The sequence below is a fragment of the Geomonas silvestris genome, assembly GCF_014193515.1.
Lineage (GTDB): Bacteria > Desulfobacterota > Desulfuromonadia > Geobacterales > Geobacteraceae > Geomonas > Geomonas silvestris.
Map to the genome: position 1 here is coordinate 229,976 of NZ_BLXX01000005.1, position 114,480 is coordinate 344,455.

Sequence of the window (114,480 nt, forward strand, 5' to 3'; positions counted from 1 at the left end):
GCGGCGCTTCTATGCAGGAAGGGTTGGTCACGGGAGGTTCCTAAAACAGGTTCTACGTTCCATGCCCTAGGTTGAAAACCAAGTCCCGAGTCGCAAGGACGCGGTGCAACCTTTCGGAGAAGCGTTGCACCGCGCCGTTCAACGCAGAACCTGGAACGTAGAACATGGAACTGATTGTAAGGGTCGAAGCGAGAAAACCTAACAGCATACCCGGGGGAAGTCAACGATTAAATCCCCCGCTAAAGTGCTAGTCCAGCTTCATTACGCGGACCGCCGAGCCCCCCTTGCTGAAGACCCCTTCCTTCTGGACAACTTCGAGCAGTACCAGCTCGTGCGTGGCCGGTTTGAAGACGAAATCCGCGAGGTAGTTCTGGCTCTGTTTGGTCCTCCAGCGCTCCTCGAGGGAAGAGCCGGTCCAGTTGAAACCGAAGACCGAGTACTTGGAATAGGAGCGGCTGTTGCCGATCACGAAGAACCCGGCATTCTGCGGCACGATCACATCGCCTTCCTTGGTGGTGTAGACGCGTTGGTCCAGGAAGCGCCAGCGCATCTTTTCGAAGGTCCTTTTGATGCTGACATCGTCCTCGCGCTGGAAGTAGGTCTCCGAACCGCCGAAGCGCTCGCTGCTCCTCCAGAGTTCCTCGCCGGCATCGGAGTAGATGATCAGGTAACCGTCCGGGCTGGTGACGACCGGGTAGCTCTTGCCATCCGGGCCGGGCACGCTGTTGTAGTTGTAGATGTTGGCCCAGCGCGGGAGCTTGATCGCTTTCACCTTCTCGATCTTGCCGTCATGCTCGGCAATTTCGTAAAGGTCGCCGTAGAAATCGTCAGTCAGGCTCATCTCCTGGGCGTACATCTTCAGCGGACCGCCGTCCAAGGCAATGGCGCGGAACATGTACGGGAGCTTTTCGGCTACAAGCTTCAGCTTGCCGTCCTGGTAGCTGAAGATCTGGGAAGAGGGGGCCTCACCGTCGATGATGGTGACGAAAACGCGGGGTTTGCCAGCCTGGTCCGGGCCGAGGGTGTCGATGGCGATCACCTTGCCGCGCTTGGTCAGTTGAACCTCCGCGAGAAGCTTCAGGGTCTTTTCCTGGCGGTACAGGCGCAGGGCGTGGGCCTCGGCCACGAAGTACTCGCGCCCCTGGGGGCCTTCAGAGGCGATGGCAATCCCCTCCTGGGCGTTGGGAAGGCGCTGGCTCACCCAAAGGGTGCTGCCGATGATGCCGGGCTCGCCCTGTTGCTGCTGGGCGCCAGCACCCAATGGTGCCTGGACCACCGGGGCCGGAGCCTGTACGGCTGCAGGGGCCTTTGCCGCCTGGAAGTTCTGCGCGATACCGGTTTTCAGTTTGCCGGCGATGCGGCTCAACGCGGGAATCAGTTCGTCCTGGCTCTCGCCCTGCTCGAAAACGGTGGTGAGGGTGCGCTCGCCCTGCTTGGCGACCACGTCGAGGCTGAACACCTTGCCGAGCTGGGTGTAGTTGCCCTGAACCACCACCTCGGCTTCCTGGGTGCTGGCCACCGGAAGGACAGACTCCGAGGCGATGCGCGAGGCAAGCAGGGTCTGCAGGGTTTTCTTCAGGGATCCGTTGTCAGTGGGGGTAACCGCAAACTCGGCGACGTAGGCCTTGATAGGTGCAGCGGAGGCCAGTGAGGGAATCAAAGAGACGCAAACAAGGAGGAAGACGGCAGCCAAAGATCGTTTCATTGTTGCTCCGCTTACAGTGAGATTTTCGAACGGCCGATTATCGCAGAGCAACCTGGTTAAGTCAAAAGTTTTCGTCGTTTTTTGAAGCTGTAACTGTAGCTTACATTGTCATACGAGTTATTCTGAGGGCTAGATACTGAGGGGTGCCGGTCTAGGAAGACGTTCTTGGAATATCGGTTCTGGATGGAGGCTCGGATCTGCAACACAAAGGGCGAACCCTGTGCGGCAGTTCGCCCTTTGCTGTCGGTTCTCGGGAGTAAATTTCACTTGCCGGGGCGCTCCAAGGTCTTGAGCAACTCCTGGGTCTCGGTCAGTTTTACCTGCAGTTTTCTCAGCTCCTCCGGTGAGTAGGCCCGGGTTCCTTTCCTGATCTCCTTGTCGAGCCGGTGCATCCTGCGGTAGATGTCGTCGACCTGGTCGGTGCAGTTGCGCGAGGCCAGCATGCACTCGTCTTTTTGGCTCTGCTGCTGGGCGTAGGCGGCGCTGCCGGCGAGCAGAAAAGCGGCGGTGCTGAGGGTCATGGCGAGTCTGGTCATTGCGGTGGCTCCTTTGTCCGGTGGGAATCCTGCCTAGTTACCGCCCCCAAGTTCCATGTCCTTCAGAAAATCCTGGGTTTCCTGAAGTTTGTCTCTCAGCTTCTGGAGTTCGGCAGGGGTGTACGCCTTGGTTCCCTTCTTGATTTCCTTGTCCAGCTTGTGCATCCGCTTGTAGATGTCGTCGACCTGTGCAGTGCAGTTTTTCGAGGCAAGCAGGCATTCGTCTTTCTGGGCTTTGGTCATCTCGGCAAAGGCCGGGACGCTGGACAGCATGAAAACTGCTGCAGTTGCTGCGAGTAGCATACGTTTCATTGTTCTCTCCTTTACGGCAGAAATGTTAATAAGGTTATATTAAATCAGCCTTTTGTTTTCTGTCAATAGGATGAGGAACAGAGGCAGAGTGACGTGTAATGTCAGGCGGTGCCAGGATTTTGAGAGCAACGAGCGCGGAGGGGGAAGTTAGAGGCGTAACTGTGACTGGCGGTAATCCGTTTGTGGCTGCACAGTGTGAGGATGTTGGCAAACGGGGGGATTGGTGAGCGAACCTGCTGGGGAGAGGCATGTTGGAACATGAAAAAAGGCGAACCGCAGAGGGTTCGCCTTTTTTTTGATGCGTCCGGCAACTTCCGCCCGAAGGGAGGCCCTTCGGGCGGGGTGCGGAATTAAAATGCGTAGCTCAGTACTGCGCGAGCGGTGTACGGGTCCTTCATGCCGGTTCCGTTGTAGTAGTTGCCCAGAACAACGTAGGCACCCTGCACGCTGGCGGTCAGGTTGTCGTAGAGTTTGTAGCCGGTCTCTACGTTAAGCTCGGCGCCCATCAGGTTGCTGCGGCCCTTAACCGGCTTGACTGCGCCGTTGGCGTTGCTGGTAATCTGGTCGTTGAGGGAAAGAGTCCTGTTCTCGGCAGCCCAGAGTACACCAGCGTTGACGCTGGCGTAGGCTTTCGGGGTGATGTTGGCGTCATAGCCCGCGCTCAGCAGGATCATACCCTGGTTGTTGTTGTTGGTGGTGGATGCCAGCTGACGATCGGTGGTGGTACCCTGAGCCGCTGCGTTCCTGTTCAACAGCATCATGCCGGAGTCATTGTAGGTGTTCAGCGAACCGGTACCGGCGGAAGCGATGGTGTTCACACCGTTGGTGGTCATCTGCAGGCTCTGCCATGCTTTGTTCTTGTTGGCGTCGCGGCCGTCGTCGCCGGAGGTGTACAGACCGGCAACCTTGGCGGTGCCCGGGCCCACTTTCACGCGAGCGGTGACGTTGGCGGCGATAGCGGACAGGTCGATGGCCTGGCCGGTAGCGTTGAGGGAGCCACTAGCTACGGAGGTTACGCCCGAACGGTTGGAGATGACGCCGAGCTGGCCGGCGATGAAGCCGCTCACGTTGACAGCGCCGAAGGTAGCGTCAGCGTTCACACCCAGGGTGTGGTCCAGCATGGTGGCGAAGTTGTCGCGGTAGTCGAACATGCCGTAGTAGTTGGCGCCCACAGCGATGTCCTTGGTTACGTTGTACTTACCTTCCAAGATAACGAGGTCGAGATTGTTGACGCCCATCTTGATGCCGCCGGTAGCGCCAGCATCGCCTTCGTAGCCACGGAAGTAGCCCAGGTTAACTTTAGCATTGGAGCCGAGTTTGGTGGAGGTGTAGATACCCGCTGCGTCAACATCGAACAGAACACCTTTGAGGGAGTCCTTGATTGCCTGGGTGCCGACTTTCACGTTGGTCGGAACGCCCGGGATGTTGAAATCGAGGTGTACCCACTTGGTCTCGAGGTTCACTGCATCGGTATCAAGCGCACCACCGGAGTTCCTGAAGGCGGTAGTGTTGAGGCTGGTGGCAGTTGCCGAAGAAAGGGTGCCCTGGGACTTGTCGCCGAACACGGAGTCGATCTCGAAGGCAACGACCAGCTTCAGGTCGTCGTTTGCTTTGGCGTTGTAGAACAGGCGGGCGCGCTGCTCGAAGTAGTTCATAGCCGAGGTGGTGGTGCCGGATTTGAACACGTTGCCGGAGCTTGCGTTGTCGATGTTCGACACAAAGTACTTCATCTTGTACATGCCGTGGAATTCGTTTTCCAGCGCCATTGCCGGTACTGCGGTTCCTGCGATTGCACCGATTGCGGTCAGCGCGAGCAGAGTCTTCTTGAAGCTCATGGTTTACCTCCTGGGTTGATGGTCAGCTACGATTTAATTGCAATAGCCCGTTTTTGATTTTCCATACACGGACTGTATGGACAGCGTCGGCTGCTTGGAAAAAGGCCCTCGCTCCCTCTATTTCGCAGTTAGGGAGAACACGAGAGCCTAAAGTTTGTTAGCGGTTATTCATCAACGTTCGGCAACCTCGCGGGCAACAAGGGAGCTGCACACGTCAAAGAATGTAAATGGAATTTCAAACCAATGTTATAGAATTGGCGCCAATATATAAACTTTCGGACAAAAGTCAACAAAAAAATCAAGCTACACCTACTTGTAACATCCTTCGGCGTGTTTCATCCGCAGATTTCGGTGAGCACTCCGCCGCTGCTTTTGGGATGTATGAAGGCTATTTTTGCACCGTGAGCGCCTTCGCGCGGAACCTCGTCGATCATCCGGGTGCCGCCTGCCTTGAGCTGGGCAATCGCCTGGGCGACATCGGGAACGCTGTAGGCTACGTGGTGCACGCCGGGCCCGTTTTTCTCGAGGAACTTGGCGACCGGGCTGTCGGGAGAGGTAGGTTCGAGAAGCTCGATCTTCGATTCTCCGATAACCAGGAACGCCACGTTCACTTTCTGGCTGGGAACTTCTTCGGTTCCCTTGAGAACCATGCCCAGAGAATCCCGGTAAAAGGGAACAGCCTCTTCGATGGAGTTAACAGCTATGCCAATGTGATTTATCTTGGTGAGCATGTTGAAGTCCTTTTTGACTCATAGGCTTTCCCCAGCAAGAGGATAAAGCAAAACCAGTTAAATGCAAGTCTTAATGCGACTTTTTTCTGATCCAAGGGTTTCTTGCAGGATTCAGTCACCCGTCTGAGCCTCGTTAATGGGTGTCTAAGGCATTAGAAAATAAAAGAAATAAAAAAAGAGCTGCTCCGTGCGAGTGCAACGACTAAGTCACTGCAGTAGATGGGAAAAATCACCCTACTGACATGAACTTCATCATTGCAGTGTCACGAGCAGCTCTTTGTTGGGTGTCTGCTACAGTACTACAGTCTCGCGGTGTACTCCGAACACTTCACGCATTACGTTGGCGATCTCGCCAAGCGTCGCGTAGCTCTTTACGGCATCGAGAATGTACGGCATCAGGTTCTCAGAGCCGCGTGCGGCCACCTCCAATGCCTTGAGCGTCGCGGCGACTTTCTGCGCGTCCCGGCCCGCCTTCATCTTGGCGAGCGCCCCCTTCTGGTTCAGCTCGACCTCTTCCTTCACCTTCAAGAGCCCCTCGGGCGCCTTCTCCGCGATGGTGAACTTGTTGACCCCGACGATGATGGTCTCGTTCTTCTCGATGGAGCGCTGGTAGGCGTAGGCAGAGTCCTGGATCTCCTTTTGCTGGAAACCACGGGAAATCGCCTCGACGGCACCCCCCAGGGAGTCGATCTTGTTGATGTAGGCCATGGCCTGTTCCTCGATCTTGTCGGTGAGCGACTCGACCAGGAAGGAACCGGCCAGGGGGTCGATGGAGTCGGCGACGCCCGATTCGTAGGCGATCACCTGCTGGGTTCTCAGCGCGATGCGCACCGAGTCCTCGGTGGGAAGCGCGAGCGCCTCGTCGCGCGAGTTGGTGTGCAGCGACTGGGTGCCGCCCAAGACCGCGGCCAGCGCCTGCAGGGTGACGCGCATGATGTTGTTGTCGGGCTGCTGCGCGGTGAGGGTGCACCCGGCGGTCTGGGTGTGGAAGCGCAGCATCTGGGAGCGCGGGTCCTTCGCCTTGAAACGGTCGCGCATGATCTTGCCCCACATGCGGCGGGCGGCGCGGAACTTGGCCACCTCCTCAAGGAGGTCGTTATGGGCGTTGAAGAAGAAGGCCAGGCGCGGCGCAAACTCGTCGACGTCGAGCCCCGCCTTGATGGCAGCTTCCACATAGGCGATCCCGTCGGCCAAGGTGAAGGCGACTTCCTGCACCGCCGAGGAGCCGGCCTCGCGGATGTGGTAGCCCGAGATGGAGATGGTATTCCACTTGGGGACGTTGTCCTTGCAGTAGGCGAAGATGTCGGTGATGATGCGCATCGACTCCTTGGGGGGGTAGATGTAGGTGCCGCGCGCCATGTACTCCTTCAGGATGTCGTTTTGGATGGTCCCCGAGATCTGGTCTGGCGTCACCCCCTGCTTCTCGGCAACCGCGATGTACATGGCCAAAAGGATCGAGGCGGTGGAGTTGATGGTCATCGAGGTGGAGACCTTGTCCAGCGGGATCCCGTCGAAAAGGACTTCCATGTCCGCCAGGGAGTCGATGGCGACCCCCACCTTGCCGACTTCGCCGCGGCTCATGGAGGCGTCGGAGTCGTACCCCATCTGGGTCGGGAGGTCGAACGCGATGGAAAGACCGGTCTGGCCGGCGGACAAGAGGTATTTGTAGCGCTCGTTGGACTCCTTTGCGTTACCAAAACCGGCGTACTGGCGCATGGTCCAGAAACGGCCGCGGTACATGGTCGGCTGCACCCCGCGGGTGAACGGGAACTGGCCGGGGAAGCCGAGCTTCTCGCCGTACCCGGGATACTCGAAGGAGGGGTTGTAGCAGCGCTCCAGCTCGATGTCCGAGCTGTTTCGGAACGAGTGTTTGCGCTCCGGCGCCTTGGCGATGCTCTTCTCGACGGCTTTTTGCCATGCCTGCTGCTGTTCGGATGTGCTCATCGTGTTCTCCTGGCCTTTGAAGTGGCGCTCCTGCGCTGACAGATGAAGGTGGCAACGTGCAGATCGAGGGGAACGCTCCGCTACCGGATTATTTTTTTCTTATCCTTGGCCCCTCGAGGGAATAAAATAACGGGTTTATCTGTTTTATTTTTAAAATGTCGATCTAAAATGCAGAATACAATGATTCCGGATGGTTGTAAAGTTGCCTTGGGCGACTTGGAGCGCGCCACGTTTTATTTTTGAAAAACCGCTGAAATGCTGATCTGGTCGATAAAACAGAAAATGCCTGTAACGTGCTGTTTTGCCAATGTTTAAGCGAAATTTTTGCTTGATTATTGTCGAGGCGATCTGTATTTTTTAAAACAAAAAAAGCGAACTGCAAGCCTCATGAGGCTCAACAAGGAGAAAGCCATGCAATGCCCCGTCTGCAAGAACCACGATAACGAAAGTACCGATCTGCGCTTCAACGGCTTCAGCGAGGGCCTGGTGGAGTGCCGTGTCTGCGGTACCACCTGGTCTGTGCACCACGGCATGATGGCCATCGTGAAAGATCCCAACGCAGATTCTTTCCTCGAGGCGCTCTCCGAGTCCGTCGAGGGTGACAACTTCTGCTTCGCCGCCGCCTAACCATTTAGCCGGCGCCGCACCCCGAAAGGGGGATTCCAGCTAACGACGAGGGCTCCAGATGTAGATCTGGAGCCCATTTTGCGTTCGGAGTCCTGAATCTCCCCCTCCCTCGCGTTCGGAGGAAGGGGGCCTTTGTCTCCCGTTAGACGGCTGCTGCGCCCAACGACTCGGCCGCGGGTTTCGCCTTCTTCGCGGCCGGGGGCGCTGCGGCTACCGGTTCGTAGAGTACCGCCTGCAGGTACTTCGAGGTGACGGTGCGCTTCTCTTTCTCGAGGGCCGCGGTATCCACCTCGACGAACACCTCGTCCGGGGTGACCTTGAAGAGCGGCTGTCCCTTGGATACGATGGTCCCGTCGCCGGAGGTCATGATGATCTTGTCGATGGTCCCCGAGAAGGGGGCGTAGACCTTGTTGAACATCTTCATTACCTCGATGATGTAGAGCGGCTGCCCTTTCTCGAAGTGCATCCCCTCGGTGACGAACGGGGGCATCCCCGGGGCCTCCTGGCCGTAGTACATGCCGCCGCACACCGCGACGATCTCGTCGGCCTTGGTGGCCGGCGGCGGGACCAGCACCTTCTTCATGCGGGCCTGCAGGTCGGCATCGGTCAAGTACTCGGGGATGGTGATCTCCAGATCCTCTTCAACCTTGAGGTCCCAGAACTTGGTGTGGAACCCGACCTGGAACAGGATGCCCAAGAGCTCGAGGCCGGCCTCGTAGCCGAAGTGTGCGGACCGGATCTGCTGCCACATCGCGGCGTCGAAGCCACCCTGCGGCTCCTCGTTGGCCAGGATCCCGGTCAGGGTGTGGTACTCGTCGCGCGCCAGCCCGAAGTGCTCGCGGATGGTCCTGGAGAAGCGCAGCGCCTGCTGCAGGAGTTCGTTGTCGTGGTTCCAGATCATCTCGGCCGCCGGCTTGTGCGGGCGGAAGTTCATGTGCAGGTAGTCGTAAGTCTCCGCCAGAACGCCCACCGGGTTCCTGAGCCAGACTACCTTGCCGTTCTCCTCCAAGCGGAAGTTCTTGATGTTCATGGACAGCCAGCCGGAGAGGAGGTGCGGGTCGTTCAAGAGCCGCTCGATGGGGCGGGTGATCAGGGTCCCCTTGCGGTCCAAAAGGGTCGACATGTTCTTCACTTCCTTCGCCGCCACCTCGGGCTGGTCGGCATAGGCGTCGCCGATCAGCTTGGTGTAGTGCTTCTTCATCTGCAGGAAGGCGTAGACCGGGTCGATCTTGTTGGCGGTATCTTTCAGGAGCCCGACCAGGGTGAGGTAGGGGACCACGAAACGGGTGGTCGGTTTCGCCATCACGTTGCGGCCCAGGAACCAGTTCACCAGGCCGTAGTGGAACTCGAGGTTGGTGGCCAGGTCGGTACCGCGGATAACCGCGGACTGGATCACGTCGCTCATCCGCTCGTAGCTGTCGCGGCGGTCCTCGCCCTTGGTGAGCAGGAGCGCGATGTTGGAGTCGTAGGCGCCGGCCACCCGGTACTTGACGAAGAGGCCGGTGTCAGGGTTCACCATGGAGATCCCCTGGTCGTCGCGGATCTCGCCGTCGATCGGCTTGGACCAGTAGCGGATCATGCCGCCGGCGTGGGGGGAGAGGGAGGCGTCGGTGGCGTTCAGACGGGCCTCGACGGAGGCGTTGAAGCGCACGATGCGCTCCGGGCGCGGCAGGCGCTCCTTGTGGCGCGCCAAAAGTGCCATGGCCTCGACCAGGCTCTCCACCACGAAGAAGTCGTTGGCATCGTCCGGGTTCACGAACTTGAGCACGTAGCAGAGCTCGGTGACCCGGTGCTCCACCTGGATCCTGGTGTTCACCTCCATGAAGTAGTGGCGGTCGCGGTCCACGATGCACTCGAAGGTGGAGGCGGAGTCGAGGCCGACGGCCTTGCCGAAACGCTCGCTCTCCTCTTCCATCCTCTTGAGGACCTTGAGGTCGCTCTCCAGAGCTTTCACCTCGGCGTCCTTGCCGGCGGCGCGGGCGCGCTCGATCTCGGTCATGAGCCCTTCCTGGGTGACCGAAACCTCGAGGAGTTTCTGCTCGTGCATCTGCAGCGAGCAGTCGCGGCCGCCCAGGGCGATGCACCACTGGCCGTTACCCAGAAGCTGGATCTCGTTGTGGCGGGTCTGCTCGATGTTCAACTCGACGAGGACGTTTTTGTTGTCGCCGATGCCGTTGGCCTTCACCTCGTTCAGGATCTCGCGCACCAGGCCCGGGGCCTCGGAGGCCTCCTTCTTGATGAGCGCCTCGTCGGCGTTCTTGGCGTGCAAAAGCCCAGCCCCCAGGAGGCGCTGCCCCTTGCCGCCACCGCCGCCGATCGCTTTGAGGCGCACGCGGGAGTTCGGGTACTTCTTGAACATCGCCTCGCACTCGGCCTGCACCTGCGCGCAGAGCTCCTCGATGGAGAAGAGGTCGACGCCGCGCTCGTAGGAGGCGTAGAGGATGTGGTCGGCGAGTTCCTCGAGCGAGAGCTTCGTGTCGCCGAGCACCGCCGGGTCGCACTTGAGGCCGTCCGAGGTGGCGAGCGCCAGGAGCTTTTCGCGGGTCGGGTGCTTCTTCACCAGGGTGCGGGCGGTGACGTTGTCGATACCCGGGGTGACCGAGACGTTCACGGAGAGCGCGGTGCGCTTCGCCTCGTCCTTCTTGCCGGCGCCGGACTGGGTGGCCGAGCAGGGGCCGATGAACTTGAGCCCGGCCTTCTCGATGGCAGCGACGAACTCGTCGTCCTCAGCCATGAAGCCGTAGCCGGCGAAGATGGAGTCGTAGCCGTTATCTATCGCGATGGAGATGATCTGGTGGATACGCTCGACGCGCTCCTCTTTCGATGCTCCGGTGTAGTCGGGTACCCGGTGTACGCGGCGGGAGTCGGTGAGGGTCCTAAGCTCCGGCGCGAGCGCGTTCGGGTAGACGATGGAGTCCTTCTCGGACAAGAGGATGCCGAAGTGGGTGATTCCCATCTCCGCGTAGACGTCCATCGCCTCCTTGCGGATCGGTCCGCGGCAGACGATGAGCGGTTTGAGGTCCTCGCAGGAGAACGAGGCGACCCATTTCGAGGTCGAGGTGCCCAGCCGGCGGTCCCGGTGGATCAGGGGATTCTTGGTGTAGCTGCCTAAGGTGTGTGCCATTGGTCTCTATCTCCGAAATTGAAATCAATAAGGTTTAGGTTGAGGAAAGGCCTCGTGGAGAGGGCGCTTTCCGGCAGGTGAGATAAAACTCGACCTGCCTCTGCCTTCTTAATGGAACTCGCGCTGTACGCCGCCCATGGGGCCCGGCTTGTAGTGGCGCAGGAAGAAGTTCAGGTTCTCGCCCAGTACCTTCCTGAGATCGGTCGGCATGACCAGCGAGGAGATGGAGCCAAGGCTTAGGGCCTCTTTCGGGTTCATCAGCTCTCTTTCGTAACGGGTGTTGAGGAGCGCCTCCTCGGCGCGCAGCCACTCGGCGGCTTCCTTCTCGGCGTCGAGCTTGGCGGCCTCCGGCTTAACCCCCGCGTCGATGCGCTCCTGGGTGCCGCGCTTGACGCGCTCCATGACGGCGCTGCGCACCTTCCTCAGCTCGTCCTTGTAGACGAACTCCTTCCCGGCCGGGCCCATGACGGCGAGGCGGGTGGTGGGGAGCGCCAGTACCAGGTCGGCACCGGTCGGGTAGTTGTTGTAGGAGGCGTAGGCGCCGCCGTAGGCGTTCCTGAGGATCAAGAGGATGCGCGGGGTGCGGATGTCGACGATGGAGTCGAGCATGGCGCGGCCGGCGTGCACGATGCCGCGCGCTTCCTGCTCGCGGCCCGGCAGGAAGCCGGTGGTGTCCTCCATGAAGATGATGGGGATGTTGTAGATGTTGCAGAAGCGGTTGAAGCGGGCGATCTTGAAGGCAGCGTCGCAGTCGATCTGGCCGGAGTCGACGGCCGAGTTGTTGGCCACGAAGCCGACCACGTTGCCGTCCAGGCGGCCGAAGGCGGTGATGACGTTGCGGGCGCGGTCGCGCTGCATCTCGAAGTAATCGCCGTGGTCGCAGATCTGCTGGATGATGATGGAGACGTCGAACGGGGTGTTGAAACCGGTCGGCGAGTTGAAGGCCTTCTTAAGGAGCGTGTTGATCTCCCAGGTCTTGCGGTCCAGGGGGTCTGTGGTCTCCTGGTAGCGCGGCATCACGGAGTTGTTGTCCGGGATGTAGTTCAAAAGCTGCACCGCCATCCGGAGCGCACCCACCTCGTCCTCGCAGGTGAGGTCCGCGACGCCGGACATGCCGTGCACCTGCGGGCCGCCCAGCTCTTCCGGGGTGACGTCCTCGCCGAGCACGCTCTTAACGACGCCCGGGCCGGTCAGGCCGAAGAAGGTGTCCTTCGGCTGGATCACGAAGCTCCCCTGGCGCGGGAGATAGGAGCCGCCCCCGGCGTTGAAGCCGAACATGCACATGATGGAGGGGACCACGCCGGAGATCTTCCTGAGCGCGGTGAAGGCCTCGGCGTAGCCGTCCAGGCCGCCCACGCCGGCCGGCACGAAGGCGCCTGCCGAGTCGTTCATGCCGATGACCGGGATGCCGTTCTCGCCGGCCATCTGGAACAGGCGGGCCAGCTTGTTGCCGTTGGTGGCGTCCATGGAGCCGGCGCGCACCGTGAAGTCGTGGCCGTAGAGGGCCACGTCGCGGCCGTGGATGTTGAGGATGCCGGTAACCAGCGACGCGCCGTCCAGGTTCTTGCCCCAGTTCTGGTACAGGATGTTGGGATCCTCTTCCGTCAGGACGCGGATCCTCTCCCAGACCGTCATGCGCTTTTTGAAATGCTGTTTTTCGATCTGGTCGATGGAGACCGACTTGATGGGGCGCTGGATCAGGTCGTAACCCGCCTTCATCGCCTCCTCGTAGCCGCCCGTGGCGCGCGCGATCTCGCCCGGGATGTTGAATTCGACCTTTTCGGCCTGGTCAAAGGGGTTCTGCAGCGAGGGCTTGATCATCGTATTAGACATTTCGGCCATCCTTCCGGTAGTTGGGATTTTTCTGCACAGACTGCTGAGCGAAACACGTCATTACCTTCCTCCCCTAAAAAGTCATACTGACAAAGTTTCAGTAGTTTATCTCTCAGATTTACCGCTGTGAGAGTGTACTTTTTCTGTACACTGTATCCCACGGAAGTATGCTGCCGTTTACGTGCGTGTCAAGTGACTGGAATGAGAAAGTTTTACTGTTAGAGAGGTCCTTGTGACTTCGGATGTCCCTACCAAAGTCTTTCTCTGGCAAACCTGCTGCCGTGTCTCGAGTTTGCGTCAGTTTGAAATGGGTTGTGCCGCTGGTGGAGAGAACGTGCTGTTGCAGAGCCGGAAGTGATGCCTCAAATCCTCGGTCGTAGGTGACGTCGTTTTTGTCAGTGAGATTTGAAGCGGGCTCTCCGCCTGTCGATGCTGACGATTCCGTGCGGGTGATACTGTAAACGAACTAGCGTTCTATAGACGGATGCCGGTACACTTCATAAGGTTTTGCTGTAAAAATGTCAATAAGAAAAAGAGTGTTTACGGCATCTTGATTGGAAAAACAGGAACTTATCGAGGAGGGGAAAATGAGGGGAAAAGGGCGCTGGCAGGGAGACCCTGCCAGCGGGTTCGTCAGGGTTTGATCTGGCCAGCCAGAAGTTCGACGGTATGTACTACCCTCGTTTTATCTCCGGCCTGTTTTAAGCCGTCCGAAAGCTGCATGATGCACCCCGGGCAGCCGGTGACCACGGCGTCGGCACCGGTGGCCTGGATGGCGGCGGTTTTGCCCGCGTTGATCTTAAGCGAGCTGTCGTAATGGTAGACGTTGAAGGTGCCGCCCAGGCCGCAGCAGCGGTCCGCGCCCTCCATTTCGACCAGGTTGAGCCCGGGAGTCCCCTTCAAAAGGGCGCGCGGCTCCTTGGTGATGCCGGCGGTGCGCAGGTGGCAGGGGTCGTGGTAGGTGATGTTCAGCTCGGCGTTGCCGCCGGTCTCCTCGGGGTTGAGCCCGAGTTTCTTAAGGAGCACCGAGGCGTCCACCGTCTTGTCCGCCAGGGCCTTGAGGCGCTCTTTCAATTCCGGGTTGCGCTTGCCGATCACCAGCGGGTAGAGCTTGTGCAGCGCCCCGCCGCAGGTGGCGCAGGCAGTCATCACGTAGTCTGCCTGGTGTGCCTCCAGCGCCGCCAGGTTTTGTTCGGCCAACTCGCGTACCGTGTCGAGGTCGCCGCCGGACATGCCGGGGAGGCCGCAGCACTGCTGGTTCTTCGGGATGATGATGGTGCAGCCCAGGTGCTTGAAGAGCTTGAGCGTCGCCTCGCCGATCCCCGTGTAGACGAAGTTCGTCATGCAGCCGACGAAGAAGACGATGCGCGGTTTCCCCGGCTCGCCCTGGATCACCTCGGGGTGGCTCGCGATGAAACTCTTCTTGGCGATCTGCGGTATGTGGCGGCTGTTTCCCAGAAACGGCACCGGGAAACGCAGTCTCAGCCCCGAGGTCGCCGGCACTTTACGGAAGAACACCGGCCCCAGGATCGAGGCGGCGAAGGCGCCCAGGTTCATGAGCTTGCGGGTCTTGATCACCTGGCCCACGGCCTTATGGAAGGTGGTGAGGCCGCGCCGTTTGGCGAGCGCCTCGCGGGCGGCGATGACGATCTCGTCGGTGGGGACCTGGTTCGGGCACTTCTCCACGCAGCTGCCGCACAAAAGGCACTTGGACATGGCCACGTAGGTGCCGTCGTCCAGGGCGATGTCCCCCTTCATGATGTGCTGGGCCAGCGCCACCTTGCCGCGTGCCACCGCCGGTTCGCGCTGGAAGGCGGTGAAGGCCGGGCAGTTGGCGCGGCAGGCGCCGCACTTGACGCACTTTTTAAGTTCGTTCTCGACCCGCTCGAGCGGGTCCACGGTCTTCTTGGTCATGAATAGTCTCGTTCGTTTTAAGACGTTGAGCGCTGAGCAGGCGAGCCGGAGAAAAAGGGTGACCCGTCGGTATTTCTCAACGTGCAGGAATTAAGTAAAGGGTTACATCCTTCTACGGCGTTCCGTAGAGACCTCACGTTCCCGCCTTCAAAAAGGTTTGTCCGGGAATTCCGGGAAGCATGGAAACTGTTGTTGGCGACCACCGCCGGCAGCCCGGCGTCCCCCCCTTTGCGAAGGGGGGACAGGGGGATTTGATTTTGTCTCGAGCGTCTGCCTACCCGCCAGCTGCCAAAACAGTCAAAAGCAAATCCCCCTAAGTCCCCCTTCGCAAAGGGGGACTTGAGAAACCATCTACTCCACCGGCAGCATCTTCCCGGGGTTCAGCACGTTGTTCGGATCGAGCGCCCGCTTGATGGCGCGCATGGCGCCGATCTGGTCGGCGGTCAACTCCATCGGGATGAAGGGCTGCTTGGCAAGCCCCACCCCGTGCTCGCCGGACATGGTCCCGCCCAGGTCCAATGCGGCTTGGAACACTTCCTTGATCGCCTCGTGCGCCTTCTCGATCTGCCCCGGCACCGACTTGTCGATCATGATGTTCACGTGGATGTTGCCGTCGCCGGCGTGGCCGAAGTTGACGATGGGGATCTCGTGACGCTGCTGGATCTGCTCGATGCGTCGGATCACGTCGGGCACCCGGCTTCTCGGTACCACGATGTCCTCGTTGAACTTGTCGGGGTTCACGTCCCGCAAGGACGGCGAGACCAGGCGGCGCACCCGCCAAAGCTCCTCGCTCTCTGCCGCGTCCTTGGCCACCCGGAACTGCACGAGCCCCAGCGGCTTGATGAGCGCGTGGATCTGCTCGGCCTGCTTTTCGATCAGGTCGCGGTCGCCGTCAACTTCGATGAGCAGCACCGCGCGCCCCTCGGCCGGAAGCCCCAGGTTGAAGCGGCGCTCGACGCAGGTAAGCGTCGCGTGGTCCATGAACTCCAGCGTGGTCGGGATGATCTTCCCCTTGATGATGGTGGAGACCGCACGCGCCGCGCCGTCGATGGAGTCGAAGACGGTCAGCATGGTCTTCTTGGAGTCGGGGTAGGGGAGCAGCTTGAAGATGATCTTGGTGATCACCCCCAGGGTCCCTTCCGAGCCGCAGATCAGCTTGGTGAGGTCGTAACCGACCACGCCCTTCACGGTCTCGCCGCCGGTGCGGATCACCTCGCCGGTGGGGAGCACCACCTCGAGCCCCATCACGAAGTCCTTGGTGACGCCGTACTTGACGGCGCGCGGGCCGCCGGCGCACTCGGCGACGTTGCCGCCCAGGGTGGAGAACTTAAGGGATGCCGGGTCGGGCGGGTAGAAAAGCCCCAGCTTTTCCACTTCCATCTGGAACGCCTCGGTGACGACGCCCGGTTCCACTTCGGCGACCAGGTTGTCGGTGTCGATCCTCAGGATCCGGTTCATCCGGGTGGTGACCAGGACGATGCCTCCCCCCTTGGGGAGTGCACCGCCGGTGAAGCCGCTGCCGGCACCGCGCGGGAAGACCGGGAACTTCTCCCGGTTGGCAAGCGCGAGGATCTGGGATACCTCGGCGCTGTTGGCCGGGTGCACCACGGCGTCGGGCAGAAACTCCATCTGCGTGGCGTCGTAGCCGTAACAGATCATGTCCTGGACCTCGGTGGCGATGTTTTCCTTGCCGACGATCTCGGCCAGTTTGTCGAGTACGCGTGCTTCGAGCATCTAGTGTCCTCTCATGGATAAAATCAACACGGTCGGCTGGCCGGCGGTCGTCGGCGGGCTCATGGGAGTGGCGCCTCGTTTCACCGCTTGAAACGGTTGTTAAATGGCGGTCAGCACAACAGATATTCGGATACTTTGCACTCTTGAAATAAAAAAGGCAAGGGTTCATTAGGCCCCTGCCGGTCGGTGTTGCTGTGCAGTATGTTCCCTCCCCCCTGGCGGGGGAGGGTTGGGGTGAGGGGGAGGCAGCCCGTGGCGTTGTCGTCGGAACTATCAGGTGCAACCGGCTGCTTTGCTCCGTGGCAAGTTCCCCCACCCCCCGGCCCCCTTCCCGCAAGGGGCGGGGGAGAGTTTCTCTAGCTCATGACCGGCAGCACCACACCACCTTCGGGGATCAGATAGGCCGTGTAGTCTTCCGGCAGCATGCCTACCGCCATCGCGAGCGCCTCTTGGGGCGTCGGCGCCGGAATCATCCCCATGGTGCGCACCTCCTCGTCGGGGAGCTGGGAAACCAGGATGACCCGGAAACGCTCGGCCTTCTCCTTCAAGGACCAGGCGGTCTGCCCGTTGATCTCGTAGTGTTTTCTGAGCGCCGACTCGAGCTCTGCGCAGCTTGCATAGCGGAACCAGTCGAAGAAGGTGGCGTTGCCGTAGCCGTCGCGGCACTCGGCCAGAAGCACCATGACCCCCCCCGGCTTCAGGGCCCGGCTGGCGTACTCCATCGACTTGTGGGACTGGATCAGGTTGATGTCCTTGGGGTAGCCGCCGCAGGAGACCACGACCAGGTCGGCGCGCTCGGCGATGGGGTAGCTGAAGGAGCGGGCGTAGAACCGGCACCCTTCCAGGTGCGCCTCGCGCCAGTCACCGGCAAAGGTGGCGAGGATCTTCTTGTCCGGGCCGAGCACCGTATTCAGGATGAACTCGGGTGGCCGCATTCCGCAGGCCTCCAGCATCGCTTCGTGCACCGGGTTCCCCTCCAGGTTGCCGGCTACCGCCTTCGGGTCACGGCCGCTCCCCTCCTCCGGGTTCAACAGGGCGAAGTGGCTCGCCATGCAACTCTTGCGGCTGGAGACGCCGGGGAGGACGCTCTTGCGGCCGCCACCGAAACCGGCGAAGTAGTGAAAGGTGACCGCACCGGTCAGGATGAGCCGGTCCGCCTCGGCCACCGTGCGGTTGATCTCTACCGGGATGCCGCGGCTGGTCTCGCCCAGGTAGACCAGGCTTCCCGGGGCGTCGCACTCGTGGTCGCTCACCTTGATCCGCCCGTAGATTTCACCCACGATCTTGCGGTGTTCAGCCTCGGTCTGTTTGCGGTGGATCCCCAGGGCGATAACGATCTCGATATCGTGCTCCCGCACCCCTGACTCCATTAGGCGTTTAACCATGATGGGGAGGTAGACCTCGCTGCCGGTGGGGCGGGTGATGTCCGAGGTGACGATCACCACCTTCTCGCCAGGGCGGAAGCGTGCCAGTTGCTCCGCGCAGCCTTCTAGCGCCTGCAGTACGAGCTCCTCCGGCGTCCCGGCCGCAGCTGCGACAGGAGGACGGACCACCGCACGCAGGTGCTGATCCGGTATCGCCTCGGGGTAGCTTATGTCACCACACTTAAGATCGGCCATGCGCCCAATACTACAGGTGATTTGACCCGCGCGCAAGGCGGGGCGGTGAACGGTGCACACGGCGAGGCTTTCGCAACTTTTTTCGCTGCAAAAATAGCTAAGGTAACCACGCCGGTCGCCAGTTGACGGCGCCATGAGCCTTTTTAAGCCCCACGTAAGCTAAAATTCCCGTTCCTAAACTACAATTTCCCAAAGTTAAGCCGAGAACTGCCAATAGTTATGCGGAGCATGCCTCGCGATAAGCTAAAATTCCGCATTTTAGCTTACACAGGCGTCGTTAAGCAAAATGCCCGGCGATTTAACTAAATCACGCGCGTTTTAAACTAATTGCCCTCTTGTTTAGCTAAAATTTTGCTCTCATTTGAAACGGTGCCGCTGTGGCGTGGGAAATCGCCAGGTCACATTTCAAAAAACAAGGCTGCCAGAGTAAGAAAATGGCCTGACAAACATAAAGAGAGGCCCGGTTTAAAAAAAAGGAGGGGCGCGCTGCCTCGTGGTCAGGCTCTCAAGTCTTTTTTTGCCGAGCGAACGAAGGTGATTCGCTTTTTTAAGTTAAACAGCCGTCACTTTGCTTAATGCTGCCCCTCTATTAGAAAAAACGGTCCTATCTTAGAAAAGAAAATGCTCTACATTAGAGATGAGGGCACGGTACTGAGCCGTCGGACCGGGAGCATCTGTCGGGGATCGGCGCGGCGCGGGTGGAAAGTTCCGGGCATTTCGGTTAGTTGGCAGCAGTTGCCCCACCACGGGTGAACTCGGACAAAACCGGACGATGTTGCTGAAGGAGCTGATCCTGGTTAGGCCGAATCCCCGCAGGCGATGACCGAGGTGTTTTTTGCAGCGAAAGATCGACCCGCAACGGGGAAAAAGGTTGACAAAATGAGAGCTTTCCGATAACAATCACCCGTTTTTGAGACCTCTAGAATAAGTAAGGCCTTCGCAAGAGGCATATTAAATAGGAGGATTTGTTAATGGAACAGTACGCAGTAATCTTCGCCCTGGTCTGCGCCGCGGCAGCTGTGGCCTACGGTCTGATCTCGGCCCAGTGGATCCTGGGACTCCCCCAGGGCAACGACCGGATGCGCCAGATCGCGGCAGCGATTCAGGAAGGCGCCGGCGCCTACATGAAGCGCCAGTACACCATCATCGCCGTTGTTGGCGTGGTGATGTTCATCGCTCTCTTTGCGACGCTCGGCTGGAAGACTGCGGTCGGCTTTGCCGTCGGCGCGGTCTTCTCCGGTCTCACCGGCTTCATCGGCATGTTCGTGTCGGTACGCGCCAACGTAAGGACCACAGAGGCCGCCAAGGGCGGCATCCACAAGGCTCTCAACGTTGCCTTCAAGGGCGGCGCCATCACCGGCATGCTGGTCGTCGGCCTGGGCCTTCTGGGGGTGGCTGGGTACTACATGATTCTCCAGCAGCTCATGCCGGGCGCTGCCACCAAGGACGTAGTCGGCCAGCTGGTCGGTCTGGGCTTCGGCGGTTCGCTGATCTCCATCTTCGCCCGTCTGGGCGGCGGTATCTTCACCAAGGGTGCCGACGTCGGCGCCGACCTGGTGGGTAAGGTCGAGGCCGGTATTCCGGAAGACGACCCGCGTAACCCGGCCGTTATCGCGGACAACGTGGGCGACAACGTGGGCGACTGCGCGGGTATGGCCGCCGACCTCTTCGAAACCTACGCCGTGACCCTGATCGCAGCCATGCTCCTGGGCGCTATCACCTTCACCAACTCGGCAGCCGTCAGCTACCCGCTGATCCTGGGCGGTATCTCCATCATCGCCTCCATCATCGGCACCTTCTTCGTGAAGTTGGGCGGCTCCGGCAAGATCATGGGCGCACTCTACAAAGGGCTCATCGCTTCCGGCGTCATCGCCTGCATCGCCTTCTACTTCGTGACGGTCCAGATGTTCCCGCAGGGGCTCAGCGCCGGCGCGACCACCATCTCGGCCAACAACATCTTCATCTCCGCCATCGTCGGCCTCGTGGTCACCGGTGCCATCTTCTGGATCACCGAGTACTACACCTCGACCGAGTACGGCCCGGTGAAGCACATCGCAGAAGCCTCCAAGACCGGCCACGCCACCAACATCATCGCGGGCCTTGGCATCTCCATGAAGTCCACCGCACTGCCGGTCATCGTGATCGCAGCCGGCATCGTGGTCGCCTCGACCTGCGCCGGCGTGTACGGCATCGCCATCGCCGCCGTTTCCATGCTGTCTCTGACCGGTATCGTCGTTGCCATGGACGCCTACGGTCCGATCACCGACAACGCCGGCGGCATCGCCGAGATGGCCGAACTGGACGACTCGGTTCGCGCCGTCACCGACCCGCTCGACGCGGTCGGCAACACCACCAAGGCCGTCACCAAAGGCTACGCCATCGGCTCCGCAGGTCTCGCGGCCATCATCCTGTTCACCTCCTACGTGCAGGAGCTGACCATCGCCGACAAGACCTTCTCGCTCTCCGATCCGTACATCATCGTCGGTCTGTTCCTGGGCGGCATGCTCCCCTACTACTTCGCCGCAATGTGCATGGAAGCCGTGGGTAAAGCAGGCGGCGCGGTCGTCGACGAAGTCCGTCGCCAGTTCCGCACCATCAAGGGGATCATGGAAGGTACCGGCAAGCCGGACTACGCGGCCTGCGTCGACATCGTGACCAAGACCGCTCTCAAAGAGATGGTCATCCCCGGCCTCATCCCCATCCTGGCCCCGATCGTCGTCGGCTTCACCCTGGGTCCCAAGGCCCTGGGCGGCGTGATCGTCGGCTCCATCGTGACCGGCATCTTCGTGGCAATCTCCATGACCACCGGTGGTGGCGCCTGGGACAACGCCAAGAAGTACATCGAGGATGGCTTCCACGGCGGCAAAGGTAGCGAGGCTCACAAGGCAGCCGTTACCGGCGACACCGTAGGCGACCCGTACAAAGACACCGCCGGCCCGGCGGTCAACCCGATGATCAAGATCATCAACATCGTGTCCCTGCTCATCGTTCCGCTTCTGAACAAGATGTAAGAGCTGCACGACGTTACGGCATCAAAAAATGGCGTCCCGGTTTTCCGGGGCGCCATTTTTGTTTCTTCGCGAATTACGGGTGGGCGTGGTTAGATCCGCGCTACATATGGCTTTTCTTTTCCCTCCGAATCTGGTCCTTCCCCCCTTTCCTAAACTGACGTGAGAAACCGCGATTGCTCCCGTGCAGACGACGTTCTTGGTAAACACCCCCACCTGTGTCCGCTCTGCCTTTTTGGCATCTTGGACGGCCCTCTTAAAAGCATTACATGTAAATTGGATAACAATAATTAAACAATAAGCGTAAACAGCATGTCTTTTATTAATGTTCGTACCATTAATTTTCCTTGAAACGTAAGATTGCAAGTGGTATACACATGCCCCAAATACCTATAACGTAGGATTGGAGCTGTCAGCGCCTCCCCTCTTTCCCTCCAGATTCATGGCTCCTGCGGTTTTCCGATGTCGTATGACAGGGACAGGATTATCGTCTAATTCGGTAAAAATCAATTAAAGCACATTGTTAATGTTCCTGTGTTGTATCTGCGCCGTATAAATGTCTGGTGGATCTTTGATGAATGCCTGGAGGGGGAAATGAAAAAGAGAAGAGATGTCTGGTGCTTGCGAGTGCCGCTTATGGTCATGCTGCTGGGGTTGCTGTTCGTTAGTGCCCCTGCCTTCGCCATGACTGTCAGCGGGAAGGTTGCCAACAATTCCGGCGACACGGGACGTGTCTATGTCGGGCTGAAGCAGACCTGGGGAGGAAATTTCGTCTACTCGGTCAGTCTGCCCAATCCCGGCACAACAGCCACCTCATTTGTCATAAAGGGGGTGGAAAACGGCAGCTACAACCTCTTCGCCTTTGTGGACCGGACCAACACCGGCGTCATGCATGCCAACGACCCGGTAGTGCAAAGACCGGTTACCGTTTCAAACGCGAACTACAGTACCGGCAACCTCACGATCTCCGCCAAAAGCCTCGTGCTTCCCCCGGCAGCCCTGGACAGTCCGGGAATTCTGCCGGCAAGCGGCTCTGCCGGTGTGGTCATCGATAATGTGACAGACGCAAACGGGGCCGTGATCGCCGACTCCTACAACGTCAGCTGCAATGGTGGAACCATCGTCAGAAACAACGTGCCGACGGTGAGCTTGACCGGTGACTCGGCGGTACTCGTCATAACGGGGCTAAGCAACGGGTCCACCTTCAGTTGTAATGCCACCCCGGTCATCAGGGGATCTGCCCGTTCGACTTACACGTCCGCCGACGGCAGCGGCACCATTGGCGACACCTGCAACACGTTCGGCACCTGCAGCTCCGGTGTTACCGTCTCCGGGAAGGTGAACTTCACCGGTTTCTCCTCTCTCAGCGGCAAAACCCTGCTGGTGGCGTTGACCACCTGGAACGGGATGCCGTATGTAACCACCATAAGCAACCCTTCCGCCCAGCAGGCGTGGTCCATACCCGGGGTGCAGGCCAGCGCTTCGGCCTACCGGACCAGTCTGTACCTGATAGACAATGCAACGGGTGTCTGGCAGGGACAGATCAACGAGCGGACCGAACAGGCGCGGTTGACGGTCGAAGGCGGTGACAATGTCATCGCCCCCACTCAGAACTTCCCCTTGCGCAACACTGCCATGTCGGTAAGCGTCGTTTCGCAGTACGGCCCCTACAACACCGACCCCGTCTTCTCCCTCATGTTCGACACCTTCTGGAACCAGAAGCGACCGGTCAACATAACCTTGAGCAACGTGACAGGCACGGCACTTCCGGCGGAAGGGGTTTCCTGCGCAGGTATGGACGGCCTGAGGGTTTTTACCGGGAGCAACCGACCGACCTCGGACGACAGCTATCAGGCGAGCCTGGAGTACAGCGATGGCAGCTCGGAGATTCAGCCCCTGAAGGTGATTAAGGGGGGGAGCCAGGAAACGCTGACCCAAAGCTTCCCCGTGGGGAACGTGAGGATGCCTGACCTGTCCAACCCGGTTTACGCCTGGCATTACGGGATCCCTACCGGAATGATCCCTTTTACCTCCTCCGTCTATTCCGGCAATCAGTTCCTCGAGAACCTGACTTCTGCCAGCAACTGGCTGACCCTCCCCGGTTCATCGCTTAACTTGAACTCGCAAACCTGGCTCACGACCGAGTTGCAGGATGTGATGGGTGACGCGATCGAGTTCTCCGGGGACTTCACCCCTGTCGGCTCGGGACCGGTCATCTCGAACTTCACGCCTACCTCGGGCCCTGGCGGCGCCACGGTCACCATCAACGGGAGCGGCTTCACTTCTGCCACGCGGGTAACCTTCAACGGGATTGCCGACAAGAGCTTCAGCGTGGTAAGCGGCAACCAGATCATCGCCCATGTCCCGGGAGGTGCTTCCCGCGGGCCGATCACGGTTACCGACAACAACCAGGTCACCGGCGCCTCCAGCGCTCCCTTCGAGAAGACCGTTACCGTGGCCGGCACCTTGACCAATATTTCCAATGCCGGGGTGAACGGCGTAACGGTACGGGCAATCGGCGGGGGAGTCCCCATTACCGCGACCTCGGCGACCAGCGGCGGGGTCGCCGGCAACTACAGCTTCAACGTGCCGGCCGGCGTGCCGCTGCAGTACAAGATGCACGACACAAGCGGTACCTACCTGGACTCCTACAGCAAGCTGATCACGGCAACCAACAACTATGACGGCAGCTACGCCATGATCAGGACCAGTGACCTGACGGGGTGGGCGGCTGTCGATGCTTCCTTCACCGCAGTGGCCAACGGCAGCGCCGGCCTGATCCGCGGGCGGGTGGCCACCCCTGCAGATGTGAATCTAAGCGGTGCCACCGTCCAGGTGATGAGTAAGAACCACCCCGGCGGCAGCCCCAGCTACAAGGTCATCTACGGCAACGGCAGTAACGCTCCCGACACCACCAAGACCGCAACCTCCTCGGACGGACGTTTCTTCGTGACGGGGATCGAGCAGGGCGACATCGTCTATGCCCAGGTCACCCTGGCCGGATACGCCTTCCAGGATACCTTCTACCAGGTGTACAACGGCAGCGTCAGCGGCGGAAAGGTCAACGGCGACCTGATGCCCAACCAACTTACATTGACCCCGAACGGCGGGCAGGTGGCGCTGCAGCAGACCGTGACGGTATCCTGGGATCCCGCCCTTACCGGCACGCTTTTCTACACCACCGACGGAAGCAACCCGAGGTCCAACGGCACCGGCATCCCGGTGGCCAATGCCACCTCCGCCTCGTTTACCCTCACCGCCGAGGGGAGCCAGATGGTGCGCTGCATCCTGAAGAACAACGCCGGGGTGTTCGGTGACGAGGTGCAGACCAGCTTCTACGTCATGCAGGACACGATCCCGCCGCAGGTGATCATCATGCCGCCGGGAACCGCCTTTGGCTCGGGCTACGGCTACAGCAACACCCTGCCGATTCCCGTCACCTTCATATCGGATGAACCGGCGACCATCTGGTTCACCACCGACGGTTCGGATCCCTTCACCTCTGCTTCCCGCCTCTCCGTGGTGGTGCCGACGGTGGGGGGCAGCGTCAGTGTTCCCCCGGTTGCCGACGGTACCACCGTGAAGTTCTATGGCATCGACCTGGCTAACAACCAGTCGCAGGAACGCATCGTAACGATGATCTTCGACAACACGGCTCCGGTCATCGGCACGGTCTCCCCCAACAGCTTCTCCGGCACGAATGCCTTCAACGCGACCAACGCCTCGTTCTTCATCACAGCCACCGACAACTCCAGTCCCAACGTGCTGCTCTGGTACCTGGTGACCGACACTACCGCGCCCCCCGCCGTTAACGCGACGGGGTGGAGCACCAGCCCGATCGTGACCGTGACGGTACCTGGCGAAGGTTCCTACAACAGGTACGCCTGGGTTAAGGATGAGGCGGGGAACCTCTCGCAGTACCGGCTCCTCAGCTTCACCGTGGACATGACCCCGCCGGCGCGACCGATAATCACCCCCTTTGCCAACAACCGCAGCAACTCCCAGCAGCTCTACCTAGCGGGAACCGCCGAGGCCAATGCCACCGTCACCGTGTACGACGGGGGGACCGCTCTTCCCGCGGTCGCCGCCAACGGCCAAGGTGCCTGGGGCATGAACTGGTTCTTCGGCGAAGGGACCACCCATACCCTTACGGCAACAGCCACCGACGTCGCCGGCAACACCGGACTCGCCTCGCAGCCGGTCACCGTGACGGTGGACAGCCTACCCCCGACGACCAGCGCCTCTTCGAACCCGCCGCTTCCCGGCACCGGCTTCTACACCCCGGGAACTGCAGTAACCGTCACCCTTACCGCGAGCGAAACGGCCACCGTGTACTACACCACCAACGGGGTCGATCCGAACCCGGCCGCCTGCACCGGGGCCTGCAAGTCGGGAGCCTCGCCCCTGCAGATCCCGATCACCAACTCCACCACCTTCAAGTTCCTGAGCGTGGATACCGCGGGGAACGTGGAGAGCTCCGTCAATACCGTCAGCTACAGTTACGGTCAGCCGACGATCACCACGGTGCAGCAGGCTAACGCACCGGTAACCTACACCCCGGGGAACTCGACCCTCACCCTGACCGCGATCGTGACCTCCGCCTCCGCCCCGACCGGCACCGTCACCTTCCTGGTGGACGGGATTGCCGTCGGGAGCCCGGTGGCCCTCGATGGGAGCGGCATTGCGACCCAGAACTACACCGGGGTCGTTGCTGCCGGCACGCACATTATAGTCGCCAATTTCTCCGGGAACGCACAGTTCTCGGCGAGCCTCGCTACGACGAGCTTCAACGTCGCCAAGGCAACGGCGACCCTCAGCGCAGGCTCGATCTCACGTACCTACACGGGTGCGCTGCAGAGCGTCCCCTACACCACCACTCCGCCGGGACTCGCCGCCAGCTTCTCCTTCAGCCAGGGCGGGATTGCCGCGCTTCCGCTCAACGCGGGGAGCTACGATTTCAGCGGCTCGATCGAGGACCCGAACTACCAGGGGAGCGCCACCGGCACTTTGGTCATCCAGAAAGCGTCGCTTAGTATCACTGCGGGGAGCACGGTCGTCGCCAACAGGGCTTACAACGGCACTACCGCGGCAACCATCACGAGCCCCGGTACCCTGAGCGGGATACTCGCCCAGGACAACGTGACCCTCACGGGCGGGATTGCTGCATTCGGCGATGCCACCGTCGGCAACGCGAAGGTAGTCAGCGTGACCGGGCTTACCTTAAGCGGCACCGGTGCCGGGAATTACACCCTGAGCGGCAGCACGGCAACCGCCACTGCCAACATCACCCAGGCACTCCTGACCGTAACTGCGGACCCCGCCAGCATGGTCTACGGATCGGTCGATCCGCTCTTCACCTACCGGGTAACCGGTACCCTGTACGGCAGCGACGCCCTGACCGGCGCCCTCGGCCGTAGCGCGGGGCTAAGTGTCGCGGGAAGCCCGTATGCCATCAACCAGGGCACCCTGAGCGCGGGTGCCAACTACAGCATCAACTTCGTCCCGGCGAGCCTCACGGTGACGGCGAAGCCGCTCACCATCAACGGCATCACCGCGAACAGCAAGGTGTACGACGGCACCCGGAGCGCGACGCTCAACACCGGTGCGGTCAGCCTGACCGGCGTGGTTGCTAGCGATGCGGTTTCCCTCTCCGGTACCGCGACGGGAACCTTCGACACCAAGAATGCCGGCACCGGCAAGACGGTCAGCTTCAGCGGCCTGAGCCTCACCGGCGCCGCCGCCGGCAACTACAGCATCACCACCACGGCGAGTACGACCGCCAACATCACCCCGGCGCAGCTTAGCGTCAACGCCGGAACGACTGTCGTTGGGAACAAAGGCTACGACGGCACGACCGCCGCCACCATCACCTCCGCCGGAACCCTGAGCGGAATCCTGAGCCCCGACGTGGTTACCCTGGGGGGCGGCAGCGCCAACTTCGCCGATCCCAACGCGGGCAACGGTAAGACCGTCAACATCGTCGGACTCACCCTGGGCGGGACCGACGCCGGCAACTACGCCCTGGCAAGCGCCACGGCAACTACCACGGCGAACATCGCCAAGGCCCCGCTTACGGTCACTGCGGATCCGGCCAGCAAGGTCTACGGGGCTGCCGATCCTGTCCTTGGCTACCGGAGCACCGGCACCCTGTACGGCAGCGATGCGCTGACCGGGGCACTGGGGCGCGCCGGCGGCGAGAGCGTGGCGGGAAGCCCGTACGCCATTAACCTCGGGACCCTGAGCGCGGGTGCCAACTACAGCATCAACTTCGTCCCGGCGAACCTCGCGGTGACCGCGAAGCAGCTCGTCATCAACGGCATAACCGCGAACAACAAGGTGTACGACGGCACCCGGAGCGCCACGCTCAATAACGGTGCGGTCAGCCTGACCGGCGTGGTAGGCAGCGATGCGGTTTCCCTCTCCGGTACCGCGACGGGAACCTTCGACACCAAGAACGTCGGCACCGGCAAGACGGTCAGCTTCAGCGGCCTGAGCCTCACCGGCGCCGCAGCCGGCAACTACAGCATCGGCACCACGGCAAACACTACCGCCAGCATCACCCCGGCGCAGCTTAGCGTCAACGCCGGAACGACTGTCGTTGGGAACAAGGGCTACGACGGTACGACAGCCGCCATAATCACCAGCGCCGGGACGCTGAGCGGAATCCTGAGCCCCGACGTGGTAACCCTGGGAGGCGGCAGCGCCAACTTCGCCGATCCCAACGCGGGCAACGGCAAGACCGTCAACATCGTCGGGCTCACCCTGGGCGGGACCGACGCCGGCAACTACGCCCTGACAAACGCCACGGCAACTGCCACGGCGAACATCACCAAGGCCCCGCTTACGGTCACTGCGGATCCGGCCAGCAAGGTCTACGGGGCTGCCGATCCTGTCCTTGGCTACCGGAGCACCGGCACCCTGTACGGCAGCGATGCGCTTACCGGGACGCTGGGGCGCACCGGCGGCGAGGGCGTGGCGGGGAGCCCGTACGCCATTAACCTCGGGACCCTGAGCGCGGGTGCCAACTACAGCATCAGCTTCGTCCCGGCGAACTTCGCGGTGACCGCGAAGCCGCTCGTCATCAACGGCATAACCGCGAACAACAAGGTCTACGACGGCACCCGGAGCGCCACGCTCAATAACGGTGCGGTCAGCCTGAGCGGCGTGGTGGGTGGCGATGCGGTCTCCCTCTCCGGTACCGCGACGGGTAGCTTCGACACCAAGAACGCCGGCACCGGCAAGACGGTCAGCTTCAGCGGCCTGAGCCTCACCGGCGCCGCAGCCGGCAACTACAGCATCGGCACCACGGCGAGCACCACTGCCGACATCACACCGGCGCCGCTTACCGTCAACCCCGGGACCAGCGTTGTCGCCAACAAGGTCTATGACGGCAGCACCGCGACGACCATTACCAGCGCCGGGACCCTGAGCGGGGTCATCGCCCCTGACCTGGTTACCGTAGGGGGGGGCAGCGCCAACTTCGCCGATCCCAACGCGGGCAACGGAAAGACCGTCACCATTGCCGGTCTCACCCTGGGCGGGGCGGACGCTGCCAACTACACCCTCGCCGGCGGCGCCACCGCTACCGCAAATATCGCCAAGGCGGGACAAACCATCAGCTTCTCCACGGCGCTCGTGGACAAGGTGGTTGGGGACCCGCAGTTCGACTTTACGGCAACTGCCAATTCCGGCTTGCCGGTAACCATCAGCGTGACCGGACCGGCGACCTATTTGGCACCGACACTGGCGCTCCAGACCCCTGCGCTGGTTCCGACCAGTGCGGCTGACTATACGGTCACCGTGACGGCAACCCAGCCAGGAGACGCCAACCACAACCCAGCCACCCTGAGCGGCACGTTCAAGGTGCTGCAGCTTGGGGATATCACCCATGACGGTTCGGTTACCATTGCCGACGCCATGGAGTACCTGAAGGTGGCCTTGCATCTGGATTCGCCTCCGGGTTTCACCCGCAACATCATCCTTGACGGAAGCAACCGATCGGTAATAGATGTACGCGACGTGCTCCTTGTGCTGCAAAAGGTTGTTGCCCAACCCATCTAAAGAACGATTTTTGAAGAGGGACTCTCTATGAAACATGCATTGAAGGTAGTTGGCGCCATCGTGGTCTTTGGGGCACTTGCCCTTTTCTATGGGTGCGGCGGCGGTGGCGGAGGGGCTGCGGTGCAGCCTCCCAAGGCCGTGGCGGTAAAGTTCCGTATCTACTCGTCCAGTAATCAGACTCCCACACCCCTGCAGGGGGTCCAGTTCACGGTGGCGCTGCCGCCGGGGGTAACCGTTGCCACCGATCCGGGTAACCCGAAACTGACCGCTGCAGGTGCGCTGAAACTCTCCGGCGTCTTTACCGGTGCCTTCAGCAACGTCACCAGCAGCATCTTTCCGCGACCGCTTTTCGGGAGCTACTCAGCGTCCAAACCGGCAGGATCCGGACCGAACTACGTGCGCGTCGTGTTTGCCGCCAATCCCGGTCACACCTTCGGTGCCGGGGAAATTCTCACCATCAACTGCAGCGCAGCGCCTGGCGTCACTGCCGCCATCGGCGACTTTGGCTACAGCGAGCTGTTGCTGGTAGACAGCGCCTTCCACGACATAACCAGCGAGTACAAGTTCAAGGCATTGTAATCGCCGGCAGTAGAAAACGAGCTGAATAAAAAAGGCGGGAGCGAGATTGGTCGCTGCCGCCTTTTTATTGCGAACCATGGCATCCCCGGGATTTCCAGAAGAAGCGCTCAAGGGTTCAAGCTCTCCTCTCAATTTCCGGATGAAACGCTTTTCCCGGAAGACCGTCGCCTCCTGCAGGAGACTGACGCAGGTGCCCTTTTGATGGCAGGGCGTTTCTTCGACAACACTCACAGGGAGATCCCTGTAAGTGTTCCTTGCAGAGCCCTGACTGTCTGAAAGATGGAGATTTACTTTCTGGAGTTCGTTGTGCTGTAATGGGTCGTACGACAGGTAGGAATCAGCTGCCTGAAAGGAGGTGCAGAGATGAAACACGCCAGTACTCCAAGCAAGTTGTGCGCGGTAAAAAACGACAGAGTCGCTGCCCAGATGTCTTCCAACCCCATTGCCTGCTGCACCAAGTGCGGTGCCACAGCTCACGATCCTGCCAGCCTGTGCAGCCCGGTCCCGATCAACGAGTCGCCTTGACCGGCAGTTGCCAACTGGCTCGCCATAGCAGTGAAAAAGGCCACCGGAGTAAGATCCGGTGGCCTTTTCTGTTGAAGCTGTCATAGGATTGCTGCGGCTCTTTGTGCTAAGGTCAGATCCCTTCTCCCTCCTGCTGTTCCTGCTCCTGTCCGGTGCGCGCCGCCTCGAGTTCGGCGTAACGCGCTGCTCCCAGCCGCGCTTGCAGGGCGTGCCGGTAGAGGCGGTCGTACTTCTTGGCAGCCTCGTCCCAGGTGAAGCGCTCAGCCATGCCGTTTTGGCGCAGGATTTCGATCATCTCCTTGTCGTGGTACCAGGTGTGCACGGCCCAGCCGACGGTGTCGAAGAGCGCGCCGGCGGAGAGCGTCCAGAACTTGAACCCGGTGCCGGTGCGGTTGCCGGAGTCGAGGTTGTGCACCGAGTCGTCCAAACCGCCGGTCGCGCGCACGATGGGAATCGTCCCGTAACGCAGGCTGAACATCTGGTTCAGTCCGCACGGCTCGAAGGCCGAGGGCATCAGGAAGAAGTCGCACCCTGCCTCGATCTGGTGCGCGAGCTTGTTGTCGTAGCCGATCCGGCAGGCGAAGCGGTCCGGGTGGCTCCCGGCCATGCCGCCGAAGTAGAAGTGCGCCCAGGGCTCGCCGGCACCCAGCAGCACGAACTGCACGTCCATGGCGAGCAGCCGCGGCAGCGCCTCGGCGAGGACGTCGATCCCCTTTTGCTTCACCAGGCGCGAGACCAGGCCGATGAGCGGCACGTCTGCGCGTTCGGGAAGCCCCATGGCGCGCTGCAGTTCCTGCTTGCAGACGGCCTTGCCGGAGAGGTCGCGCGCCGAGTAGGTGGCTGGAATGAGCGGATCGGTCTCCGGGTTCCACTCCTCGTAATCAACGCCGTTCAGGATGCCGCAGAGCTCGCCCGAGCGCTCGCGCACCACCCCTTCGAGCCCCCAGCCGTATTCCGGCGTCTGCATCTCGCGGGCGTACCCTTCGCTTACCGTGTTGATGACGGTTGAGTGGTAGATCCCCCCCTTGAGGAGGTTCACCTGGTTGTCCATCTCGAGCCCCAGGTGGGTGAAATGCTGCCAGCCGATCCCCAGGACGTCCATCGCCCCTTCGTAGAAGCTCCCCTGGTGCTGCATGTTGTGGATGGTGAGGACCGAGGCGGCTTCCTTTAGATAGTGGTCGCTCCGGTACAGGGTGTTCATGAAGACGGGGACAGCGGCGGTATGCCAGTCGTGGGCATGGACGATGTCCGGGGCGAAGTCGATCATCCTGCAGAGTTCCAGGCTGGCGCGGGAGAGGAAGATGAAGCGGTTGTCGTTGTCGATGTACCCCTTGTTGTCGACCTCGTACAGGGAGTCGCGCCCGTAGAACCGCTCGTGCTCCAGGAAGTAGATGGGGACCTCGCTTCCCGGGAGCCGTCCCTCGTACACGCCGCAGTACATCTCGCCGATGATCCCCATCGGCACCACGAGCGTGCCGGGCAAAAGGCGCAGCCGGTACCTGTCGCGGTCGACCTTGTAGTAGCGGGGCATCACCACCCGCACGTCGTGACCCTGGGTCTTGAGGAACTTGGGGAGGATGCCCACCACGTCGGCGAGTCCACCTTCCTTGGCGAAGGGAACCGCTTCCGAGGCGGTGATGAGAAGGTTGAGGCGCATGAGACTTACTCTCCTGTGCGGCAGGTGGTTTCCGGCGGCGCTATATACATACCACGCGGCGCTGGCGGGGGCAATCTTTAGGTATTTGGAAAATAAAATTATAAAAAAATAATAAAACTGTTGCGCCGGGCTTCCGCGTGGCGTACTCTCTGCCGGTCCCCGACACGGGGATCAAGGAGGACCAGCTATGAGCGGATCACCTATTCGGGAGCTCTCGTTTCCCGTCAGCATACTCCAGCAACCGGGCCACCCGGGCCACCACCGGCGGATGGCTGTAGTAAAACGCGGCGTAGACGGGATGCGGATGCAGGTTGGAGAGGTTTTCTCGGGAGAGTTTCACCAGCGCGCTGGCCAGGGCTCGAGGTGTGCCGCACACTTCGGCTGCGAAACGGTCGGCTTCCCACTCGTGCCGACGTGACAGCCACGAGGAAAAAGGGGTGAGCGGGAAGAGGGCAAGCGAACCCAAAAAGCTGACCAGGACCAACTGGGCCGCTAAGGAGGCCTGCTCGAGCCCGAAGAGCCCCGGGACGAAGCCGCTTTCCAGCAGGCGGTAGACCAGGTAGCTTACCAGGAGCGCGGTCAGTTCGGTGAGCACCAGGCGCTTGCGGATGTGCCCGAGTTTCCAGTGCCCGGCTTCGTGGGCCAGGATCGCCAAAAGCTCCTGGCGCTCCATCTGGGAGATCAGGGTGTCGAAGAGCACGATCCGCTTGACCCGCCCGATCCCGGTGAAGTAGGCGTTGGAGTGCAGGCTGCGCCGCGAGGCATCCATCTTTTGCACCCCTTTTACCTTGAGCCCCGCCTTGGCGAGCATCTGCTGGATCTCCCCCTCAAGCTCCGGATCCCCCAACGGCTCGAACTTGGAGAAGAGCGGTTCGATGAGGACCGGCGAGAGGTACATCATGGTGATGGAGAAGAGCGCGAAGAAGGCCCAGACCCAGAGCCACCAAAGGTGCGGGGAGTGACGCACCAACAAAAGCGCGGCGCTCGCCATAAGCGCCAGCAGCACCGAGGAGATGAGCGTCGACTTCAGGAAGTCGCTCACCCACAGGCCGGCGCTGGTGGTGTTGAACCCGTAGCGCTTCTCGACCCGGAAGGTCGAATAGAGGTTGAAGGGGATCTCCAGAAGCGACTCGGCCCAGGTGAGCAGGAGCAGAAAGAGGATCCCCTGCAGCACGAAGGAGCCGGTGAGCGTGCCGATCCAGGCGTCGTAGCGGGGCAAAAGCGGGGTGAAGAGGAAGGCCAGTAAAAGGACCCCGTCGTACACCGATTCCCACAGGGCGACGCGGCTCGCCTCGAAGGTGTACCGGGATGACTTGGCGAGGGCCTCGGCGTCCACCGTGCCGGCGAAGGGCGTGGGGACGGTGGCCCCGTAACGCTTGAGGTGGCTGAGGTTCAGGTAACGCAAAAGGCATCCCGCGGCGAAGCGGGCGAGGTACAGGGCGATCAGGGCGGTTTTCATGCGTCTCCTCAAGGGGCGGAAGTGCGTGCCGTTAGGGGGCGGCAGAGGGCGCCGGCCGACGGGCAACCCTGCAACGGTAACATCTTTGCCGGCGGAGCACAAATTTGTTGCAGAGAGAGGAACGGGCAAAAGAAAAGGCCCCTCGCTTGGCGGGGGGCCTTTTCGGTGCCGGTTTATGGCCGACTACTTCTTGATCTTAATGGACCCGTTCTCGAGGATCACCTTGTACTTGTAGCCGCTGCCGAAGTCCTTCTCCGCCGCGACCTTGCCGGAAACCGTCACCACGGTGCCGTCCGCGGGGACCGCGTCGGTGGTGGTCACCACCAGGTCATTGCTCTTGTCCTTGGCGCTGCCGGTTCCGTCTTGCAGGTGGATCCAGTTCTTGTTCATGATGCCGCTGGCGCTCTTCACTACCTGGCCCCGCACGGTGACCTGCTTGCCGTTTAAGGCGGATCTCTTGGCAAAGAGTTCGGCGACGCTGTAGGCGTTGGCGCCGGTTGCTTTCTCGACCTTGATCTTCCCCTTGGCCTTCGCGGCGGCACCGGCACTCCCGGGGGATTTCTGGTTGCCGATCTTTGCCGAGGTGACCTTGGGATCGCCGCAGAAGAGAATCGTGTCGAAGGTGCGCTTCAGACTTTTGCTCTCGAATTTCTGCATCTCGACACAGCTATCGAAATCGAGGTGGTCGCCGACCTGGGTTTCCCGGGTGTTGTAGGCGACCCAGGTCTCCTTGGAGTCCTTGACGATCTTCGCATAGGTGTAGCCGCCGGCGTTCATGGTTTCGGCAACTTTCCCGGAGACACCCTGGTTGGGATTGGCGGCACCCTTGTTGGCCTCGAGCCCACCCATCATCTTGGAGTGCTTCGAGCTCTTCATGGCGTCACTTACCGCGTCGCTGGAAGCGGCGGGCTTTTCCGGTTCTTTCGGGGTATCCGCGCAGGTCGCTGCGATGGGGAGTGCCAGGGTGAGCAGAACCGACATGATCGTTGAATAACGCTTCATTTAGTCTCCTTGCATAGTAGTCGCCGCTGATAAGGCAGCTGCGAACCTCAAAGAATCGACAGGTTCGCAGCATAGCATGTTTCCAGGTCGGATCACAACGCCGTTAATGACGAGCAGCTTACTCCTTCTTCTTGATGACCAGCGAGTCCCCTCCGGGTGCCGCATCGACCTGCACCGCATCGCCCGAGACGAACTGCCCCTCGAGCAGCATGAGCGCAAGCGGGTCCTGGATCTTGCGCTGCAGTGCGCGTTTCAGGGGGCGGGCGCCGTAGGCCGGGTCGTACCCTTCCTGGGCGAGCACCTCGCGTGCCCGGTCGGTGACCAGGAGCTGGATCCCCTTCTCCTCGAGCCGCTTGGTGAGTGAGCCGAGCTGGATCACCACGATCTCCTTGATCTGCTCGAGCGGCAGGGCGCGGTAGATCACGATCTCGTCGACGCGGTTCAAGAATTCCGGCTTGAAGTGCTCCTTCAGGGTCTCCATGACGTTCGCCTGCATGCGCGGAAAGTCGGTGGCGTACTGCTGGATCCACTGCGAACCGAGGTTGCTGGTCATGATGATCACCGAGTTCTTGAAGTCCACGGTGCGCCCCTGGCCGTCGGTGAGCCGGCCGTCGTCCAGCACCTGCAACAGCACGTTGAACACCTCGGGGTGCGCCTTCTCGATCTCGTCGAAGAGTACGATGCAGTAGGGGCGGCGGCGCACCGCCTCGGTGAGCTGGCCCCCCTCCTCGAAGCCGACGTAGCCCGGAGGGGCACCGATGAGCCGCGCCACCGTGTGCTTCTCCTGATACTCGCTCATGTCGATGCGCACGATGGCCTGGTCGTCGTCGAACAGGAACTGCGCCAAGGCGCGCGCCGTCTCGGTCTTGCCGACCCCGGTGGGACCCAGGAAGATGAAGGAGCCGATGGGGCGGTTCGGGTCGGAGAGTCCGCTGCGGGCGCGCCGCACCGCGTTCGCCACCAGGGTGAGCGCGTCGTCCTGCCCGACCACCCGGCTTTTCAGGCGCTCCTCCATGTGCACGAGCTTCTCGGACTCGCTCTCGAGCATCCGGTTTACCGGAATGCCGGTCCACTTGGCGACGATCTCGGCGATCATCTCGTCGTCCACCTCTTCGGGGAGCATCTTCCCTTCCTTCTGGATCTCCTCGAGAAGCTGGGTCTTCTCGGCGACCTGCTTCTCGATGGCCGGGATCTCGCCGTAGCGGATCTCGGCAGTACGGGCGAGTTTCCCCTCGCGCTCGGCGATCTTCGCCTCGTCCTTCAACTGTTCGATGCGCTGCTTGAGCGAGCTCTGCTCCTTGAGGATGTCCTTCTCCTGCTGCCAGTGGTTTTTCAGGTTCGCCGACTGCGCCTTCAGCTGCTCCAACTCGTCGACGAGTTTCTTGAGGCGTTCCTGGGCATGGGGATCCTTCTCGCGCAGCAGCGCCTGCTCCTCGATCTTCAGCTGGATGATGCGGCGGTCCACCTCGTCGATCTCGGTCGGCTTGGAGTCGATCTCGATCCTCAGCCGCGAGGCCGCCTCGTCGATCAGGTCGATCGCCTTGTCGGGGAGGAACCGGTCGGTGATGTAGCGGTCCGACAGGGTCGCCGCCGCGATGATGGCGCTGTCCTTGATCCGGATGCCGTGGAAGGTCTCGTACTTCTCCTTCAAGCCGCGCAGGATGGAGATGGTGTCTGCCACGCTCGGCTCGCCGGTGTAGACCTGCTGGAAGCGGCGCTCCAGGGCGGCGTCCTTCTCGATGTGCTTGCGGTACTCGTTCAAGGTCGTGGCGCCGATGCAGTGCAGCTCGCCGCGGGCGAGCGCCGGCTTCAGCATGTTGGAGGCATCCATGGCCCCCTCGGCGGCGCCGGCACCCACCAGGGTGTGCAGCTCGTCGATGAACAGGATGATCTTCCCTTCGGCCTTCTCCACCTCCTTGATGACGGCCTTCAGGCGGTCCTCGAACTCGCCGCGGTACTTGGCGCCGGCGATGAGGGCACCCATGTCGAGCGCCAGAAGCTGCTTGTCCCTGAGGGTCTCCGGCACGTCACCCGAGACGATGCGCTGGGCGAGCCCTTCGACGATGGCGGTCTTGCCTACGCCGGGTTCGCCGATCAACACGGGGTTGTTCTTGCTGCGGCGCGAGAGCACCTGGATCACCCGGCGGATCTCGTCGTCGCGGCCGATCACGGGATCGAGCTTGCCGCGGCGGGCCAGTTCGGTCAGGTCGCGGGCGTATTTCGCCAGTGCCTGGTATTTCTGTTCGGGGTCCTGGTCGGTCACCGCCTCGTCGCCCCGCAGCGCCTTAAGCGCGCTCAGCACCGCATCGCGGGTGACGCCGTAGTTCGCGAGCAGTCTGGCGCAGGGGACCTCCTTGGCGCCGACCAGCGCGAGCAAGAGGTGCTCGGTGGAGACGAAGGAGTCGCGCATGGCGTCCGCTTCCTTCTGCGCCTGGTCGAGTACCCGGTTGAGCGCCCCGGAAATCCCGACCTGGGCGGCGCCGCTTACCTGCGGCAGGCGCTTGAGGCCGGCCTCCAGGTTTTCGCGCAGTTGCGGGAGCGGTACCCCGATTTTTTTCAGAAGCTCAGGAACGAAGCCCCCTTCCTGGTCCAAAAGTGCGGCCAGCAGGTGGTCCGGTTCGATGCTTCCCGCGGAGAGCGCCGAGGCCTTTTCCTGCGACGCGGCGAGGGCTTCCTGAGTCTTTACGGTCATTTTGTCTGGTCTGATCATGGCGTCCTCCTCAGCGGGAATAATAGGTACCCCCCTATCAGGTGTCAAGGGAGGCTGTCAGAAAAGGGAGTCGGAGGGGGACGGAACGCTGATGGGGATGCGCTGCGAAGTGCATTTTCTAAAAACCAGTACAGATGATCTCACGTTCCCCCCTTTGGAAAAGGGGGGCAGGGGGGGCGCCTTTCCTTGCCGGAGATCGGCGACCGTCATCTGTCCGCAGTCTTAGCAAAAAGCCTTGTGAAGGCGCAGTGAACTGTAGCGCGGAGAAATTTCGCAGAAGGGCCTGGTTTTACTCGTTACGGAGGAGAGATTGGTCGGGGAAGTTGGCTCAGCGTTCTTTGGTGGGTTTGTCCGGCTTAGGAGCTGCGCTCTCGGAACTTTCCATCGGGAGCGCCATCTGCTTCCAGTCGACCCGCTTTACTTTGGGGCCCTGGTAGTAGCGGGGGCAGGCCGCGATGAGCACGGCGCTTGCCTGCTTGCAGGTGCGCCGGCAGGAGAGACAAAGAGAGTTGGTTTCGGGGGGCTGCTTCATGCTGGTACCTGCAAAGCCGGGCGGGAAGGGGGCCTCCCGCCCGGCGCGTGTCTTACTTGATCTTCCTGATCCAGCCGAACGTGTCGGCGATCTTGCCGGTCTGGATGCCGGTCAGGGTGTCGTAGAGGGTACGGGTGTGCTTGCCGACCTGGCCACCGGAAACCTCGAGGCACTCCTCTTTATAGCACAAGGCGCCCACCGGCGTCACCACCGCAGCGGTACCGGAACCGAAAGCCTCGGTGATGGCGCCGCTCTTGATGTCCTTCATCAGGTCGTTCACGTCGATGCGGCGCTCTTCCACCTTGAGGTCGAGCGAGCGGGCCAGGGTGAGCACCGAGTCGCGGGTCACGCCGTGCAGGATGGTCCCCTGCAGGGGGGCGGTTACGATGGTGTCGCCGTAGACGAAGAACATGTTCATGGCGCCCACTTCCTCGATGTAGCGCTTCTCTACGCCATCCAGCCAGAGCACCTGATCGAACCCTTTCTCTTTGGCCTCGAGGCCTGCCTTGAGCGAGCTCGCGTAGTTGCCGCCGGTCTTCGCCTCGCCGGTGCCGCCCGGGGTGGCGCGCACGTACTTGCTCTCCACCATGATGCGCACCGGCTTGAACCCTTGCGGGTAGTAGGCGCCCACCGGGGAGAGGATCACGTAGAAGTAGTAGTGGTCGGACGGTTTGATCCCCACCACCGGCTCGACGGCGATCATGGTCGGACGGATGTAGAGCGAGGTACCTTCCGCGCCGGGAACCCAGTCACGCTCAAGGCTCACCAGCTGCTCGATACCGCCTACGAAAAGCTCCTCGGGGACCTCCGGCATGCAGAGCCGCTCCGCGGAATGGTTGAAACGGCGCGCGTTCATCTCGGGCCTGAACAGGGCGATGCTGCCGTCCGCCCACTTGTAGGCCTTGAGCCCTTCGAAGATCTCCTGGGCGTAGTGCAGGACCAGTGCTGCCGGATCAAGGACAAACGGCTCGTGCTTCTTGATGCGGGCATCGACCCATCCCTGGCCGGCCTTCCACTCGACCAGGAGCATCCGGTCGGTGAAGATCTTGCCGAAACCAAGCTTCGACTCGTCGGTGAACTTCGCTTTTTTCTCCCCCTCGCTGAGCGGTACTATCCGTATTTCCATATGGCTAAACCTCCGGTTATTCGGCGCCAAGCGTCGCTTTTCTGTAGACATTTCCGTTTACCACAACAGTCTGCCAGGGGCAAGCCTTTTAAAGGCTTACCCGTTCTTACGCGCCTTTAGCGGCCTTGTGGACGCTTGATTTTTCATCCGGCGCTTGTTATATTGTTAGCACTCAGGTATATAGAGTGCTAAGGCCCGTGCCTCAGGTACGGCCGCGCCAAACACGTACAGGGAGATGCTCAACGATGAACTACAGCATGCCGGTACCTATAGATAGTCTGTCCCTCTACCTCGCCGAGATAAACCGCTTCCCGCTTTTGAGTGCGGACGAGGAGCAGCGCCTGGCGTTGCGCTTTAGAAACGATGGGGATCTGGAAGCCGCCCAGACCCTGATAACCTCCAACCTCCGCTTCGTGGTGAAGGTCGCCGGCGAGTACCGCTCCTACGGGATGAAGATGCTCGACCTGATCCAGGAAGGGAACATCGGCCTCATGATGGCGGTGCGCAAGTTCGATCCGGCCAAGGGGGTGCGCCTCATCTCCTATGCCGTCTGGTGGATCCGGGCTTACATCCAGAACCACATCATCTCGGCCTGGAGTCTGTTGAAGATCGGCACCACCCAGGCACAGCGCAAGCTCTTCTTCAAGCTGAACCAGGCCAAGCAGGCCATCATCAACATGACCGGCGAGAGCGACCTGCACTCCACCGCGCTCAGCCTCGACGTGAAGGACGTGGAAGCCCAGGAGATGGAGCAGCGCCTGCGCGGCGAACTCTCCCTCGACGTAGAGATGTTCGGAGGAGAGGGGGGCTCCTACCTGGAAAGCCTTCCCGACCAGCGCCAGAACCAGGAAGAGCTCTTGGCCGAGTACCAGGAGGCGACGCAGCTCGAGAAAAACGTGGCGCTCGCCCTCGAAAACCTGAACGAGAAGGAGCGTTTCGTCATCGAGCGCCGGGTCACCGCCGACACCCCGATGACCCTGCAGGAGATCGCCGACCACTTCTCGCTCTCCCGTGAGCGGGTGCGCCAGATTGAGGACGGCGCCCTGAAGAAGATGAAGCGCCTGCTGGCCCCGCTGGTGATCGAGCAGCAGCCCGCCTGATATAGTCAAAAGCGATTCTGAGTATCGAAAAAAAGGCGTTTCCGCACCGGGAGCGCCTTTTTTTGTAGGCAGGGCCGAAGTATTAAGCTATGCTCAGCAACCTTCGAAGGAGCCTAACATGTTCAACCATCAGGAAAAAGAGCGTTACGCCCGGCATCTCATGCTGGAGGAAGTGGGTGAGGCGGGACAGCTGCGCCTTAAGGAGGGGAGGGTCTTGGTGATCGGTGCCGGGGGGCTCGGCTCACCGGTCGCCCAGTACCTGGCTGCCGCGGGGGTGGGGACCATCGGGATCGCCGACGGGGACCGGGTGGAACTCTCCAACCTGCAGCGCCAGGTGATCCACGGTACCGGAGACTTGGGGCGCGCCAAGGTGGCATCGGCCCGGGACCGGATGCTGGAGATCAACCCGGGCGTCAGGGTCGAGTGTCACGAGGGGTGGGTTCGCCGGGAGAACGTCGCGGAGCTGGTAGGGAGCTACGACTTCGTGGTCGACGCCACCGACAACTTCGACGCCAAGTTCCTGATCAACGACGCCTGCCTGGCCGCTGGTAAGGCCTACTCGCACGGCGGGATCCTTAAGTTCCAGGGGCAGACCATGACCGTGCTGCCGAAGAGAAGCACCTGCTACCGCTGCATCTTCCCGGAACCTCCCGAACCAGAGGTGGCGCTTTCCTGTTCGCGCGCCGGGGTGCTCGGGGTACTGCCGGGGGTGATCGGGGCGATCCAGGCCACCGAGGCGATCAAGTACCTCGTGGGGATCGGGGAACTCCTGACCTCGCGGCTGCTCACCTACGACGTACTCAGGCTGCGTTTTCGAGAGGTCCCCCTGCAGCGCAACAGTGCCTGCCCGGCCTGCGGGGACGTGTGACGGGGCGCTGGCAAGGGGGCTCGTCCTAGCGAGGGGGGGCCGCCCGCGCTACGCCTTGAACTTGCTCTCGGTGCCGGCGCGCAGCCGGGCGATGTTTTCGTGGTGCCGGAAGATGACGATGAGCGCGATGATGGCCGACATCACGATCAACTCGGGCTGGCGGGTGGCCAGGGCGACGAAGAGCGGGATGGTCGCGGCGGCGCTGATCGAGGCGGCCGAGACGTAGCGCCACCTGTAGAGGACCCCCGCGAAGACGGCGACGCCCCCCACGAGCGAAAGAGGTGCCGCGGCGATGAAGACCCCCAGCGCGGTCGCCACCCCTTTGCCCCCCTTGAACCCCAGGAACACGGTGTAGACGTGCCCCAGGAAGGCTGCCAGACCGATGCCGGCGACCCAGATCTCGGGCAGGCCCAGCTGGCGGGCGACCAGCACGGGGATCACCCCTTTCAGGCAGTCCCCCACCAGGGTGAGGATGCCGACTTTTCGGCCGGCGCTGCGGTAGACGTTGGTGGCCCCGATGTTGCCCGAGCCGGTCTCGCGGATGTTGACGCCGCAGGCGCGCGCCAGTAACAGGCCGGTCGGAACGGAACCGAGCAGGTAGGAAAAGACAAGGAGCAGTATCTCTTTCAAAAAAGCTCTCCTGGGTGTCGTTGATGAGCACCGCGCATCCTACAGTATTTCACGGCAAACTGCAAGGTGCCGTAAGTTTTAAGAAATTAGTAATCTGTCCGGGTGCGGTTGGCGTTCTCTACCATTGTCATAAAGCCAAACTGTGGTAACCATACAAAGAGAAACGGCCCCGCTTCTGTGAGTAACTCCGTTCCAGGAGCCCTCTTGATCCAATCGCAGCGTTTGTTGTTAGGTGCAGCCGGTAACGGCTTTGCGCAGTGCACGATGACTGTTGGTTCGGAAATCCGCACGAGTAGCTTGAGGAACAGGATGTGACGGATCGCAAACGCTTGTCATTCGCCAGCAGGGAGCTCACCACCTTTCTGGTTGGCATGTCCATCATGCTGGTGTCGTGGGTCATGGACGCGGCGCTGGATACTGCCTTTGAAAGGGGGAGCTTCTTCAGCCAGCTCCTAACCCCCGCCGACCACGACATGGCCATCCGCATCTGGTTTGCCGCCACGGTCCTCTTCTTCGTCATCTACATCTCCCGAACGCACCACAAGCAGCGCCAGCAGGAGGCGCGGGTGCGCGCGGCCCTGCACAGCGCCGAGCTGGAGCGCACCCGGGCGCAGGCCGTGCTGGAGAGCCTGGGTGACGCCATCAGCCTGCAGGACCTGGAGATGAAGATCCTGTACCAGAACAAGGCGCACATCGCGATGATGGGTGAGCATCTAGGGGAGTACTGCTACCAGGCCTACCAAGGGGAGGGTGCGGTCTGCTCGGGGTGCCACCTGGACCAGTCCTACCGCGACGGTGAGAGCCACAAGACCGAGCGCCAGGCGGTCACCGCCCAGGGGCTGCGTTGCACCGAGATCATCTCCACACCGCTGCGCGACACCTCAGGCCGCATCGTTGCGGGTGTCGAGTCGGTGCGCGACGTCACCGAACGCAAGCGGGCCGAACTCGAGATCGAGCGGATGAACCGGGAGTTGGAGTTGCGCGCCCTCGAGCTGGTTGAGGCGAACCGGGAGCTGGAATCGTTCTGCTACTCGCTCTCCCACGACCTGCGCTCCTATATCACCCGTATCAGCACCGCGCAGCAGATCCTGGCCCAGACCCCTCGGCTCAAGGAGACGGAGTTCGCCTATCCTGTTGGGATCATCGAGGACTCCTGTCGCGGCATGGAAGAGCTCATCGAGGCGATCCTCACCCTGTCGCGGCTCTCGCGCGAGGCGATGCACTGGGAGGACGTCCCGCTCTCGGAATTGGCGCAGCAGGTGGTACTGCAGCTGAGACAGGAGGACTTGCAGCGACAGGTCGAGGTGGTGATCCAGCCGGGGCTCGTGGTGCGCGGCGACCGGAACCTGTTGCGGGTGGTCCTGGAGAACCTGTTCGCCAACGCCTGGAAGTACACCGCCAAGGCGCCGACTCCCCGCATCGAGCTGGGGAGCACGACCTGCGAGGGAAAAACCTGCTTCTACGTGCGGGACAACGGGATCGGGTTCGACATGGAGGAGCAGGCCCTTCTGTTTCGCCCCTTCAAGCGGCTCAAGAGCTCCCAGGGGTATCCGGGGACCGGGGTGGGGCTGGCCACCGTGGAACGGGCGGTGCAGCGTCACGGTGGCAAGGTCTGGGGGGAAGGTGCGGAAGGGGAGGGGGCCTGCTTCTACTTCATGCTCCCCGAGAAGTCGGGCAGCGGCGCTGCGGGCGTCTAGGAGCGGGACGCGCTGCCTCCCTGCCGTTTCTGAAGCGGAGCCGGCCGCTGCGCACAGCTGGCTCCTGTCGGAGGGCGGGGCGGCGGCTTCGGGTCAGCTGGCCGGCGCTTCCGGGCCGGCGCCTGCCTCCGGGCCCCTGCCGCGCCGCGCCTCGGCCTTCAGCACGAACCAGGTCATGGCGAGAAAGAGCAAGTCACGGGCCAGCGCCGCCCACGGCGTGGTCTTCTCGCCGCCCTGCTTGAAGCAGCCGCAGTCGATGTCGAGCCCCCGCACGATGGCCGAGGCGAGGGCCGCGATGAACACCAGGTTCAAAACGCCGATGATGAGCGCCCCGCTGCGCACCCGGTAGCCAAGCACCAGCAAAAGGCCGCAGGCCAGCTCCACGAAGGGGAGCGCCGCCGCGGTCAGGTAGCTGCCGAAGTAGGGGAGGATGCGGTAGGCGGCCACGCTGCCGGCAAAGGCGACGGGGTCGGCGATCTTCAGTACCGCCGCGTAGATGAACACGGCACCAAGCGCGATGCGCACCGCAGCCGAAAGGTAGTTCTTCAATTGGCTCATGATCCCCCCTTAGCCACCGGATACCCCGCGTCGCGCCACTCCGGGAACCCCCCCTCGTAGACATAGACGTTCGCGTACCCTGCCTTCACCAGGATCTTGGCGAGTTCCATGCTGTCGTGGCAGGAAAACCCGTTGCAGTAGGTGATGAGGGAGGCTTCGGCGGGAACCTTCACCTGGAGGGGGCGAGAAGGGTTGCGGCCCGCCTCTTCGAGCGGCAGGTTGAGCGCACCCTTTATGTGCCCCTCCGCAAAACTCGTCGTGCTGCGCGCATCGAGCAGCATCGCCTGCTTGGCATCGAGCAGCTCCTTCACCTGCATGAGCCCAAGCGGCATCGGCTCGGCCACGGCATTTGCCGGATTTGCCGCGGGTGCCGCTTCGGCACGGGCCGCGACCTCGCCCCGCCAGGCGCTGGTCAAAAGGGTCCTGTTCCAGGCGATGCCGACGCTTGCCGAGAGCGCCACGATCAGCAGGATTTCCAGGGCCGTCCCCAGCCAGTTCTTCTTCATGTCCCCAACCTTTCGCGCCGGGCCACGCTCGGCCCTCGCGTTAGCGTCTTTGCTACCTGTCTGATTTTACTGCGAAATATGCCCGGGCGTCAACCGCGGCACCCGCTTAGGGCTCCTCCCACTCCCGGAAGTCCCCCCGTTCGATGGAAACCGAGACGATCTTGGCGGCCGCCGCCACCGGGATGGCCAGAAGTATCCCCCAAAAGCCGAACAGCTCGCCCAGCGCCATGACCATGATGATGGTGAGCAGCGGGTTTAAATTCATGGAGCGCTTGAACACCAGCGGCTTCACCAGGTACCCCTCGAGGAAGTAGATGGCCGCGAAGGCGATCACCACCTTGACGAGGATCAGCCCGTTTTGGAACTTGAGGTAGGCGAAGAAGAGCGCCGGGATGGTGGCGATGATCACGCCGATGAAGGGGAGTATCGAGGCGAGCCCGGCGAAGATGCCGTTGAAGAGGGCGTAGTCGACGTCGAGGATGAAGAGGGCGACGCTTGAGAACAGGGCGACGATGAAGGAGACGATCAGCTGCCCCCTGAGGTAGCCGCCGATGCTCTCGTTCACCTCGTGGCCGATCTCCAGAAGCACCTCGCGGCGGCGCCAGGGGAGCCAGGAGGTGACGGTCTTTTTGATCTGGGCCTTGTAGAAGAGCATGAAAAACACCAGGATCGGCGAGAGGACCAGGTTGAAGATGTTGAAGATCAGGCTCGCGGCCGCGTTGTAGACCCCGGTTCCCAGGTTGGAGAAGAGTTTGTTGAGCCCCTCCACCGCCTGGTCCACCGCCCAGCTCCACTCCTCCGCGCCGTAGTAGGGCTGGATCTGCGCCTCGAGGCCGGAACCGAGGTCGCGCGCCTTCTGCAGGTAGAGCGGGATGCTCGGGATGAGCGCCTGCCAGCGCATGAGGATGAAGGGGACGAAGTAGGAGAAGAAGAAGACCGCGAACACCGAGAGCGCCAGGTAGAGCACCAGGATCCCCTTGGAGCGCGAGATCCCCCGCTTCTCCAGCTGCAGCACCAGGGGGTCCAGGAGGTAGGCGATCACGAAGGAGAGCAGGAAACAGGAGGTGGTGTGGCGCAGGGCATGACCGGCCGCGAAGAGTGCCGCCCCCAAAAGCAGGATCAGGACGGCACGGTTCGTAGCGCTGGCAGATGATGACATAGGCTCCTCGGGAGGTGCTCTTGGTTAGAACCCGCGCTCCGGCGGGTAGATGTCGTGCTCTTCGAGCCACTGGCCGACGCGGCCGGTTATGAGCTCCTCGCGCACCGCGTTGAAGCGCTCCTGCTCCTCGGGGTAGAAGGAGAGGATCTCGCTCAGTCTGCCGTGGGACTGTTTCCCCACGAAGGCACGTACCAGCATCGCCTTGAGGCCGTCGTTTTGCACCCCCTGGATGAAGGCGTGCACCATCTGCCGCTCCTGGGCGTAGTCGAAAGCCGGGATGGTGAGGTAGCGGTCGTTTTGCGCCTCCACCTCGTCCCAGAAGGGATCGTCGTCGTAGTCGGCCGGCACCGAGAAGATCTCGCCGGTCTCCCGGTCCAGGAAGTAGATCATGTCGGGGTCCGGGTTCTCAAAGGCCTCCATGAGATCGTCCCACACTATCTCCAGGTTCCGCATGTTGTGCATCAAAACTCCCACAAAAGACAGGTTAACAACCGTAGACCTGCCCGCTATTTTTGTATATATTGGCGCAATGCGCAAGATCTTCGTCGCCGACGCCCACCTGAGAGACCCGCAGGACCTAAACTACCGGACCCTGGTCCGCTTTCTGGACACCCTTCCCCCCGACACCGACACCCTCTACCTCTTGGGCGATCTCTTCGAGTTCTGGATCGGGAACCCCGACCCGGTCTACCGTCACTATCGGGAGTTCGTGGACTGCTTGAAGGGCGTGCGGCAGCGGGGGGTGCGGATCGTCTACTTCGAGGGGAACCACGATTTCCACCTGGAAAGGTTCTTCAAAGAGCAGCTCGGGGCCGAGGTGCACGACGGCGCGGCGCTCGTCGAGATCGCCGGGCGCCGGGTCTACCTCTGCCACGGCGACGAGGTGAACCGGGACGACCACGGCTACCGGGTGTTTAGGGGCCTCTTGCGCCATCCGCTGGTGAAGGCCCTGGTCCCCATCTTCCCGCAGCGCCTGGCCTGCCGGCTGGCGGAGTTCCTCTCCCGGCGCAGCCGCGGGCAGCATGTGGAGCGCGCCTCGCGCTGGGACTACCGCACGATCCTCGAATCGTTCGCCCGGGAGCGTTTCGCCCAGGGGTGCGACGTGGTGATCACCGGGCACTTCCACCTGCCGATCATCTCCCGCGTCGAGGGGAAGACCCTCATCTGCCTGGGGGACTGGATCAGCCAGTTCAGCTACGCCCAGTGCCTGGACGGCGAGTTCACCCTGGAAACCTTCTCCTGACCCCCTCCGGTCCCCTTCAGGGGAGGCCGAACAGCTTCAGATACCCGGCCACCCGCTCCTCGAGGGTTGCCGCGGCGATTTTCTCACAGACCTCGTCCGGACGGTAGCCGCGGCAGACCGCCGGCCGCTCCTCGTAGATCCCGCAGGTAAGCGTCTCGGAGAGGTGCCGGCAGCGCTCCCCGACAGGTTTTTTCAAGGAGCTTATGTCAGGCGCGACGCAGCAGGTGCCGCATCTTCGGCATTCCATGCCACCTCCCTACTTGAAGAACGCCTCCAGCGCCTGCTCGCCGACGTGGGTCGCCTTGATGCGCCACTTGTTCTGGTTGATCACCAGGGCGGCGATGGCGATCTGGGGGGCCTCCATCGGCGCGTAGGCGGCAAACCAGCTGTAGTGCCCGGCGGGGTCCTTGCCGTCGATCGAGCCGGTCTTCGCCGCGACGTGCAGCGAGTTGAAGAGCGGGCGGCCGCGCCGGTCGTGGAAGGCCTTGCGCGAGGTGCCGCTCACCACGGTGGTGGAGAGCATGCGCGCCAGCTCGTTGGCGGTCTGCGGGGTGAAGACGGTGCGCAGCGGCTGGGGCTGCTGGGTGAAGACCGGTTTCCCCTTGGCGTCCACGATCTGCTGCGCGAGGGACGGGGTCATCATCACCCCGTTGTTGGCGACGGTCGCCATGATGGTCGCGGCATGAAACGGCGAGGTCTTCACCTCGTGGTTGAGCCCGGCACCCATCAGCATCAGCTGGTCGATGGTCCCCGGTGCCGGAGCGCGGCTCGGGGTGAGCGGCGAGCCGGGGATGAGTTCCTGGTTGAAGCCGTAGCGCCCGGCGTAGGTGAGCAGCGGGTCGCGCCCGACGAATTCGCCGGCCAGGCGGCCGAATACCGGGTTCACCGATTTTCCCATCGCCATGGTGAGGGACATCTGCTGGCCGCGCCCGGCGCGCACCCGCCAGTACTTCGGGTTTTCCGAGGTGAGCCTGCCGTTGAAGGCGAAGGAGGTGTCGGCGGTGACCTTCTTCTCCTCCAGGGCCGCGGTAGCCGTCACGATCTTGAAGAGCGAGGCCATGGGGTAGAGGTTGTAGCAGGCGTTTTGTTCCCACCCCGGCTGGACCGAGGAGTGTGCCACCGTTGCCAGCACCTTGCCGGTCTTGGGCTCGATCGCCACGAACAGGCCGTAGGGGACCTTGTAGTCGTTGAACACCTTCTCGACGCGGCGCTGCATCGCCTCGTTGATGGCGTAGACTACCTTCCCCCCCTGGGGGAGCGGAGCGCAGAAACTGCCGTTTTCGGGGCGGGCGTTGGGGTAGGCCTGGGCGGCGAGCCGGAAGGCGGCCCCGGCATCCACCTTTTCCGAGCTGAGCGCGGCAAGCGGGGTGCTCTTGGGGGCGCTGTGGCCGGCTGCCTTGGGGCGGGTCGAGCCGAACAGCGAGATGAGCGGGTAGCAGGCGAGCAGAAGTGCCAGCACCGGCAGGATGATCTTCAGGCGGCGCCTTTTGGGGGGCGTCTCCTCGATATCACCGAAGGGGGGGCGGAGTTCAGGTTTTCTGGTTGCTTGGGGCTGACGCCTGCGTCGAGACTGGTTATCTATATCTTTAAGATCTTGCATAAACTCGCTTTGTACCCGCCGTTTTAATCGGCCCACTATATGTCATGTCGCTGCGCTTTGTCAACGCCGCGGGGCGGGGAATCCTGGGGTTTTCTGGCCGTGCCGAACTCCTTCAGGGTGACGCCGGAAAGCCGCTCGCGCAGCGCCTGGTCGACCGTCTCGAGCATCTCCTGGGCTTCCGGCTCCTCCACTAGGTTGCAGCGGTTGCCGTGGCGGCGCAGGGCGATCAAGACCTCGGCAAGCGGGATCTGGTCCAACTCGCGGGCCGGCAGGTAGCTGGGGACCGGCCGGTCGCTGCTCACGATGAAGCCGGCTGCGGTCAGCTTCTCCAGGGTGTCCCGGATGGCGCGCAGGGGGACCCCCATGCGCCGCGCCAGTTGCTCCTCGCTCCAGGCGGGCGCCCCGTCGTGAAAGGCCTCCGCGATGTGGCGCAGGGTGGCCAAAGTCACCAGCTCGGCGCTCGCCTGGCTGATCTGGCCGCCGCGCAGATCGCGCCGAAAGGTATGCAGTTGCTGGTGGGCCGCCACCACCTCCATCCCGAACAACACGATGATCCAGCTCAGGTAGATCCAGACCATGAGGATGGGGAGCACGGCGAGCGTCCCGTAGATGGCGTTGTAGTTGCCGACCCCCACCTGGAAGTGGATGTAGCCCCACTGGGCGATCTGCCAGAGCGTACCGGCGAGTACCGCACCCAAAAGCGCCGAGACGAACCTCACCCGGGTGTTCGGGATGAAGCTGTACATGAGGAACAGCGCGATCCAGACGCTCAGGTAGGGGGTGAGGCCGAGCACCAGGAAGAAGAGATCCCCCAGGTAGGTGTTCTCGAAGAACCAGGTGGCGAGCCATTTGCTCTGCAGCGTGGTGGTGATGCTGGTCGCCGCCAGCAGTAGCAGCGGCGCGCTCAAAAGGACGCTCAGGTAGTCGCTGAACTTGCGGTACAGCGAGCGGGTTTCGCGGACTCCCCAGGAGACGTTGAAGGCGTCCTCGATGCTCCCGAGCATGCTGATGGCAGTTACCAAAAGGGCGGCCAGGCCGATGGCCCCCACAGAACCCATGTTGGTGTTGTTGATGTAGGAGAGGACCTTGGTGACCACCACCTCCGAGCCGGCGGCGACCTGCTTCAGGATGAGCGGCGCCAGGCGGTTTTGGGCACCGAACCCTTTGAGGATCGAGAAGGCCAGGGCAAAAAGCGGCACGAAGGAGAGGAGCGTGGTGAAGGAGAGGGCGGAGGCGCGCAACAGCGAGTTGTTGCGGATGAAGTTGGCGCCGACGTGGCTGAAGAACTGCACGAGGGCAACCAGCTGCCCCTTGCTGCCGCCGATCGCCTTCGGGTCGAGCTCCCAAAGCCCCTTGCCGAAAAGATCCTTCAATCCTGGTGCTTCGTTCATGCTGCTACCTCGGGGAAACGCTTTACGTCGTGGCGTCACAAAAAAAAGCCCACCGAAGTGGGCTTTCTCAGGGAGCGCGGCCGGTTAGACCGCCTTTTGCTTTTCCTTCTCCCTTTCCATCGCCTCCTTGCCGGCTTCGATGGCGGAGGTGATGATGTTCTTCTTCTCCAGCACGACTTCCTTGCCGTCCTCATAGCTTGCCCTGATCTTGTCCTGAGCCTCAGTGGCGTACTCTTTGATCTTCTCTACGGCATCATCGGCCAGATCCTTGATTTTGCCGCGCATCTCTTCGCCGGTCTTCGGTGCAAACAGAAGTGCTGTACCAACACCTACAGCAGCACCGGCGAGAAAGGACAGCAGCATCGTCATAGTTGCGTTGTTGTTATCGTCAGACATGGCAGTTACCCCCCCTTTTTTTTAAGTAGTCTATCAGCAATAAACTTCCCCGCAACTCTCGCTCCGGTGAGCCAGCCGGAGGAGCCTGAGACAATGGTCGACGCGACGCCGATCACCCGGTTGATCATGCGGATGTTGTGGCCGGCATGACCCAACTCTTCCATGAACAGGTTGATCCCGTCGGCATTGGCCGCGGCGGAATTGGTCACCACCTTCACATCGGCCACGGTGTCCCGCAGGTCCTTGATGAGGGGCTTGAGCTCGAGCTGGAGCGTATCGGAGAAGGTACGCAGTGAAATGGCGGTTTGTTTCAGTTCAAGCAGGACGGGGATCAGGCAAAAAGCCAGAACCACCAGCGTCAGCGCCGTCACTGCCGAGGTTATCTCCAGAAATAGCATGCGCTCCTCCCTTAACAGCGATTCTGTGCCAGGGTTTTAGATAGTGGCGGTGGAAGGGACAAACAGTTCGGGGAGGCCGGCAGCAACCGACCCCCCCGAGAGATGCCTGAGCAGGGTTACTTCTTGACCGGGGCGGCAGCGGGCTTCTTGGCCGCCGGAGCCTTGGGTGCTGCCGGAGCTGCGGCCGGAGCGGACCAGTGGTTCAGGTCGTGGGCGATGCTGTGGCACTCACCGCATTTCGGGAACTTGGACATGATAGCTGCCGGATGCGGTTTGACGTGGCACTGGGTGCAGGCCGGGACGGTCTTGTGCTTGTCTTTGTGGCAGTATGCGCAGGCCAGTTTGCTGTGCTTGGAGGTGCTGGCGGTCAAGAGGGTGAAGGCCTTCTTGTGGCAGGCCGCGCAGAACTTGGACGGCACGTCGTTTTTGTAGGTTACTTCCTTCGGCATGTGAGCCTGGTGGCACGCCTTGCAGTCTTTCTGCACGATCTCGGCAGAGTGCGACTTGTGGCACTGGGTGCAGTCCGGAATCCGGCCGTGCACGTTGTGGCAGAAGGAGCAGGCGAGGGCGGAGTGCTTGCTCTTGAAGGTGCGCAGCTTCTCGATCTGCGGGGTGTGGCAGGTGAGGCACGGATCGGTCACGTTGTTGCCGAACTTGATGATCTTCGGGGTGTGCGGGTTGCTGTGGCAGTTCAGGCAGCCCTGGAGTTTGTAGTGCGGCTTGCCGTCGTGGCACTGGCTGCAGAGGGGGATCGGCTTTTTCACCTTGGGCGGGTGACCCTGGTGGCAGTCCTGGCAGGTGACTTCGGTCTTGTGCTTGCCGCCGTTGCTTGCGATGTCTTTGGGCGGTTTTTCGTGGCACTTGACGCAGTCGGCGTTGGTCAGGGTTGCCGGTGCTTGTGCAGGGTCAGCGGCCACCGCCGTTCCAATACAGCAGAACAGAAAAATTGCCGAAAGAAGATTTAGTACACGTGCTACTCTCATTGCCCCCTCCTTGGTGGTAAAACGAAGTTAATTATAAGCATGGATTTATATAACGTCTAGAGGTTCCTTGTCAACACTTGCCTGATACAAAGGAACCTGATTTTCCGCTTTTGAGGGCAAAAAGATGCGGTTCTGCCAGCGCGAGCTACTACCAGGTTCAAAATAGGCTCAGGCGCCGCCCTAGTAGACGCAGCGAAGTAGTAAGCGCCTGCGAAACTGGAAGCATGATCGGATCGGTAAAAAGGGGGGAAAACGAGGGGCAGGGGCTGAGGGTTCTGTGGTTGTCGGAGCAGGTTCTGGCGGCGCCGGTTTTATGCCATTGCAGGTGCAGCTGAGTTGAGCGGGGAAGGGGAAGGGGCTTGAAATAGTTGAGGTTAAGGCGGGGTATTGCTACCCCCTCGACCTTAACCTCAACCTGTTGCTATCTAATTACTTGTCAGCGGTGATCTTGAAGGTGCGCTTGAGCGGGGTGGCGGTCTTCGGGCCGAACCACTTCTCGAAGATCTTCTTGGCTTCGCCCTTCTTCTCCATCTCGAGGAGGGTCTTGTTCACGAAGTCAACGAAGTTCTTGTCGTCTTTGCGCATGCCGAGGCCGTAGGGCTCTTCGGAGATCTGCAGGTTCGGGATCTCGAACTTGGCCTTGTTGGGAGCCTTGCCGAGGATGCCGGCCAGGATCGACTCGTCGGTGGTGACGGCGGCAACCTTACCCTGCTGCAGGGCAAGGAACGCCTGCGGGTAGTCGTCGAAGGAGAGCACGGTGGCGGTCGGGATCGCCTTCTTCACGTTCTGCTCGGAGGTGGAACCTTTGGCGGTGCCGATCTTCTTCCCTTCCAGGTCCTTCAGGCTCTTCACCTTGCCTTTGTTGGTGATGAACTTCTGGCCGGTCAGGAAGTAGGTGTGGCTGAAGTCGATCTGCTTCGCGCGCTCCGGGTTCTTGGTCATGGTCGCGGCGATCATGTCGATGTTCCCTTCCATAAGCTGCGGCATGCGGCTTGCGGAGGTAACCGGCTTCATTTCGAGCTTGACGTGCAGCTTGTTGGCGATGGCCTTGCAGAAGTCGATGTCGTAGCCCACGATCTCGCGGGTCTTCTCGTCGACGTAGCCAAACGGCGGCAGGGAGTCCTTGACACCGCAGACCAGCACGCCTTTCTTCTTCACTTCGGCCAGGGTGTCACCCGCGGCCAGAGCGGCGTGTGCGAACGAGCCGACCAGGGCGATCGCAGCCAAAAACGTCATCAGTTTCTTCATCGTGTTTCCTCCTGTGGTTTAGTTAGTGCAGCAGACAGAACAAAGAGAGCGGGAACCACTGCTGTCCCCGCTGACACCGTTTACTTACTCTTTTTGAAGACAAATTTCCAGCAGTTAATGCATCGGCGAGAGTAATTGTTTCAGGAACTGCTGGGCGCGTTCGTGCTGGGGATTCGTGAAGAACTCCTCCGGGGCGGCCTCCTCCAGTATGGTTCCCTGATCCATGAACACCACACGGTCCGCCACCTCGCGGGCGAAGCCCATCTCGTGGGTGACTACCACCATGGTCATGCCGATGTGCGCCAGGTCCTGCATGACCCGGAGTACCTCGCCGATCATCTCCGGGTCCAGGGCCGAAGTCGGTTCGTCGAAGAGCATGATGTGCGGTTTCATGGCGAGCGCCCGGGCGATGGCGACGCGCTGCTGCTGGCCGCCGGAGAGCTGAGTCGGGTAGGCGTCGCGCTTCTCGGCGAGCCCCACCCGCTCGAGGAGCTGCATGGCCTGCTCCTCGGCCTCCTTCTTCGGGGTCTTGCGGATCTTTATGGGTGCCAGGGTGATGTTGGCAAGCACCGAGAGGTGGGGGTAGAGGTTGAACTGCTGGAAGACGAAGCCCACCTCGGCCCTGAGCTTGTTGATGTTGGTCTTCTTGTCGGCCAGGTCCATGCCGTCCACGATCAGGCGCCCCTTGTCGATCGGCTCCAGCTGGTTCACGGTGCGGATCAGGGTCGACTTGCCACTTCCCGAGGGGCCGCAGACCACCATCACCTCGCCGGGCTTCACGTGCAGGTTGATGTCGTTTAGGACGTGGAGCTTCTTGAACCATTTATGGACACCGATGAACTGGATCATGGCCTGCTCCTCGAGGCGAAGGGGGCGTTGTTGAAAACGCGAACGCGGTGACTTCATTAGACATAGTAATGGAAGCCACCGCGCAGATCAACTAACTTTTTCAAAACGTCAAACTTTGTTTTGAGATACCGCCTACGCTAAATCGTAGGGTGGGCAAGGGTCCCGTGGATCGGAACGGTGTAGGCTCCGGGTGAGGTAAGATACTTGATGAGCAGCAGGAAAACGAATTTCTGCCGCTCGAGGAATTCCGGCTTGGGCATCATCTCGAGGGTGAGGTTGAGTGGCGAGTTGCCGACCGGGTTGGCGAGGCTCACATCCCCCTTGAGCCTGACGTAGATCCCGTCGCCGGCGAGCGTGAAGCTCTTCAGGTGGGCCTGGCCCCGGTCGAGGCTCAAGGCGCCGCGCACGTCCTGGTAGGTGGCATCGGGAAGCGGCATCTCGCCGATCTTCACCGAGGCGAGTTCCGCACCGCGCACCTGGAGCTGCAGGTCTCCCTCGGGTGTCCCCTTGGGGCTCGTCACCTCGCCGGTCAGGCGCAGCTCGCCGCGCACCCGGGCGCCTGCGACGCTGGCGAAGAATGGGATCTCCTCGAGGTGGATCCCCTTGGCGAGGATGTTCCACCCCGGCTTCTTCCCGAGGGTAACGGTCCCGGAAAACTCCCCGGCGCCGATCTTCCCCCGGTAGGCCACGCGCGGCTTGCCGATGAACAGCGGGAGGATCTCGAGCCCCACCCGGGCGTTGGAAACCTTGAGGAGCACCCCTTTCTCGGAGGAGAGCTCCACCCCGCGCGCCTTGACCGCCAGCGGGAACCCCTTGCGGAACCCGGTGAGGCCCACGGTGTAGCCGGCCTCACCCGCCGCGCGCACCACTACCCCCTTCAGTGCGTCGTTGGGGACGAAGCAGAGGGTGAGGTACAGGAAGAGGATCAGCCCCGCGGGGATGCCGAGGGCGAGGTAGAGGGCGCGCCGGCTCATTTCGCCCCCGCCGGTGCCGGCTTGATGAGGGCGATGGTGAGGGTGACGTCGAGCTTGCTGGGATCCTCGAAGCGCTGCTTGATGGCGGCCTTCTTCACGGTGATGGGGCGGGTCCCCTTCTCCAGGCGGTAGATCAGGTTGGTCGCCTCATTGGCGGAAAGCCCCTCGAGCTTCACCTCGGCGGCATCCTCGACGAACCCCGGCAGGTCCGCGCCTTTCACCGGTTTCACCTGGCTGTTGCGGCCCTTGATGCCGATCTCCTCGATGACCTTGGCCGGTGAGTCGTCCGGGCGCACCGCCTGGAGCCGGTTGCTGACCCGCTGGCTCCCGGCGCTTGCCTCGCGGAAGCGCTGGCGCAGCTTCATGAGCTCGGTGAGATCGGTCTCCCGCGCCCGCCGCTTCTTCTCCAGCGCGGTGATCCGGGCGTTTACCGTGGAGAGCCCGATGATGATCAAAAGCAGTGCCGCCAAGAGCACCCCGAGCCGGGTCCTGGTACGGCTGTCCAGGTTCTGGAAGGCCTCGCTTACTTCTGAGAGTTTCATTGCGCCACCCCCTTCAGTTTGCCGCGGAAGGAGAACGTGACGCTGCCATCCGGACGCGATTTGATGTCGGTAACCTCGGCGCCGTCCACGAGGGTTGCGGCGCGTCCCTTGAAGTCGTTGGCGGCCTGGAAGCTGCGGGCCTCACCCTTGAGGCGCACGTCGGTGCCGTCCAGCTCGGTCTCGTAGAACCCGGTCACACCGTCACCCTTGGCGACTGCGAGGTCCTTCAAGAACTTAAGGAGGTTGCTGGAAACCTTGGCCCCTTCCAGCTTGCGGATCTCGGCGCGCACCTCGGCTACCTCGTCCACCGGTTTCTTGCGCCCTGGGAAGACGTCCTTGTAGATCGCCTGGATCGACTTGTCCAAAGAGGCCACGTCGCGCTTGGCGAGGGCAAAGCGCACGCCGCTTTCGGCAAAGACCAAAAGGACTACGGCCGCGGCGAGGCCGGCGGTGAGGCGCAGCTTGCGGTAGAGCTTCTGGGTGCCGGCGGTGTAGGCGAGCTCGCCGCGGCGCAGGTTGAGGAGGCTCCCGTCGGCGCAGGCCACCGCCACCGCGTAGGCGCCGGCCAGGTCGTGGGCGGCGTGCGCGTCGTCGGCAAAGGCCTCGGCGAGCGCCGGCCGGGACTGGGCCAGGACGCCACGCTCGGTGCTGGTGCGGGCGAAGGATACTATCCGTTCCACCTTGACGCCGTGCGCCACCTCGAGGGCAGCCACGGTGCGCTCCAGTTCCTGCTCGCCGCTTCCCGGCCTAAGCGCCCTGAAGTAGATCGGTTTCGCGTCGCGGTAGGCCGCCAGCGCCTCCCCGTCGGTAACCGCGACGGTGCCCGCCGCAGGGGCGATCTTGTCCCAGTGGTACAGCGAAGCGGTCACCGCTTCCGGCTCCAGGCCGGCTCCCTTCAAGAGCTCGATGCTCTCCTGGATCTCCTTGGAGCGCCCCCATACCGCCAGGAACCTCCCGGTCGCCAACTGAAGCGCGTCGAAGCTGAGCTCGTCGGTGTCGAGGGCGGTCTCCCCTTTGAGTTCCAAGGGGAGCAGCTCGCGCACCTTGGCGCGGTCGGTGAGCGGCAGCTCCAGCTCGCGCATGAAGAGTTGGGAGGGGGGAAGCGCAAGCACCACGCGCCGCTCGCCCGGCACCCGCGCCGCCGCCTCCAGGAGCCGGGAGAGCTCCTCCTCGCCTCCGGTAAGCGGATGGCGCTCGGCTGCGAGGAAGCTGACGCCGCCGCGTTTGGGGCGGAAGCTGGCCAGGGTCAGTTCGTCGCGCTTCAGGGCTACGATCAATATATCCATCAGTATTCTCTCCAATAGATCGGGGTGGGGGTGCCGATGCCGCCGGCGTAGCGGACCACCGCCTCCACGACCGCGATGCTTTCTCCTACCTTGCCTTCCGAATGGATCCGGTACACGCTGCCGCTGTAGGTCACCTTGCTCCCCAGGCTGATGAAGACCGGTCCGGTGCCGAGGATGCTGCTCAGGTCGGTGGCGGTTTTAAGCGGCGTGGTCTTGCGGGCCTCGATGATCCGCTCCGCCAGGTCCGCGGTCAGGTTCTGGTCCAGCGCCATGAGGACCTCCTTGGGCGCGGTGTTCACGTTGACCAGCGTGGCGACCTCGAAATCCGTCTTGCCGTACACCGTCACGAAGGGGCGCAGCTTGGCGATCACCTCCGGGGTGAACCCCTTCAGCAGACCGAGCTCCTCGACGGTGTCGAGGGTGCTGTTCTTCGCCTTGTAGGGGGGCTTCAGGGTGAGGTAGTAGCTGCTCTCGGCCCCCGAGGGGTGCGGCGTGTCGTTGGTGTCGACCCAGTCCAAGAGGGCGTCGGTCAACTCCGGCTGCAGTTTGAGCGTGGTAAAAAGCCGCTGGGCCATCATGGTGTAGTCGTTGGCGGTGCCGTTGGGGGGCGCGCCGTTGTTCAGGTTGAGCTTGCCGGACTCCTCCTCGATGGTGACGGTGACCGTCCCGTTGCCGGTATCGTAGCTGAACGGTTTCGCCCACTGCTCGGTGAGCGCGCTGTAGCTGGCTCCGGCGCGCAAAAGCGCCGAGTACTGCAGGAGCTGGTAGCCACCCTGGATCCCGGACTCCGCCAGGATGGAGGCCTGCTGCGAGGCGACGAAGTTGTGGCTGTGCGAGGTGTCGACGTAGACCTCGTTCACGAACTCGGCCAAGAGCGCCACCAAGAGTGCCGTCACGATGAGCGTTATCACCAGGGCGAAGCCCCGCTCGCCTCTCATGGCTGGAACCCCGGCGAGGCGACGGTGCTGAAGACCTCGCCCCCTTTAAGCGTGATGGTCACCCGGACCGTCTTCGGAATCCGGTTGTTCAGTTTGGCGTCCCAGGTCTTCACCCACTTCGAGCCGTCGTAGCACTCCACCAGGAACCCTTCGATGACGTCGATCACCGGGTACGGGGAGCTCTTCACCGACTCCTCCAGGTACGGGTCGCGCGCCTCGCGGGTCAGGGTGAGAACCCCGTCCTTCTCGTTCACGGAGTACTTCACCAGGGTGAGGTCCGAGGTGGGCGCGGGCGTCACCCGAGGCGGCGCCAGGAAAGAAAAGGCCAGCGTCGAGGCAGGCTTTCCGTAGCTGTCCCGGTCCTCCACGACAAAGAGCAGGTTAGGGAGGTTTTTGTTCGCGCTGGGGCTCGGGTTGCCGGTGGTTCCGGTCGGGGGGGCCGGCGTGCTGGTGAGCGCGCTTGACCCCGCCTTGTAGAACATGGAGGTGATCTCGTTGTGCAGTCCGCCCAAGGTGGCAGAGATCTCGCGGCGCGATTCCATGCGCTGCCCCCCGCGCTCGCGGGCCGCGGTGACCGAGAAGTAGGTGCCGTAGAGCGCCCCGGTGAGGATGACCAGCAAGGCCAGCGCGACCAGCAGTTCAATCAGGGTGAAGCCTTGGCTATTGCGCATTGGTCGCCACGTACTTCACCAGGTTGATCTTCTTCTTATCGTCGTCCCAGCTCACGGTAAGCCGGATCTGGCTTAAGCCGGGGACCTGGGTTTCGGTTTTTTCCCGCTCCCACTTGAGGTCGGGGTGGTCCGGGGCGAAGCTCCCCTTGGTCTCGGTCGACTTGTTGAAGTCGGGATCGTCCATTTTGGCGCGCCCCACCAGGGCCGCGGTGGTCTCCTCGTTGTCGCGTCCCACGATGGAGAGGTGGTAGTTGACCGAGGAGATCACGGTGAGCAGCACCCCCCCCGCTATGGCGAGCGCAATCATCACTTCGAGCAGGGTGAAGCCTCTCATGACGCGTTCTCCTGCCCCACTTCCTGGCGTCCTCGCTGCACCAGCACCTTGCCGCCCGACGGGTAGGCGATCACGGTGTAGCGCTCGTCTCCCCCCTTGAGGTGGATGGTGATCAGGTCGGGGCTCCCGCCGGGGCCGAAGGGGATCGTCACCTCGCCATCGCTCACCGTCCCAAGGCGCGGCACCGTAACGTCCTCGATGCTGATCCCCTCCTCGATGAGGCGCCGGCCCATGAACTGGTCTTCCGGTGCCACCTCCTCTCCGATGGCGCTCAGCTTGACGATGCTGGTGCTTCCTTCGCCGAGGTTCAGTTTCAAACGGTAGGTCTGCTTGGAGATGATGGCCTGGTCGTTCAGAAACCTGATGCCGGAGGCGAGGTTGCGGGCCGAGCTCTTCAGCTTGGTCGCTTCGCCAGATGGGAGGCGCGGGACCACGACGGCGGCGGCCATTGCCAGGATGACAATGACCACCATCAGTTCGATCATGGTGAAGCCGGCTTCGCGCCGGCGCCCGCTTGTAGTTGGAGATGGTGCGGTTAACAGCGTCGCTGCTCCTGTAACTGCCGTCGGATCCTTTCAGCGCTCCGTTGCCGGGGAAAGAGTTGGTCTCGTTCCCGCGCTGTAGCGTCGGAAGAGTATGAATCCGGAACGTAGAACGTAGAACCTAGAACGTAGGGTAGTTACTTGAGGTTCCAGCTCTCGATGTCGGCGTTTTTTCCGTCGCCGCCGCGGGCGCCGTCGGCACCGAAGGAGTAGAGGTCGTAATCGCCGTGCTCACCCGGGGAGAGGTAGTTGTAGTCGTTGCCCCAGGGATCCTTGGGGACGTTCTTGTTCTCCAGGTACCCCTCGGCCTTGTAGTTGTTCGGGATCTTGCCGGTGGTCGGCTTGGTCACCAGCGCCTGCAGCCCCTGCTCGGTGGTGGGAAAGCTGCCGGTATCCAGCTTGTAGAGCTTCAAAGCGGTCTCGATGTTACGGATCTGCACCTTGGCGTCGGCGACCTTCGCGTCGTCGCTGCGGCCGATGATCTTCGGTCCGACCAGAACGGCCAGGAGGCTTAAGATGACGATGACGACCATGAGTTCGATCAGGGTGAAACCGCGGCTGTCTTTCAGGTTCTTGAACATGCAGGGACCTCTCAAATAGGTGGTGTGAAGATTGTTATTCTATTCAGCCGGCGGACGCGGAGGTCCGCCTGGATCGTTTGCAGCAGAACTCCCCCGCCCTTGACGGGAGGGGGCAGGGGGGTGGGTGAAGCTGCCACGGAGTGACGTGGTTGCCGCTGCAGACTTCCCGCTCACCCCGACCCTCCCCCGCCAGGGTAGGAGGGTGATGTAGGCAAATAATTTTACTTAACCAGCTGGTTCAACTGGAAGATCGGGAGCAGCACGGCGAGCACCACGAAGCCGACGCACAGCCCCATGCTCAGCACCAAAAGCGGCTCCAAAAGCGCCATGGCGCGCGTCACGTTGGCGTTGAACTCCTTCTCGAAGGCGTTCCCCGCCTTGATAAGCATCTGGTCCAACTCGCCGCTCTTCTCGCCCACCGCAGTCATGTGAGTCAAAAGCGGCGGGAAGAGGACGCTCCCCTTCAAGGAGCCCGAGAGGCTTCCCCCCTGGATCAGGGTCTCGCGCGCTTGGGCCAGGAAGCTCTTGTACTCCCGGTTCACCACGGCCTCGCCGGTGATCTCCAGCGCCTTGATGATCGGGACCCCGCTCGCCAGCAAAAGCCCCAGCACCTTGGCAAAACGCGAGAGGATCAGGCGCTGCCAAAGCGGCCCCAAAAGCGGCAGCTTGAGCAGGAACCGGTCGCGCTTCTGCAGGAAGGCCTCCTGCTTTCCCAGCTTTTTGAAGCCGAAGCTGATGGCGACACCCAGGATGATAAGGAACCACCACCCCTTGCGCACCAGGTTACTCACCTGGATTAGGAAAATCGTGATGAAGGGGAGTGTCGCCTTGCTCTCCTGGAAGACCGCCACGATCTTGGGGACCACGAAGGCGAGCAGGAAGAGCATCACCCCGCCCCCCACCAGCACCATGAGGATCGGGTAGGCAAGCGCCGTGGTCACCCGGCTCCGCACCTCGGCCTGGTCCTCCTGGAACTCCGCCAGCCGCTCCAGGACGACTTCCAGGGCGCCGCTCGCCTCGCCGGCGGCTACCATCCCCACGTAGCTCTCGGAGAAGACCGCCGGTTCCTCGGCCAGCGACTGGGCCAGTCCCTTACCTTCGGCCAGGCGGTCGCGCACCCGCCCGAGCACACGTTTGAGCTCGCCGGGCGATTCCTGCTCCCAAAGCGTCGCCACCGCCTCGTAGACCGGCACCGCGCTCCCTAAAAGGGTGGCGAGCCGGCGGGTGGCCAAGGAGAGGTCCGGCACGCTCACCTTCGAGCTCAGGCTGAAGAGCTGCTTCGCGGCGGGCGCGTCCTGGGCTGCGGCGATCTCTTTCGCGAAGAGCCCCTTCTGCTTCAACTGCAGCCGGGCCTCGTTCTGGGTCGGCGCGTCGACGGTCCCGCTGACCTCGGCGCCGCCGGAGGTGAAGGCGCTATAGCGAAAGGTCGGCATAGTCTTCCTGGGTTACCCTCAGGACCTCTTCGATGGTTGTCACTCCCTGGCGCACCTTCTCCAAGCCGTCTTCCCTGAGGGTCTTCATCCCCTTGGAGATGGCGTACTCCTTGATGACGCCGGCCGGGGTGCGCCGGATGATCATGGAGCAGATCTCGGAGTCGATGGGAAGGAGCTCGTAGATGCCGATCCGACCGATGGTCCCCAGGTTGAAGCATTTCTCGCAGCCGCGGCCGCGGTAGAGCACCGGCGGCACCTGGATGCCGGGGTAGTCGCGCTCCGGTGCGTAGGACTCTTTGCAGTGCGGGCAGATCACCCGGACCAGGCGCTGGGCGAGCACCGTGGAGAGCGAGGAGGCCACCAGAAACGGCTCGATCCCCATGTCGATCAGGCGGGTCACGGCGGTGGCGGCGTCGTTGGTGTGCAGGGTCGAGAGCACCAGGTGGCCGGTGAGCGAGGCCTGCATGGCGATCTCGGCGGTCTCGGCGTCGCGGATCTCGCCGATCATCACGATGTCCGGGTCCTGGCGCAGGATCGATCTGAGACCGTTGGCGAAGGTGAGGTCGATCTTCGGGTTGACCTGGATCTGTCCTACACCCTTCAGCTGGTACTCGATCGGGTCCTCGACGGTGATGATGTTCTTCTCCGGCGAGTTGATCTGGCTCAGCGCCGCGTAGAGCGTGGTGGTCTTGCCGCTGCCGGTCGGGCCGGTGACCAGCACGATGCCGCTGGTGCGTGCGAGCACCCGCTCCATGTAGGCGTCGTGCTGCGCGGAGAGCCCGATCTCCCGAAGCGACAGGATGCCGCGCTGCTTGTCCAGAAGCCTCAACACCACGCGCTCGCCGAAGAAGGTGGGGAGCAGCGAAACGCGGATGTCGACGTCGCGGCCGGCCACCTTCACCCTGATGCGGCCGTCCTGCGGCAGGCGCTTCTCGGCGATGTTCAACCCGGCCATGATCTTGACGCGCGAGGTGAGCGCCTCCTGGATCACCTTGGGGGGCGAGAGCATCTTGTAGAGCAGGCCGTCGATCCGGAAACGGACCTCCAGTTCGCGCTCGAAGGGCTCGATGTGGATATCGCTCGCGCGCTCCTTCACGGCTTGGAAGAGGATCGAGTTAAGAAGCCGGATCACCGGCGCCTCGTCGGTGAGCTCCATCAGGTCGCGCGGCTCGTTGAACGAGGTCGCAAGGGTCGAAAGCTCCTCGCCCTCCAGCTCCTCGACCACCTCCTGGGCGCTTCCCGACAGGCGCGAGTAGATCCGGTTCACCGCGTCGATCAAGACCGGCTTCGGGACCACCACCACCGAGACGTCGGCGTCGAAGAGGCCGGCCAGTTCGTCGATGGCCAGAAGGTTGGCCGGGTCCGCGCTGGCGGCGACGATGGCTCCGTCCTCCTCGCGCAGCGGCAGCAGCAGGTTGTTGCGCGCGAAGTTGAGCGGGATGCGGTTCACCAGCGCCCCGTCGACCTTGGAGTCGTCGAGCTCCGCCTGGAAGGGGAGGCCGAGCCGCTTTGCTATCTGCTCTATATCAACAGTATCTGCCATAAGTCAGTGATCCATTTCTGTCGGGAGAAGGGGGCGGCTGTTGCCTTACTGCCGGGGCGGCACCGGGGCCAGGACCGGCGGCACGGCACCCTGCGGCGGCACCGGGGCGACGACCGGCAGGGTGGTCTCCTTCAGCGAGCGCTGGTCCTTCAGCATCTGCTCCTTGATCATCAGGTCGATGTCGATGGGGGTGTCGTGCTTCACCGCGTCGCCGAAATTGTTCTTCTCGCTTACCGAAACCTCCGCCATGTCCCGGGCGTCCTTGATGATGCGCGGGGTGAGCATGATGAGGAGGTTCGTCTTGTCGCGTGAGGTGCTCTTGGTCTTGAAGAGCCAGCCGAGCCCAGGGATGTCGCCCAGGAGCGGGATCTTGCTCTCGGTGATCTGGTCCTTGTCCTGGATCAGCCCGCCGATCACCACGGTGTCGGTGTTCTTCACCACCACCGAGGTCTTGGCGGAGCGCTTGGTGGTCCCCAGGTTCTGGGCGCTGGCGGTGCCGAAGTCCTTAACCGCCGAGATCTCCTGGTAGATGTCGAGCTTCACGTAGTCACCCTCGCTGATCTGGGGCTTGATCTTCAGGATGATACCGGTGTCCTTCCTCTCGATCGACTGCTGCGACAGGCCGGTGGAGGTCAGGTTGGTCCCCGAGAGGAACGGGACGTTCTCGCCCACGAAGATCTCGGCCTCCTTGTTGTCGCTGGTCATCACATTGGGGGTGGAGAGCACGTTCACCGCCCCGTTGGTCTGCAGTGCCTGGAGCGCCACCGCGAAGTTTGCCGGGCTCTTGAAGACGCCGAGGTCCGGGGTGATCCCCGCAGAGGTCAGGCTGGCCAAGGAGGTACCCAGGGCCGCGGTGGCCCCCATCGGGTCGTAGGTGGCGCCGGCCGAGACCGAGCCGGTGCTGGCACCGCCCAGGAACGCCCACTGGACGCCTAGTTGCTTCGCCTTGGTGAGCGAGACCTCGGCGATCATCGCCTGCACGAAGACCTGGCGGCTTCTGCGGTCCAGTTTCTGGATCACGCCCAGGAGGTTTTGGTAGTCGTTGGGGGAGGCGAGGATCACCAGCGAGTTGGTCGCCTTGTCCGGGGTGATGCTTACCTTCCCACCCTCGAAGAGCGCCATCTGCGGGGCTGCGGCCGCGGCGGCCGGTGCGGCGCCGGCAGTTGTCGAACCCTTGATGAGTCCGTCCAGCACCTTGGCGACCTCGGTCGCCTCGGCGTTCTCCAGGTAGTACACGTTCACCTTGCTGCTGGTGGTGGGGGGGACCACGTCGATCATCGCCACGAACTTCTTCACGTCGGCCTTGTCGCGGTCGCTGCCGAAGACGATCAGCGCGTTCAGGCGGGTGTCGGCGACCACCGTGGCGCTCGCACCGCCCCCTGCCACGCTCGCGGCCCCGGCGGGAGCGGCTCCCGCGGGCTTGGCGGCGGAACCTTTGCCCCCGAGCCAGTCCCGGACCATACTGGCCACCGACTCGGCGCCGGCATTTTTCAAAAAGACCAGTTCGGCGCCCTCGCGCGGCTGGTCGCTGTCGATGTACTTCAGGATGCCGAGGATCTTCTGCATGTTGAGCGCCGAGTCCACCACCATGATCATGTTGGCGGCGCCGAAGGCGGAGATCTGGCCGTCCTTGGAGACCAGCGGCTGCAGGAAGCTGACCGCGTCCTGCGGGGCGATGTGCGACAGCGGGATCACCCGCGCCTGGTAGGTGTCGTTCACCACGCTCTTCTCGCCGTCGGCGAAGACCCGCATCCCGGACTGCTTGGCGGATGCGGTCGGGATGATCTTCATCACCTTGCCCGCCGGCACCACGGTGAACCCTTTGAGCTCCAGGACCGAAGTGAAGACGTTGTAGGCCTCTTCGTTCGAGAGCTTGGCAGGCGAGAAGACCGAGATCTTACCTTTGACCCGGTCGTCCATGATGAAGTTCTTCCCGGTCAGGTCGCTTATGAACTTGACCATGGTGGAGATGTCCACGTCCGTGAAGTTCAGCACCACCCCCTTGGCCTGGGCCAGGTTGGGCGCCATGAGCAAGAACATGAACAGGGTCAGGATGCGCGCGAATCGAGATTTCAAGTAAAACCCCCCAAAGAGACAGGTTAAGGTTGAGGTTGAGGCTAAGGCTTAAGCTTGCATCACCTGATATCGTAATTGAAGGTGGTCGGTTGACCGTCGCGGATCATGTCGAGCTTGATCCGGCTCTGCCCCTTTAAAGAGGCGAAGGACTGGATCGCCTTTTCCGGGGAGTCGATCGGGAAGTCGTTCATCCGCAAAAGGACGTCGCCGTTTCGGATGCCGATGGTGCCGAAGATCCCCTGCGGCTTCACTTCGGAGGCCCTGAACCCTTCCACCTTGCCGTCCTTCATGCTCGGCAGCAACCGGGCATCGGTCATCGCCTGCCCGATGTTGTCCAGGGCGGCGTTCAGGGCGCGCTGGTCGATGATGAAGTTGCCGCCGCCGGTCGAGGCTACGCCACCGCCGGCCGGCGCCGCTGCCGCCGGTTGTGCGGCAGCCGCTTCGGCGACCGCGTTGGGGGTGAGGATCTTGACCCGTTTCCCGTTCACCTGGATCTCGGCCACGTCCTTCTTGACCGCAACGAGGGGGCCGGCCGAGAACACGGTCTCGCCCAGGCGGAAGACCCGCTCCTCGTGGCTCGAGGTCTTCTGCACCAGCGCGAAGGTTTCCCTAAAGGAACCTACCGCCGTGCCGAGAAGGATCAGGTCGCTCACCGAGGCGGCCGGCGCCGCCGCTTGGGCACCCGGCTGCTGGGCCGGCGCCTGCACGATCGGGGTCAGCTTCCCCTGGGTCGCCTTGCCGAACAGGCCCAGTTCGAGGATCGGCGCGAAGCTCTGCAGGTCCTCGTTGACCGGTGCCGGCGTGCTTGGGACCGCCGTCTTCTGTGCGTTGCGCGGGTAGAGTGAGGAGATCTTGAAGCTGACCAGGTCGGCAGCGATCAGAGCCAAGGCACCGATGGCCAGTACGCCGAGAACTATGTTTGTGGGGAGTATCCACCGCGGCATGAAGTAGCCCTTTTGTTGAGGTCGCTGAAACTGTCTGAATATATTAGATGGCCGGTGGTTATGCAACTGAAAAACCGGGTGCCGGCCCCCTGCCTGCCGCTTAAAGTGATGCCGCAGAAGGCTCTACAGTACCCGTGGCCCCCCGTGAATCCATTCGGCCCCCCGCCACAGCTAAACCCCCTGCAGCAGCAAAAGCCATGCCGCTCCTACAGCTCTGCTGGCCGCCGAAAGGCCCGGCCAGGTCCGGAAATCCTCTCCCATGAGACCGTGAGAAACCTCCTCGCTCACGGAGTTGTCTCGTCGGCGGGGCCTGCGCTGAGCACCGGGTAACCTCCCGCTTCCCCTCCAGATTACTCACTTCCCGCGGTCCGTGCGCCTGGAGGGCGGGTCGCTTCGTCGGAGCTTCTCCCTCATGAAGCAGGGCGGCAGCGTCGGGATTTTTGACAGGCGTTGGGTATTTGACACCGCAACGTCGTCTTGTTGGACACGTCGAGGCCGACGTGGTACACTCGCCGCCATCTTTATTCTCCAAAGACGGAGCCTGTAATGAAGCCGATCGTGCTCACCGCTTCTACCGATATGGAGCTCGCCGTGCTGGTCGAGCGCCTGGGGGCAGCCCCACTCCACGGCCTTGGGCACCTCAAGGCGTGGCGCAGCGCCCTGGAGGCGGGCGAGGTCATCCTGGCGGTTACCGGCATCGGCAAGGTGAATGCGGCCTGCGCCGCTACGCTTTTGTTGGAGCGCTTAGCGCCGCGCCTTTTGATCAATACCGGTTGCGGCGGCGCCATCGCCGGCAGCGGCCTCGAGGTCGGCGACCTTGCCCTGGCCAGCAGCGAGTGCTTCCCCGAGGAGGGGGTGCAGACTCCCCAGGGATGGCGGGGGCTCGACCTGATCGGCATCCCGACCGCCGTCAGGGGGGAGCGCGCGATCTTCAACGAGGTGCCGCTCGATGCCGCACTGGCGCGGCAGGCGCTTCAGTTTGCCGGGGAACAGGGGTTCCGGGCGGTCCTGGGGCCTTTTCACACCGTTTCTACCTGCAGCGGTACCGCCGAACGCGGCATGGAGTTGGCGGCCCGCTATCCCGGTATCTGCGAGAATATGGAGGGCGCCGCACTGGCACAGGTCGCCTTCATCTATGACACACCCTTTCTGGAAGTGCGCGGCATAAGCAATCTGGTGGAGGATCGCGACCTCTCTCGCTGGAACCTGAAACTGGCTGTGACCGAAGCACAAAATTTTCTGATAAAGTTTCTTCAATTTTCCGGTTTCCCTTCCTGAAATTCATGATACGATTACTCTTTTAGGATAATGGCAGATTCAGTGCCGAGCGGCCGCCGGTAGCGAATAACCGAACCGGCAGTGGCTGATCGAAATCATCACACAGGCTAGATACATGATTGCAGCTAACGCACAGCAGACCGGTAGCGAGGCGAAGACGTCTCCTATCGATCTTTCCTTGGGCTTTTCCCCCTGTCCCAACGACACCTTCATCTTTCACGCCCTGGTGCACGGGCTGGTCCCTGCTCCGGGTGTGGCCTTCAGTGAGCGGCTGGAAGACGTGGAGACCCTGAACCGCCTGGTGCTCGCCGGTGCGCTCGAGGTCTCGAAGATCTCTTACCACCTGCTGGGCCACGTCCTCGACGACTACCTGCTGCTGCGCTCCGGCGGGGCGCTGGGGCGCGGCTGCGGCCCCTTGCTGGTCTCCCGTGAGCCCCTCGACCAGGCTCGACTCAAGGGGCGCCCCATCGCCTTGCCGGGGGAGTACACCACGGCAGCCCTGCTCTTGAGACTCTTCGACCCGTCGCTCGATAACCTGGTCTACCTCCCCTTCGAGAAGATCATGCCCGCCGTGGCGGACGGCTCGGTGGCGGCCGGGGTGATCATCCACGAATCCCGGTTCACCTACCAGGGGCTCGGGCTCACCAAACTGGTGGACCTCGGGCAGTGGTGGGAGGAGAGCACCGGCCACCCCATCCCCCTCGGGGGGATCGTGGCCAAACGCTCGCTGGGGCCAGAGGTGCTGCTCACCCTCGAGGCGGCGCTCGCCCAGAGCGTGCGCCACGCCTTCGCCAACCCGGGCCTGGCGCGCGGCTACATCCGTGCCCACTCCCAGGAGATGAGTGATGCGGTCTGTGACGCCCATATCTCGCTCTACGTCAACGACTTTTCCGTAAACCTCGGGGCCGAGGGGGAGGCGGCGGTGCGCGTGCTCCTCGAGCGGGCGGCCCAAGCCGGTATCATCAAACCCACCACCGGTTCGCTTTTTATTTCCTGATCCAGCCTGAAAAGCATCAAGTTTTGGTAAGTTTTGCCGAAAAGGGCGCAGATGCTTTTTTGTCAGTACTGGAGGTCGCTCCTCGATGTTCATGCGGGCCAACCTTAAAAAGATAATCGTCAGCGCCTTCGGGTTCTTCGCCCTGTTCTGGGTGGGCGACGCCCTGATGGACGCGGCGTTTTTCACCCAGGGGACCTTCCTCAAGGAGCTTCTCATCGATGAACCGCGCGAACTCTGGATGCGCTCCTTCAGCTCCCTGGTCCTTGCGCTGCTGTTCCTGGTGATCACCCTGCACGCCGAAGGGCGGCGCAAAGCGGAGAAATCCCTGCGCCAGTCCGACGAACTCTCCCGCATCTTCTTCGAATCCACCAACGACGCGATCTGCGTGGTCGACACCGAAAATCTCGGCATTGTCGGCGCGAACGCCGTTTTTACGGCGACCTACGGAATACGTGCCGGCCACGTGGTGGGGCGCAGCTTCACCGAACTGATCCAGGCGCGCGGGGTGCCCGAGGACGTGCTGAGCCTTCTGGCGCAGTGTGTCGCGAGCGGAGCCGCAGTCTCGACGGAGGTGAGCTACCCCGGGGCCGACGGCGAGATCATCTTCGAGGAGATCTCCTACCATCCGATCGCCGATCCCCAGTACGGCGTGGACCGGGTGCTATTCCTGGCGCGCGACGTGTCGGTCAGCCGGCGCCAGGCGACCCTGCTCAAGGAGTCCGAACAGCGCTACCGCGCCATCTTCGAGAACACCGGTTCTGCCATGGCGATCACCCTCCCCGACGGGATCTTCCAGGAGGTGAACCGCGGTTTCGAGATGCTCACCGGCTACTCCCGGGAAGAGCTCGAGGGGCGCATGCGCTGGACCGACTTTCTCACCGAGGAAAACCGCGAGGAGATGCTGCGCCAGCGGACCCTGCGCTGGTCGGAGAGCGGGCTGCGTCAGAGCTGCTTCGAGCTGCGCATCAAGAACCGGCGCGGCGAGATGATCCCGGTGGTGGGGAACTGGGCAGCCATCGCCGATTCGCGGGAAACCATCATTTCGCTCGTGGACATCACCGCGCAAAAGCGCGTCGAGGATGCCCTCAGGCAAAGCCGCGCCACCCTGGCACTTGCCCAGCGGATCGCGAGCCTCGGGAACTGGGAGTGGGACGTGGTCTCCGATGTCCTGAGCTGGTCCGAGGAGGTCTACCGCATCTACGGCGTCGATCCGGCCATCACCCCGACCCACGACGCGGTGCTGCGCGCGGTGCACCAGGACGACCGGGAGGAGTTCATCAAGGCGGTGAACGACTCGCTGTACAACAAGAAGCCCTACGGCATCGACTACCGGATCGTGCTTCCCGGGGGGGTGGTGCGCAGTCTCTCCTCGCGGGCCGAGGTGACCTACGACGCCCAGGGGAGGCCGCTGCGCATGGTGGGGACCACCCAGGACATCACCTGGCGCATCGAGGCCGAGCAGGCGCTCAGGAATTCCGAGGAGAAGTTCTCCAAGGCCTTCCACGCCAGCCCCGACTCCATCGTGATCACCCGCGCCGAAGACGGCACCTACATCGACGTCAACGAGGCCTTCCAGGAGATGACCGGCTACACCCGGGACGAGGTGGTCGGGCGCAGTTCGGTGGAACTGAAGCTCTGGGCCGACCAGGACTCCCGGATGGTCATGCTGAGGCTCTTGAACCAGTACGGCCATGTGCGCAACCTCGACGTGCGCTTCCGGGTCAAGTCCGGCGACATCCGCGAGCTCCTCTGGTCCGCCGACGTCATCGAGTACCAGGGCGAGGCCTGCCTGATCGCCATCTCCCGCGACGTCACTGACCAGCGCCAGCTCGAGAAGGAGCTTTTGGAGAGTGACGCCAAGCTCTACATGAAGCACGAAGAGCTCAAGAACCTGTTCCACCAGATGGAGGGGATCCGGCGCGAGTGGGAGGAGACCATGGACTGCATCAGCGACATGTTCATCCTCGCCGACCAGTGGGGGCGCATCCGGCGCTTCAACCGCGCCGTGGAGACCTTCACCGGCAAGGCGCACCGGGACATCGTGGGGCGCGAGTGCCTCTCCTTCCTGGAGGAATCGGGACTCAAGGAACACCTGGACGCCCAGGGGACAGAGATCTTCCACCAGGCCACCGGCAGATGGCTGGTGCTCAACCGCTACGCCTTCCCCACCACCGAGATCGACGGCTCGACCCGCGAGGTCGTCATCATCAACGACACCACGAACATCAGGCGCCGTGAACCGCGCCTGGTCCAGGGGAAGGCCTCCCCGCTGCATAATGCCCAAAAGTAAAGCCTCGTAAAAACGGTTATTTGCGGCAAGAATGCGGTATTGTTTCTTGACTTGGCGGGTGACAAATGGTATAGGAAAGCCTCGCCCAACAAAGGAGGTGCGCATGGCATCACTCGAGTGGAGCGGCAAGCTGGCGCGTAGCATCGCCATCTGCTTGATGCTCCTCACGGTCCACACGCTTCCCCTGCTGGCAGCAGACAAGACAGTAGAAAAGGCAGTAGAGACGCCGGTAGCGGCAACAAGCGCGGTAGCAGAGCAGAAGCCCTCGCTGGTCAAGAAGCTGGTGGGCATCGCTTCGTACTACGCGAAGAAGTTCCACGGAAGGAGGACCACTTCCGGCGAACGGTACCACCCCGAGGGGATGACGGCGGCTCACCAGAGTCTCCCCCTGGGCACCAAGGTCCTGGTCAGGAACCTGGCCAACGACAAGGAAGTGACGGTTGTGGTTAACGACCGTTGCGCCAAGAAAAGCACCCCGTTCATCGATCTATCACGGGCTGCGGCAAGAAAGTTGGGGTTCCTCGGCGCGGGCAAGGCCAAAGTGGCCATCATCCCGCTGACCGAAGACGAATCCTAGGCAAGCAGCACTACAATCTGGGCGAGCAGAAGGAAAAAGGCCGGGACAACCTCCCGGCCTTTTTTTGCGTTCATCCTGTTTCGGGAGATCGGGTCACCTGGGTCCCTCTCCCCTGCGGGAGGGACAGGGTGAGGGGGAGGGGGAATGCAGTCCCTGAGATTCCAATCAATAAGCAGGTCTGGTGGTCCATCTCGCAGCGTGAGCTCTTGAACCGCGGGCGGTGAGCTGCTACAGTTACTGGCATGTCCGAAACCGTACGCCGCCACTACGAGCTCTACCCCTATCCCCAGTATCCGCTTCTGGCCTCGGTCCGCCGCTGCGATACCTACGCGAGTAACCTTTCCGCCATCTGGTCCCGGTTCAACGGGGAACTCCCCGCCCCGGCGGCCCGGCGCATCCTGATCGCCGGCTGCGGCAGCTTCGCCCCCTATCCCTTCGGCATCGCCAATCCCGCCACCCAGATAACCGCGCTCGACCTCTCGACGCGCAGCCTGCGCCGTGCCCGGCTGCACTGCCTTTTGCACGGAGTGCGGGGGGTGGAGTTTTGTGCCGGCGACCTGTGCGATCCGGCGACCTTGAGCGGGGAGTACGGGCTCATCGACGCCTACGGTGTGTTGCACCACCTGGTCGATCCGGCGACGGGATTGCGGGCGCTGGCGGCGCGCCTTGCGCCGGGAGGGATCATGCGGGTGATGGTCTACAGCAGCTACACGCGCCGGGAAGAGGAGTCGATCCGCCGTGCCCTGCGCCTGCTCAAGATCCAGGACGTCGCGGGGGTCCGCTCGCTCATCGCACGCTCGGCGCCGGAATCGCGGCTGCGCCGCTTCTCGGACGCTTCCCACGAGGTGGCCCAGCGCAGCGGCCTCGCCGATGCCCTCCTGCACCCGCAGGTGCGCACCTACCGCATCGAGCCGTTCATGGACCTCGTGCAGCAGTCCGCGCTGGAGCCGCTGCTTTTCGCGCACCGCCAGGCGCTGCCGGATATCCATCAGGAAGTGCTGAGGATTAAAAGGATGGAGCAGGGGAGGCGCTCTCCCGGGAATTTCGTACTCTACCTGGGGCGGCAGACCAAGGGGCGGGCTGCGGATCACGACGAGGCGCGGCTGTTGTTGAACCCCTGCCTCAGCGGGGTGGTCGGGCCTTTCAGCTTCGGAACGGTCCACTGCCCGCCGCGGCTTGGCTTGGACAACCCTCCGCTCGACGGCAGCGCGCGCCGTTTCCTGTCCCGCTTCCGCAGGCCGGTGCGTGCCGGCGATCTCTCCGCGTCGGAGCGCAAACTGGCCGGGGAGTTCTGCGAGGCACTGTTCCTGTTGCGGCTTAGGCCCGATGCGCCGCTTCCCTGATCCCCGCCAGAATTTCTAGCGAACCACCACGGTCACCTCAAAACGCTGCACGGGGGGGCTGGTCCTTCTCGAAATCGCGCCGGTAGACGAAGGTGAGCGGCACGCGGCCTGTCTTCCGCATTTCCCCTCATCATCGCCCACCCCCTTCGCTGCGCGGTCCCCGTTTCCCGTCCCGGTCCAGCTTCATCCCTTCCCAAAACGCGTGCAACACCCCCACGAGCCAGACGGCCAGGAGCACCAGCCAGGATATCCGAACCTGGGGATCCGCGTAACTTGCGGCCTGCACCGTCTTGGCTACGGCGACCAGATCCACCTGGCCCCCCTCCGCCTCGGCCTGCTCCACCAGCCGGTAGGCCCGTTCCGTCAGCTTCAGGGAGATGACAGCCAGCGTTCCGAGCGTGCTCAGCAGTAAAACGGTGCCCCAGACGCGCCGTTTCAGCCAGAACTGCCCCAGGCCCGGGAAGATCAGGCCGGACAACAGTGCACCCTTTAGAGAGTTCTTCATGGGAACCTCCCGAAGCGCGGTGAAGGCTTGAAGGCGAAACCTGTGACGGGAATTCTTCGGCTGGAGGTGGCGGAGTCGTTTTATTTGCGGTTTGTCGCGCCGGTCAAAGTGTGTAGAATCTAATGTATCGAAGGGGCGGAGAGTCGTCAACGCGGGACGTTACCGGTCACCGGGGAGGCAAACGGCTTTCCCAAATCTGAAGGAAAAAGGGAGGTGGGGTCATGCTCAGAGTCGGCAGGAAACTTTCCATGACGCGCATGATGGTGGAGTTGGTGGAGGAGATCGTCATGCTGCTTTTCATCGAAGTGAGGCGTGGCGTCCTGGAGATAAAACACAACGTCAAGTCGGTGGAGAAGGGGGCCGTCATGGTGGTCCTGGGGGTGGGGCTTCTCTTTTTCGGGCTGATAGCCTTCACCGGCACCGCGGTAGCCGTCCTGGCCCTGTGGCTCTCCACCTGGCTTGCCGCACTCATCGTAGCGCTCGGGCTTACCTTCTTCGGAATCGCCTTCGTCTTCTCCGGGCTTTCCCACTTCAAGGAGTTCACCCTGGTCCCCAACGACACGGTGCACCGCGTGGAAAATATCTTCCGCGACTACAAAAAAGTAAGCGCCCAGCACCATGCCGAGGCTGAAGCTCGGACACGGGGAGGGCGCAGGGACCCGGAAGCGCTCCGCTCGCCGGGTAAAGGTACTGTCGCACAGTAACTAGAACTCGAAGAGCAACCCTCCCAAGACGCTGGTCCCCCCCGCGTTGACCGAGCCGCCGTCGCTTGTGTCAGCGCGGGCATCCAGGTACTTCCCCTCGACAAACAGATAGGTGTGGTGGATCCCGAACTCCTTGTAGAGGCTCAGGGAGGCGTCCCGCTCCAGGCCGTCCAAGAGGATCTGCACCCCGCCGCGGGCGTGGAAGCCGTTCACGGAGCCTTTCACCGTCACCCCCGGAGCATTTTCCCGGTAGAAGAGCCGCGTGTAACCGACGCCGGCGTAGGGGACCAGGAGCTGGTCCTCGTTCAAAACCAGACGTCCCAGGACGAACAGGTCCAGCGGGACCCGCTCGTAGGTCACCTGCTCGCTGGACTCGAGGTTGTTCGCCAGCAGGCGGCCGTTCCCGGTGCCGCGCAGGTAGCTCGCCTCCAACCCCACCTCGACCGTGCGGTGCAGCTTGTACGCCAGGGCTGCACCGTACTCAGCCTGATTCCCACCGAAAAAATTCGACCTGCTGGGGAAGCTCTCCCCACCCTTCAATTCGAGCGACCAGTGCGGGCGGTCCGGACGCGTCTCGGCCTGAGCGGGAACCGGTGCCACAAGGCACGCGAGCGCTGCAAGGAGCACGCTGGCCACTGCGGCGTTACGGAGCTGCAGATTTTTTCTGCGCCAGATGAGCGCGCTGAGTGCGGTCACGAGGAAGAGCACGGCGAGCTTTGCTGCCAAAGAGCCGCCGGTCAGCACCAGTGACATCACGATGAGCGGGAAAAGTGCCACGCGCACCGGGGCCTTGAGCCAGGGGTGCGTGTTGATGAAATGCGCGCCGATGGGGCCGTAGTGGTAGTACCAGGCCACGAAGGCGCGTCCCGGCGCGTTGGTCATCAGGAACCTGTCCCTGAAGTCGCGCAGAGCCTGGACCTGGGGAGCGGAATAGAAGCCGAAGGCTGCGGTGGCGATGAAGCATCCTTCGTTTTTCAGGTTGGGGGTGGGGGTGGTCGCCTCCGGCATCGCGGGAACCACGGCTGACTGGCTACCTTCAATGGTGGAGCCGATTTGTGCGGTGGCCGGAGTGGATTTCGGGCTCTCGTTGGAACCGCCGGGGTTCGAGCTTATCGCGCGGTCGACCACGGCTGTTACCGAAACGGAAAATTTCGTCTCGGCGACCGGGACCACGGCGACGTCGTACGTGGTCAGGTTGGCGAGGCCGGTGATGGTCGTGGAGAGAGTCGTCGCGCCGTCGACCGTGATGGTGTTGGTGAGGGGCGTGCCGGTCGGGCCGTATTTCACGTGGTAACCCGTGGCGCCGGCGGCCTGGCTCCAGGAGACCAGCAATCCCTGGTTCAAGGGGGTTATCCCCGTGATGCTCGTGGTGCCGGAAGGGGCCGTCGGGCCGGTCCGCGGGACGGTGATGGTCGTGCTGTTGGTTCCGAAAAGGACCTCCACGGGGGATGCCGGGGTTGCCAGCGCGGCGCTGTCGTCGGTGCTCGTGTAGTAAACCCGGTACGCGGTCACCCCGACAGTGGTGCTGGGGTTCCACGAGACGGCGATGGAGGACGAGGTGGCGTCGCTCGTTACCGTCGCGGTTACCCCGGTGATCGTTGCAATGGTCACGTCGGCTTTCGGTCCGCCGTAGGCTCCCATGTCGGATGCGCTGCTTCCTGGGTTCAGGTACAGGGGATTTCCGGTGCCGATGCACGGCGAGCCGGGTTGCAGATGGAAGTCTTTCTTGGTGGCGTCGGAGTTATCCGGATCGACGAACTTCGGATCCGGATCGGTGTGGTTCGTCGTGTTGGGGATCGAGTTGATGTCGAGGGTTACTCCGGCGCTGCTGCCCGGGTTGTAGTCGTTGTAGCTGATATTGCCAGTTGTGGCGGAGGTGGCGATCGCCTTGGTGTTGAGCGAGAAGATGTTGTTGGTGATCACCAGGTTGGTGTCGGTGCTGATGGCGACGTTGTTCCTATAGAACGTGTTGTTGACGATACTGCTGGAGGGAGAGTTGCTGACCGTGATGGCGGTATTCCCGGTTCCCGTCAGGAAAACATTGTTGGTAATACGGACCGCGGAGCTGTTGGATACGGCTATGGCGGTTCCGGAGGACAGGAAGGTGAAATTGCGGATCTCGGCTCCCGAAGCGATGCCGCTTACCGTTATCTGCGGGTTGCCGCCGTTGATGAAGGTGCCGCCGGTCCGTTCGCCGTAGATGGAGATCGGGTCCTTCATGGTGAAGCCGGAATAGGAAGTGCTGCTCGCCTCCACCTTGATCTCGAAGGTGTCCGTCGAACCGCCGATCCTGAGGCTGTGCACCGTTTCGATGGCCGCCTGGATGCTATTGAAGATGTTGGTGCCGGATCCGGTGTGCTTGACGGTCATGGTGGTCGTCACCGCCTGGGCGGCGCCCGTCAGCGTGAGCAGAAGAAGTAGGGCAAACGAGATGACAGCAGAAAATCTGACGTTCATGTTCGGATCCTTTGGTGGCTGGAGGTGTAAAAACGGGGACAATTAAAGTTGTAGTGTCGTTAGCCTTTGCGCCCTACATAAACGGAGATTGGCACGGTGTAAAGGACCTTGCCGTCTTCCCGCCTCGCCTTGATGCCGACGAGGTCCTTACCGATGTCCCCCACGATCATCTCCCGCACCTTCACCTCGTCTCCCTCCTTGGGGAACGAGGCCCGCATCTGCGCTTCCAGCTCGATATCCACGCCGTAGCCGGTCTGACGGCAGTCCGAAAGCCCCGCGTCGAGGAACAGCGCGGAGAACTCCTCCGTGGTGAGCGCGTGGGTGTGCGAGGGATCCCGCAAAAGCTCGAGCCGGTCGTAGCGTGCCACCTTCTCCGGAGGCATGGCGACGTCGGCCACCAGGACCCGGCCGCCGGGACGGCAGACCCGGATCATCTCACTGAGGGCCCGGGCCGGGTCGAGCAGGTGATGGTAGCTGTAGCGGGTGATGACCAGGGAAAAACTGTCGTCGGGATAGGGGAGGGGAACCGCGTCCCCCACCTTCCAGGTCACGTTTTCCAGCCCGAGTTCGCGCTGCCGCTTCTGGGCCTGCTCGATCATGGCCGGGGTGAGATCCATCCCCACGACCTCCCCGGCGTGTCGGGCGAACTCGCAGGCGACCAGGCCGGGACCGCAGGCGACGTCGAGCACCCGGTCTTCGGGAGAAACCCCGGACAGCTCCACCAGGATCTGAATGGCGTCGAGGTGCCCCGGCACCTGGGTGAAGGGAACCGCCTGGCGGGAAAACTGGTCCACGATCCGGGCGTGGTGTGCTTCGCTCTGCTCGCTCATGATGACTCTCCCTTTTCGGCATGAGCCGCTGCCGCGGTCCTTTTCTGCCGGCTGTGCGCGCGGCGCAAAAGGAAAAAGCCGTCGTACATGGAAAGCTCCAGATACCACGGCTTTTTGTGGACTGCGGCAGGCGCCTTGCCTGAACTCTGCGGCGCGTTACTCGGCGGACTTCTTCTTCGACTTCTTCGACTTCTTCGATTTCTTGCTGCTGCCTTCGGAGTCGGACTTCTTCCCTTTCTTGCCTTTCTTCCCTTTTTTCGCCGAAGCCTTCTTCGACTTGGACTTGTGGAAGCTGCGCGGCTCGGGGGTGAGTTCGTCCTTTATGTTGCTCAAAAGGACGGTCGCCTCTTCCAGATCCGGGTCGGCCTTCTTGGCAGCCTCGAGCGACTCCTTCGCCTCGGCTATGTTGCCGCTTTTCATCTGCACCCGGCCCATGGCGTTCAGCGCCTTGGCATGGTCCGGCTTGAGTTCCACCGCCTCCTTGTACTGGGCGATGGCCGCGTCGTACTCTTTCTGGAACTCGTAGACCAGGCCGAGCTTGTAATGGGCGTTGGCGTCGCTCGGGGCGAGTTCCACCCCTTCCTTCAACAGTTTGGCCAGGTCGTCGTAATCCTTGTTCTTCACGTAGATCGAGGTGAGCGCGGTGCGGGCGTCGGCGTCGTCCTTCTTCAGCCGGAGCACTTCCCGGTACTCCTTGGCCGCCTCGTCGTTCAGGTTGCGCTTTCTCTGCAGGTTCGCCAGTTCGCGGTGCGCCTCCAGCGAATCGTTGTCGAGCTTTATGGCGGCGGCGTACGCCTCGGCCGCGGCAGTGACGTCCTTGGTGTTCAGGTAGGCCCGCGCGAGTTTGAGCTGCAGCACCGGATCTGCCGGGCGCTTCTTGAGCAGCTCGCGGTACTGCTCCAGGGCCTGCGGGAAGCTGCCGCGCAGGGTGTAGATGTCAGCCAGGCGGCCGCGGGCCTCCTCGTTCTCCGGAGAAGAGGAGAGCACCTGGCGGTATTCCACCACCGCCTCGTCCAGGAGCGCCTTCTTCTCGTAGATGGTCCCCAGGTTGTAGTGCAGCTGGGCGTTGTCGGCCTTGTTGCGCAGCGCCTCGCGGTAGTAGCCCATGGCATCGTCTTCGTGGCCGGTCTTCAGGAGGGCGTCGCCCAGCCGCTGCAGCACGACGGCGTCATTGGGGTTGTCGGCGATGTGCAGGCGGTACTCGACGATGGCATTGTCGAGGTCCTTCGCCGCCAGGTAGCGGTCCGCCTGGGCCAGGTGGTCCACCTTCGGTTCCACCGGGGGGGTGGGCGCGATCCCCGCCAAGACCCGCTCGTAATCCGCGCTCTTCACGTCTCCCTTGCGGGTGTACCCTTCGGAGAGCAGCCGGTGGATCTCCTTGTTGCCCGGGTCTCCGAGCGCTGCCTGCTTCAGTTCGCCCATGGCCTTGTCGGTCTCGCCCCGCGCCATGAGGAGCGATCCCAGCCCCAGGCGCGCCTGGGCGTTGCCTGGCTGCAGCACGAGCGTCCTGCGGAACTCGTCCTCGGCACGCTGGCGCTGGTCGACCGAGAGGTAGGCGGCCGCCAGGTCGGCGTGCAGTTCGGCATCCTCCGCAAACGCGTTGAGCGCCTCGCGGAAGTGGTAGATGGCCAAAAGCGGCAGCTTGCGGTCGGCGAAGAACCGGCCGAGGCCTGCGTGGTAGCGCGGGTCGTCCATCTTGAGCGCCTGGCTGATCTCGGCCGCCGCCTCCTCTCCGCCACCTTTCTTCAGGTGCAGAAGTCCCAGGTTGCCGCGCGCCGGGAAGAAGTCCGGATCGATCCCGAGGGTCTCCTGGTATTCGGCGATGGCCGCGTCGACGCTGCCGCTGCGCTCGAACTGCACCCCTTTCAGGTAGTGGCCGGCGGCGCCGCTGGGGCAGAGTTCGATGACGCGGTTTTCGGTTTCCTTCTTTTTCAGATCACTCGCCTTGGCGGGGAGTTCGAAGATGAGCTTCTTGGCTTTCTGACAGCTGTCTCCGGTGGGAAACGGCCAGTTGAACCCGGTCGAGAACAGGGTGACGACCAGGAGGGGGGCGAGCGCCGTGTATCTTTTCATGTATGTCCCTTTTTTTGAATGCGATGACATGGGCCCCGAGGGGGGCAGGGGCGGCTAACTGCGCGGTCTGACTCGCTTAGACCGCGCTGCGGCCGGGATTATACACATCCGGACGGCCAAATTCAATTCTAAAGACCAAATCATGTGTCATTCAGGGAGTTTACTTGCCGCTTCCTGTTGCTTAAAGGGCGGCGCAACGTGAGGGGCGGATTACCTTGACTTTCATGATAAAGATGGTTAAATCAAGCAGACCGGCTCGAGGCTGCTACCGGTCTTTTTTTTGTTTAGAGTTTAAGGACACTTCACCTTTTGCCGAAACAAACGACAGTGTCCTACAAGAGGGTGTCCATGGCGGTGATTCCGAAGGAACCGTTGGAGTGGCTGGGGCTGTTTCGCCAGCAGATGGATGAGATCTTCCGCTACCTGTCCACTCTCGAGGGACGCGAGGGGTACACCGAACAGGAGATCTCGCCGCTGGTCGACATCTACGAGACCCCGACGACCTTCGTGGTCGAGGTTGAGCTTCCCGGCTGCGAGGTCAAGGACATCACCTTGAGCATCTGTTGTTCGACCCTGGTGGTCGAGGCCATCGCGCGGGACAACAGCGTCCCCGCCGGGGTCAACTACATCTGCCTGGAACGCGCCGCCGGCCGCTTCTGCCGGGCGGTGGAAGTCCCCCCCAACGCAGACCTGGACCGGGTCAAGGCGCGCTACCGGCGCGGCCTTTTGACCGTGGAGTTCCCGAGGTCCAAGGACAAAAAGACGCACATCCGGGAGATTACGATTGAGTGAGGAGAATACGATGGAAACTAGGCAGGAAACGGAAGAACTGAACATACCCGATATTCTGCCCTTGCTCCCGGTTCGGGACGTGGTTGTCTACCCGTACATGATTCTGCCGCTCTTTGTGGGGCGGGAGATATCCATCAACGCGGTCGACTACGCCCTGTCGAAGGACAGGATGATCTTCCTGGCCACCCAGAAGGAAGTAAGCGACGAAGATCCCAACCCCGAGGGGATCTACGAGGTCGGCACGGTCGCCATGATCATGCGCATGCTGAAGCTTCCCGACGGCCGGGTGAAGATCCTGGTACAGGGGCTCACCAAGGCGCGGGTCGCCGAGTACCTGGCGGAGAAGCCCTTCTACTCGGTGCGCATCGAGCGGGTCGTTGAGCCCGCGCTCCAGGAAAACACCCTCGAGGCCGAGGCGCTGATCCGGACCGTGAAGGAAGAGCTGGGCAAGATCGTCGCATTGGGCAAGGCCGTTTCGCCCGAGGTGATGGTCATCGTCGAGAACATGCAGGAGCCGGGGAGCCTGGCCGACCTGGTGGCGAGCAACATCGGCCTCAAGGTCGAAGAGGCACAGGGGCTCTTGGAGGTGATCGATCCCTTGGAGCGCCTGAAGCGGGTGAACGACTTCCTCAACAAGGAGAGCGAGCTCCTCAACATGCAGGCCCGGATCCAGTCCGCCGCCAAGGAAGAGATGGGCAAGAGCCAGCGCGAGTACTACCTGCGCGAGCAGTTGCGGGCCATCCAGCAGGAGCTTGGCGAGACCGACGCCAGAAGCGAGGAGATCGCCGAACTCAGAAAGAGCGTCGAAAACGCCAAGATGCCGCAGAACGTCGAGAAGGAGGCCCTGAAGCAGCTGGGGCGCCTGGAGCAGATGCACCCCGATGCCGCAGAGGCCGGGATGCTCAGGACCTACCTCGACTGGCTGGTGGAGATCCCCTGGGGCAAGGCCACCAAGGACGCCCTGGAGATCAACCGGGCCTCCGAGATCCTGAACGAGGACCACTTCTACCTCGACAAGATCAAGGAGCGTATCCTCGAGTTCCTGGCGGTCAGAAAGCTGAAGAAGAAGATGAAAGGGCCGATCCTCTGCTTCGTCGGGCCTCCGGGCGTCGGGAAAACGAGCCTCGGCAAGTCGATCGCGCGGGCCATGGGAAGGAAGTTCGTGCGCATCTCCCTGGGCGGCGTGCGCGACGAGGCCGAGATCCGCGGGCACCGGCGCACCTACGTCGGCGCGCTCCCCGGCCGCATCATCCAGGGGCTCAAGCAGGCCGGCTCCAACAACCCGGTCTTCATGCTGGACGAGCTGGACAAGCTGGGGAGCGATTTCCGCGGCGATCCGTCTTCGGCGCTTCTCGAGGTGCTCGACCCCGAGCAGAACAACAGCTTCTCGGACCACTACATAAACCTCCCCTTCTCGCTGGCGAACGTCATGTTCATCGCCACGGCGAACCAGATGGACACCATCCCGGGCCCCTTGAGGGACCGCATGGAGGTGATCAGCCTGGCCGGTTACACCGAGGAGGAGAAACTGCAGATCTCCAAGCGCTACCTGGTGCCGCGCCAGGTGAAGGAAAACGGCATCACCGAGGAGACCGTCAGCTTCTCCGAGGAGGCCTTACGGGCCATCGCCGCCAAGTACACCCGCGAGGCGGGGCTTAGGAACCTGGAGCGCGAGATCGGTACGGTCTGCCGCAAGGTGGCGCGCAAGGTGGCCGAGGGCTCCCAGGACAAGTTCGTCATCACCGCCGGCAACCTCGGCAAGTACCTGGGTCCCCCCAAGTTCCTGCGCGAGGAGGAGATGGAGAAGAACGAGGTCGGTGTGGTGACAGGCCTCGCCTGGACCCCGGTTGGTGGCGAGGTGCTCTTCGTCGAGGCGACCGTCATGAAAGGGAAGGGTGGGCTCACCCTGACCGGGCAGTTGGGCGACGTCATGAAGGAATCCGTGCAGGCAGCGCTCTCCTACATCCGGGCGCGCACTGCGGATCTGCAGATCCCCGAGGACTTCTATTCGAACCTCGACATCCACGTGCACGTACCGGCGGGCGCTATCCCGAAAGACGGACCGTCGGCCGGCGTCACCATGGCGACCGCGCTGGTCTCCGTCCTTACCCGGGTTCCGGTCCGCAAAGACGTCGCCATGACCGGCGAGATCACCCTGCGCGGCAAGGTGCTCCCGATCGGCGGGCTGAAAGAGAAGATCCTCGCCGCGGCGCGTCTGGGAGTCACCACCGTGGTCATCCCGGTGCAGAACAAGAAGGACCTCGAGGATGTCCCCAAGACCATTCTCAAGAAGCTGAAGATCGTTACCGCTGCCACCATCGACGAGGTACTCGCCGTGGCGCTGGAAAACTACCCGCCTAATGCACCCAAGGCAGCCAAGCCTCCCAAGGGCGAGGCGAGCAAGGTCGGCAAGGTCGGCAGGAACCTGGTAGTCTCTCCCCGCAAGGGAGTGACGGCAGGGGGGAAGGCTTGAAACTCAAGGACCTGGGCGAGTTCGGTCTGATCGACCGGATCGCCCGCCAGGTACACAAGGCGCCGTCCGTCGTCCTCGGTATCGGGGACGACGCGGCGGCGCTGGCTCCCACCGCGGAAACCCTCACCCTGATCACCTCGGACATGCTCTTGGACGGGGTGCACTTCGATCTTAACTTCACCGATGCAAAGAGCCTGGGGCGCAAGTCCCTCTCGGTAAACCTCTCCGACCTGGCGGCCATGGGGGCCACCCCGCGCCAGTTTCTGCTCGGCATCGCGCTCCCCAAAGATTTCAGCACCGAACTCATGGACGGCTTCATGGCCGGCGTTCTCGAGCAGGCCGAGCGCTTCGGCGTGACGCTCGTGGGCGGCGATACCTGCTCCTCGCGCTCCGGCCTGGTGGTCTCCATCACCGCGCTGGGCGAGCAGCGTCCCGAGCGGGTGGTGAAGCGCAGCGGTGCGTCGGTGGGGGAACTCGTCTGCGTCACCGGGACCGTGGGAGACGCGGCGGCGGGACTCGAACTGTTGCGGCAGGGCGTGCGTGAGGGATTCCTGGTCTCGCGCCAATTGGATCCGGAACCGCGGATAGCAGTCGGCGTTGCCTTGGCCGACAACGGTCTTGCAACGGCGATGATCGACGTAAGCGACGGGGTTGTTGCCGACTTGGGGCACATCTGCGAGCTTTCCGGAGTGGGGGCGCGGCTGCAGCTTGGTGCGCTTCCCTTCTCCGACGAGTACCGTACCTTTTGCGCGGACGATCCGTATGCCCTGGGGCTTTCCGGCGGTGAAGACTACGAGCTCCTCTTCTGCATCAAGCCGAAGCACCGGGATGCGGTGGCTGACCTGCTGGCAGGCTTCGGCGTAAAGTTTTCGGTAATCGGAGAGGTGGTTAAAGGAGAGGGGATCGAGCTGGTCACGCCCGACGGCGCGCCTTACCAGGTGGTCCAGAAGGGATTTGACCACTTCCAGTAATCTTCAATTGACAATTAACCGACAAGAGGGGACATGACTGTTACAGTCGATGTCCCCTCTTTTGTTTCTGCCATTTCGTACGATGGTACTACCTCAGCTGTCAATTGAGATCCTTACCGCCACCTTGCGCTCGCGGGGGCCGTCGAATTCGCAGAAGTAGATGGCCTGCCAGGTTCCCAGGATCAGCTTGCCGCGGTCGATCAGCAGCCGCTGGCAGGTGCCGACCAGGCTCGACTTCACGTGTGCCGCCGAGTTCCCCTCGGCGTGGGTGAAATAGTGCGCATTGGGCACCATGCGGTTCAGGCACTCTGCGATGTCGCGTTTGACGGCCGGATCGGCCCCCTCGTTAACCGTGATCCCGGCGGTGGTGTGCATCACGAAAACGTCGCAGCACCCGCTGGAGATCCGGGCCGCGCCGACCAGATCCTCGACTTGGGAGGTGATGTCGATCAATTCCGTCCTCTCCCTGCTCCTGAGCGTGAGATAGCTGATCATGGCTCCTCCTGTGGAAATAGCGGCAACGTACATGGTAGGGGGTGGGACGGTGGGGTAAGAATCGCCGCCTGCGCCGTCGGGCCCGAAGGCGAGCGGGTGAACCGGGTCGGGGGGAGCGCAACGCGGTGGCGCTTTTACCTCCCGGTCAGGCTCATGCGCAGCTTGCCGAGGTACTTGTTGAGCGGGTTGGAACGGGCCAAAAAAGGGAACACGGGCTTCTTGCGGTCCCCCAGGACCTGCAGCCACCTGCTGATGATCGGGCTCTTGCCGACCCTCAAACCGAGCCGGAAGATCCGGATCGCTTCCTTTTTGCGGTTTGCCAGCAGGTAGATGGTCCCCAGCCTCAGGAAGTGCTCGGGATTCTTAGGCTCCTGCTTCACTGCCTCCTGGCACAGGGTAATGCTCTGGTCGATCTCTTTCGTATGGGCCGCCAGGGCCAGCGCATACTGTGAAAGATGGTTCGGTAACCTCTCACGCGCCACCGCGGCACTCAAGTAGCGGCGCGCCGTGGCATAGTCCTTCATCTCCAGTGCCTCTGATCCCAGTCTGAAGAGTTCGCTTACTTCCAACTCGGCCAGACTGTCTCCTTTGTTGCTCATTGTCCGCCCCTCATCTGTCTGCCCCCCGACTATGCTGCAGTCCTCGTTGCTAGGGTCTCACATGTCATAGCTACTATACACTACAGATTTTATACTCCTGAATTAAATTGGCATAAAGTTTCTGTTGGCAGCCCCTGAAACCGCTACCAGAGCGGGTTGAGCTATTGGGTGCCAGGGTTGAAAAAAAAACCTATCTGTGCTCTAATCGCACGCTGTGGAAGAGTGCGCCTATATAGCTTTGGGAAGCAATCTGGGGGATCGCGAGCTCAAGCTGCTGACTGCGGTCGGCGAGCTGGGGAAGCTGCCGGGTACCCGGGTGACCGCCCTGTCACCCTTCTACGAGACCGAGCCCGTCGGTGGCGTGGTCCAGGACAACTTCTACAATGCGGTTGCCCGGGTGGTAACGGTGCTGGCGCCGGAAGACCTGCTCCAGGAGCTCAAGCGCATCGAGATAAAGGTCTTCAAGCGCGAGCCGACGGTGCACTGGGGGCCGCGCAGCATGGACCTCGATATCCTTTGCTACGGTAACCTGGTCTGCAGCGATCCAAAGCTTACCATTCCGCACCCTCGCCTGGCCGAGCGGCGCTTTGTGCTGCAGCCGTTCGCCGACATCGCGCCGGATCTGGTGCACCCCTCCCTCGGCAAGACGATAGCCGAGCTGCTGGCCGCACTGACAACCACCGAGAAGGTGGTACGTATCTAAAATAGGGGGGGCAGATGCGCTTTCTTATCTATATCCTCATCGGTTATCTCATCTACCGGTGGTTGCGCAACAAGACTGCCGCGCGGGAGCTCCCCAAGGAGTCCACGGCGACCGAGACCTACCAGGATCCGGTCTGCGGCGTGTACATCTCGGAGGCCGAGGCAGTGGTGGGAAACCTGGAGGGGAAGCGCTATCACTTCTGCTCCATGGGATGTTTGCACGAGTTTGAGAGGAGCCTGCAGCGCAGGTAACCAGCATAGGCAACAACAACGAACAGCGGAGGAAATGGATGAAGTTTTTTATCGACACAGCGGACGTCAAAGAAATTCGCGAGGCTAACGAACTCGGGCTCGTGGACGGCGTAACTACCAACCCGTCTCTCATCGCCAAGAGTGGCCGTCGCTTCGAGGAAGTCATCAAGGAGATCACCGGGATCGTTGACGGTCCGATTTCCGCCGAAGTAGTCTCCCTCGAGCACGACGGCATGATCGCGGAAGCGACCGAGCTGGTCAAGATACATCCGAACATCGTGATCAAGCTGCCGATGACCCCGGAAGGTCTCAAGGCAACAAAGACTCTGACCGGCAAGGGGATCAAGACCAACGTCACCCTGATTTTCACCCCGATGCAGGCACTTTTGGCCGCCAAGGCCGGCGCCACCTACGTTTCCCCGTTCGTCGGTCGTCTCGACGACATCTCCCAGGACGGCATGCAGATCATCGAAGAGATCCGCACCATCTTCGACAACTTCGGTTTCGATGCCGAGATCATCGTGGCGAGCATCAGGAACCCGGTGCACGTCTTGAATGCCGCGCTGATCGGCGCCGACATCTGCACCATCCCCTACTCGGTCATGCTGCAGCTCTCCAAGCACCCGCTGACCGATGCCGGGATCAAGAAGTTCCTGGAAGATTGGGAGAAAGTCCCCAAGTAATGCTGAAGAGCCCTTCCCTGCCGGTCCCCGCTTGTGGCGGCTGGCAGGGATGGCCGCAGAATTCAAACTTTCGCCCGAAGTTTTTAATTACCGGCGTGCAAAATGAAACTTTCGTCTGAAAGTTTTTTTCGCCACGCTGGAAAATAAAACTTCACCCAGGTGAAATGAAACTACCTGGGTTGAAAATGAAACTGCTGGGCTGGAAAACGAAACTTTTCTCCAGAAGTTTTTATTGCCGGAGCGAAAATCGAAACTTCTACCGAAAAGTTTCGCTTCTGAGTGCTGTTCTAAAAACTTTCTGGCTGGCGAAAGAAACTTCCGGGGTAGAAAAGGAAACTTCTGCTTAGAAGTTTTATTTTGTGGGGTGAAAAATCAAACCCCCGACCTGAGAAATGAAACTTCGCAGCGGAAATCAAAATTTCTGCACTGAAAGTTGAAACCTCGGCCCGGTAAAATGAAACTGCGGCCACAGAATTGCGAAATTCAAGCCGGAGCAGGCGATAGACTGATGGCAGGGCGCGTTTCCGACTCCGGGAAACGAAACGGCAACAAAAAAGGGCGGGTCCTTGGGGACCCGCCCTTGCCCGTAAGGGCGCTTTTTGTTTACGCCTTGTCGGCGGCGCCGTTTCTGCGCTGCAGCTTGATATACACCAGGACGATCAGCGCGCTCACCACGAGGACCACGCCCAGCGCATGGTGCGAGTACTTCATGATCAGCTCCTGGTTGCTGCCGATGAAGTAGCCGATGAAGGTGAGCACGGTCACCCAGATACCGGCGCCCAGAATGGTGTAGAGTGAGAACTTGAGGTGGTTCATCCCGGCGAGGCCCGCGGGGAGCGAGATCAAGTGGCGTACCACCGGCAAGAGCCGGCCGATGAAGGTGGAGATCTCACCGTGCTTCAGGAAGAAGGACTCGACCTTGGCGAACTTCTCCTCGGTGATGAGGACGTACTTGCCGTATTTCAGGATGAGCGGGCGCCCCAGGAAGCGGGCCGCGAAGTAGTTCGCGTAGGCACCTATCAGGCTCCCCAGGGTACCGCAGAGAATGGCCAGCCCCATGTTCATCCGCCCCTGCTGGGCCAGGTAACCGGCCGGAGGCATGATCACTTCGCTGGGAATCGGGATCACCGAACTCTCCATGGCCATCAGGAGAATGATCCCCCGATATCCCATCGCTCCAATGGTCTGGACCAGCCAATCGATTGCTGCGTGCATAGAAAACACTCCCCTTAAGAGTTGGTCCTTCAAAGGCGGGGAAACGGCAGAGGTGGGTCCCCTCTCCCCTTGCGGGAGAGGGACAGGGTGAGGGGGAAGGCGCCACCTGATCGCAGCTGGCTGCTTCACCCACCCCCCGGCCCCCTCCCGTCAGGGGAGGGGGGAGTAGGCCGACTCTCTAAATTCCCGGAAGAACCTAAAATTTGCTAATAACGAGCCATTCTAGTACAGGTCCTCGTAAAAAAACGACTAAATAATCCAGGACGACATGAAAAAACAGATCTATGTAATCGGGCACCGCAACCCGGATACCGACTCGGTGGCCTCGGCCATCGGCTACGCCGAACTCAAACGCGCCCTTGGCGTCGAGGGGGTTACCGCCGCCATGGCCGGCGCGCTGAACCCGCAGACGACCTGGCTTTTGGGCCGTCTCGGCCTGGAGGCCCCGCTGTACCTCGCCGATGTGCACCCCAAGGTGGGCGACGTGCTCAAACGTATCCCGGTGAGCGTCTCCGCCGATCAGCCGCTCTTGAAGGCACTGCAGGTATTTCACCACAACGGGGTGAGGATCCTGCCGGTGCTCGATGCCGCCGGCTGCCCGGTAGGCGTCATCCCGCTTTTGAAGATCGCCGAGCGCTCCCTGAAGACCGGGCTGGATTCCCTGCGCCAGGTCAGGGCGTCGCTCGCGACGTTGGCGGCCTGCCTCGAGGGGGAGTTCCTCGCCGGCACTGCCGACCAGGAAGTGGAGACCCTGCACCTCTTCGTCGGTGCGATGGTCGAGGATTCGTTCAACGACAAGATCGCCCGCTTTGCACCGGAGAGCCTCATCGTGGTGACCGGCGACCGGCGCAGCATCCAACTGAACGCCATCGAGCGCGGGGTGCGCGTCCTGGTGGTGACCGGCGGCCTGGCGGTGGCCCCGGACATCGTAGAACGTGCGGCCGAGAAGGGTGTCGCACTTCTCACCACGCCGCTGGACACCGCAGCCACCGTGTCGCTGGCCCGCCTCTCCACGCCGGCCCGCTACCTGGCGGAGAGCCACTTCGAGAGCGTCGGGGTGGGTGAACCCCTGGGGCGCCTGCGGGAGAAGCTGCTGCATTCGGGTGAAACCGCGGTACTGGTCCTGGAGGAAGACGGCACCCTGGCCGGCGTGGCCACCAAGTCGTCGCTCTTCCAGCCGCTTCCCTACGCGCTCATCCTGGTGGACCACAACGAGCTCTCCCAGTCGGTGCCCGGCGCCGAGGACCTGGAGATCATCGAGGTGATCGACCACCACAAGCTGGGAAATGCCCACAGCACGAACCCGATCCCTTTCATCACCGCACCGGTTGGGAGCACCTGCACCATCGTCGCCTCGCTCTACCAGGAGCACGGCATCACCCCCGAGCCCAAGGTCGCCGCGCTCCTTTTGGCCGGCATCCTCTCCGATACCGTGATCCTCAAGTCGCCCACCACCACCTCGCGCGACCAGGCCGCCGTGGAGCGCCTGGCCAAGCTTGCCGGACTGGAGTGGGAGTCCTTCGGCGCCGAGATCTTCGCGGCCTCGGGGGCGCTCTCCGGCTACGGCAGCCCGGAGCGGGTCGTTACCTCGGACTTCAAGCTCTTCAGCCAGGGGGAGGCACGCTTCGGCGTAGGACAGGTGGAGGTCTTCGGCTTCAGCGAGTTCAACGCGATGAAGGACGAGCTGAAGGCGGCTTTGAAGGCCCTGCGCGAGAAGGAGTCGCTGGAGCTCGCGGGGCTCATGGTTACCGACATCGCAACCGAAAGCACCATGTTCATGATGGAGGGGGGACACGCCTACCTGAGGTTCATGGGCTACCCGCAGCCCGAGCCGCACATCTTCGAGATGAAAGGGGTCATGTCGCGTAAGAAACAGCTGGTACCGCACCTCATCAAGGTGCTGGGAGGACGCTGATGGGCGCTTTGTTTCTGGATCGGGTACGGCAGGAGGTGCTGGTCGGCGACGGCGCCATCGGCACCATGCTCTACGCCAAGGGTGTTTCGCTGGAGGCGAACTTCGAGCACCTGAACCTGGTGCGTCCCCAGCTCGTGCTGGATTTGCACGGCGAGTACCTGGCGGCCGGCGCGCAGGTCATCGAGACCAACACCTTCGGCGCCAACTTCGTGAAGCTCGACGCCATCGGTCTGGGCGCCAAGGTTGCCGAGATCAACCGGCAGGGGGCGAAACTGGCCCGGCAGGCTGCCGCCGGAAAAGACGTCTTCGTGGCCGGAAGCCTGGGACCTTTGGGGCGCGGCAAGGCGGAACTCAGCCCGGAGCAGGTCCGCGACTGTTTCCGCACCCAGTCCCTGGCGCTTGCCGAGGGCGGGGTAGATCTACTGATCCTGGAGACCTTCGCCGAGCTTGAGGAGCTGGAACTGGCGGTCTTGGCCGTCAAGGAGACCGGCCTGCCGGTGGTGGCGAACCTGGCGTTCGGCGAAGGGGCCAGGCTTACCGGGGGCTTCAGCGCCGAGGACGCGGCCCAGCGTCTGGCTGCAGCCGGAGCCGACCTGATCGGCGCCAACTGCGGAGCGGGACCGCTGGAACTGCTCGCGACCCTGAAGCGCCTGGCGCAGGCGAGCGACCTTCCCCTTGCCGCCTATCCCAACAGCGGTTTCCCCGAGTACCTGGACGGGCGCTACATCTACCGCGCCACCCCGGACTACTTTGCCGGCATGGCACGCGAAATGGTCGAGGCCGGTGCCTCGTTGGTGGGGGGATGCTGCGGTACTACCCCGGAGCACGTGCGCGAGGTGGCGCGGCAGCTCGCCGGTCTCAAGCCGGTGGTGCGCAAGGTCTCCCGCCGCGCGGGAGCCGTCCAGGTCGGAGCCGGGACCGCGAGCGCCGGGAAAGGCTTCCTCTCGCACTGGGGCACCCGCAAGGTGATCACCGTGGAGCTCGACCCCCCCAAGGGGCTCGACTGCACTAAAGTGGTGGCGGGGAGCCGGGCACTCAAGGAAGCCGGTGCCGATGCCATCAATCTCGCCGAGAACCCGCTGGCCCGGGTGCGCATGGGTAACCTGGCGCTTGCCGCCTTGGTGCGCCGCGAGGTGGGGATCGAGGTGATCGCGCACGTCACCTGCCGGGACCGCAACCTGATCGGCCTGCAGTCCGACCTGATGGGGGCGAGCCTGCTCGGCATCAGCTCGATCCTGGCCGTCACCGGCGACCCGGCGAACTTAGGCGAGGATGCCGGCGCCTCCTCGGTCTTCGATCTGAACTCCTTTACGCTCATCAAGCTCTTGAGCGATCTGAACCGCGGGGTCAACGCGCTGGGGAACCCGATCGGAGCCGGAACCGGTTTCAGCATCGGCGCCGCCTTCAACCCCAACGTGCAGAAGATGGAGGTGCAGGTGGGGCGGTTGGCGCGCAAGGTGGCGAACGGCGCCCAGTTTGCCCAGACCCAGCCGATCTACGACATCGCCCGCGCCGAGGAGATGGTCGAGTTGACCGCCGCCTTGGGGATCCCGGTTCTGCCGGGCGTGCTGCCGCTGGTGAGCGGCCGCAATGCCGAGTTCCTGCACAACGAGGTGCCGGGGATCGTGATCCCCGACGAGATCCGCCGGCGCATGGCCGGAAAGAGCGGCGACGAAGGGGTGCGGGAGGGGCTTGCCATTGCCTCCGAGTTCATCGATGCGATCTTCGATCGGGTAGGCGGGTTCTACCTGATCCCCCCCTTCGGCAAGCACGAAATCGCCACGGAGCTGGTGACGTACATCAAGGAAAAAGACCGGCAGCCACACAATTCTTGACCTGCATCAATTTCAAATAGCAGCTAGGAGCAGATGATGAAGAAAGACATCCTGGAGAAGGGCGCGATCCTGCAGCGGGACCGGGAAACCTACGCCATCGCCCCCCATATCCCGGGCGGGTTCACGGATACCGCGACGCTGCGCAAGATCTGCGACGTCGCCGACACGTACGGGCTCTCGGTGAAACTTACCTCGGCACAGCGCATCGGCCTCTTCGGCGTGAAGGAAGAGGAACTGGACGCCGTCTGGGCGGATCTCAACCAGGACCAGGGCGCCCCGATCGGCCTGTGCGTGCGCAGCGTTCGGATCTGCCCGGGCACCACGCAGTGCAAACGCGCGGTGCAGGACTCGACCGGTCTCGGCCTCAAACTGGACAGCATCTACCACGCCATGCGGCTTCCCAACAAGATGAAGATGGGGATCTCCGGCTGCCTGCTCTCCTGCTCGGAATGCGCCGTGAAGGATATCGGCGTCCTGGGGACCAACCGCGGCTGGCGCATCATGGTGGGCGGCAACGCCGGCCCCCGACCGCGGATCGGCGAACAACTGGTAGACAACGTGGCTGACCAGGAGCAGGTGCTCGATATCGTCTCCCGCATCGTGGAGTTCTACAAGAGTTCGGGAGAGGAAGGGCGCCTGGGAAGGCTGGTGGAAAAGATGGGGATCGAGGCGTTCCGCGCCGCGGTCTTGGGCGAGGCGGGCCAGCCGTGACGGTACGGCAGAACATGCAGTCGGCCGAGCGCCGCAAGGGAGGTGCCAGTGGCGCTTATTGAGGATGCCCTCTTCACCAGGATTAAAAACCGGGTCGGCAAGGCGATCAGCGACTTCGACCTGATCTCGGAAGGGGACCGGATCGCCGTCGCGGTCTCCGGCGGCAAGGACTCCTACTCCATGCTGCACATGCTGGAGACCCTGCGCCGCCGCGCGCCGGTACGCTACGAGCTCGTGGCGATCAACATCGACTCGGGCTACCGCGGCTACCGCGCGGACATCATCGAGGAACACCTGAAAGAGCACGGCTTCGCCTACCACATGGAGAAGACCACGCACTACGACATCATCTCGGAGAAGCGCCGCCCCGGCTCATCGTACTGCTCCATCTGCGCGCGCCTCAAGCGCGGCACGCTCTACACGCTGGCCCAGCAGATGGGGTGCAACAAGATAGCGCTCGGGCACCACATGGACGACTTCATCGAGACCTTGCTTTTGAACCAGTTCTTCGTCGGCTCGCTGAAGGCGATGGCGCCCAGCATGCTCGCCGACAACGGCGTCACCACGGTGATCCGCCCCCTGGTCTACGTCGAGGAGAAGGAGATCATCCCGTTCTCGCGCAACAACCGTTTCCCCGTGGTGTGCTGCTGCTGTCCGGTCTGCGGCACGGCGGACCTGCAGCGCAAGAAGATGAAGGAGCTGCTGGAGACTTTGGAGCGCGACAACCCCTTGGTGAAGAAGAGCCTCCTGAAGGCGCTCTCCAACGTCCATCCGCGCCACTTGCTGGACAAGGGGCTGACCAGGACCCCCTCCTGACGCAGGTCGTTGGAGATATCCTTCACGGTGATGTACCCGCAGTAGATGACGATACCCAGTGCTAAAACGACCATCGGTTCCATACGCTACCTCCCTGCTTCGTGATGATCTCACCATAGCAGGACGGTGTGACAGAAAGTGTCGCAACTGAATTATCCACTCCACAAGGACCGCAAAGGACATGGCTCAAAAAGAGAAAAACATTCAGCGCATCAGACTGGCAGTACAGTGGGGATTCCTCCTGTTTTCCCTGTACCTCGGCGTAACCTTCTACCGTTTCGTGCTGCATTTCCGCTCCGGCGGGGCAGCGCCGTTCGTGGAACGCCCCGATGGCGTGGAAGCCTTCCTTCCTATTTCGGCCCTGGTGAGCCTCAAGGGATGGCTCACCTCGGGAAGCATCAACAACATCCATCCGGCCGCGCTGGTTGTCTTCCTTGCGGTCATCGCCGTTTCCTGGCTCATGAAGCGCTCGTTCTGTTCCTGGATCTGTCCGGTCTCTACGCTGACTGAGGTGTGCTGGAAGGTCGGCACCAAGGTGTTCGGGAAGAACTTCCGTCTCTGGCTCTGGGCCGACTGGCTGCTGCGGCCGATAAAGTACCTGCTGTTGGTCTTCTTCGTCGGATCGATCCTGGTCGTGATGTCGCCGGACAGCGTGCGCGACTTCATCGTGGGTGACTACAACAAGACGGCCGACATCAAGATGCTCGACTTCTTCCTGCACATGTCCGGGACGCCGCTGCTGGTGATCTCCGGGCTTTTGCTCCTCTCCTTCTTCTTACGCAACCCGTTTTGCCGCTTTCTCTGCCCGTACGGCGCGCTGCTCGGGCTGGTGTCGCGCTTCTCTCCGGCCAAAGTGGAACGCTGTGCCAAGGCCTGCATCTCCTGCGGCGGCTGCAACAGGGCCTGCCCTTCGTACCTGGACGTGATGCACGGCGAGCGGGTGAAGTCGGAGGAGTGCATCGGCTGCCTGCGCTGCGTGTCGAGCTGCCCGAAGCCGGAGGCTTTGCAGGTGCGGCTTAAGGGCGGGAAGGTGGTGAGCGGGGCGGTGTTCGCCGCAGTGGTGGTCGGGGTCTTTATCGGGAGCACGCTCCTGGCGCGTATTACCGGGCACTGGCACACCTCGATCCCCAAGGCGGAGTACCAGAGGCTCATCAACGAGGCGGACCGCATCAGCCATTAAGCCCTGTGATCGCAAGAAAAATGAAACGTCCCGCCGGGGTTCTACCGGCGGGACGTTTTTGTTTGGGGGGGCGCTGGAAAAACGCCAAAACAACTGCAAATCCACCCCCGTCACTCCTTCACAAAAGGTCCATCCAGGAATTCCGGGGAAACTGGCAAGAGTCGCTCTAGAGCACTGCCGGCGGCCTTACGTCCTCCCCTTTGCGAAGGGGAGACAGAGGGGATTTGCGGTTCGCCTTCGTGGCGCGCGTATCGGACTGTGGCAACTCTGGATGAAATCCCCCTGTCCCTTCGCAAAGAGGGGGACGCGGGGCCGCCAGGGGAGGACGTGACGCCAACTGCCTTGTGGGGGAACGTACCTTTGTTTGAGTGGTAGGGGCGCATGATTGCGAACAAAAAAAGGGACGGCATCGCTGCCGTCCCTTTGTAGTTGCTGTATGTACTGCTTATCCTTCTTCTTCCTCGCCCAGCGCGATGTCGCGGTAGGCGCGGTCTTCTTCGAAGCGCTTGGTCTGGGCCTGCTGCTTCTCCAGGTCGGCCTTGCACTTCACACAATGGCGGGCGAAAGGAACAATCTTCAACCTGCCGATGGGAATCTCTTCTTCACACTCTTCACAAATTCCGTATTCACCTTCTTCAAGTCTTAGCAGTGCTTCATCTATGTTGCGCAGTTTCTCACGCTCACGGTCGCCCAGAAGCAGACCCAGTTCACGATCGCGTTCACTGGATGCCTGGTCGTAAATGTCACCACTGGGTTCATTCACCGGAATATCAGATCCGGACTTAACCGTTTTGTTGATCTCTTTAAGCGTTTCTTCCTTCATCTTAAGAAGCATCGCTTTCAATTCTTCGGGTTTTTCAGTCATGTATACTCCACTCCGTTTATTCGAGGTGCCCTAAAAGGCGACGCAATAATACAGCATTAAAGGGTCATGTCAAGTCAAAAGCCCTTACTGCACTATCTCACCGATCAAGTCGTAATCTGACGAGTCGGTGATCTTCAATCGGACAATATCGCCCACATTGGCATTCCCTGCAGTGATATAAACCTGCCCGTCCACGTCGGGCGCCTGGCGCGAGGAACGTCCCCTCAACAGCAGTTCGGTCTCCTCGCTGTAACCCTCAACCAGTACCTCTTCTTCACTATCGACCAGGGTGCGGTTGTGCTTGAAGGAAACCCGCGCCTGGGTGCGCATCAGTTTTTTGTGACGCTCGCGCTTGACGCGCTCGGAAACCTGGTCCGGCATCTCCGCTGCCGGGGTTCCCTCTTCACGCGAGTAGCAGAAGACGCCCAGGCGGTCGAAACGGGTCTCCTCGACGTACTGCAAAAGGGTCTTGAAGTCCTCGTTGGTCTCGCCCGGGAAACCGACGATGAGCGAGGTCCTGATGGCGATGTCCGGGATCTCGGTCCTGAGCTTCGTGATCAGTTCGCGGATCTGCGCCTCGCCGCTGCGCCGCCCCATGCGCTTCAGGATCGGATCGCTGATGTGCTGGATGGGGAGGTCCAGGTACTTGCAGACCTTGGGCTCGTTTTTCATGAGCTGGATGAGCGAGTCGGTGACCCCGTCCGGGTAGGCGTAGAGGAGGCGGATCCACTTGAGCCCCTCCATCTTGGCGAGTTCCTGGACCAGCTGTTCGAGCGTCGGCTTGTCTACGAGGTCCTTGCCGTAGGCGGTGATGTCCTGGGCGATCAGGTTGAGTTCCTTGACGCCGCCGGCGACCAGTCCGGCTGCTTCCTGGAGCAGGCTCTGCAGCGGGCGCGAGCGGTGGTCGCCGCGCAAGGACGGGATCACGCAGTAGGAGCAGCGGTTCGAGCACCCTTCGGCGATCTTCAGGTAGGCGGTGTAGTGCGGCGAGGACTGCATGCGCGGCAACTCGTCGTTGTAGACGAAGTTGGGGTCGCCGGTGTAGCAGAGCTGTTCGGTGCTGCCGCGCTTCTCGGCAACAATCTCGACGATGCGCGGGTAGTCGCCGGTGCCGACGAAGATATCGACCTCGGGGAGTTCGCGGGCCAGTTCCTCCTGGTAGCGCTGGGGGAGGCAACCGGTCACGATCAAGAGGTTGCAGTTGCCGTCGTGCTTGCGGTCGGCCAGGTCGAGGATGGTGTCGATGCTCTCCTGCTTGGCCTCTTTTATGAAGGAGCAGGTGTTGACGATGATGATGTCCGCCTGCATCTCGTCGGTCGTTACCTCGAAACCGGCCTGCGCCAGGTACCCGAGCATGACCTCGGCATCGACCAGGTTCTTGGGGCAGCCCAGGCTGACCAGGCTCACTTTTTCGGTTTTCTTCTCGCTCAAAAAAATACTCCTTGGGTAAACGGCTTAACTGTTGAGTGCTGCCGTGAAACTGTTTGGGACTAAAGGGACGGAAGGGACTGGATGGACGGACGGACCTTAGGCCCCAGCCCCTAGCCCCTGCCTCTAGCTCCTGAAGTTGACGAACTGCATGTCGATCTCCAGGTCCTTTCCCTTGAGCAGGGCGATGATGGCCTGCAGGTCGTCGATGTTCTTGCCGGTGACGCGCACCTGGTCGTCCTGGATCTGGCTTTGGACCTTAAGCTTGCTCTCCTTGATGACCTGGCCGATCTCCTTGGCTTTCTCCTTGGAGATGCCGACCTGCAGGGTGATGATCTGCCGCACCATCCCGCCGGAGGCCTGCTCGACCTTGCCGTACTGCAGCGCCTTGGGGGAGATGTTGCGCTTGATGAACTTGGACTGGAGGATGTCGATGATGGCCTTGAGGCGGAAGTCGTCATCCGCCAGGACCTTTACGGTCTCCTTCTCGAGGGTCACCTCGCTCTTGGACCCCTTGAAGTCGTAGCGCTGGCCGATCTCCTTCACGGTCTGGTTGATCGCGTTGTCAACCTCCTGCATTTCCACCTTGGAAACGATGTCAAACGACGGCATGCGAACCTCCTGAAAAGAATCGGGTCGAGGTCAGGTTGAGGTTTGGAAAACCTGCAAGCAGTCCTGAACCCTGTTATGTGTTGCTTGATCGCGGCGGGCTCGCCCGAGTGCTCAGAGCGTTGCCTCAACCTCGCCTTACCGCTTTATGACCTCGACCCCCGAGGGGACCTTGAAGGTGAACTTGCCGGAGTCCACGCCGCGGTTGGGCCTCACGTTGCTGTACTCGATCCGGGTGGTGTTGCCGGTCGGGTCGGTCACCATCGAGGAGACGATGGGAAACGGCGTGCTCGGGTGCCCCTTGGCGACGAACTGGTCCACGGCTGCGGCCTGGATGGTGAGCTGCAGCTTCGCCATGGCCGGGTTCTTCTGCTTCGGGGTGAGCTCGAGAACGTAGTTCCCTTTCTTGTCCTTCTGCTCGGTGCCGAAGGCGATGTTGAAGTCCTTGGAGACGTGGCCCATGCCGGTCAGGTAGTTGAGCGCGACCGCGTTGCCGCCGGCGAACATCTGCGCCAGGTCCATCACCATGACCTGCTTCTGGTCCGGCAGGTAGTACCAGACCTTCTTGCCGTTGCAGACGATCTGCTGCTTGGGCTTGGTGTAGTTGAAGCGGAACATGGCGTCCTTGCCGCCGCCTTTCTTGATGAAGAGCTCGCCGCCCCCCTTCTCTTCGCGCTTCATCGCGCTTATGGTGCTTCTCTGGCTGAAGTCGGCCTGCACGTCGTTGAGCGTGGCGTACCCCTGCTCGAGGGTGCGCACCACCTGGTTCAGGTCGGCGGCGGAGCAGAGCGAGGCTGCGAAGGCGATCAGGACACTGGTAAGGACGGCAATTCTGGTAACGCTCATTTTTTCTCCCCCGAGAAGCTGCAAAGGCGACACTCTGTCGCCTCGGCCTGCTTGGTACGCTGCTTTTGAGCCCGACGCGGCACGCGGGCTGGGACCCGGCGTACTCCTAGGGCGACATGACCGGCCATTCTGCCATACAACCCGAAGCCACGCAACTTCTTTTAGTTGGCGGCGCCGGCGCCCGGAACGACCTGCCAGGAGGCGGCCTTGGGAGCCAGGTAGATGCTGCCGGGGCAGGATTCCCCGTCGATAAGGACGCGAGCCTCGAGAATCACGGCTGCCGCCGCGGCCGGCGCTTCGCCGAGTGCGACCGCCACGAGTGCCCCTGCCTCCCCCTGCCTGAGGACCGGGGGGGACGGGAGCAGCGGGAGGTGCAGCGCTTCGCCCAAGGCGTTGAGGCAGGCGGAGCCGAGGATGTTGCCGACCTCCTGCAGGGCCGAGAGTTCCAGCTCGGAAAGGGGATGTTTCGGCGCTGCCGGCTCGTGGAGGAGTAATTCGAGGATGCGCCGGGTGCTCGCGGCGCTCAGCACGACGCTGAAACTGCCGGGGAGGTCTCCGAGTATCTGCAGGCTGAGCAGGGTTGCCGCGTCGGAGTGCGCCGCTGTTCCCGATGCCGGCAGGGCGTCAGGCTGGCCCAGGCGCGGCTCTTCGCAGCGGACCGGTGCGCCCAGGAGTTGCTCCAGCGCGCCGGCGGCCTGGCGCAGGGCGATTGCTGCGGCGGTTTTGAAGGGGGCGGGGTCGCCATCACGCAGGATGAGCGGTGCAGCGATTGCCTGGAAGGTTCCCTTGGGGTTCATAGGAGATCCGCGATGTCCAGCAGGGTTATCAGTTCGCCGTCCCCAAGGACCGCCCCGCCCCCCAGCCCCGGGAGTTTGGAGAGCGGCCGACCAAGCGGCTTTATGTAGAGTTCGTGCTGCCCGAGGAGCCGGTCCACCACGATGCCGACCCGCCGTCCCTTCGCCTCGGTCACGAAAAGCGGCACGATGCCGTCGGGGAAACGCCCCAAGGGGAGCCCCAGGGCACGGTTCAGGCTCAAAAGCGGCAGCGCCTCGTCGTCCAGGTGGAAAACGGGACGGTTGCCGACCGTGGCCATCTGGTGGCGCCGCAATTCGAAGGTGCGCAGTACCGCAGTGACCGGCACCGCCCCCTTGATGGGACCGCACTGCACCACCAGCGCGTGGATGATGGCGATGGTCATGGGGAGGGTGAGGGTGAAACTGGTCCCTTTGCCCGGTTCGCTCTCGATGGCGAGCGTCCCGCCCAGTTTCTGGATCGAGGCGTTCACCGCGTCCATGCCGACGCCGCGACCGGAGACGTCGGTCACCTCGCGCGCCGTGGAGAACCCGGGGATGCAGGAGAGCATGAGCGCCTGGCGCGGCGAGAGCTGCCCCGCCTCTTCGGGGGAGATGAGCCCTTTGCGGATCGCCGAGGCGATCATCCGCTCGGGGACCATGCCGCGGCCGTCGTCGCTTACCGTCACCAGCACGCGGTCCCGGTCCCGGGCCACCGAGAGCCGCACCACGCCCCGGGCCGGCTTGCCGGCCGCCACGCGGTCGGAACTCTCCTCCATGCCGTGGTCCACGGCGTTACGCAGCATGTGGTTGATGGGATCGACCAGGCTCTCCAGGATGCTGCGGTCGAGACCTATCTCGCGCCCCACGATCTCGAAGTGGAGCTCCTTGCCGCTTTTTTTGGCGAGGGCCCGCACCGAGCGCTGGAAACGGTCGGCGATCGCCTCGAAGGGCATCAGGCGCACCTTCATCACCTCGTCGTGCAGGGCGCGCAAGAGCTTGGCGGTCTCCCCCACGGCCTCGCCCAGCTGGGGAGAGGAGAGGTCCCGGTTGATGCTCAGGAGCCGGTTCTTGTTGGTGATCAGTTCGCCGGTCAGGTTGGCCAGGTGGTCCAAAAGCTCGGTCTTCACCCGAACGCTGGTCACCTCGAGTTCCTTGGCGCGCTCGGGCTCGGCGGGCGCTGGGCCCGGGGACGGCTCGGCAGCCGGTGCGGCTGCCGGTGCAGCTGCCGGTGCGGCTGCGGCGCTCGCAACGGCTGTGGCTGGCGACGGCTGTGCGCTCGGAGTCGGGACCGGTTCCGCTGCCGACCGGGGAGCTGGCGGGGCCGGCGTGTAGCTCGCCAGCCGCTCCGGCAGGTCCCCCGCCGGGGTGCGCGGCTCCCGCCCCGCCTCCAGGTCGACCAGCATCCGCTCGATGAGGTCGCTCCCCTCCAAAAGGAGGTCAGCCACGCCGGAGTCGAAGACGAGCCCCTGGTCGCGGACCCGGAGCATCAGGTCCTCCATGCGGTGGGCCACCTCGACGACGTCGCCGTACTCCATGGACGCAGCCATCCCCTTCAGGGAGTGGGCCCCCCGAAACAGGGTGTCGATCCCGGCGCGGTCCTCGGGACGCTCTTCGAGCCCGACCACGGTCTCGTTGATGGCCCTCAGGTACTCCCGGGCCTCGGACAGAAAGAGGCTGCGGTACTGCGACATGTCCATGTGTTATCCCCCGCAGACGTCCCGGAGCACCTGGACCACGTGCTCGGGATTGAAGGGTTTGAGTATGAACGCCCTGGCTCCGGCCTCACTGGCGGCCTGGGTCATCGATTCCTGGCCCACCGCGCTGCACATCACCACGCGGGCGGCGGGGTCGAGCGCCATGATCTCTGCGAGCGCCTCGATGCCGCTTTTGTTGGGCATCACGATGTCCAGGGTGACCAGCTCGGGGGAGCTTTCCCGGAAGCGGGCCACCGCCTCGTTGCCGTCGGCGGCCTCGGCCACCACCTGGTACCCCTGTCCTTCCAATAGGTCGCGCAGCATCTTTCTCATAAACAGCGAATCGTCGACTACCATGACCGTGGTGGCCATTTACTCCTCCTGGACCTGCGCGTGATCTGTTGCCCGCTTTCCCCGCGAGGGCGGCGCCGCCGCCCGGGTCAGGCCGAGCCGGCCAGCCCCTTTTCCAGGGAGTCGAGCAGCGTCCCCACCCTGAGGAGCCGGTACGCCCCCTGTGCCGTCTCGAGGACCTCGTCCCAGAGACCGCCGTCGCCGGCGCTGCGGGCGAGGACCGTGGAGGCCGGCACCACGGACTGGACCCCGTCCACCCAGAGTGCCAGGCCGGCGAGCCGCGTGTCGAGCACCAGGACCTTCCCCTGGTTGCGCGTCTGGCGCCCCTGGCCGAGGTAGAGCCTCAGGTCGACCAGCGCGGTGAGTGCGCCGTGGAAGTTGATGAGCCCGACGAAGTGGGGCGGCGCCTTGGGTATCGGGTAGCTCTCCAGGGGCTCCATGACCTCGGCCACCTCCTGGAGTTCGAAGGCGTAGCCCTTCCCGTGCAGCGTGAAGAGAAGCAGGCGCTCCTCCATCACGCGTCCTCGTCCGTCTGGGCGAGTGCCACGGGGACGGCGGGCTCGGAGTCGTCGAGCCTGAAGCGCTCCACCGAATGCAAAAGCTCGTCCGCAAGTTTCGCGAGTTCCTGGGTCTGGTAGACCATCTCCTGCATCGCCGCCGACTGCTCTTCGGTGGCGGCGGAAACCTCCTCGGTGGAGGCGGCGTTGTCCTCGGCTATCTTGGAGATCTCGTCCATCATGGTCACCATCTTCTCGGCGCCGGTGGTCTGCATCTGCGACAGGTCGGCGATGGAGTTGGCGCGGCGCTCGGTCTCCACGACCGTGGCCAGGATCTGCTGGAACGAGTCGGCGGTGGTGTCGAGGTTCTTCTTGCCGGCCCCCACGCTCTTGGAACTGTCGTTGATGGTCTCCTGGAGCCGGCGGCTCTCCTGCTTGACCACGTCGATCATCTCCACGATGTCGGTCGCCGACTTCGCGCTGGTGTCGGCGAGCTTGCGCACCTCCTCGGCGACCACCCCGAAACCCTTGCCGGCTTCGCCGGCGCGGGCCGCCTCGATGGAGGCGTTCAATGCGAGGAGGTTCGTCTGGCGGGCCAGGTCGACGATGAAGTCCGCCACCTTCCCCACCTGCTGCAGCTTGGCGTTCAGGTCCATGAACTGGATGCTGATCAGCTCGATCGAGTCGAAGAAGCTCTTCATGCGCATGAGCGAGTCGTTGGCGAGCTCCCCGCCGCGCTGGGCGGTGAAGCTCGTCTCGTGCGCCGCCTTGGCGGTCTCCTTGGCGCGGCGGGCCACCAGGTCGACCGAGATGGCCATGTCGTGGATCACCTTGGAGGTCTTGGAGACCATCTCCGCCTGGTTCTCGGCACCCAGCGAGATCTGCTCGATCGCCTGGGCCACCTCCTCGGTGGAGGCGTTCACCTCGAGGGCCGAGGAGGATAGGGTGCGGCTGCTCTCGGAGACCCGCTCGGAGGTGGCGCGAATCTGGCGCACCAGGGCGCGCAGGCTCTCCAGCATGGCGTTAACCGAGTGGGCCATGTCGTTGGTCTCGTCCGGGAAGCGGGAGCCGGGGAGCTCGACGTCCCGGGCCAGGTCGCCGTTACTGATCCCCTCGGTCGCACCGCGCAGCAGCTGGATGTTCCGGGTGAAGCGCTTGGAGAAGAAGGAGCCGAGGATCAGGCCGATGGTGAGCGCGACCACGTAGGAGAGCACCTGGGTGATCTCCGGGGCGTAGTTCAAAAGCTTCACCCAGCCCGGGATGAATGCCACGCAGGCGATGACGGCCAGGAACCCGAGGATGAATTTGTACCCGATCTGGATATACATGGTCGACAGACTCCTTTAGCTGAAAATCCCGTAAGGGGAGAGACAACGTGATTGCACGGTGCGCCTAAGGCCGAGCCCGGCTCAGATCACCTGGTAGATCCGTTCCACCGGGCAGATGGTCCGGAAGCGGCGGCGCGTCGAGGCAAAAAGCGATTCCGACTTGCCCAATACCAGGACCCCTCCCGGCCCCAGCGCGTCGGCGAAGCGGTTCAGGATGGTCTCCTGGCGGCTGCGCTCGAAGTAGATCAGCACGTTGCGGCACAGGATGAGGTCGCGGGGGCCGGTGGCCGGCTCGTCGTTCAGGTCGGTGCGGCAGAAATTCACCAGCTCGCGGACCTCCGGGCTCAGGCGGTAGCGCTCCCCCTCGCGGCTGAACCAGCGCCGCATGAGATCGGGCGGCACCTCCTTCAGGCGGTCCGGGTGGTAGAGGGCCTGCCGCGCCAGTTCCAGGGTGGTGGCGTCCACGTCGCTCGCCTCGATGCTCACCTCGCCCTGCAGCACCAGGTCCGGAAACTGCTCCTTCATGATGAGCGCGAGGCTGTAGGGTTCTTCGCCGCTGGCGCACCCAACGCTCGCCACGCGGATCCCCCGGTCCAGGCAGCGCTCGCGCAAAACCAGCGGCAGGATCTCGTAGGCCAGCTTTTCGAAGGTCGTGGGATTCCTGAAAAAATGGGAGACGTGGATGGTGAGCACCTTGAGCAGGTGGTCGAGTTCGTTGCTGTTGCGGGAAAGCAGAGCGCCGTAGGCCTCGGGGGTGGGGGACTGGGTGGCGCGCACCCGGATGCCGATGCGCCGTTTGACGCACTTGTCCTTGTAGCCGTCAAGGCTGAAGCCGCAGCGGTCCTTGAGGATCCTTCCGATGCTGTCGAAGGTTTCCCGGGAGATCTCTTCCGGATCGATGGCGCGCGGCACGGTCAGCATGCGGTGGAACTATCTGGGGCGGTCGCGGGGGGGCGCGCGCCGGGTGCGGTCGGGGACATCGGGAACCTCTTCATGGGCGCCGGCTGGAGTCAGGAATCCATAGCAAATTGCAGGGGAAAAGTCAATTGCGGTACGGGTACGAGGCTTTTCGGCAGGAACACGGTTGAGGTTGAGGACGATTCCCTCTTTGGGAAGGCGAGGGGAGTAGCGGGCAGCACACAAAAAAAGCCCCGCCTAAGGAGCGGGGCTTTTTTTGTGGCGGAGCCTAGGAGGCCAGGTACTGGGCGATCTTCTCGGTGAGGGTGCCGTAGATCCGGCGGCACTCCTTCTCGTCGCGCTCCAGGAGGGTGACCCGGAAGCCCAAGAGGTTCGTGTTGAAGGAGGAGAGCGGCACCACGCAGATCCCGGTGTGGGCCAGCACGTAGTAGACGAAGCGCTTGTCCGGCGCAACACCCGGCTGGTTCACGATCCCCTCCACCAGCTCGCGCACCTCGGCGTTCTCGATGGGGAGCGACTGGCGGCCGTTCAGCACCCCCTCCTTGAAGGGGACCGCCATGTAGAAGGCGCCGTTGGTGCGGTTCACCGCGAGCCCCGGCACCTTTTTCAGTGCGTCGTAGGTGATGTTGCTCATCCGCTCGTAGCGCTCGATGCGCTCCTTCAGGTAGACCTGGTACTCGGGGTGCTTCATGATGGCCGGCAGACAGCGCTGGGGGAGCGTCGTGGAGCAGACCTCGTTCATCTTGGAGGAGAGGATCGCGTTGACGAACTTCTTGAAGCGCGGGTCGCGGTTGCCGTTGTAGACCTCAATCCAGCCGCAGCGCGAACCGGGCCAGGGGAGCTCCTTGGAGATCCCTTTCATGGCGATGGCCGGCACCTCGCCGATCACGTCGGAGATGGGGACGGTCTTCTCGCCGTTGTAGACGATGTTGGAGTAGACCTCGTCGGCGATGATGAAGAGGTCGTAGGCCTTCGCGATGGCGACGATCTGCTTCAGCACCTCGACGGGGTAGACCATGCCGGTCGGGTTGTCCGGGTTGATGAGCATGATCCCGGAGATCTGCGGGTTGTACTTTACGTGGCACTCCAGGTCTTCCATGTCCGGATACCAGTTGTCCTCCGGCTTCAAGCGGTAGCAGACCGGAATCGCGTTGGCATGGGCGGCCTCGCCGATGGAGTGGGTGGTGTAGGTCGGCGAGGGCATGAGGACCCGGCTTTCGGGGCGCAGGTTGCCGTACACCTTGGCGATCGCGTCGCCCAGCCCGTTGAAGAAGATGATGTCGTCGGGGGTGATCTGGGCGCCGCCGCGGGCGTTGGTGAGGGCGCAGACGAACTCGCGGGTCTCCAGGACGCCGCGGGTCGGGCAGTAGGCGTAACTGTCGTCTTCCATCGCGGCGCCAGCCACGATCTCCTTCATCCAGGCGGGGATCACCTCGCCCTTCACGATCGGGTCGCCGATGTTCTCCCAGTTGATCTTCACCCCGAAACGCTGGACCTTCTCGGCGACGTTGACGATGTTCCTGATTTCGTAGGTCAGTTCTCCGGCTCCGGGAGCCACAATGTCGTTACGCATCTCTGTTTTCCCCCATGAAACATTGATTTGGTATGTGTGAATTATAAAAAGCTGTTACAACGAAAAAAGGCCGTGGGTGTCCCCCACGGCCTTCAGTCAAAATTCTAGTTTTGAATCAGCAGTGGCGGCTCCGTTAAGGTTTGGCCGCTGCTGCCGACGAATGGACACTGCCACTCAATGTAACGCTGTTCGTATTCATGGCTAACTCGAATACCATGCGGTCAGGGGAAAGTCAACGATTTTTGTCTGGGAAAAAATCAGGGGGAAACGGTGAGGCGGCCGTCGGCATCGCGCCAGCGCAGCCACCCCGCCGGGCGCTCCAGGCGCACCCAGTCCTCGGCCACCTGGACGACGCGCACCCGCTGGTCCCGGCTCACGCTCCCGGCGTCGGCGCTTGCCTCGCGCGGCGCCCCCTTCAGGGCATAGAGGTTCTTTTTGAGCCCGGGAAGCACCTTCACCTGGCGGCCGACGAGGTAGTCGTCCCAGCTGCGGTACTCCCAGGCGCGCGCCCCTTCCACCCAGCCGGCGCGTCCGGCGTCGTCCCAGGCGAGTTTGAGCCAGCTCCCCTTGGTGGCGTACACCGCGAGGACCGGATGCTCGCGGTCGCCGGAAAGCCGGGGGAGCGCGCCCAGGTCGAGCTCTGCCAGGCGCTCAAGTCCCGGTTCCGCGTAAAAGGGGAGCGGGGACGCCTCCGGGCCCGGCGCGTTCTGGGCCAAGAGCACCCCGCAGCCGCTGTAGGGGCGCAAGGGAGCCGCGGCCCAGGCGGTGGCGGCGATGAGGCAGGCGGTGGTCAGGAGAATAACGTAGCGCATGGTCTAGGCGAAGAGCGCGGTCAGGCGCGCGAGGTACTGGGCGGCCTCGGGGCTCCCCTCTTCGGGGGCGAACTCCCCCTTCTCGTCGGTTAAGAGCGGGAGGTAGGGGCCGGCCTTCGCCTCGAAGAAGATGGTCCCCGGTTCAAGCGACACCGCGGTGTGGTAGGTGCCGTGCGGCACGTCCGCCGCGAGCTTTTCCCCGCAGGCCTCGAGCAGCACGCTTTCCTGGACCTCGCCCTTTTCATCGAAGGTGACGACGCCGAGGCGCCCGCGCAGGCAGACGAAGGTCTCGTCCTTCTCGACGTCGAGGTGCCGGTGCGGGCGGATGTAGGTCCCCGGCTCGATCGCGTTTAACAGCCGATGGCAGCAGGAGGCGTCGCTTTTATGCAGGTTGTGGTTCTTCCTCAGGCGGGGCGCGGTGCGGGCCTGGGCCGTGACCTGGTCCAGCAACGTGGTATCGACGACTTGCATTACCCCTCCACCAGGGCGAACTCGTTGCCGTCCGGGTCGGCGACGACCGCCATCTTGCCCCAGGGGGTGATCTCCAGGGGCTCGGTGAAGCGGGCCCCTTTTTCCTGCAGGCGGGCGCAGAACTCCTCCAACCCCTTCACGGTGAAGGTGATGCCGGTGTGGCGCCCCACCAGCTTCTGGGCGTCCTCGTGCAGGGCAGTGGCGACCCCCAGCGTGGTCCCCTGGCCGGTCAAAAACTCCATCATGAACTCGGTCTCCTGCCCGACAGCAAGACCCAGCCACTCCCGGTAAAAGGTGCGGGCTGCGGGAAAATCGCGAACGAAAACCACCACGTTCTTCATTTTTTCTACCATGAGAACCACCTTCGATGTTATGTTGTGACAGCGTTTTAATACATAGCAGAGAGGGCCGGCGCTGGCAAGAGTTATTGAGCCGCGCGAGCGCACCAGGCGCGCCCTTAACAGGGGGGTATCGTGGGGCAGAGATTCGTACCCAGGGAGGTCTACGTCGCCTCCTCCTATATGGCACCGGTCGGGCGCTACAACGGCCGCGAGCGCGAGGGGCTGAGCTTTCTGGAGATGGCCGAGAAGGCCGGCGAGGTCTTTTCCGGGAGCCGCCTGAGGCGCCAGGACATCGACGCGGTCGTGGTCGGCTGCCAGAACCCGGTCGCCTTTTCCGGGGTGGACAACACCGCGGCCAAGGTGGCGGGGGTGCTGGGGATTTCAGGCGCCAAGTCGGTGCTCATCGACACCGCCTCTTCCTCGGGCGCCTCGGCGCTTGAGTACGCCTACCTGCAGATTGCCTCGGGGCGCTGCGACCACGTGCTCGCGCTGGGGATCCAGAAGATGAGCGACGTCCCGACCGCGCAAGCCACCCGCATCGTCGCCGGGGTGATCGACAGGGACGAGGCGGAGTTCGGCCTCACCATGCCCGCCTGCGGCGCCTTGGTGGCGCGCTCGCTCATGGAGCGCCTGAAGCTCTCCGAGGAGGAGTGGACAGCCTTCTCGGCGCTTCTGACCCAGCGCTCGCACCGCTTCGCCGCCAAGAACCCCGACGCGCACCTGAACTTCGAGATCCCGCTCGAGGAGTACTACCGGCAGATCGTGGACGGGAAGAACTACCGCTACTGGTGGCCCCTGCGCTACCACGACTTCTGCCCGATGTCCGACGGGGTCGCCGCAGTCCTCTTGAGCGCCACCCCCCACGAGGTGATCGTCTCCGGCGTGGGGAGCGCGACCGACATCCCGACCATCGCCGACCGCCCCTACTTCCACTCCTTCCCGGCCACGGTGCGCGCCGCCGCCGAGGCGTACTCCATGGCGGGGATCAGGGACATCACCAGGTTCGCCGGGAAGATCCACGTGAACATGCACGACCCCTTCAACGGCTTCGGCCCGGTGAACATGGTCGATCTCGGCTTCGTGCCGAGGCGCCGCCTGGTTGAGGTGCTCTTGAACGACGAGATCACCGGGTTAAACGGCGCCTTCCCGACCAACGTGACCGGCGGCCTCAAGGGGCGCGGCCATCCGCTGGGGGCGACCGGGATGATCCAGATCGTGGAGAACCACCGGCTGATCACCTCCGGAGCCTTCCAGGCGGGGCTCGCCCATTCCATCGGGGGGCCGATCAACAACAACGTGGTGACGCTTTTGGAGCGGACCAGTCACTACCGGAACCGGCCGCGGCCGGAGGTGAAGAGCTGGGGGCTGCCGCAGTTGGGACACCTGAAGCCCAAGCAGGTAAACCTGGCCGAGCTCATGGGGGCCCCGGGGAGGATGGAGGGGCGCTTCGTGACCGCCACCACCCGCTTCAACTTCAAGACCGGGGCGCCCGAGGCGGTCATCATCGTGGTCTCCTGCGCCGCGGCCGGCGGAAGGTACTCGTTCTTGTTCGGCATCGGCGGCGAGCACTGCGACGAGGTGGCCCGCCTCGCTCCGGGGGACGGGGTGACCCTGGAGAGAAACGGCGAGGAGATCCTGGTGAACCGGATACCGGTGCGCCGCTTCTACCAGCGCACCTGGAACGGGATGCTGGAATTGGCCGGTAACGGCTGGAAAAAACTCACCGGAGGCGGGGCTCCCCAGCCGTAACGGGGGGCCCGCGCTTTGGCGTTGCGTCAGCGCGCGCCTACAGGTATAGTGTGCGCGCTTTTACTTTACGATCAGACGCGACGGAGACTGTAGCCACCCGTGTCGTACGCACTCATCAAACGTTTTACCGTGCTAGCGCTCCCCGCCGCGCTGCTTGTCGCAGCGTTCGCCGCCCTGCAGCGGCTACCGCTTTTGCCGGCACCGCAGCAGGAACTCACCGCCTATGCGCCCTACCTGGCCCTCACCGGAGGCTTCGGGCTGAGCCTCGCCTTCAACCGCGGCCGGATCTTCTTCGCCCTCATTTTGGTGGCCGCGCTCTACCTGGTGCAGCGCGGGGCGCTGGCCCAGGGGGTGGGGGAGCCGGTGCCCCGGGTGCTCTTTCTGAGCCTCTCCGTTATCATCCCGGTGAACCTCACGCTTTTCTGCTTCATGCGCGAGCGGGGGATCTTCAGCCACGCCGGGCGCCTGCGGCTGGGATTTCTGGCCGTCCAGGCGCTCGCGGTCTACTGGATGGCCCGCTTCCGCCAGGACTACAGCCCGATTGCCGAACTGCTCGCCCACCCGTTTTCCCGGTGGCCCGCCTTCGCGAGGTTTCTGCTCCCGCAGTCCTCGCTGTTCTTTTTTCTGGTGGCCGACCTCCTGGTGGCGCTCAGGGTCTTCAAGCGGCGGCTCCCCATCGACGTGGCCCTCTTGGGCAGCCTCATCGCCCTCGGGATCGCCCTGAACCGGGTGACCACCCCCTTTGCACCGGCGCTCTTTGTGACCGTTGCCGCGCTTTTGCTGACCATCGGCGTCCTGCAGGACTCGCACAGCATGGCCTTTACCGACGAATTGACCGGGCTCCCCTCGCGCCGCGCCCTGAACGAGCAGGTGATGGGGCTCGGGCGCAGCTACGTGGTGGCGATGCTGGACGTGGATCACTTCAAGCGCTTCAACGACACCTACGGGCACGACGTGGGTGACCAGGTGCTCAGGATGGTCGGCTCCAAGCTCGCCAAGGTGAAGGGGGGCGGGAGGTCCTTTCGGTACGGCGGCGAGGAATTCACCATCATCTTCCCCAAGCGCTCGCTTAAGGAGGTGACGCCGCACCTCGAGGAGTTGCGCGAGACGGTGGCGACCTACCAGCTCTGGCTGAGGGGGGAGGATCGCCCCAAGGAGGCGGAGCAGGGGAAGGCCAAGCGCTCCGGCGGGGCCGGCGGCAGCGCCGCGAAGTCGGTCTCGGTCACCATCAGCATCGGCGTGGCGGCGGCCAGCGAAGCGCTGCGCACCCCGACCGAGGTCATCAACGCCGCGGACAAGGCGCTCTACCGAGCCAAGCAGCGCGGGCGCAACCAGGTGGCGACCTAGAGGCAGGTTGAGGCAGGTTGAGGCGCCATCTTTCCCCCGGCTTGCCTCTGCAGCTGAGGCGTGTGCCAGAGCGGGGGACGCCTGGCGGAATTTATACATATCAGGCCCGCACCAAGTGGTCGGGCGGTTACCCACTCAAGGAGAACTCCGTTTCATGTTCAAGTTCATCGGCATACTGTTTCTGCTTTTTATCGTGCTCTTTGTCGCCATCATCATCGAGGAGAGCTTCGTGGGTGGCCGGCGCCGCCGCAAGCTGGAGAAAAAAGCCCGCGAGGCCGCGCTCAAATCGGACAACGAGCAGTAACCATTGGCTATTCCCGCCCAACCGAAACCGTTGTCCTCTCCCCGCCGTGGGAGGGGGGAACGCTCCCGTCTCGTCGGACCCGTTTCGTCGGTCAGAAAAATCCCTCAGCCACAGGCTAAATGCTTGACATAGTGTCATTAGCTGGAGTAGTTTAATTTCCGCTAATAGCCTTTACTCTCATAGCAAAGGATGCCGACTCTCATAGAGTTTTTTTATCCTGTATGCCAGCGCCCGGGCCTCAGTCACAGGGCTGAATCGGTCACCTTCGGGATAGTTGCGGTGAAGGCTTTGTAGGTATTACGCCGAGACGGCGCCCGTTTGGGAGGCCGGTTTTCAGAGGATGTTGATGTCGAAGCAGGTGAAGGTAACGGCGATCGTCGGCAGCTACCGCAAGGGCGGGATGATCGATCAGACCGTGGATGAGATGCTGCAGGCGGCCCGGGAGGAAGGGGCCGAGGTTTTCAAGGTCTACCTTTCGGATATCCGGGTGGAGTTTTGCACCAACTGCCGGCTCTGCGCCCAGGAGTCCGGGGCGGCACGCGGTCTTTGCCCGATAGCGGACGAGATGGGGGCCGTACTGGATCGTCTGGAGGCTTCCGACTCCATCATCCTGGCCTCGCCGACCAACTTCGCTACCGTTACCGCGCTCATGAAACGCTTTATCGAGCGGCTGGTCTGCTACGCCTACTGGCCCTGGGGCGCTCACGCGCCCAAACCGCGCAAGCGGGATTTGAGCCGCCGCGCGGTACTGGTCGCCTCCTCGGCGGCACCGGCTTTTCTGGCGCGGCTGGGGACCTCGCTCATCAAGCTGCTCAGGCAGGCCGCGGGCCTCTTGGGAGCCCGCACCGTCGGAGTGCTCTTCATCGGTCTTGCCGCCCGGGAAGAGCGCCAGTCCCCCAGTGACCGGATCAGGAAAAAGGCCCGGGTGCTGGGGAGGAAACTCTCCCATAGCGAGGCCTGAGGGCTTCCCGGAAAAGCGGCGGCTTACCCGTGATACGTTCCCGTGCTTCGGGATTTGGTTGATCTCTTCCAGCAGGTACTACGATCATCCCATCATTGAGTGAGGTGCTATGTTAATCCAGGGTGCATTCATGCATGTCAAGGATTCGGTGACGGCGGACCGGTTTCTCGCCCTTCTCGCGGATCAGGCGCCGCAGGGCCACTACTTCGTCGCACAACCGCCGCCGGGTATCATCATGACGGCTGCCATCGACTGGCGGGTCATCCTCCCCGACAACGAGGCCGCCGCTGAGCTGGCCACCGCCCTGTGGCGGGGGTACGAGTCGCTGGTGAAGCCGCTGGGGAAAAGAAGCCGCCACGAAAAGCCCGGGATCTTCATCCAGATCAAGAACCTGGCGGGGGATTGCGACCAGTTCACCGTCGGCACCGATGTCGACAAGAAGGACGGCTTGCTGCACCGGGTGAAGGAGAGCGTTGCCGTGCTGTCGTCCCGCAACAACGAGGCGGTGCTCAGGGAGATCGAGCAGACCTCTTCCTCCGATTACTGGCGCAGCTTCACCGGCCAGTCCTAAAAACGTCTGCGCGGGCCGGCGCTGCCACCACCCGCGCAGATCCCGCACCGAGGCTCTCGGCAGGCGGTGCCGCACCTGCCGAATGCTTACTTGCCCTGCGTCGTTTCGTCATCCCCAGCCTAGAACCCTCCGCGCTTGACACGGGTCTTTATTGGTATTCAATAATGCAACGGCCCGCATCGCACCTTTCACCATCGTAGTGCTCCTCTTCGCGGCGCAGCTTCTCGCGCCCCCCCTGCTGCGTGCAGCCGACCCGCCAACTTCCTGCTCGGAAGCGACAGAAACCAATGAAAGAGGGCTCTGCAGCGAGTCCCCCGATCTGAACTTCAGCCCCGGCGCCTCGTCGATGGGGACCGGGGGGGCTCTCGACGGGCTTCAACCACCCGTACCGTTAGCTACGCCTCCCGCCGGTCCTGCTGCGCTGCAGGGCACGGGCTCCCCGGAGACGGGAAGCTGGCGCTGGAGGCGCGCCGGTTGGTGGGATTACCTCGGTTCCGGCCTGGCCATCGGGGCGACGCTATTTTCCGAGTCGGTGTACGGCGAGCCTGCTTCTCCGCGCTGGAGCGCGCGTAACGGGCTCGACGAGGGGGTGCGCGACCTGCTGCTGATCTCCAGCAAGCGCGGGCGCGAGATCGCCGAATTCTCCGGCGACCTTTTGATGGCTGCGCTGATCGGCGCTCCGGTGGTCGATGCCCTGACAAGGCTCGGGTTGCGGGACCGCAACTGGGACGCGCTCTGGCAGACCGAGATGATCAACCTGGAATCCTTCGCCTTCACGAGCCTTGCCTCCAGCGTCCTCATGAACAGCGTGCGCCGCGAGAAACCCTACGCCCGTACCTGCGCCGGTACCAACTGTGAAGACTACGAGGAGCGCAACCGGAGCATGCCGAGCGGGCACGTCGCCTTCGCCTTTACCGGGGCGGGACTCCTCTGTACCAACCACGCCTTCCAGCATCCCTACCAGGATCCGGAAAACGAGCGCCTGGCCTGCGGGGCCTCCCTGGGAGTCGCCGCGGCGACCGGCCTGCTGCGCATCATGGCGGACCGGCACTACACCACCGACGTCCTGGCCGGGACCGGGATCGGGCTCGTCTCCGGTTTCCTTTTGCCGCGGCTTTGGCACTACGGTTTCGGCCCCCCCCCGCCGCAGCCACTGAAGGGGAGGGGGGCGCGGCGCGAGGCTCTTTGACCCTGGTCCCGCAGCCCCTGGAAGGGGGTGCCGCACTCATCTGCCAGGTGCGGTTTTGACGGAGCCCGTGTCGCGCGGGGGCAAAGGAGCTGTCAGCTTCCCCCTCACCCCGACTCTCTCCCGCAAGGGGAGAGGGGGGCCAGCCGTAGCGTAGGAACGAGGACAGAGAACAAAAAGACCCCGGAGGCTCAGTTAAAGCTTCCGGGGTCTTCTGTTTCAGTGCTGCCGCGCACGCGCTACGCAGTGCGATGGCGCGAACTTCCCGCGCACCGGGTTTATTTCTTGTGGCAACTCCCGTCGCAGCTGCCGTGGCAGTGCCCCTTCTTCTTCCAGAGCGAGTGGTAGAGCAGGTAGCTGGCCCCCGCCAGGATGACCGTCGCAATGATCATATCCGATATTCCCATGTTACCCTCCAAATCCGAGTAGTTTTCCGCCCTGGTAGACCAGAAGCGCCATGCTCCAGGCGAGCACCATCTGGTAGCCGAAGGCGATGCCGTACCATTTCCAGGTGCCGAACTCGTGCACCATGGCGACCGCCGCGACCACGCACGGCATGTACAAGAGCACGAAGGTGATGAAGGCGTAGGCCGCCAGCGGGGTGAACTGCTTCTTGAGCTCCTCCCTAAGCGGCGTGCGCTCGGCGAGCTTCTCGGCGTCCTCGTCCGTGGAGAGGCTGGAGACCCCGAAGGTCGAGGTGACGTTGTTGACCGATTCACCGAGCGCCTTCACGAGCCCCGAGCCTGCCGTCTGGAGGTCCTGGGCAAAGGTCGGTTTCTCGGCCTTTTTCTCCTCGGCCTTCTTCACGTAGATCTCGCCCATGGTCCCGACCACGATCTCCTTGGCTACCAGCCCCGCGATGAGCGAGGAGCTTGCTTCCCAGGAGCCGAAACCCAAGGGGGAGAGTGCCGGAGCGACCGCGGCGCCCACCTGCCCCAGGTAGGAGTCGCGCTTGTGCTCGACGCCCCAGGGGAGGTTCAACAGGAACCAGACCATGATGGAGACCGCCAGGATGTAGGTGCCGGCTTTGACCAGGAAGTGCTTCCCTTTCTCCCAGGTGTGGATCATGAGGCTCTTAAAAGAAGGGACCCGGTACGGCGGGAGCTCCATGATGAACATCGGTGCGTCGCCCCTGAAGAGGGTCTTCTTGAAGATGAAGCCCATGACGATGGCGAGCACGATCCCCATCACGTAGAGCGACCAGAGTACGGTCCCGCCGTTTTTCGGGAAGAAGGCGCCGATGAAGACCACGTAGACCGGAAGCCGGGCGCCGCAGGACATGAGCGGCACCAAAAGGGCGGTGAGCGCCTTGTCGCGCGGGTTCTCCAGGGTCCGGGTGGCGTAGATGGCCGGCACGTTGCAGCCAAAGCCCAACAGCATGGGGATGAAGGACTTGCCGTGCAGGCCGATGGCGTGCATGGCGCGGTCCATCACGAACGCCGCGCGGGCCATGTAGCCGCTCCCTTCCAGGAAGGTGATGAAGAACATCATGGCGAAGATCATCGGCACGAAGACCAGGACGTTGCCGGTGCCGGCGATGACGCCGTCGGTGGCGAGCGACACGGTCCACTCCGGCGCGTGGATCAGCCCCAAGAGCGCCTCGGCCCAGTGCTTGAACGGGCCGGCGATCATCGAGGAGATCCAGTCGGCCAGGGGCTTCGAGACGTCGAAGGTGAGCTTGAACATGATCCACATGGCGGCGAGGAAGATCGGGATCCCGAACACCCGGTGCAGCACGATGCGGTCGATCTTCTCGGTGACCTCGGTGCGCGGGAGCTCGGGTTTCTTCAGCACTTCCCGGGTGAGGCCGGTGGCGAGCGAGTAGCGCACCTCGGCAAGCACCGCCTCGAGGTCCTCGCCGTGGGCGCGCCGCAAGTGATGCAGGGCTTCCGGGAGAAGCGTCTCCTCGGTGAGGTTGGTCGCCTTGCGCACCTCTGCGTCCCCCTCAATGAGTTTCAGCAAAAGCCAGCGCGAGGGATAGCGCTCCAAAAGCGCCGGAGCCGAAGTGCGCAGGTTCCCGGCGATGAACTCGGCCGCAGCCTCGATGTCCTCGCCGTAGTTAAGCTGGTGCGGCACGGCCAGCTGCGGGGATTTCTCGCCGCTTACCGCGACCTGCAGCAGCTGGTCGAGGCCGGTTTTCTTGGTGGCGGAGGTCGGGACGACCGGGATCCCCAGCATCTTCTCCATTTGCGCCACGTCGATGCGGTACCCCTTGGCCTGCGCCTCGTCGTAGATGTTGAGCGCCATGACCACCGGGATCCCCAACTCCATGAGCTGCACGGTGAGGTAGAGGTTGCGCTCCAGGTTGGTGGCGTCCACCACGTTCAGGATCAGGTCGGGGCGCTCCTCGACCAGGTAGTCGCGGGCGATGATCTCCTCCTGCGTGTACGGGGAGAGCGAGTAGGTGCCGGGGAGGTCGACCAGGCGGATCTTGGTCCCCTGGTACTCGAAGGAGGCCTCCTTCTTCTCGACCGTGACGCCGGGCCAGTTGCCGACGTGCAGGCGCGAACCGGCGATGGCGTTGATGAGCGTCGATTTGCCGGCGTTGGGGTTGCCGGCGACGGCGATGGTAAGCACCCGCTGTTCCACCGGACGCAGGTTCCCGTGCCTGTTGGCGGGTTCCTGCTCCTTCACTGCGCTCTGAGCGTTCATGCCAGCACCTCCACCGCGATACCTTCCGCCTCGTTCTTGCGCAGCGAGAGGTTGTAGCTCTTGATGTAAACCTCGATCGGGTCGCCCATGGGGGCCACCTTGACGACCTTCACCTCCTCGCCCACCAACACCCCCATGTCCATGAGGCGCCGCTTCAAGGGGCCGATCGCCCCGATGGACACGATGCGCCCCTTCTGTCCCGGTTTGAGTACTGCCAGATTCATCGTCCCGCCTCCTTGATCAATATCTTCATCGCCATGCTGCGGTCCACGGCTATGCGCGATTCGTCTACTTTCAAAAGAACCGGGCTGCCGTTGTTGAGCATCTGCACCGTCTTGCCGATGCGCAGTCCGAGGTCCTCGATGCGGCAGTCGCACTTGGTTTTCTCACAGCAAGACGCGCTGGAAGGGGCGATCCTGATTTCGAC

99 protein-coding genes (2 of these 99 only partly in view) are annotated in these 114,480 nt (G+C 62.6%); 31 read left to right on the forward strand and 68 right to left on the reverse strand.

The annotated features are described in order from the left end of the window. The 7 genes from GMST_RS10500 to GMST_RS10530 form a co-directional block, all read right to left on the reverse strand. Positions 1–31, reverse strand: partial view of an ATP phosphoribosyltransferase regulatory subunit gene (locus GMST_RS10500; RefSeq protein WP_183354599.1) — the beginning only. Its footprint begins 1,292 nt before the window's first position; only the first 31 of its 1,323 coding nucleotides appear in the window; the start codon lies at positions 29–31; its stop codon lies off the left edge, out of view. A 216-nt stretch (positions 32–247) separates the two neighbouring features. Continuing rightward, positions 248–1,705, reverse strand: a complete 1,458-nt coding sequence (locus GMST_RS10505; protein WP_183354600.1) for a hypothetical protein — start codon at positions 1,703–1,705, stop codon at positions 248–250. A gap of 263 nt (positions 1,706–1,968) precedes the next feature. Further along, complete coding sequence (locus GMST_RS10510) at positions 1,969–2,241, reverse strand: hypothetical protein (protein WP_183354601.1); 273 nt, start codon at positions 2,239–2,241, stop codon at positions 1,969–1,971. 33 nt (positions 2,242–2,274) lie between these two features. After that, positions 2,275–2,553 carry a hypothetical protein gene (locus tag GMST_RS10515; RefSeq protein WP_183354602.1) on the reverse strand — a complete coding sequence of 93 codons (279 nt, stop codon included), beginning with the start codon at positions 2,551–2,553 and terminating at the stop codon, positions 2,275–2,277. Positions 2,554–2,903: 350 nt separating this feature from the next. Continuing rightward, a complete protein-coding gene (locus tag GMST_RS10520; RefSeq protein WP_183354603.1) occupies positions 2,904–4,388 on the reverse strand; it encodes a hypothetical protein in 1,485 nt (494 codons plus the stop codon). 335 nt (positions 4,389–4,723) lie between these two features. Continuing rightward, positions 4,724–5,119 (reverse strand): methylmalonyl-CoA epimerase, encoded by a 396-nt coding sequence (gene mce / locus GMST_RS10525; RefSeq protein WP_183354604.1) that lies wholly within the window; start codon positions 5,117–5,119, stop codon positions 4,724–4,726. A 291-nt stretch (positions 5,120–5,410) separates the two neighbouring features. Continuing rightward, positions 5,411–7,063: an acyl-CoA mutase large subunit family protein gene (locus GMST_RS10530; protein WP_183354605.1), complete on the reverse strand. Its 1,653-nt coding sequence runs from the start codon at positions 7,061–7,063 to the stop codon at positions 5,411–5,413. Between the two features lie 411 nt (positions 7,064–7,474). Here GMST_RS10530 and GMST_RS10535 point away from each other — a divergent pair, with 411 nt between their 5' ends. Continuing rightward, positions 7,475–7,690 (forward strand): hypothetical protein, encoded by a 216-nt coding sequence (locus GMST_RS10535; RefSeq protein WP_183354606.1) that lies wholly within the window; start codon positions 7,475–7,477, stop codon positions 7,688–7,690. A 142-nt stretch (positions 7,691–7,832) separates the two neighbouring features. On the opposite strand, the gene GMST_RS10540 is transcribed toward GMST_RS10535, so the two are convergent. The 5 genes from GMST_RS10540 to GMST_RS10560 form a co-directional block, all read right to left on the reverse strand. Then, positions 7,833–10,814 carry an ATP-binding protein gene (locus tag GMST_RS10540; RefSeq protein WP_183354607.1) on the reverse strand — a complete coding sequence of 994 codons (2,982 nt, stop codon included), beginning with the start codon at positions 10,812–10,814 and terminating at the stop codon, positions 7,833–7,835. A 108-nt stretch (positions 10,815–10,922) separates the two neighbouring features. Then, positions 10,923–12,647, reverse strand: a complete 1,725-nt coding sequence (locus GMST_RS10545) for an acyl-CoA carboxylase subunit beta (protein ID WP_183354608.1) — start codon at positions 12,645–12,647, stop codon at positions 10,923–10,925. Positions 12,648–13,280: 633 nt separating this feature from the next. After that, the gene (locus GMST_RS10550; RefSeq protein ID WP_183354609.1) at positions 13,281–14,561 is read right to left on the reverse strand and encodes a (Fe-S)-binding protein; all 1,281 of its coding nucleotides are present in this window, start codon (positions 14,559–14,561) and stop codon (positions 13,281–13,283) included. A gap of 351 nt (positions 14,562–14,912) precedes the next feature. Then, positions 14,913–16,295: an FAD-binding oxidoreductase gene (locus GMST_RS10555; protein WP_183354610.1), complete on the reverse strand. Its 1,383-nt coding sequence runs from the start codon at positions 16,293–16,295 to the stop codon at positions 14,913–14,915. Positions 16,296–16,651: 356 nt separating this feature from the next. After that, positions 16,652–17,914, reverse strand: coding sequence for a nickel-dependent lactate racemase family protein (locus GMST_RS10560; protein WP_183354611.1), 1,263 nt, complete (start codon positions 17,912–17,914; stop codon positions 16,652–16,654). 971 nt (positions 17,915–18,885) lie between these two features. On the opposite strand from GMST_RS10560, the gene GMST_RS10565 reads away from it, so the two are divergent. From GMST_RS10565 to GMST_RS10575, 3 genes are all read left to right on the forward strand, one after another. Beyond that, positions 18,886–20,925, forward strand: coding sequence for a sodium-translocating pyrophosphatase (locus tag GMST_RS10565; RefSeq protein ID WP_183354612.1), 2,040 nt, complete (start codon positions 18,886–18,888; stop codon positions 20,923–20,925). Between the two features lie 591 nt (positions 20,926–21,516). Continuing rightward, positions 21,517–28,983: a YDG domain-containing protein gene (locus GMST_RS10570; protein WP_183354613.1), complete on the forward strand. Its 7,467-nt coding sequence runs from the start codon at positions 21,517–21,519 to the stop codon at positions 28,981–28,983. 27 nt (positions 28,984–29,010) lie between these two features. Further along, complete coding sequence (locus tag GMST_RS10575; RefSeq protein ID WP_183354614.1) at positions 29,011–29,562, forward strand: hypothetical protein; 552 nt, start codon at positions 29,011–29,013, stop codon at positions 29,560–29,562. A 637-nt stretch (positions 29,563–30,199) separates the two neighbouring features. On the opposite strand, the gene glgA is transcribed toward GMST_RS10575, so the two are convergent. The 6 genes from glgA to GMST_RS10605 form a co-directional block, all read right to left on the reverse strand. Next, positions 30,200–31,744 carry a glycogen synthase GlgA gene (glgA, locus tag GMST_RS10580; protein WP_183354615.1) on the reverse strand — a complete coding sequence of 515 codons (1,545 nt, stop codon included), beginning with the start codon at positions 31,742–31,744 and terminating at the stop codon, positions 30,200–30,202. 196 nt (positions 31,745–31,940) lie between these two features. After that, positions 31,941–33,203, reverse strand: a complete 1,263-nt coding sequence (locus GMST_RS10585) for a M48 family metallopeptidase (RefSeq protein ID WP_183354616.1) — start codon at positions 33,201–33,203, stop codon at positions 31,941–31,943. A gap of 183 nt (positions 33,204–33,386) precedes the next feature. Next, positions 33,387–34,205: a DNA-binding protein gene (locus tag GMST_RS10590; RefSeq protein WP_183354617.1), complete on the reverse strand. Its 819-nt coding sequence runs from the start codon at positions 34,203–34,205 to the stop codon at positions 33,387–33,389. A gap of 118 nt (positions 34,206–34,323) precedes the next feature. Continuing rightward, positions 34,324–36,915: an ATP-dependent chaperone ClpB gene (gene clpB / locus GMST_RS10595; protein ID WP_183354618.1), complete on the reverse strand. Its 2,592-nt coding sequence runs from the start codon at positions 36,913–36,915 to the stop codon at positions 34,324–34,326. Between the two features lie 328 nt (positions 36,916–37,243). After that, positions 37,244–37,447 carry a hypothetical protein gene (locus GMST_RS10600; protein WP_183354619.1) on the reverse strand — a complete coding sequence of 68 codons (204 nt, stop codon included), beginning with the start codon at positions 37,445–37,447 and terminating at the stop codon, positions 37,244–37,246. Positions 37,448–37,499: 52 nt separating this feature from the next. After that, positions 37,500–38,573: a branched-chain amino acid aminotransferase gene (locus GMST_RS10605; protein ID WP_183354620.1), complete on the reverse strand. Its 1,074-nt coding sequence runs from the start codon at positions 38,571–38,573 to the stop codon at positions 37,500–37,502. Between the two features lie 245 nt (positions 38,574–38,818). On the opposite strand from GMST_RS10605, the gene rpoH reads away from it, so the two are divergent. Next, positions 38,819–39,673, forward strand: coding sequence for an RNA polymerase sigma factor RpoH (gene rpoH, locus GMST_RS10610; RefSeq protein WP_183354621.1), 855 nt, complete (start codon positions 38,819–38,821; stop codon positions 39,671–39,673). A 118-nt stretch (positions 39,674–39,791) separates the two neighbouring features. Next, positions 39,792–40,541, forward strand: a complete 750-nt coding sequence (locus tag GMST_RS10615) for a HesA/MoeB/ThiF family protein (protein ID WP_183354622.1) — start codon at positions 39,792–39,794, stop codon at positions 40,539–40,541. A gap of 48 nt (positions 40,542–40,589) precedes the next feature. Here GMST_RS10615 and plsY read toward each other — a convergent pair whose 3' ends face one another. Further along, on the reverse strand, positions 40,590–41,171 hold the full coding sequence (plsY, locus tag GMST_RS10620) for a glycerol-3-phosphate 1-O-acyltransferase PlsY (RefSeq protein ID WP_183354623.1): 582 nt from the start codon (positions 41,169–41,171) through the stop codon (positions 40,590–40,592). Positions 41,172–41,482: 311 nt separating this feature from the next. Here plsY and GMST_RS10625 point away from each other — a divergent pair, with 311 nt between their 5' ends. Then, positions 41,483–42,868: a sensor histidine kinase gene (locus GMST_RS10625; RefSeq protein ID WP_183354624.1), complete on the forward strand. Its 1,386-nt coding sequence runs from the start codon at positions 41,483–41,485 to the stop codon at positions 42,866–42,868. 93 nt (positions 42,869–42,961) lie between these two features. Here GMST_RS10625 and GMST_RS10630 read toward each other — a convergent pair whose 3' ends face one another. The 4 genes from GMST_RS10630 to GMST_RS10645 form a co-directional block, all read right to left on the reverse strand. After that, positions 42,962–43,426: a MauE/DoxX family redox-associated membrane protein gene (locus GMST_RS10630; protein WP_183354625.1), complete on the reverse strand. Its 465-nt coding sequence runs from the start codon at positions 43,424–43,426 to the stop codon at positions 42,962–42,964. After that, positions 43,423–43,932 (reverse strand): rhodanese-like domain-containing protein, encoded by a 510-nt coding sequence (locus GMST_RS10635; RefSeq protein ID WP_183354626.1) that lies wholly within the window; start codon positions 43,930–43,932, stop codon positions 43,423–43,425. The genes GMST_RS10630 and GMST_RS10635 overlap by 4 nt, the downstream gene beginning before the upstream one ends. 106 nt (positions 43,933–44,038) lie before the next feature. Next, positions 44,039–45,091, reverse strand: coding sequence for an AI-2E family transporter (locus tag GMST_RS10640; protein WP_183354627.1), 1,053 nt, complete (start codon positions 45,089–45,091; stop codon positions 44,039–44,041). 24 nt (positions 45,092–45,115) lie between these two features. Next, positions 45,116–45,553 carry a UPF0158 family protein gene (locus GMST_RS10645; protein WP_183354628.1) on the reverse strand — a complete coding sequence of 146 codons (438 nt, stop codon included), beginning with the start codon at positions 45,551–45,553 and terminating at the stop codon, positions 45,116–45,118. Between the two features lie 67 nt (positions 45,554–45,620). Between GMST_RS10645 and GMST_RS10650 the strand changes: the two genes are divergently transcribed. After that, positions 45,621–46,334: a UDP-2,3-diacylglucosamine diphosphatase gene (locus GMST_RS10650; RefSeq protein ID WP_183354629.1), complete on the forward strand. Its 714-nt coding sequence runs from the start codon at positions 45,621–45,623 to the stop codon at positions 46,332–46,334. Positions 46,335–46,350: 16 nt separating this feature from the next. On the opposite strand, the gene GMST_RS10655 is transcribed toward GMST_RS10650, so the two are convergent. The 20 genes from GMST_RS10655 to GMST_RS10750 form a co-directional block, all read right to left on the reverse strand. After that, positions 46,351–46,581, reverse strand: coding sequence for a CxxCxxCC domain-containing protein (locus GMST_RS10655; protein WP_183354630.1), 231 nt, complete (start codon positions 46,579–46,581; stop codon positions 46,351–46,353). A 9-nt stretch (positions 46,582–46,590) separates the two neighbouring features. Beyond that, a complete protein-coding gene (locus tag GMST_RS10660; RefSeq protein WP_183354631.1) occupies positions 46,591–47,934 on the reverse strand; it encodes a penicillin-binding transpeptidase domain-containing protein in 1,344 nt (447 codons plus the stop codon). Between the two features lie 35 nt (positions 47,935–47,969). Next, the gene (locus tag GMST_RS10665; RefSeq protein ID WP_183354632.1) at positions 47,970–49,325 is read right to left on the reverse strand and encodes a YhjD/YihY/BrkB family envelope integrity protein; all 1,356 of its coding nucleotides are present in this window, start codon (positions 49,323–49,325) and stop codon (positions 47,970–47,972) included. Positions 49,326–49,409: 84 nt separating this feature from the next. Then, complete coding sequence (locus GMST_RS10670; protein ID WP_183354633.1) at positions 49,410–49,721, reverse strand: YtxH domain-containing protein; 312 nt, start codon at positions 49,719–49,721, stop codon at positions 49,410–49,412. A 5-nt stretch (positions 49,722–49,726) separates the two neighbouring features. Then, positions 49,727–50,119 (reverse strand): DUF948 domain-containing protein, encoded by a 393-nt coding sequence (locus tag GMST_RS10675; RefSeq protein ID WP_183354634.1) that lies wholly within the window; start codon positions 50,117–50,119, stop codon positions 49,727–49,729. A 116-nt stretch (positions 50,120–50,235) separates the two neighbouring features. Next, on the reverse strand, positions 50,236–51,102 hold the full coding sequence (locus GMST_RS10680) for a cytochrome c3 family protein (protein WP_183354635.1): 867 nt from the start codon (positions 51,100–51,102) through the stop codon (positions 50,236–50,238). A gap of 429 nt (positions 51,103–51,531) precedes the next feature. Continuing rightward, on the reverse strand, positions 51,532–52,350 hold the full coding sequence (locus GMST_RS10685; RefSeq protein WP_183354636.1) for an ABC transporter substrate-binding protein: 819 nt from the start codon (positions 52,348–52,350) through the stop codon (positions 51,532–51,534). Positions 52,351–52,464: 114 nt separating this feature from the next. Continuing rightward, entirely contained in the window at positions 52,465–53,199 is a 735-nt protein-coding gene (locus GMST_RS10690; RefSeq protein ID WP_183354637.1) for an amino acid ABC transporter ATP-binding protein, read from the reverse strand. Positions 53,200–53,336: 137 nt separating this feature from the next. Then, entirely contained in the window at positions 53,337–54,173 is an 837-nt protein-coding gene (gspN, locus tag GMST_RS10695; RefSeq protein ID WP_183354638.1) for a type II secretion system protein GspN, read from the reverse strand. Beyond that, entirely contained in the window at positions 54,170–54,715 is a 546-nt protein-coding gene (locus GMST_RS10700; RefSeq protein ID WP_183354639.1) for a general secretion pathway protein GspM, read from the reverse strand. Before GMST_RS10700 ends, gspN begins: the two co-directional genes overlap by 4 nt. After that, on the reverse strand, positions 54,712–56,001 hold the full coding sequence (gspL, locus tag GMST_RS10705) for a type II secretion system protein GspL (protein ID WP_183354640.1): 1,290 nt from the start codon (positions 55,999–56,001) through the stop codon (positions 54,712–54,714). The genes GMST_RS10700 and gspL overlap by 4 nt, the downstream gene beginning before the upstream one ends. Continuing rightward, positions 56,001–56,939, reverse strand: coding sequence for a type II secretion system minor pseudopilin GspK (gspK, locus tag GMST_RS10710; RefSeq protein ID WP_183354641.1), 939 nt, complete (start codon positions 56,937–56,939; stop codon positions 56,001–56,003). Before gspK ends, gspL begins: the two co-directional genes overlap by 1 nt. Then, entirely contained in the window at positions 56,936–57,610 is a 675-nt protein-coding gene (locus tag GMST_RS10715; RefSeq protein WP_183354642.1) for a type II secretion system protein GspJ, read from the reverse strand. Before GMST_RS10715 ends, gspK begins: the two co-directional genes overlap by 4 nt. Continuing rightward, entirely contained in the window at positions 57,600–57,944 is a 345-nt protein-coding gene (locus tag GMST_RS10720) for a prepilin-type N-terminal cleavage/methylation domain-containing protein (RefSeq protein WP_183354643.1), read from the reverse strand. Before GMST_RS10720 ends, GMST_RS10715 begins: the two co-directional genes overlap by 11 nt. After that, complete coding sequence (locus GMST_RS10725) at positions 57,941–58,486, reverse strand: prepilin-type N-terminal cleavage/methylation domain-containing protein (RefSeq protein WP_281380030.1); 546 nt, start codon at positions 58,484–58,486, stop codon at positions 57,941–57,943. The genes GMST_RS10720 and GMST_RS10725 overlap by 4 nt, the downstream gene beginning before the upstream one ends. A 137-nt stretch (positions 58,487–58,623) precedes the next feature. Then, positions 58,624–59,067 (reverse strand): type II secretion system major pseudopilin GspG, encoded by a 444-nt coding sequence (gene gspG / locus GMST_RS10730; RefSeq protein WP_183354645.1) that lies wholly within the window; start codon positions 59,065–59,067, stop codon positions 58,624–58,626. A 221-nt stretch (positions 59,068–59,288) separates the two neighbouring features. Beyond that, positions 59,289–60,500 (reverse strand): type II secretion system inner membrane protein GspF, encoded by a 1,212-nt coding sequence (gene gspF / locus GMST_RS10735; RefSeq protein ID WP_183354646.1) that lies wholly within the window; start codon positions 60,498–60,500, stop codon positions 59,289–59,291. Beyond that, on the reverse strand, positions 60,481–62,043 hold the full coding sequence (gspE, locus tag GMST_RS10740; RefSeq protein ID WP_183354647.1) for a type II secretion system ATPase GspE: 1,563 nt from the start codon (positions 62,041–62,043) through the stop codon (positions 60,481–60,483). The genes gspF and gspE overlap by 20 nt, the downstream gene beginning before the upstream one ends. Before the next feature lie 45 nt (positions 62,044–62,088). Continuing rightward, positions 62,089–64,119, reverse strand: a complete 2,031-nt coding sequence (gspD, locus tag GMST_RS10745; protein ID WP_371873120.1) for a type II secretion system secretin GspD — start codon at positions 64,117–64,119, stop codon at positions 62,089–62,091. A gap of 59 nt (positions 64,120–64,178) precedes the next feature. Continuing rightward, entirely contained in the window at positions 64,179–65,063 is an 885-nt protein-coding gene (locus GMST_RS10750; protein ID WP_183354648.1) for a type II secretion system protein N, read from the reverse strand. A 546-nt stretch (positions 65,064–65,609) separates the two neighbouring features. On the opposite strand from GMST_RS10750, the gene mqnB reads away from it, so the two are divergent. The 5 genes from mqnB to GMST_RS10775 all read left to right on the forward strand — a co-directional run bounded on the left by mqnB (position 65,610) and on the right by GMST_RS10775 (position 71,548). After that, positions 65,610–66,341: a futalosine hydrolase gene (gene mqnB, locus GMST_RS10755; RefSeq protein WP_183354649.1), complete on the forward strand. Its 732-nt coding sequence runs from the start codon at positions 65,610–65,612 to the stop codon at positions 66,339–66,341. A 115-nt stretch (positions 66,342–66,456) separates the two neighbouring features. Next, entirely contained in the window at positions 66,457–67,338 is an 882-nt protein-coding gene (locus tag GMST_RS10760) for a 1,4-dihydroxy-6-naphtoate synthase (RefSeq protein ID WP_183354650.1), read from the forward strand. Between the two features lie 85 nt (positions 67,339–67,423). Next, entirely contained in the window at positions 67,424–69,628 is a 2,205-nt protein-coding gene (locus tag GMST_RS10765) for a PAS domain S-box protein (protein ID WP_183354651.1), read from the forward strand. 103 nt (positions 69,629–69,731) lie between these two features. Further along, positions 69,732–70,205 (forward strand): septal ring lytic transglycosylase RlpA family protein, encoded by a 474-nt coding sequence (locus GMST_RS10770; protein ID WP_183354652.1) that lies wholly within the window; start codon positions 69,732–69,734, stop codon positions 70,203–70,205. Between the two features lie 242 nt (positions 70,206–70,447). Further along, positions 70,448–71,548, forward strand: coding sequence for a class I SAM-dependent methyltransferase (locus GMST_RS10775; RefSeq protein WP_183354653.1), 1,101 nt, complete (start codon positions 70,448–70,450; stop codon positions 71,546–71,548). Between the two features lie 130 nt (positions 71,549–71,678). Here the strand turns inward: GMST_RS10775 and GMST_RS10780 are convergent, their stop codons facing one another. Then, positions 71,679–72,053 (reverse strand): hypothetical protein, encoded by a 375-nt coding sequence (locus GMST_RS10780; RefSeq protein WP_183354654.1) that lies wholly within the window; start codon positions 72,051–72,053, stop codon positions 71,679–71,681. A gap of 221 nt (positions 72,054–72,274) precedes the next feature. On the opposite strand from GMST_RS10780, the gene GMST_RS10785 reads away from it, so the two are divergent. After that, complete coding sequence (locus GMST_RS10785) at positions 72,275–72,757, forward strand: phage holin family protein (protein ID WP_183354655.1); 483 nt, start codon at positions 72,275–72,277, stop codon at positions 72,755–72,757. On the opposite strand, the gene GMST_RS10790 is transcribed toward GMST_RS10785, so the two are convergent. The 3 genes from GMST_RS10790 to GMST_RS10800 form a co-directional block, all read right to left on the reverse strand. Further along, a complete protein-coding gene (locus GMST_RS10790) occupies positions 72,758–75,214 on the reverse strand; it encodes an MXAN_2562 family outer membrane beta-barrel protein (protein WP_183354656.1) in 2,457 nt (818 codons plus the stop codon). 59 nt (positions 75,215–75,273) lie between these two features. Further along, positions 75,274–76,044, reverse strand: coding sequence for a class I SAM-dependent methyltransferase (locus GMST_RS10795; protein WP_183354657.1), 771 nt, complete (start codon positions 76,042–76,044; stop codon positions 75,274–75,276). A gap of 156 nt (positions 76,045–76,200) precedes the next feature. Then, on the reverse strand, positions 76,201–78,117 hold the full coding sequence (locus tag GMST_RS10800) for a tetratricopeptide repeat protein (RefSeq protein WP_183354658.1): 1,917 nt from the start codon (positions 78,115–78,117) through the stop codon (positions 76,201–76,203). Between the two features lie 348 nt (positions 78,118–78,465). Between GMST_RS10800 and GMST_RS10805 the strand changes: the two genes are divergently transcribed. From GMST_RS10805 to thiL, 3 genes are read left to right on the forward strand one after another with little or no spacing between them, the layout of a single operon-like run. Further along, positions 78,466–78,909 carry an Hsp20/alpha crystallin family protein gene (locus GMST_RS10805; protein WP_183354659.1) on the forward strand — a complete coding sequence of 148 codons (444 nt, stop codon included), beginning with the start codon at positions 78,466–78,468 and terminating at the stop codon, positions 78,907–78,909. 10 nt (positions 78,910–78,919) lie between these two features. Beyond that, positions 78,920–81,382, forward strand: a complete 2,463-nt coding sequence (gene lon / locus GMST_RS10810) for an endopeptidase La (RefSeq protein WP_183354660.1) — start codon at positions 78,920–78,922, stop codon at positions 81,380–81,382. Continuing rightward, positions 81,379–82,353 (forward strand): thiamine-phosphate kinase, encoded by a 975-nt coding sequence (thiL, locus tag GMST_RS10815; protein ID WP_183354661.1) that lies wholly within the window; start codon positions 81,379–81,381, stop codon positions 82,351–82,353. The genes lon and thiL overlap by 4 nt, the downstream gene beginning before the upstream one ends. Before the next feature lie 93 nt (positions 82,354–82,446). Here the strand turns inward: thiL and GMST_RS10820 are convergent, their stop codons facing one another. Beyond that, positions 82,447–82,848 carry a secondary thiamine-phosphate synthase enzyme YjbQ gene (locus GMST_RS10820; protein WP_183354662.1) on the reverse strand — a complete coding sequence of 134 codons (402 nt, stop codon included), beginning with the start codon at positions 82,846–82,848 and terminating at the stop codon, positions 82,447–82,449. Between the two features lie 134 nt (positions 82,849–82,982). Beyond that, positions 82,983–83,447, reverse strand: coding sequence for a tetratricopeptide repeat protein (locus GMST_RS10825; protein ID WP_183354663.1), 465 nt, complete (start codon positions 83,445–83,447; stop codon positions 82,983–82,985). A gap of 238 nt (positions 83,448–83,685) precedes the next feature. Between GMST_RS10825 and folK the strand changes: the two genes are divergently transcribed. Genes folK through fsa form a run of 3 tightly spaced genes read left to right on the forward strand, consistent with a single transcriptional unit; the run spans position 83,686 to position 85,084 of the window. After that, entirely contained in the window at positions 83,686–84,150 is a 465-nt protein-coding gene (gene folK / locus GMST_RS10830; protein ID WP_281380027.1) for a 2-amino-4-hydroxy-6-hydroxymethyldihydropteridine diphosphokinase, read from the forward strand. Between the two features lie 14 nt (positions 84,151–84,164). Then, a complete protein-coding gene (locus GMST_RS10835) occupies positions 84,165–84,401 on the forward strand; it encodes a YHS domain-containing protein (protein WP_183354665.1) in 237 nt (78 codons plus the stop codon). Between the two features lie 38 nt (positions 84,402–84,439). Continuing rightward, a complete protein-coding gene (gene fsa / locus GMST_RS10840) occupies positions 84,440–85,084 on the forward strand; it encodes a fructose-6-phosphate aldolase (protein WP_183354666.1) in 645 nt (214 codons plus the stop codon). A gap of 603 nt (positions 85,085–85,687) precedes the next feature. On the opposite strand, the gene GMST_RS10845 is transcribed toward fsa, so the two are convergent. Next, positions 85,688–86,299, reverse strand: a complete 612-nt coding sequence (locus tag GMST_RS10845) for a DedA family protein (protein WP_183354667.1) — start codon at positions 86,297–86,299, stop codon at positions 85,688–85,690. Between the two features lie 268 nt (positions 86,300–86,567). On the opposite strand from GMST_RS10845, the gene GMST_RS10850 reads away from it, so the two are divergent. The 5 genes from GMST_RS10850 to GMST_RS10870 all read left to right on the forward strand — a co-directional run bounded on the left by GMST_RS10850 (position 86,568) and on the right by GMST_RS10870 (position 92,756). Next, positions 86,568–88,214: a putative manganese-dependent inorganic diphosphatase gene (locus tag GMST_RS10850; RefSeq protein WP_183354668.1), complete on the forward strand. Its 1,647-nt coding sequence runs from the start codon at positions 86,568–86,570 to the stop codon at positions 88,212–88,214. Continuing rightward, positions 88,214–90,049, forward strand: a complete 1,836-nt coding sequence (locus tag GMST_RS10855) for a bifunctional homocysteine S-methyltransferase/methylenetetrahydrofolate reductase (protein ID WP_183354669.1) — start codon at positions 88,214–88,216, stop codon at positions 90,047–90,049. The genes GMST_RS10850 and GMST_RS10855 overlap by 1 nt, the downstream gene beginning before the upstream one ends. A 36-nt stretch (positions 90,050–90,085) precedes the next feature. Continuing rightward, positions 90,086–90,760: a ferredoxin-like domain-containing protein gene (locus tag GMST_RS10860; protein WP_183354670.1), complete on the forward strand. Its 675-nt coding sequence runs from the start codon at positions 90,086–90,088 to the stop codon at positions 90,758–90,760. 48 nt (positions 90,761–90,808) lie between these two features. Beyond that, positions 90,809–91,576, forward strand: coding sequence for a tRNA 2-thiocytidine(32) synthetase TtcA (gene ttcA, locus GMST_RS10865; protein ID WP_183354671.1), 768 nt, complete (start codon positions 90,809–90,811; stop codon positions 91,574–91,576). A gap of 181 nt (positions 91,577–91,757) precedes the next feature. Beyond that, a complete protein-coding gene (locus GMST_RS10870) occupies positions 91,758–92,756 on the forward strand; it encodes a 4Fe-4S binding protein (protein WP_183354672.1) in 999 nt (332 codons plus the stop codon). A gap of 445 nt (positions 92,757–93,201) precedes the next feature. Here GMST_RS10870 and GMST_RS10875 read toward each other — a convergent pair whose 3' ends face one another. The 14 genes from GMST_RS10875 to GMST_RS10940 all read right to left on the reverse strand — a co-directional run bounded on the left by GMST_RS10875 (position 93,202) and on the right by GMST_RS10940 (position 105,295). Then, a complete protein-coding gene (locus GMST_RS10875) occupies positions 93,202–93,621 on the reverse strand; it encodes a TraR/DksA family transcriptional regulator (protein ID WP_183354673.1) in 420 nt (139 codons plus the stop codon). 84 nt (positions 93,622–93,705) lie between these two features. Then, positions 93,706–95,052 carry a 30S ribosomal protein S12 methylthiotransferase RimO gene (gene rimO, locus GMST_RS10880; protein ID WP_183354674.1) on the reverse strand — a complete coding sequence of 449 codons (1,347 nt, stop codon included), beginning with the start codon at positions 95,050–95,052 and terminating at the stop codon, positions 93,706–93,708. Positions 95,053–95,175: 123 nt separating this feature from the next. Further along, entirely contained in the window at positions 95,176–95,661 is a 486-nt protein-coding gene (locus tag GMST_RS10885) for a YajQ family cyclic di-GMP-binding protein (RefSeq protein ID WP_183354675.1), read from the reverse strand. Between the two features lie 135 nt (positions 95,662–95,796). Next, a complete protein-coding gene (locus tag GMST_RS10890; protein WP_183354676.1) occupies positions 95,797–96,504 on the reverse strand; it encodes a LolA family protein in 708 nt (235 codons plus the stop codon). 161 nt (positions 96,505–96,665) lie between these two features. Then, entirely contained in the window at positions 96,666–97,301 is a 636-nt protein-coding gene (locus tag GMST_RS10895) for a chemotaxis protein CheC (RefSeq protein WP_183354677.1), read from the reverse strand. Then, positions 97,298–98,995, reverse strand: coding sequence for a chemotaxis protein CheA (locus GMST_RS10900; protein ID WP_183354678.1), 1,698 nt, complete (start codon positions 98,993–98,995; stop codon positions 97,298–97,300). Before GMST_RS10900 ends, GMST_RS10895 begins: the two co-directional genes overlap by 4 nt. 3 nt (positions 98,996–98,998) lie before the next feature. Then, a complete protein-coding gene (locus GMST_RS10905; protein WP_183354679.1) occupies positions 98,999–99,364 on the reverse strand; it encodes a response regulator in 366 nt (121 codons plus the stop codon). Positions 99,365–99,432: 68 nt separating this feature from the next. Further along, the gene (locus GMST_RS10910; protein WP_246399395.1) at positions 99,433–99,858 is read right to left on the reverse strand and encodes a chemotaxis protein CheW; all 426 of its coding nucleotides are present in this window, start codon (positions 99,856–99,858) and stop codon (positions 99,433–99,435) included. After that, positions 99,858–101,168, reverse strand: a complete 1,311-nt coding sequence (locus GMST_RS10915) for a methyl-accepting chemotaxis protein (RefSeq protein ID WP_183354681.1) — start codon at positions 101,166–101,168, stop codon at positions 99,858–99,860. The genes GMST_RS10910 and GMST_RS10915 overlap by 1 nt, the downstream gene beginning before the upstream one ends. 81 nt (positions 101,169–101,249) lie before the next feature. Next, the gene (locus GMST_RS10920) at positions 101,250–102,089 is read right to left on the reverse strand and encodes a CheR family methyltransferase (RefSeq protein ID WP_183354682.1); all 840 of its coding nucleotides are present in this window, start codon (positions 102,087–102,089) and stop codon (positions 101,250–101,252) included. A 265-nt stretch (positions 102,090–102,354) separates the two neighbouring features. After that, positions 102,355–103,659 carry a pyridoxal phosphate-dependent aminotransferase gene (locus GMST_RS10925; RefSeq protein ID WP_183354683.1) on the reverse strand — a complete coding sequence of 435 codons (1,305 nt, stop codon included), beginning with the start codon at positions 103,657–103,659 and terminating at the stop codon, positions 102,355–102,357. Between the two features lie 257 nt (positions 103,660–103,916). Further along, positions 103,917–104,471 carry an SH3 domain-containing protein gene (locus GMST_RS10930; RefSeq protein WP_183354684.1) on the reverse strand — a complete coding sequence of 185 codons (555 nt, stop codon included), beginning with the start codon at positions 104,469–104,471 and terminating at the stop codon, positions 103,917–103,919. A 3-nt stretch (positions 104,472–104,474) separates the two neighbouring features. Continuing rightward, complete coding sequence (locus GMST_RS10935; protein ID WP_183354685.1) at positions 104,475–104,942, reverse strand: WbuC family cupin fold metalloprotein; 468 nt, start codon at positions 104,940–104,942, stop codon at positions 104,475–104,477. Beyond that, positions 104,942–105,295 (reverse strand): VOC family protein, encoded by a 354-nt coding sequence (locus tag GMST_RS10940; RefSeq protein ID WP_183354686.1) that lies wholly within the window; start codon positions 105,293–105,295, stop codon positions 104,942–104,944. Before GMST_RS10940 ends, GMST_RS10935 begins: the two co-directional genes overlap by 1 nt. A gap of 120 nt (positions 105,296–105,415) precedes the next feature. On the opposite strand from GMST_RS10940, the gene GMST_RS10945 reads away from it, so the two are divergent. The 6 genes from GMST_RS10945 to GMST_RS10970 all read left to right on the forward strand — a co-directional run bounded on the left by GMST_RS10945 (position 105,416) and on the right by GMST_RS10970 (position 111,404). After that, positions 105,416–107,032: a thiolase family protein gene (locus GMST_RS10945; RefSeq protein WP_183354687.1), complete on the forward strand. Its 1,617-nt coding sequence runs from the start codon at positions 105,416–105,418 to the stop codon at positions 107,030–107,032. 99 nt (positions 107,033–107,131) lie between these two features. Next, on the forward strand, positions 107,132–108,379 hold the full coding sequence (locus GMST_RS10950) for a GGDEF domain-containing protein (RefSeq protein WP_183354688.1): 1,248 nt from the start codon (positions 107,132–107,134) through the stop codon (positions 108,377–108,379). Between the two features lie 154 nt (positions 108,380–108,533). Continuing rightward, complete coding sequence (locus GMST_RS10955) at positions 108,534–108,683, forward strand: hypothetical protein (protein ID WP_183354689.1); 150 nt, start codon at positions 108,534–108,536, stop codon at positions 108,681–108,683. A 346-nt stretch (positions 108,684–109,029) separates the two neighbouring features. Beyond that, positions 109,030–109,644 (forward strand): flavodoxin family protein, encoded by a 615-nt coding sequence (locus GMST_RS10960; protein ID WP_183354690.1) that lies wholly within the window; start codon positions 109,030–109,032, stop codon positions 109,642–109,644. A gap of 130 nt (positions 109,645–109,774) precedes the next feature. Then, complete coding sequence (locus GMST_RS10965; RefSeq protein WP_183354691.1) at positions 109,775–110,215, forward strand: hypothetical protein; 441 nt, start codon at positions 109,775–109,777, stop codon at positions 110,213–110,215. 151 nt (positions 110,216–110,366) lie between these two features. Further along, positions 110,367–111,404, forward strand: coding sequence for a phosphatase PAP2 family protein (locus GMST_RS10970; protein ID WP_183354692.1), 1,038 nt, complete (start codon positions 110,367–110,369; stop codon positions 111,402–111,404). A 275-nt stretch (positions 111,405–111,679) separates the two neighbouring features. On the opposite strand, the gene GMST_RS10975 is transcribed toward GMST_RS10970, so the two are convergent. The 4 genes in view from GMST_RS10975 to GMST_RS10990 are tightly spaced (at most 1 nt apart) and all read right to left on the reverse strand, a layout consistent with a single transcriptional unit that may run on beyond the window. Continuing rightward, the gene (locus tag GMST_RS10975; RefSeq protein ID WP_183354693.1) at positions 111,680–111,808 is read right to left on the reverse strand and encodes a FeoB-associated Cys-rich membrane protein; all 129 of its coding nucleotides are present in this window, start codon (positions 111,806–111,808) and stop codon (positions 111,680–111,682) included. A gap of 1 nt (position 111,809) precedes the next feature. Continuing rightward, complete coding sequence (gene feoB, locus GMST_RS10980) at positions 111,810–114,053, reverse strand: ferrous iron transport protein B (RefSeq protein WP_183354694.1); 2,244 nt, start codon at positions 114,051–114,053, stop codon at positions 111,810–111,812. Further along, positions 114,050–114,277, reverse strand: coding sequence for a FeoA family protein (locus tag GMST_RS10985; RefSeq protein ID WP_183354695.1), 228 nt, complete (start codon positions 114,275–114,277; stop codon positions 114,050–114,052). The genes feoB and GMST_RS10985 overlap by 4 nt, the downstream gene beginning before the upstream one ends. Beyond that, positions 114,274–114,480 carry the 3' portion of a FeoA family protein gene (locus tag GMST_RS10990; protein ID WP_183354696.1) on the reverse strand. Its footprint extends 45 nt past the window's final position, so only the last 207 of its 252 coding nucleotides appear in the window; the start codon falls outside the window, past its right edge; the stop codon is at positions 114,274–114,276. Before GMST_RS10990 ends, GMST_RS10985 begins: the two co-directional genes overlap by 4 nt.

Excerpts from the sequence above, each read along its gene's own strand:
- GMST_RS10885 (WP_183354675.1), bottom strand. The coding sequence starts at position 95,661 with ATGCCGTCGTTTGACATCGTTTCCAAGGTGGAAATGCAGGAGGTTGAC.
- GMST_RS10630 (WP_183354625.1), bottom strand. The coding sequence starts at position 43,426 with ATGAGCCAATTGAAGAACTACCTTTCGGCTGCGGTGCGCATCGCGCTT.
- GMST_RS10875 (WP_183354673.1), bottom strand. The coding sequence starts at position 93,621 with ATGACTGAAAAACCCGAAGAATTGAAAGCGATGCTTCTTAAGATGAAG.
- GMST_RS10665 (WP_183354632.1), bottom strand. The coding sequence starts at position 49,325 with ATGAACGAAGCACCAGGATTGAAGGATCTTTTCGGCAAGGGGCTTTGG.
- GMST_RS10795 (WP_183354657.1), bottom strand. The coding sequence starts at position 76,044 with ATGAGCGAGCAGAGCGAAGCACACCACGCCCGGATCGTGGACCAGTTT.
- gspG (WP_183354645.1), bottom strand. The coding sequence starts at position 59,067 with ATGTTCAAGAACCTGAAAGACAGCCGCGGTTTCACCCTGATCGAACTC.
- GMST_RS10890 (WP_183354676.1), bottom strand. The coding sequence starts at position 96,504 with ATGAGCGTTACCAGAATTGCCGTCCTTACCAGTGTCCTGATCGCCTTC.
- GMST_RS10545 (WP_183354608.1), bottom strand. The coding sequence starts at position 12,647 with ATGTCTAATACGATGATCAAGCCCTCGCTGCAGAACCCCTTTGACCAG.
- GMST_RS10975 (WP_183354693.1), bottom strand. The coding sequence starts at position 111,808 with ATGGGAATATCGGATATGATCATTGCGACGGTCATCCTGGCGGGGGCC.
- GMST_RS10785 (WP_183354655.1), top strand. The coding sequence starts at position 72,275 with ATGCTCAGAGTCGGCAGGAAACTTTCCATGACGCGCATGATGGTGGAG.
- GMST_RS10690 (WP_183354637.1), bottom strand. The coding sequence starts at position 53,199 with ATGATCCAGTTCATCGGTGTCCATAAATGGTTCAAGAAGCTCCACGTC.
- GMST_RS10530 (WP_183354605.1), bottom strand. The coding sequence starts at position 7,063 with ATGAGCACATCCGAACAGCAGCAGGCATGGCAAAAAGCCGTCGAGAAG.
- GMST_RS10675 (WP_183354634.1), bottom strand. The coding sequence starts at position 50,119 with ATGCTATTTCTGGAGATAACCTCGGCAGTGACGGCGCTGACGCTGGTG.
- GMST_RS10905 (WP_183354679.1), bottom strand. The coding sequence starts at position 99,364 with ATGGCCACCACGGTCATGGTAGTCGACGATTCGCTGTTTATGAGAAAG.
- GMST_RS10825 (WP_183354663.1), bottom strand. The coding sequence starts at position 83,447 with ATGAGCAACAAAGGAGACAGTCTGGCCGAGTTGGAAGTAAGCGAACTC.
- gspN (WP_183354638.1), bottom strand. The coding sequence starts at position 54,173 with ATGAGCCGGCGCGCCCTCTACCTCGCCCTCGGCATCCCCGCGGGGCTG.
- GMST_RS10780 (WP_183354654.1), bottom strand. The coding sequence starts at position 72,053 with ATGAAGAACTCTCTAAAGGGTGCACTGTTGTCCGGCCTGATCTTCCCG.
- GMST_RS10535 (WP_183354606.1), top strand. The coding sequence starts at position 7,475 with ATGCAATGCCCCGTCTGCAAGAACCACGATAACGAAAGTACCGATCTG.
- GMST_RS10930 (WP_183354684.1), bottom strand. The coding sequence starts at position 104,471 with ATGCGCTACGTTATTCTCCTGACCACCGCCTGCCTCATCGCCGCCACC.
- GMST_RS10985 (WP_183354695.1), bottom strand. The coding sequence starts at position 114,277 with ATGAATCTGGCAGTACTCAAACCGGGACAGAAGGGGCGCATCGTGTCC.
- GMST_RS10715 (WP_183354642.1), bottom strand. The coding sequence starts at position 57,610 with ATGCGCAATAGCCAAGGCTTCACCCTGATTGAACTGCTGGTCGCGCTG.
- GMST_RS10960 (WP_183354690.1), top strand. The coding sequence starts at position 109,030 with ATGTCGAAGCAGGTGAAGGTAACGGCGATCGTCGGCAGCTACCGCAAG.
- GMST_RS10860 (WP_183354670.1), top strand. The coding sequence starts at position 90,086 with ATGAAGAAAGACATCCTGGAGAAGGGCGCGATCCTGCAGCGGGACCGG.
- lon (WP_183354660.1), top strand. The coding sequence starts at position 78,920 with ATGGAAACTAGGCAGGAAACGGAAGAACTGAACATACCCGATATTCTG.
- GMST_RS10850 (WP_183354668.1), top strand. The coding sequence starts at position 86,568 with ATGAAAAAACAGATCTATGTAATCGGGCACCGCAACCCGGATACCGAC.
- GMST_RS10920 (WP_183354682.1), bottom strand. The coding sequence starts at position 102,089 with ATGCTGACCGTGCCGCGCGCCATCGATCCGGAAGAGATCTCCCGGGAA.
- GMST_RS10775 (WP_183354653.1), top strand. The coding sequence starts at position 70,448 with ATGTCCGAAACCGTACGCCGCCACTACGAGCTCTACCCCTATCCCCAG.
- GMST_RS10955 (WP_183354689.1), top strand. The coding sequence starts at position 108,534 with ATGTTCAAGTTCATCGGCATACTGTTTCTGCTTTTTATCGTGCTCTTT.
- GMST_RS10505 (WP_183354600.1), bottom strand. The coding sequence starts at position 1,705 with ATGAAACGATCTTTGGCTGCCGTCTTCCTCCTTGTTTGCGTCTCTTTG.
- GMST_RS10845 (WP_183354667.1), bottom strand. The coding sequence starts at position 86,299 with ATGCACGCAGCAATCGATTGGCTGGTCCAGACCATTGGAGCGATGGGA.
- rpoH (WP_183354621.1), top strand. The coding sequence starts at position 38,819 with ATGAACTACAGCATGCCGGTACCTATAGATAGTCTGTCCCTCTACCTC.
- gspF (WP_183354646.1), bottom strand. The coding sequence starts at position 60,500 with ATGCCGACCTTTCGCTATAGCGCCTTCACCTCCGGCGGCGCCGAGGTC.
- GMST_RS10855 (WP_183354669.1), top strand. The coding sequence starts at position 88,214 with ATGGGCGCTTTGTTTCTGGATCGGGTACGGCAGGAGGTGCTGGTCGGC.
- GMST_RS10585 (WP_183354616.1), bottom strand. The coding sequence starts at position 33,203 with ATGAAAACCGCCCTGATCGCCCTGTACCTCGCCCGCTTCGCCGCGGGA.
- GMST_RS10635 (WP_183354626.1), bottom strand. The coding sequence starts at position 43,932 with ATGAAGAAGAACTGGCTGGGGACGGCCCTGGAAATCCTGCTGATCGTG.
- feoB (WP_183354694.1), bottom strand. The coding sequence starts at position 114,053 with ATGAACGCTCAGAGCGCAGTGAAGGAGCAGGAACCCGCCAACAGGCAC.
- GMST_RS10640 (WP_183354627.1), bottom strand. The coding sequence starts at position 45,091 with ATGTCATCATCTGCCAGCGCTACGAACCGTGCCGTCCTGATCCTGCTT.
- GMST_RS10645 (WP_183354628.1), bottom strand. The coding sequence starts at position 45,553 with ATGCACAACATGCGGAACCTGGAGATAGTGTGGGACGATCTCATGGAG.
- GMST_RS10940 (WP_183354686.1), bottom strand. The coding sequence starts at position 105,295 with ATGGTAGAAAAAATGAAGAACGTGGTGGTTTTCGTTCGCGATTTTCCC.
- GMST_RS10600 (WP_183354619.1), bottom strand. The coding sequence starts at position 37,447 with ATGAAGCAGCCCCCCGAAACCAACTCTCTTTGTCTCTCCTGCCGGCGC.
- GMST_RS10910 (WP_246399395.1), bottom strand. The coding sequence starts at position 99,858 with ATGGAGGAGCGCCTGCTTCTCTTCACGCTGCACGGGAAGGGCTACGCC.
- GMST_RS10590 (WP_183354617.1), bottom strand. The coding sequence starts at position 34,205 with ATGAAGCGTTATTCAACGATCATGTCGGTTCTGCTCACCCTGGCACTC.
- GMST_RS10520 (WP_183354603.1), bottom strand. The coding sequence starts at position 4,388 with ATGAGCTTCAAGAAGACTCTGCTCGCGCTGACCGCAATCGGTGCAATC.
- GMST_RS10660 (WP_183354631.1), bottom strand. The coding sequence starts at position 47,934 with ATGCAAGATCTTAAAGATATAGATAACCAGTCTCGACGCAGGCGTCAG.
- GMST_RS10760 (WP_183354650.1), top strand. The coding sequence starts at position 66,457 with ATGATTGCAGCTAACGCACAGCAGACCGGTAGCGAGGCGAAGACGTCT.
- GMST_RS10750 (WP_183354648.1), bottom strand. The coding sequence starts at position 65,063 with ATGCCGCGGTGGATACTCCCCACAAACATAGTTCTCGGCGTACTGGCC.
- GMST_RS10870 (WP_183354672.1), top strand. The coding sequence starts at position 91,758 with ATGGCTCAAAAAGAGAAAAACATTCAGCGCATCAGACTGGCAGTACAG.
- GMST_RS10915 (WP_183354681.1), bottom strand. The coding sequence starts at position 101,168 with ATGTATATCCAGATCGGGTACAAATTCATCCTCGGGTTCCTGGCCGTC.
- GMST_RS10790 (WP_183354656.1), bottom strand. The coding sequence starts at position 75,214 with ATGAACGTCAGATTTTCTGCTGTCATCTCGTTTGCCCTACTTCTTCTG.
- GMST_RS10685 (WP_183354636.1), bottom strand. The coding sequence starts at position 52,350 with ATGAAGAAACTGATGACGTTTTTGGCTGCGATCGCCCTGGTCGGCTCG.
- GMST_RS10575 (WP_183354614.1), top strand. The coding sequence starts at position 29,011 with ATGAAACATGCATTGAAGGTAGTTGGCGCCATCGTGGTCTTTGGGGCA.
- gspL (WP_183354640.1), bottom strand. The coding sequence starts at position 56,001 with ATGGATATATTGATCGTAGCCCTGAAGCGCGACGAACTGACCCTGGCC.
- GMST_RS10615 (WP_183354622.1), top strand. The coding sequence starts at position 39,792 with ATGTTCAACCATCAGGAAAAAGAGCGTTACGCCCGGCATCTCATGCTG.
- GMST_RS10565 (WP_183354612.1), top strand. The coding sequence starts at position 18,886 with ATGGAACAGTACGCAGTAATCTTCGCCCTGGTCTGCGCCGCGGCAGCT.
- GMST_RS10605 (WP_183354620.1), bottom strand. The coding sequence starts at position 38,573 with ATGGAAATACGGATAGTACCGCTCAGCGAGGGGGAGAAAAAAGCGAAG.
- GMST_RS10925 (WP_183354683.1), bottom strand. The coding sequence starts at position 103,659 with ATGCGTAACGACATTGTGGCTCCCGGAGCCGGAGAACTGACCTACGAA.
- GMST_RS10720 (WP_183354643.1), bottom strand. The coding sequence starts at position 57,944 with ATGAGAGGCTTCACCCTGCTCGAAGTGATGATTGCGCTCGCCATAGCG.
- fsa (WP_183354666.1), top strand. The coding sequence starts at position 84,440 with ATGAAGTTTTTTATCGACACAGCGGACGTCAAAGAAATTCGCGAGGCT.
- gspK (WP_183354641.1), bottom strand. The coding sequence starts at position 56,939 with ATGAGAGGCGAGCGGGGCTTCGCCCTGGTGATAACGCTCATCGTGACG.
- GMST_RS10560 (WP_183354611.1), bottom strand. The coding sequence starts at position 17,914 with ATGGCCGATCTTAAGTGTGGTGACATAAGCTACCCCGAGGCGATACCG.
- GMST_RS10895 (WP_183354677.1), bottom strand. The coding sequence starts at position 97,301 with ATGAACCCCAAGGGAACCTTCCAGGCAATCGCTGCACCGCTCATCCTG.
- GMST_RS10935 (WP_183354685.1), bottom strand. The coding sequence starts at position 104,942 with ATGCAAGTCGTCGATACCACGTTGCTGGACCAGGTCACGGCCCAGGCC.
- GMST_RS10540 (WP_183354607.1), bottom strand. The coding sequence starts at position 10,814 with ATGGCACACACCTTAGGCAGCTACACCAAGAATCCCCTGATCCACCGG.
- gspE (WP_183354647.1), bottom strand. The coding sequence starts at position 62,043 with ATGGCAGATACTGTTGATATAGAGCAGATAGCAAAGCGGCTCGGCCTC.
- GMST_RS10805 (WP_183354659.1), top strand. The coding sequence starts at position 78,466 with ATGGCGGTGATTCCGAAGGAACCGTTGGAGTGGCTGGGGCTGTTTCGC.
- GMST_RS10510 (WP_183354601.1), bottom strand. The coding sequence starts at position 2,241 with ATGACCAGACTCGCCATGACCCTCAGCACCGCCGCTTTTCTGCTCGCC.
- GMST_RS10650 (WP_183354629.1), top strand. The coding sequence starts at position 45,621 with ATGCGCAAGATCTTCGTCGCCGACGCCCACCTGAGAGACCCGCAGGAC.
- GMST_RS10765 (WP_183354651.1), top strand. The coding sequence starts at position 67,424 with ATGTTCATGCGGGCCAACCTTAAAAAGATAATCGTCAGCGCCTTCGGG.
- mce (WP_183354604.1), bottom strand. The coding sequence starts at position 5,119 with ATGCTCACCAAGATAAATCACATTGGCATAGCTGTTAACTCCATCGAA.
- mqnB (WP_183354649.1), top strand. The coding sequence starts at position 65,610 with ATGAAGCCGATCGTGCTCACCGCTTCTACCGATATGGAGCTCGCCGTG.
- GMST_RS10550 (WP_183354609.1), bottom strand. The coding sequence starts at position 14,561 with ATGACCAAGAAGACCGTGGACCCGCTCGAGCGGGTCGAGAACGAACTT.
- glgA (WP_183354615.1), bottom strand. The coding sequence starts at position 31,744 with ATGCGCCTCAACCTTCTCATCACCGCCTCGGAAGCGGTTCCCTTCGCC.
- GMST_RS10965 (WP_183354691.1), top strand. The coding sequence starts at position 109,775 with ATGCATGTCAAGGATTCGGTGACGGCGGACCGGTTTCTCGCCCTTCTC.
- GMST_RS10670 (WP_183354633.1), bottom strand. The coding sequence starts at position 49,721 with ATGTCTGACGATAACAACAACGCAACTATGACGATGCTGCTGTCCTTT.
- clpB (WP_183354618.1), bottom strand. The coding sequence starts at position 36,915 with ATGATCAGACCAGACAAAATGACCGTAAAGACTCAGGAAGCCCTCGCC.
- GMST_RS10800 (WP_183354658.1), bottom strand. The coding sequence starts at position 78,117 with ATGAAAAGATACACGGCGCTCGCCCCCCTCCTGGTCGTCACCCTGTTC.
- GMST_RS10820 (WP_183354662.1), bottom strand. The coding sequence starts at position 82,848 with ATGATCAGCTATCTCACGCTCAGGAGCAGGGAGAGGACGGAATTGATC.
- GMST_RS10655 (WP_183354630.1), bottom strand. The coding sequence starts at position 46,581 with ATGGAATGCCGAAGATGCGGCACCTGCTGCGTCGCGCCTGACATAAGC.
- GMST_RS10515 (WP_183354602.1), bottom strand. The coding sequence starts at position 2,553 with ATGAAACGTATGCTACTCGCAGCAACTGCAGCAGTTTTCATGCTGTCC.
- GMST_RS10555 (WP_183354610.1), bottom strand. The coding sequence starts at position 16,295 with ATGCTCGAAGCACGCGTACTCGACAAACTGGCCGAGATCGTCGGCAAG.
- GMST_RS10570 (WP_183354613.1), top strand. The coding sequence starts at position 21,517 with ATGAAAAAGAGAAGAGATGTCTGGTGCTTGCGAGTGCCGCTTATGGTC.
- GMST_RS10835 (WP_183354665.1), top strand. The coding sequence starts at position 84,165 with ATGCGCTTTCTTATCTATATCCTCATCGGTTATCTCATCTACCGGTGG.
- GMST_RS10700 (WP_183354639.1), bottom strand. The coding sequence starts at position 54,715 with ATGAAACTCTCAGAAGTAAGCGAGGCCTTCCAGAACCTGGACAGCCGT.
- GMST_RS10680 (WP_183354635.1), bottom strand. The coding sequence starts at position 51,102 with ATGAGAGTAGCACGTGTACTAAATCTTCTTTCGGCAATTTTTCTGTTC.
- GMST_RS10770 (WP_183354652.1), top strand. The coding sequence starts at position 69,732 with ATGGCATCACTCGAGTGGAGCGGCAAGCTGGCGCGTAGCATCGCCATC.
- GMST_RS10900 (WP_183354678.1), bottom strand. The coding sequence starts at position 98,995 with ATGGACATGTCGCAGTACCGCAGCCTCTTTCTGTCCGAGGCCCGGGAG.